We start from the raw sequence: 114,463 nt of genomic DNA on the forward strand, positions 1-114,463 counted from the left end.
CCCCCGCGGGACCGCCCGCCTGCGCCGCGCCACCCGCCTGCGGCCCGTCGCCCGCGCCGGGGGCGTCCAGCTGCCGGGCCAGCCGCCGCGCCTCCTGCCGCCACCGCGCCCCGTACGCGTCGCCACCGCGCCGCGCCGCACGCCACGCGGCCGCCAGATCGTCGCCGTACGCACGCGGCGGCTCCTCGCTCAGCAGCGCCACCACCTCGGCGGCGCGCCGCGCACCGACCGCCGGCGCCCCGTCCAGCAGCGCCCGCGCCAGGCGCGGGTGCAGGCCCAGGCGGGCCATGGTGGCGCCCCGGCCGGTCACCCGGCCCGCGGCGTCCACCGCGCCGATCGCCGCCAGCACCGACCGCGCGGCGGCCATGGCGCCCGCGGGCGGCGGGTCCAGCAGCGCCAGGCCCGCCGCGTCCGGGTCGCCCCAGGCGGCCGCCCGCAGCGCGAACCCCGCCAGGTCCGCCACCTGGATCTCGGGCGCCGGGAACCGGGGCAGGCGCCCGTCCTCCGCCTCCGTCCAGCACCGGTACACCACGCCCGGCGCCTCGCGCCCCGCCCGCCCCGCGCGCTGCCGGGCGGCCGCCCGGGAGGCCCGTACCGTCGTCAGGGAGCCGAGGCCCCGCGCGTGGTCCACCCGCGGCTCGCGGGCCAGCCCCGAGTCCACCACCACCCGCACGCCCGGCACCGTCAGCGACGACTCCGCCACCGACGTCGCCAGTACCACCCGCCGCCCGCCGCCGGGGGAGAGGACCGCGTCCTGCACGGCCGCCGGTGCCTGCCCGTGCACCTGGAGCACCTCCGCGTCCACGGAGGACAGCAGCCCCGCCACGCGCGCGAGCTCCCCGACACCGGGCAGGAAGCACAGCACGTCGCCCGCGCGCTCCGCCAGCGCCCGCCGCACCACCGACGCCACGTGCGCCAGCAGCGCGGGGTCCACCCTCGTCCCGTGCGGCGGGCGCACCGTCCCGGCCGGCGGGGCCCACACCACCTCCACCGGATGCGCCACCCCCTCGGCCCGGACCACCGGAGCGCCGCCCAGCAGCCGCGCCCAGCCCTCCGCGTCGGTCGTCGCCGAAGCGGCGACCAGCCGCAGCTCGGGCCGCAGGGCCGCCCGTACGTCCAGCAGGAACGCCGCACAGGTGTCCGCGTCCAGGTGCCGCTCGTGGCACTCGTCCAGGATCACCACGTCCACCCCGGCCAGTTCCGGGTCGCGCTGGAGCCGCTGGAGCAGCACACCCGTCGTCACCACCTCGACGACCGTCTCCCGCGACACCACCCGCTCGCCGCGCACCGTGAAGCCCACCCGGCCGCCCACCCGCTCGTCCAGCAGCCACGCCATCCGCCGGGCCGCGGCCCGCGCCGCGATGCGCCGGGGCTCGGCGACCACGACGCGCGCGCCCCCCGCCGCCAGCGCCAGCGGCACCAGGGTGGTCTTCCCCGTCCCCGGCGGGGCGCACAGCACCGCCGACCCGTGCCCGTCCAGCGCCCGCTCCAGAGCGGGCAGGGCGGTGCGTACGGGAAGGTCCCGGGCCTCGTCCCGCAGTCGCATCACACGCGCTCGCAGACGAAGATCGCCGTCCCGGGGATCAGGTTGCCGCGCAGGGGCGACCAGCCGCCCCACTCCTGGGTGTTCCAGGAGGGCCACTCCGGCTCGACCAGGTCCACCAGCCGGAAGCCGCCCGCCACCACGTCCCGCACCCGGTCCCCGAGGGTGCGGTGGTGCTCCACGTACACCGCGCGCCCCTCGTCGTCCTGTTCCACGTAGGGGGTGCGGTCGAAGTAGGAGGCCGCCACGGACAGGCCCTCGGGCCCCGGCTCGTCGGGGAAGGCCCACCGGATGGGGTGGGTCACCGAGAACACCCACCGTCCGCCCGGCCGCAGCACCCTGCGCACCTCCCGGAAGACCCGCACGGGGTCCGCCACGAAGGGCACCGCCCCGTACGCCGAGCACGCCAGGTCGAAGGCGCCGTCCCGGAAGGGCAGCGCGGCGGCGTCCGCCTCCACCAGGGGCACGTCCGCACCGATGCGCAGGGCGTGCTGGAGCTGCCGGTGGGACAGGTCCAGGGCGACGGGCCGGGCGCCCCGGGCGGCCAGCCAGCGCGAGCACTGGGCCGCGCCCGCCCCGATCTCCAGCACGTCGAGGCCGGCGACGTCCCCCAGGAGGCCCGCGTCGGCCTCGTCCAGCCCCTCCGGGCCCCACACGAACCGGTCGTCCCCGAGGAACTCCCCGTGCTCGCTCTGGTACTCGTCGGCGTTCCGGTCCCACCAGCCGCGGCTCGCCCGGCTGCTCTCCTCGTCACCGGCCTGGCGCCGAGTTGCCTCAGGCTCGTACTCTTGGATCATCCCGCCCGCCGTTGTAGGTTGCGCACTGCTCCTCCGGGGAGCGGGATGCCCCGCCGGAAGCCGCGGTCGCGGCCACGATGGCCTTGGGAAACTTTAAATGTGCCGGGTATGCGACGTTCTGCCCCGGGTGTGCGCCTTCGCGCATTGACCCTGTCCGGCCGTCCCCGTATGCTAAAGGTTGCGCTGCGGGCCTGCGCGCCTCAGACGGAGCAGGTCGCGCTCGCATCTGTTGTATGTCCCCTCGGTTGTCGAGGCGCCTCCCCTGGCGGGGATGGGCGCTTCCTTGGCTGTCCGGCTTCTTCAGCTGCGATACGGGCTCTCGGCGTAGCAGTACCTACGACTTCAATGTCCGTACCGGAGCCCTTTCCCACATGACGAGCAGCACCGAGACCACCGCCACCACCCCGCAGGTTGCGGTCAACGACATCGGTAACGAGGAAGCCTTCCTCGCCGCGATCGACGAGACGATCAAGTACTTCAACGACGGCGACATCGTCGACGGCGTCATCGTGAAGGTCGACCGGGACGAGGTCCTGCTCGACATCGGTTACAAGACCGAAGGTGTCATCCCGAGCCGCGAGCTCTCGATCAAGCACGACGTCGACCCGAACGAGGTCGTCAAGGTCGGCGACGAGATCGAGGCCCTTGTTCTCCAGAAGGAGGACAAGGAAGGCCGCCTGATCCTCTCGAAGAAGCGCGCCCAGTACGAGCGTGCCTGGGGCACCATCGAGAAGATCAAGGAAGAGGACGGCATCGTCACCGGCACCGTCATCGAGGTCGTCAAGGGTGGTCTCATCCTCGACATCGGCCTCCGTGGCTTCCTGCCGGCCTCCCTCGTCGAGATGCGTCGTGTCCGCGACCTCCAGCCCTACGTGGGCAAGGAGCTCGAGGCGAAGATCATCGAGCTGGACAAGAACCGCAACAACGTGGTCCTGTCCCGCCGTGCCTGGCTCGAGCAGACCCAGTCCGAGGTTCGCCAGACGTTCCTCACCACCCTGCAGAAGGGTCAGGTCCGCTCCGGCGTCGTCTCCTCGATCGTCAACTTCGGTGCGTTCGTCGACCTGGGCGGCGTGGACGGTCTGGTCCACGTCTCCGAGCTGTCCTGGAAGCACATCGACCACCCGTCCGAGGTCGTCGAGGTCGGCCAGGAGGTCACCGTCGAGGTTCTCGACGTGGACATGGACCGCGAGCGTGTCTCCCTGTCGCTGAAGGCGACGCAGGAGGACCCGTGGCAGCAGTTCGCCCGTACGCACCAGATCGGTCAGGTCGTCCCGGGTAAGGTCACCAAGCTGGTTCCGTTCGGTGCGTTCGTCCGCGTGGACGAGGGCATCGAGGGTCTGGTCCACATCTCCGAGCTGGCCGAGCGCCACGTGGAGATCCCGGAGCAGGTCGTCCAGGTCAACGACGAGATCTTCGTCAAGGTCATCGACATCGACCTCGAGCGCCGCCGCATCAGCCTCTCGCTGAAGCAGGCCAACGAGTCGTTCGGTTCGGACCCGGCCTCGGTCGAGTTCGACCCGACCCTGTACGGCATGGCCGCGTCGTACGACGACCAGGGCAACTACATCTACCCCGAGGGCTTCGACCCCGAGACCAACGACTGGCTCGAGGGCTACGAGACCCAGCGCGAGGCGTGGGAGACCCAGTACGCCGAGGCGCAGCAGCGCTTCGAGCAGCACCAGGCCCAGGTCATCAAGTCCCGCGAGGCCGACGAGGCCGCCGCTGCCGAGGGTGGCGCCGCCGCCGCCGCGGCCGGTGCCCCGGCGGGCGTCTCGGGCGGTTCGTACTCCTCGGAGTCGGACGACAACTCCGGCGCCCTGGCGTCGGACGAGGCCCTGGCTGCCCTGCGCGAGAAGCTGGCCGGCGGCCAGAGCTGAATCCCGGCTCACCGCTGAACGCCGGTAACGGCTGAACACCGAGGCCCGTCCCCGCAAGGGGGCGGGCCTCGGTCGTGCGCGCGCGCCGGAGGCACCTGCCCCCGGAGGGCGCGTGAGCGACGGCGCCGGCGTCGGTCCGCGTCCCGGGCCGGGCCGGGGCGTTGTCCGCGGGGCCGGGCCCCGTCTGGCCGGGCCGGGCCCGGTCGGGCCGGAAATGAGCGCTCCGGGGGAATGCCGGTACGGCGAGTGACGTTCTTCCCTGTGAACACGAGGAGGAGCGGTAATCGTGCTTGATCCGCAGGATTTGTACGCATGGGACCCCAAGGGCCTGGCCGTCGTCGACGTGGCGCTGGCACAGGAGTCGGCCGGTCTTGTCATGCTCTACCACTTCGACGGATACATCGACGCGGGTGAGACCGGCGAGCAGATCGTCGACAGCCTGCTGGACTCGCAGCCACACCAGGTGGTGGCTCGCTTCGACCACGACCGGCTGGTGGACTACCGGGCGCGCCGCCCCCTGCTCACCTTCCGGCGCGACCGCTGGACCGGGTACGAGACGCCGTCCATCGAGGTCCGCCTCGTGCAGGACGCCACCGGGGCGCCGTTCCTGCTGCTGTCCGGGCCCGAACCGGACGTGGAGTGGGAGCTCTTCGCCCAGGCCGTGCGGCAGATCGTCGAACGGCTCGGGGTACGGCTCTCGGTCAACTTCCACGGCATCCCCATGGGCGTCCCGCACACCCGGCCCGTCGGCCTCACCCCGCACGGCAACCGCACCGACCTCATGCCGGGGCACCGCAGCCCGTTCGACGAGGCACAGGTCCCGGGCAGCGCCGAGGCGCTGGTCGAGTACCGGCTGATGGAGGCCGGACACGACGTCCTCGGTGTCGCCGCCCACGTCCCGCACTACGTGGCCCGGTCGGCCTACCCGGACGCGGCACTCACCGCCGTGGAGGCCATCACCGCGGCGACCGGTCTCGTCCTGCCCGGCATCGCGCACGCGCTGCGGACCCAGGCGCAGCGCACCCAGACCGAGATCGAGCGGCAGATCGGCGAGGGCGACGAGGAGCTGACCGCGCTCGTCCAGGGGCTGGAGCACCAGTACGACGCGATGGCCGGCGCCGAGACGCGCGGCAACCTGGTCGCCGAACCGGTGGACCTGCCGTCGGCCGACGAGCTGGGACGCGAGTTCGAGCGGTTCCTGGCCGAGCGGGAGGGCGACCTCTAGGGCGGGTCCGGCAGAGCACCCCCTAGGCTTCCGTCCATGCTGAAGGTTGGGTTGACCGGCGGAATCGGCGCCGGAAAGAGCGAGGTGTCGCGGCTCCTCTCCTCGTACGGAGCGGTCCTCATCGACGCCGACAAGATCGCCCGCGAGGTCGTCGAGCCCGGGACGCCCGGGCTCGCGGCCGTCGTCGCCGCGTTCGGCCCGGACGTCCTGACGGCCGAGGGGACCCTGGACCGCCCCCGGCTCGGGTCGATCGTCTTCTCCGACCCCGAGTCGCTGGCCACGCTGAACGGCATCGTCCACCCCCTGGTCGGCGCCCGCTCCGCCGAGCTGGAGGCGGCGGCGGGACCCGGCGCGGTCGTCATCCACGACGTACCGCTGCTCACGGAGAACGGTCTGGCGCCGCTGTACGACCTGGTCGTGGTCGTCGACGCGTCCCCCGGCACACAGCTGGACAGGCTCGTACGGCTGCGCGGGATGACCGAGGCCGACGCGCGCTCCCGCATGTCCGCACAGGCGACGCGGGAGCAGCGGCTGGCCGTCGCCGACCTGGTGATCGACAACGACGGCCCCCTGGAGGCGCTCGAACCGCAGGTGCGCGAGGTGTGGGACCGGCTGGTCGAGCGGGCCGGCGGGGAACGGCGGGGTGCTCCCGGCGCGTGACGGCGCCGGTACGGGGGAGCAGTGCGGCGGGGGCCGCCGGCGGAATACCCGGCCGGCCGCGCATGTTGAACCGCCGGAGCGAGGGAAGGATCCGAGCGTGCCCGAGACCAACCCGGAGACCCACGTCATCGACTACCGCGCGGCGGAGCAGCTGCTCGCCGCCCGGGACCCGCGCGGGGCCGTCAAGCTCCTCGACTCCGTGATCGCCGCGCATCCGGAGAACACCGCGGCCCGGCTGCTGCGGGCCCGCGCGTTCTTCGCCGCCGCCCAGCTGCGACCGGCCGAGCTGGAGTTCGAGCTGGTGCTGGAGCGCGAGCCGGACAACGCGTTCGCGCACTTCGCGCTGGCCCGCACCTTCCAGCGCTCGGGCCGCCCCGAGCAGGCGAAGCGCCACTTCCGGCTGGCCGCCGCGCTGGACCCGAAGCCGGAGTACCTGGAGGCGGCGCGCTTCCCGGTGGACTTCCCCGCGGACGTGCCGCCCGAGGAATGAGCGGGCGCCGCCGCTACCGCCCGCCGGGCCGGTCGTCCGGTTCGTACGGGGGCACGTCGCGGCCGGGCTGGTAGTGCGGCCCCTGGCGGATGTGGCGCAGGACGACCACGAGGTCGACCACGACGACCACGGTCAGCAGGCCGCAGGCCACCGCCCAGCCGGGGCGGCCCGCCATGGCGAAGGCCGCGGTTCCGGCGCCCGCCCAGATCAGCCCCCACACGCCCAGCGCGAAGCGGATCCGCAGGGGGCTGCGTGCCGTTCTCGGTTCACTGCCGGTACGCATGCGCATGATGATCGCTCTCCCGCCCGGCGAGTACCCACGGGGACGCGATTCGATCCGGGCCGGGGGTGGGCCGGGGGTACGCGCCGGGCGGCGGGGCCGTGGTGGCGCATGCCCGCGAGAATCGGTGCGCGGTACGGCTTGGTGCTCATCGCCGCGGACGGGTGCGCGGCCGACCCGGACGGCGGGCTCGTCGGCAGGCGCGTCTTCGGGCCACCGGGCCGGACGCCGCCGCCGGGGGAACCTGCCGGCTCGACCCCTGCCGGCCGCCGTCACCGCGGATGAGCCGGCCGGGGCACCGGCACCGGCACGGGCCCGGGAGCGGGCGCCCGGGCATCAGGACCGTACGGAGCCCCCGCGCGCACCCGCGCTACCGGTGAACGCGGGACAGGGCGCTCGCGGTGGTCGGCGCGGCGCGCGTGTTCCGGACGCCCGCCCGCGGGGCTCACCCCCCCCGGCGCGTACCCGACCGACGACGGAACCCGGCTGCACGCGCGGCCGCCGCACCGATGAGTTCCGGGCGGCTCCCCGGTCAACCTCCACGACAGCGACACACCGCCCCGGGCAACGCCCGTACGAGGAGACCGACATGACCGCCACCACCCCCGCCGCCGCGTCCGCCCCTGCCGCCTCCCCCGCGGTCCCCGCCTCCGCCCCGGCCGCTCCGAGCCGCCGCGCCGACACCGGCGTCCGGGCCCTGCAGATCGTGCTCGCCCTCTTCTTCGCGATCCCGAGCGCCGGACCGAAACTGGTCGGACACTCCTCGGCCGCGGCGTCCTTCGACGCGATCGGTCTCGGCGACTGGTTCATGTACCTGGTGGGGGCCCTGGAGCTGGCCGGTGCCGTCGCGCTGGTGGTACCCGCGCTGTCCGGCGTGGCGGCGCTCGCGCTGATCGGCCTGATGGCGGGCGCCCTCGTCACGCAGATCGCCTTCCTGGGCGGGCAGTTCTGGTACACGCCGGTGATCTTCGCGGTGCTGCTGGCCGTCGTCGCCCGGGCCCGCCGGGACCGTACCGCCGCTCTGCTGCGCCGGGTCGGCGGCCGGGTTCCGTCCGGCACACGGGGCGTGTGAGCCCGCACACGCCTCGGCGGAGGACCTTTACGCCGGACGGGACGGCACGGTACGAGAGGGGCAGGCGACGAAGGGACCTCCATGCGACCGGTGTGCATGACCAGGCAGGGCGCCGTACGCGGTGACATCTCGGCCGACGGGACCGCCTCCTTCCTCGGCATCCCGTACGCCGCCCCGCCCTTCGGCCCACTGCGCTTCCGGCCACCGGCCCCACCGCGCGCGTGGCGGGGGACACGGGAGGCGGCGACCCACGGGCCCACCCCGCCCAAGGCCCCCTACGCCCCGCCCTTCGACACCCTCCTCCCGGAGACGACGGTGCCGGGCGAGGGCTGCCTCAACCTCAACGTCTGGACCCCGTCCCCGGGGCCCGGCGACCGCCTCCCGGTCATGGTGTGGCTGTACGGCGGGGCCTTCGCCAACGGGGCGGCGTCCTCCTCCGCGTACGACGGCAGCGCCTTCGCGCGGGACGGCGTCGTGTTCGTGTCGCTCAACTACCGCCTGGGGACGGACGGGTTCGCGCACCTGGACGGCGCCCCGGACAACCGAGGGCTGCTCGATCAGATCGCGGCGCTCGAATGGGTCCGCGACAACATCGCGAACTTCGGCGGCGACCCGGACCGGGTGACCCTCTTCGGCGAGTCGGCCGGCGCCATGAGCATAGGCATCCTGCTGGCGGACGCGCGGGCACGCGGCCTGTTCCACCGGGCCATCCTGCAGAGCGGCGCGGCGCACCACTTCCTCCGCCCCGCGTCGGCCCGCCTCGTCGCCGCCCGGCTGGCCGCGAAGCTCGGCGTCGAACCGACGGCCGACGCCTTCGCCGCCGTACCGCTCGACCGCCTCCTCACCGCCCAGGCGGAGCTGCGGGGCGAGCTCGGCGCCCGCCCGGACCCTGCCCTCTGGGGCGAGGCGGCGCTCAACGCGATGCCCTTCGAGCCGGTGGCCGACGGCCCGGCCCTGCCTGGCCCGGACTGCGGCGTCGACCTGCTGATCGGCAGCAACCGCGAGGAGTACCGGCTCTTCCTGGTGCCCACCGGCCGGCTGCACCTCCTGCCGGAGGAGAAGCTCCGGTCCACCGCCGAGGCGTACGGACTCGATCCGGACGAGGTTCTGCCCGTGTACCGGGACGCCCGTCCCGGCGCCGGACCGGGGGAGATCTTCGACGCGCTGGCGACGGACTGGTTCTACCGGATCCCGGCGATCCGGCTGGCCGAGTCCGTGCCGGGGTCGTACATGTACGAGTTCGCGCGGCGCTCCTCCGCCTACGAGGGGCAGCTCGGAGCCTGTCACGCCGGTGAGCTGGCCTACGTCTTCGACCGGCTCCACGACCCGCGGTACGCCCCGATGATCGGTGAGGACCCGTCGCAGGCCGTGGCGGACGCGATGCACGGGGCGTGGGTGGCGTTCGCGGCCACCGGCGACCCGGGATGGGCCGCGTACGACACCGGCCACCGGACGACGATGGTCTTCGACGACGACCACGATGACGACGGCGGTCCGGGTCCGGGTCCCGTCGACGACCTTCGCGGCGCCGAGCGTGCGCTGTGGGAAGGGGTGCGCTGACGGGGCGCGAGCGGCGGCCGGAGCCGATTGTCAGACCCCCGCCGTAAGGTCGTAGATCCACGACACGACCAGCGGGAGGGGAGGTGACCGGCCATGCCGCGGCGTCCGCTGCCCATCGGTGCCGCCGTTCCACCGGGCATCGCGGCGAGCGGTCCGGTGAGCGGTCCGGCCGCCGGTTCCGCGCGCTTCCCGGCGGACGTCCCCCTGGGCACCCCTCCGGGCACCCCTCCGGGCGGGTCGCCGCACGCGTCGCCGCCCGTGCCGCTGCACACCTGCGCCGCCGTCTTCCTCCCCGCCGCGCTGCCCCGCGACGGCCGGGTCGCCTTCTGGTCCCCCGAGGACCGGCCCCTGCCCCCGTGGCCCTCTGGCGGCGGCTCCGGACAGGACACCCTCACGGTGGTGCGGGCGCACGGCCGCGGGGTGCGCGGCCGGGACGTGCCGGCGGTGGTGCTGCCGGTGGCCGACGCCCTGCCCGTGCTGGTCGCGGCGCGTCATGCCCCGGACGCGCACCCCGCGGCCGCCTGCTGGGGCGCCGCCGCCCTGCACGCCCTGCACGTGGCCGGGCGGGGCCGGCTGCTGCCGGGGCTCACGGCGGGCGACCTCGACGCCTGGCGGGCCGGGCCGCTGGACGCGGACGACATCGCCCACCTCCGGGCGGTCGCGGCGGCGATGCCGTACGAGGCCCACGCCGTACCCGTGACCGGCTCCCGCCCGCTCCGGCTGCCCGAGCCGGAGGCCCTGGTGCGCGCGTTCCTCGACGCGGTCGCCGACACCCTGCCCCGCACCCCGGCAGCCGCGTACGCCGCCGGGAAGCCCTTCGCGGCCCGCGACCCCCAGCACCTGCCCCGCGCGCGTGCCTGGGCCGCCGAGGCGGCGGCGGGCATGGACGCCGGGGTCCGCGTCTCCCTCCGTCTCGACCTGTCCGGGTACGAGCTGTTCGACACCCTCCACGAGGGCGGCGGGGAGCGGGAGGCCGCCGCCGCGCTGGTCCAGGTCCACAGCCTCGCCGACCCCACCCTGGTCGTCGACGCGGCCGCCCTGTGGGCGGGGGAGGGGACCGAGCAGTTCGGGCCGCGCGCCAGGATCGACGCCGTCCTGGCGCTGCGCCGCGCCGCCCGCGTATGGGCCCCGCTCGCCCGGCTGCTGGAGCGGGACGTCCCCGACGTCGTGTCGCTCACGGAGGACGAGCTGTACGAGCTGCTGGGCCCGGCTGCGGCACGGCTCGGCGCGGCCGGCGTGACCGTGCACTGGCCCAGGGAGCTGGCGCGGTCGCTCACCGCCGCCGCGGTCGTCCGGCCGGCGCCCGGCTCGGCGACCGACGGCACCGCGTTCTTCGACAGCGCGGAGCTGCTGCGGTTCAACTGGCAGCTGGCGCTGGACGGCGACCCGCTGACCGAGCGGGAGATGGACGCCCTGGCCGAGGCACACCGCCCCATCGTGCGGCTGCGCGACCAGTGGGTGGTCGTCGACCCCGCGCTCGTGCGGAAGGCCCGCAAGCGGGAGCTGGGCCTGCTGGAACCGGTCGACGCACTGGCCGTGGCGCTCAGCGGCACCGCCGAGGTGGACGGCGAGACGGTCGAGGCGGTCCCCGTCGGCGCCCTCGCGGCGCTGCGCGACCGGCTGGTGGCCGGCCCCGGCACCGTCGATCCGCCGCCCGGCCTCGACGCCACCCTGCGCGACTACCAGCTGCGCGGCCTGGCCTGGCTGGACCTGATGACGTCCCTGGGACTCGGCGGCTGCCTCGCCGACGACATGGGCCTCGGCAAGACCGTCACCCTCATCGCCCTCCACCTGCGCCGCGCCCGCCCCGCCCCCACCCTCGTCGTCTGCCCGGCCTCCCTGCTCGGCAACTGGCAGCGGGAGATCACCCGCTTCGCCCCCGGCGTACCGGTGCGCCGCTTCCACGGCACCGACCGCACCCTGGACGGTCTCCGGGGCGGCTTCGTGATCACCACGTACGGCACGATGCGCACCAGCGCCGAACACCTGGCCGCCCACGAGTGGGGCATGGTCGTCGCCGACGAGGCCCAGCACGTCAAGAACCCCTTCTCCGCGACGGCCAAGGCGCTGCGCACCATCCCCGCGCCCGCGCGCGTCGCCCTCACCGGCACCCCCGTCGAGAACAACCTGTCCGAGCTGTGGGCGCTGCTCGACTGGACCACCCCCGGCCTCCTGGGCCCGCTCAAGGCGTTCCGCTCGCGCCACGCCCGCGCCGTCGAGAACGCCGAGCAGATCGAGAACGACGAGGCGGTCGAGCGCCTGGCCCGGCTGGTCCGCCCCTTCCTGCTGCGCCGCAAGAAGTCCGACCCGGGCATCGTTCCGGAGCTGCCGCCCAAGACGGAGTCCGACCACCCGGTGCCCCTCACCCGTGAACAGGCCACGCTCTACGAGGCGGTGGTGCGCGAGACGATGGCGCGGATCGAGGGAGCGGAGGGCATCGCACGCCGGGGCCTGGTGATGAAGCTGCTGACGTCCCTGAAGCAGATCTGCAACCACCCCGCCCAGTACCTGAAGGAGGAGTCCGCCCGGCTGGCCGGCCGCTCGGGGAAGCTCGCCCTCCTCGACGAACTCCTCGACACGATCCTGTCCGAGGAGGGCTCCGTCCTGGTCTTCACCCAGTACGTGACCATGGCCCGGCTCCTGACGGCCCACCTCGCGGCCCGCGCGGTCCCCTGCCAACTGCTGCACGGCGGGACACCGGTGGCGGAGCGGGAGCGGATGGTGGACCGGTTCCAGACGGGCGAGGTACCCGTGTTCGTGCTGTCCCTCAAGGCCGCCGGCACCGGGCTCAACCTGACCCGGGCCGGCCACGTGGTGCACTACGACCGCTGGTGGAACCCGGCGGTCGAGGAGCAGGCCACCGACCGCGCCTACCGCATCGGCCAGACCCAGCCGGTGCAGGTCCACCGACTGATCGCCGAGGGCACGGTGGAGGACCGCATCGCGGAGATGCTGCTGGCCAAGCGCGCCCTGGCCGACGCGGTCCTCGGCTCCGGGGAGGCCGCCCTCACCGAGCTGACCGACCGGGAGCTGGCCGACCTCGTGTCCCTCAGGAGGCTGTCGTGAGCCCGCACCGCCCCGGCGCCCGGCGCGTCCCGCTGCACGACGACCGCCGCCGCACGTTCCCCCCGCTCGCGCCCGCGCGGCACCCGGAGGGCAAGTTCGCCGCCACCTGGTGGGGCAACGCCTGGGTGGAGGCCCTGGAGGACACCGCGCTCGACCCGGCGCGCCTCGCGCGCGGCCGGGCGTACGCCACCATGGGGCACGTCGACGCGATCACCGTGACGCCGGGCCGCGTCACGGCGTACGTCCACGGCAGCCGGCCCCGCCCGTACCGCACGGACATCCGGCTGCGGGTCCTCGGCGACGACGACTGGGAGCGCTTCCTGGACGCCGCCGCCGCCCGCCCCGACCACATCGCGGCGCTCCTCGACAAGGACGTGCCGCACGCCCTGGCTGCGGCGGTCGACCTGCTCCCCGGGCCGGGTGACCTCGTCCCCGACTGCTCGTGCCCCGACCACGGCTACCCCTGCAAACACGCCGCCGCCCTCTGCTACCAGGCGGCCCGGCTCCTCGACGAGGACCCGTTCGTCCTCTTCCTGATGCGCGGCCGGGGTGAGCAGGAGATCCTCGCGGCGCTCGGACACCGCAACGCCGCCCACGAGGCCGCCGAGGCGGGCGCCGCGCCGCCGCCCATGCCCACCGTCCCCGCCGCCGCGGCCGTCACCGCCCCGCCCGCCGCGGCCCTGCCGCCGCCCCTGCCCGCACCCGACGGTCCCGGGCGTCCGCCGCTGTACCCGGAGGACCCCGAGGCCCCCGACCCCCTGGCCCTGGAGATGCTGGCCACCGAGGCGGCCGCCCGCGCGCACGCCTTCCTGACCACCGGCCAGGACCCGGTCGCCGCCCTCAGCCCCTGGCAGGACGCCGTGCGCCTCGCGGCCGCCCACCCCGGCTCCGGCCTGACCGCCTCCACCCGGGCCCTGTACCGCGACCTGGCCGCCGCCCTCGACCGCACCCCCGCCGACCTGGCCCGTGCCGTCGCCGCCTGGCGCCAGGGCGGACCGGCCGGGCTCGCCGTCCTGGAGGAGCCGTGGGACCCGCCCGCCGGCCCCTTCGACCGGGCCCGTCCCGCCCTCATCGCCGCCGACCTCCCCCACTTCCGCCCCTGGCGCAACCGCCTCTCCAGCCGGTCGCTGCAACTGCGTTACGGCCGCGACGGCCTCTGGTACGGATACGAGTCGGATCCCGACCGCGAGGACTGGTGGCCACGGGGCACCCCCGACGCCGACCCGGTCGGCGCGCTCACCGACCTGCTGGAGCGCTGAGGCGCCCGGCCGGCTCCCGGCCCCGGCCCCGGCCCATGGTCCGGGCTCCCGGGCGCTGGGACCGGCCGGGGAGGACGACCGGTGCAGAGCCTGTGAGGGTTCGAATGACCCGCCACTCGTTGGGGTGAATGGCGGATGCGTCATAACCCGCCTTGGCTGTAGGGCGTTAATTCCGGTGCGGGCGGGTGCCCGTGAAACTCTCCGGAAGGCAGGAAGCCATGAGGCACACTCGCCGAAATGGTCTGGTCACTCTGATGGCCACGGGCGGCGCACTCGCTCTGGCGGCGGGATACGCGCACGCCGACTCCGAGGCGGCCGGCGCCACGGCCGAATCGCCCGGGCTGATCTCCGGCAACGCCGTGCAGCTGCCGGTGGACGTCCCGGTCAACGTCTGCGGCAACACGGTCAACGTGGTCGGGCTCCTCAACCCCGCGGCCGGCAACACGTGCAAGAACAAGGGCGGCGGCCACCAGCACAAGGACCGTCCGGGCACCTCCCACGGCGGCAACCACGGCAACCACGGTGGCGCCGGCGGCTCGAACGGCGGCGGCGGTGGCGGCGCCTCGGCGGACGGCGCCGCGGTGGGGTCGCCCGGTGTGATCTCCGGCAACGGCATCCAGCTGCCCGTCGACCTGCCGGTCAACGTCAGCGGCAACTCGGTCAGCCTGGTCGGTGCGCTCAACCCGACCTTCGGCAACACCTCCACCAACGGCGGCAGCAAGCCGCCGGCCACGCCGCAGCAGCCCACGAAGCCGCAGAAGCCGGCCGAGCCCGTCACGCCGCCGGAGCCCGACGAGCCCGCCGCGCCGGCCCCGGCACCCGCCCCGGCGGACGAGGCGCCCGCGCCGCAGCCGCAGACCAGTTCGACGTCCCTGGCCGAGACCGGTGCCGGTGCCGGCCTGCTCGGCGCCGGCGTGCCCGCCGCCATGGGCCTCATGCTCGGCGGAGGGTTCCTCTACCGCCGCTTCCGCGCGGCGGCCGACCGCACCTGACCGACCGGCAGCGGGTCACCGCCGCCAGGCGGCCAGCACCGACTCGATGACCGGTGCCACGCGGGTACGCGCCTGGCGGCGGGGGACACCACGCATCAGCAGTGCGTCGTACTCGGTGTCGAGGTGCCGCACCGACGCCCGGACCGCCGCGCCGACGGCACCCTCGTCCAGGGCCCGCCCCGCCGCCGTACGCCCCACCCGGCCGCTCCCGCGCTCCCCGGCGTGCGCCGCGATCCCGGCCGCGCGCTCCGGCGGGCAGCCGGGGAACAGGCGCAGGATCTCGGCGGCCAGCGCGTCCCGGAACCGTACGTCCTCGGTGGCCCGGCGCGCCGCGTCCCGGGCCCGGCGCCGGGCGCGCGCCTCGGCGTCGGCCAGGCACGCCGCCTCCGCCCGCGCGAGGGCGGCCTCCTCCACGAGGATGCCCTGGCGCTCGTACCGGGTGCGGCGCCGGTTGTGGCGTACGACCACCGCCCAGAGGCCGCTCGCCTCCCGGGCCCTGCGGGTGAGAGCCGCGTCCCCGCGCGGCAGGTGGACCAGGTGGCCGAGGTCCGCGCAGTCGAGGCAGAGCGGCTCGTTGAACTCGAGGACCATCCGCGTGAGCGGTCCGCCGCGGCACTCCGCGCAGTGGCGGCGCCTCCGCGGCTCGATCACCACCAGCGGTGCCGGTACCCCCGGGCCCGCCATGTCAGCGCACGCTCGGTGCCGCGGCCCCGAGGGACGCGGCCGGCGCCTCGATGGCCCCCTCCGCACGGCGCTCCCGCCCCACGACGTCCTCCGCCGCGTCCTTCGCGTTGTGCATGCGGTGCGTCACCTCGAAGGCCCTCCTCGCCACTCCTGAAAAATCATTCGATCCAGGCACGCCGGTGCTGATTGGATTCCCCCGTGGCAACGACAAGACTCAATCAGATCATCGCCGTTGAGAAGGGCGTCAAGGCCAAGGCGCAGCAGGACCTGGCCGCGGCGCACCACGGGCTGCAGAAGCCCGCCCTGCTCGCGGGCATCGCCCGTACGTACCAGCCGAAGGACGAGGAAGGGGAGCAGCTGCCGCCCGAGTCCACCCTCGTCCAGGTCAAGGCCGAGGACGTGCTGCGGGACACGGCGAAGACCCTGACGAGGCTGTTCGATGTCACCGCCACCAAGGACTGGGCGAACTGCACCGCCCGTGCGGACGTCGCCGTCGACGGGCGCGTGCTGGTGAGCCAGGCCCCTGTCGCGTATCTCCTCTTCCTGGAGAAGCAGCTGACGGACATAGCCGGTTTCCTCCGCAAGCTGCCGGTGCTCGACGCGGCCGAGTCGTGGAGCCAGGACCCGTCGACCGACGCGTGGAAGACCGAGCCGGTACGGACGGTGCGGACGAAGAAGGTGCCGCGCAACCATGTGAAGGCGGAGGCGACCGACAAGCACCCGGCCCAGGTCGAGGTGTACTACGAGGACATCCCCGTCGGGTACTGGACCACCGTCAAGTTCTCCGGCGCGCTGCCCGCGCGGCGCGTCAACGAGCTGCTGGAGCGCGTGGACAAGCTCCAGCAGGCGGTGAAGTTCGCCCGGGAGGAGGCGAACAGCGCGGAGGTCACCGACCAGCGCGTCGGTGACGCCGTGTTCGGCTACCTCTTCGGGTGACCCGCACGACACACCCATGAACTCCCCGGTCCGCGCACTCGCGGGCCGGGGTGCGCGAGGAGCGCAAAGCTGAAGCTGAAGCTTGTCGTGACGGAGCGGTCTCCGGTAAGGAGCCGCCCTCAGACTCAGACTATTGCTCCAGACTCAGCATTCGCCGCTCATCGCCGGTACGACCGGGCCCGGACCTGGTGCGTCGAAATGCCGGTTCGACTCCGGCCCGCGCAGCTCGATGCGCGGTCGTCCAAAGGCAGGACGCGGCGACATGACGATTGATCCGGGTCGCACGGTGCCGGCGTGTGATGTGAGCGGTATCCACAGGGCCCGGGGGCCGGCTACGCCCCCGGGCCCGCTCCTTTTCCGGGCTACTGGCGGTATCCGCTCAGGAAGCGGCCGATCCGGCTGATCGCCGCGTCGAGGACGTCGGCGTGGGGGAGCGTGAGGATGCGGAAGTGGTCGGGGCGGGGCCAGTTGAAGCCGGTGCCCTGAACGACCTGGATCTTCTCGCGCAGCAGCAGGTCGAGGACGAACTTCTCGTCGTCGTGGATGCGGTGCACCTTCGGGTCGAGGCGCGGGAACGCGTACAGCGCGCCCTTGGGTTTGACGCAGGAGACGCCGGGGATGTCGTTGAGCTTCTCCCACGCCCTGTCGCGCTGCTCATGGAGGCGCCCGCCCGGGGCGGTCAGTTCGCGGATGGACTGGCGGCCGCCGAGGGCGGCCTGGATGGCGTACTGGGCGGGGGCGTTGGGGCACAGGCGCATGGAGGCGAGCATGGTGAGCCCCTCCAGGTAGCTGCGCGCGTGCTGCTTGGGCCCGGTGACGACGAGCCAGCCGGAGCGGAAGCCGGCGACGCGGTAGGTCTTGGACAGGCCGGAGAAGGTGAGGACGACCAGGTCGGGGGCGAGGGAGGCGGCGGTGTGGTGGACGGCGCCGTCGTACAGGATCTGGTCGTAGATCTCGTCGGCGAAGACCATCAGCTGGTGGCGCCGGGCGAGGTCGAGGATGCCCTCGACGATCTCACGCGGATACACCGCGCCCGTGGGGTTGTTGGGGTTGATGATGACGACGGCCCTGGTCCGGTCGGTGATCTTGGCGGCCATGTCGTCGAGGTCCGGGTACCAGTCGGCCGACTCGTCGCACAGGTAGTGGACGGGCCGGCCGCCGGCGAGGGTGGTGACGGCCGTCCACAGGGGGAAGTCGGGCGCGGGGATGAGGACTTCGTCGCCGTCCTCCAGGAGGGCCTGGACGGCCATGGAGACCAGCTCGGAGACCCCGTTGCCGAGGAAGACGTCGTCCACGTCGACGTCGGGCAGGCCGAGGGCCTGGTAGCGCTGGGCGACGGCGCGGCGGGCCGGGAGGACGCCCTTGGAATCGGTGTACCCGTGCGCCCGGGGGAGCATCCGGATCATGTCCTGGACGATCTCCTCGGGCGCCTCGAAGCCGAAGAGCGCGGGGTTGCCGGTATTGAGGCGCAGCACGCTGTGACCCGCCTCCTCCAGCGCGTCGGCCTGCTCGATGACCGGGCCGCGGATCTCGTAGCAGACCTCGCTGAGCTTGCTCGACTGCCGGAACTCCATACGGGCGCCTCCCAGAAGTGGTGTTGCTTGGTTTTACCAAGTGAGAGCTTGGAAAGTCCAACAAGTTGTCTAGACTGCGTCGTATGCCACGTCGACGAAGCTACGACCAGTACTGCGCCGCCGCTCGCGCCCTCGACGCCGTCGGGGACCGCTGGACCCTGCTGATCGTCCGCGAACTGCTCGCCGGTCCGCGCCGCTACACCGATCTGCACGCCGACCTCCCCGGTGTGAGCACCGACATGCTCGCCTCACGCCTGAAGGACATGGAGCGCGACGGCCTGGTGGCCCGCCGCCGGCTCCCGCCGCCCGCCTCCGCGTACGTGTACGAACTCACCGACCGGGGGGCGGGGTTGCTGCCCGTGCTGCGCGCTCTGGCGGCCTGGGGTGCCCCGGCGCTGGAGGCGCCCCGCCCCACCGACGCGGTGCGGGCGCACTGGTTCGCCCTCCCGCTGCTGGACGTCCTGGAGGCGTCGGCGACGGCGCCGGGAGTGGTCGAAGTCCGCCTCGACGAGGGCGTGTTCCACGCGCGCGTGGGCGGGGGTGCCGTGGAGTACGCCGACGGGCCCGCCGCCGGTGCGCCGGACCTGTCCCTGCGGATGGACGCGGCCACCTGCCTGGCCGTGGCGCGGGGCTCCCTGCCGGTCGGGGAGGGTGTCGCGGCCGGCCGCATCGAGGTAGTGGGCGAGGTCGGGGACGCCTTCGCGGCGGTCGTCCCGGGCACCATGAGGGCGTGAAGTTCGAACCGATCACCTGGGAACGCCTGACCGACGCCCTCGCCGCGCACGTGGACGGCCTCACCCCGGCCGACGGCGGGCCGTGGCTCAAGGTGGCCGTCGACGGTCCACCGGCCGCCCGGCCCGAGGAGCCCGCCGAGCGGTTGGCGGAGGCCCTGCTGGTGCGCGGCCGGGCGGTGGCGGCCGTCGGCACGGGCGGGTTCCTGCGGCCCGCGTCACTGCGGTACGAGTACGGCAAGGAGGACCCGGACGCCTACTACAGCGGCTGGTTCGACACCGGCGCCCTGTGGCGGGAGGTCTTGGCGCCGCTGGAACCGGGCGGCAGCGGACGGGTGCTGCCCGACCTGTGGGACCCGGTGACCGACCGGGCGACTCGCAGCCCGTACCGGACGCTGGCCCCGGGCGGGGTCCTCGTGCTGCACGGGCCGTTCCTGCTCGGCCACTGGTTCCCCTTCGACCTGACGGTCCACCTCCGGCTGTCGCCGGGCGCGCTGGCCCGCCGCACGGAGCAGCCGTGGACACTCCCGGCCTTCGAGCGGTACGAGGCCGAGGTCGCCCCCGCCGAAGCCGCCGACGTCGTCGTCCGCGCCGACGACCCCCGCCACCCGGCCTGGACGGGCCTGCCGTAGGGGCCGTGTCCGGCGCAGCCCCGCTCGGCACACGGCCAGGGGCGCCCCGCTTGCGGTGCGCGCTGCCCGGCCGCTCCCGCCGCTTACACCGCCCGGCACACGGCCACGGCCGCCCGCTCCCGGCCCTCCCGCCGCCCCGCTCCCGCCGCCCCCCTCCCGGCCCTCACGCGCGCGACCCTCACGCCGTCCCGCTCCCGCCGCTCACACCGCCCGGCACACGGCCACGGCCGCCCCGCTCCTCACCCGCCCGGCACCGTTACCCGGTCGGCGGACGGCCGCCCAGGGCAGTGACGGCCGTGGCCCCGGCACGGCACCCGGCTTCCGCCGCCGCGACCGGGCCGGCGCCGGACAGGTGGGCCGCCAGGAACGCACCGGTGAAGGCGTCGCCCGCCCCCGTCGAGTCGACCGCCCGGACCACCGGGGCGACGACCCGCGCCACGATCCGCCCCGACTCGGCCACCAGGGCGCCCGCGGCGCCGGTCGTCACCACGACGAGCGGGAAGCGCCCGCTCAGGGCGGCTGCCGCCTCCTCGGGTGCGGCCAGGCCCGTCAGCAGGGCGGCCTCGTCGGCATTGGGCAGGAAAAGGTCCGCGCCCTCGGCCGCGGCGAGGAACGGAGCCGCCCCCAACTCCCGGACGAAGCCCGCCGACGCGGGGTCCACGCTCACCGGAACGCCCCGCTCACGCGCTGTGGCCAGGGCCAGCCGCGCCGTCTCGCGGCTGGTCCCGGCGAAAAAGAGATACCCCGACAGGTGCAGGTGCGTCACGCCGTCCAGCAGCTTTGGCGACCAGTCGCCAGGCGCGAGCCGGAGCGCCGCGCCGCTGTCCGTCAGGAACGTCCGCTCGGCGTTCCCGTCGACCAACGCGACCACCGTCGCGGTCGGCGCACCCGCGTCCCGGACGAGCAGCGGCCGCACTCCCGCCCGCCGCAGCCGCTCCTCGTGCCAGGCGGCCCGGTCGGCACCCACCCGCCCCAGGATCCGCACGTCCGCACAGCCCCCGCGCGCCGCCCAGCACGCCACGTTCGCCCCCGCCCCGCCCGGCAGCGTCCGGATCTCCGCGGCGGTGTCCGTGGCCGGGGCGAGCGGGCCCCGGTACCTGGCCACCACATCGGTGACCACGTCGCCCACGACGAGCAGCGCGCCGCTCACAGCGCGGCGGCGATACGCGCCGCGAGCCGCACGTTGCCGCGCACCGCCGCGAGATTGGCCTCCAGGGACGCCCCGTCGGTGTGCCGCATCAGGTACTCCAGCAGGAACGGCGTCACGGCCTGGCCGGTGATCCCCTGCCGCCGGCACTCGTCCAGCGCCCGCGCGAGCACCCGGTCGTGCAGTTCCGGATCCAGCTGCTCCGCCGCCGGCACCGGGTTGGCGACCACCAGCGCCGCCTCAGGGCCGCCCAGCGCGTCCTGCGCCCGTATCACCGCCGCCACCTCCTGCGGGGAGCGCACGGTCCAGTCGACCGGTTCCCCGGAGGAGGACAGGTAGAAGCCGGGGAAGTGCTCCGTCCCGTAGCCGAGGACGCCCACGCCCAGCGTCTCCAGCCGCTGGAGGGTCGCCGGCACGTCGAGGATGGACTTCACGCCCGCGCACACCACCGCGATCCGGGTCCGCGCCAGGAGCCGGAGGTCGGCCGACTCGTCCTGGGTCTGCGCCCATTCGCGGTGGACCCCGCCCAGCCCGCCGGTCGCGAAGACCCTGATGCCCGCGCGCGCCGCCAGGAACGCGGTCGCGGACACCGTGGTGGCACCGCTCGCCCCGGCCGCCAAGGCGGGCGCCAGGTCGCGGTGCCCCAGTTTGCGCACACCGGGATCGGCCGCGATCCGCTCCACCTGCCCCTTGTCCAGCCCGACCCTCGCGACCCCGTCCAGCACGGCGACCGCGGCCGGGACGGCTCCACTGGCCCGTACGAGGGCCTCCAGTTCCTGCGCCACGGCCAGGTTCCGCGGGCGGGGCAGGCCGTGCGCGATGATCGTCGACTCCAGGGCGACGACGGGCCGTCGGCCCGCCAGCGCCTCCCGTACCTCTTCCGACAGCGTCACAGTGGTCTCCGGCATGTCCCATCCCTGGCGCGGCGCCGGCCCGCGCAAACGTCCGGACGGGATTTCGTCCACGCCGCCGCCCCGCGCCCACCGGCCGTCGCCGCCCCGCGCCCACCGGCCGTCGCCGCCCGGCGTCCACCCGGCCGTCCCCGGACGCCGGACGCCCGGCGTCAGCCGGTCGCTCCGGCCGGCTTCCGCCGGAGGGCCAGGGCGGCCAGCGGAATCAGCAGCAGCGCCCCGACCGCGTTCAGCCAGCCGTAGCCCGCGTGCGCGACGATGAGGCCGGCCCCCACGCCGCCGATGCCCGCCGCCGTGTTCATGGTCAGGTCCGACAGTCCCTGCACCGCGGCCCGCGCGGCCTGGGGCACCGAGTCGGTCAGCAGCGCGGAGCCCGAGACGAGCCCCGCGGACCATCCGAGGCCCAGCACGAACAGTCCCGCCGCGGTCCGGCCGTGACTCGCACCGGCGGTGCCGGCCAGGAACGCGGCGACGGCCAGCAGGGCCACCGCCAGACCGATCACCGACAGCCTGCCCAGCCGGTCCGACAGCCGGCCCATCACGGGGGAGAAGGCGTACATGCCCGCGATGTGGCCGCTGATGACCAGTCCGATCAGCGTGATGTCCGCCCCGTGGTGGCTCAGCGCCACGGGCGTCATCGACATGATCGAGACCATGGCGGTGTGCGAGACCGCCACGGTGACCAGCGCCAGCCTGGCCCTCGGTGACTCCCGCACGGCTCTTACACCGGCCCGCAGTGACCGGCCCTCCGGTCCGGCGGCCTCCTCGGTGCCGTCCGCCAGGGCCCGGGCGGTCAGCAGCGGATCGGGCCGCAGCAGCGCCGCGACCACCACCGCGGACACCAGGAACACCCCGGCCGCCCACAGGAACGGTCCGGCCGCCGCCGGTATCCCGAGCCCCGTCACGCTGCGCCCGGCGGGGGCGGCGATGTTGGGACCGAGCACCGCCCCGATGGTCGTCGCCCACACCACGGTGGAGATGGCCCGTCCGCGCCGCTCGGGTTCCGCCAGGTCCGCGGCCGCGAACCGGGCCTGCAGGTTGGCCGAGGACCCGGCCCCGAAGCCCGCCATGCCCGCCAGCAGCAGTGGGAAGTTCCCCAGGACCGCGGCCAGCACCACCACACCCGCGCCCGCCGCCCCGATCAGATACGCCAGGACCAGCCCGGGCCGCCGCCCCCGCGCGGCCATCAGCGCGGCCAGCGGCACCGACAGCAGTGCGGTCCCGGCGACCATGGCGGTCGGGGCCAGCCCGGACAGCGCCTCCGTGCCGCTGACCTCCTGCGCCAGTACGGAGGCGAGCGCGATCCCGGTCGCGACCCCCAGGCCGCCCAGGATCTGGCCGGCGATGAGGACGGCCGAGATGCGGCGCCGCAGCGCGGGCAGGTCGGCGGCCAGGACGGAGGCGGGGGAAGCGGCCGTGGAGCCGGCACCTGAGGGGACCGTCCGCACCGGCCCGGAAGGCTCGGGTATGTCGGAATCCGTAGTCACCGCAGCAGTTTGCCACCCCTTACACGTTCAGAACAGGGGCTGCGGCAGCACCCCCTCCAGTGCCAGCAGCCGGCGTTTCGTCTCCAGTCCTCCGCCGAACCCGCCGATCCCCCCGTCACTCTCCACCACCCGGTGGCACGGCACCACCACCGGCAGCGGGTTGGCGCCCATCGCCGCGCCCACCGCCTGACCCGCGCCGGGCTGCCCCACCCGGTCGGCCAGCTCCCCGTACCCGACGACCGATCCGTACGGCACGCCCGTCGCCAGCTCGCGCAGCACCTGCCGGTTGAACCCGGCCGTCAGCGACCAGTCCAGCCGCAGCCGGAACTCGCGCAGCGCACCCGCGAAGTACGCGTCCAGCATGCGTATCGGCTCGGCCAGCCGCCCCGTCGAGCACTCCACCAGCTCCGCGCCGAGCTGGGCCCCCAGTCGCTTCGACATCCGGTCGCGCACCGCGTCGTCGGCGTGGAAGGACACGCTCACCAGCCCCTCGCCCGTCGCGGCGAGCATGAGCGGTCCGATGTCGCTGCCGACGACGGCCCACTCCACGAACTGCCCGTTGCTGTCCATGCCGACCACCGTACGACCGGCCACTGACAACGCCGCCGAGTCCCAGCCCGCCCGGTCCCGCCCGCCCGGCCTGCCTCTGCCCGCTCGCTCGGCGGGCGCCGACCCGCTCGGCGGGCGTCGGCCGGCAGCCGGCGTGCGACCCGCCGGCGAGGCCCCCGGGGCGGACCCGCCCGCGATGGCCGGCGAAGGCCCCGGCCCGTGACGGCCGGCCGGGCTCCGTGTGGGCGGTGGATGGCCGGAATGTGAAGGTCGGGCGCACGGCGGCGCATCCCGGTCCTTTCTGTCGACAAATCGACCTGTGAATGTTTGCTCCACCGCCGATGCGCCATAGCCTCGCTCCCGTACCAGCGGGTACACATGGCACCACCGGCGCCGCGGCACGCGCGCGAGGCTTCCGGACGGCGGGCACCAGGAGTGAAGGGCGTACGGGATGCAGGGCACGGTCGACGGCTTCAGCTACGGCTTCGTCACACCCTTGGCCGCCTTCCTCATGGCGTGCCTGGGCGGTGCCCTTGGCCTGCGCTGCACCACCAGGTCGCTGCGGAAACACGGCCTTCCCCGCCTCGGCTGGCTCGCGCTCGGCGCCACCGCCATCGGCTCGGGCATCTGGACCATGCACTTCATCGCGATGCTCGGCTTCACCGTCCGGGAGACGCCCATCGGCTACGACCCGGCCATCACCTTCGCCAGCCTCGCCGTGGCGATCGTCATGGTCGGCATCGGGATCTTCATCGTCGGGTACCGGGGCGCCACCGCGATGGCACTCGTCACCGGCGGCACGATCACCGGCCTCGGCATCGCCACGATGCACTACCTCGGCATGGCCGGAATGCGCCTGCCCGGCACGCTCCAGTACGACACGCCGACCGTCGCCCTCTCCGTCGTGATCGCGGTGGTGGCGGCGACCTCCGCCCTGTGGGCCGCCGTCTCCGTCCACGGATTCCTGCCGAGCCTCGGCGGCAGCGTCGCCATGGGCACCGCGGTCACCGGCATGCACTACACGGGCATGGCCGCCGTCAGCGTCCACCTGCACGGCGCCGCCGCGGCGGGCACCGGCGACACGGCGAGCTCACTGCTCGTCCCGATGCTGATAGGTCCGGCGGTGTTCCTGCTGCTCGCCGGGCTGATGGTCATGCTCGACCCGCTGCTGGTCACGGGGGACGGCGACCGGCGGGGCCCCGCCCCCGCGGCGTACGGCACCGGGGCCCCCGCATCCTGGCGAGGCCGGTCCTACGACGACCCGGGCACGCGCCCGTCGGTCCGCGGGCCCCGGCGCCGCGAGCGCACCGGCGGCCGCTGACCGCCTGCGGCACCCCCGCCGGCACCCCACCGGCGCCCCGCCACCGCTGCCCACCGTCCCGCTCGGCCTCCCGACTGTCAGTGCCGGGTCGTACGGTGGATCCATGCGGCCCGTTTCCAAGATCGAACGCTCGGTGGCGCCCTTCGAGGTCGTCAGCCCCTACCAGCCCAGCGGTGACCAGCCGACGGCCATCGCCGACCTGGCCCGGCGCGTCAACGCGGGGGAGAAGGACGTCGTCCTGCTCGGCGCGACCGGCACCGGCAAGTCGGCGACGACCGCCTGGATGATCGAGCAGCTCCAGCGCCCCACGCTCGTGATGGCGCCGAACAAGACGCTGGCCGCCCAGCTGGCCAACGAGTTCCGCGAGCTCCTGCCGAACAACGCCGTCGAGTACTTCGTCTCGTACTACGACTACTACCAGCCCGAGGCGTACGTCCCCCAGTCGGACACCTACATCGAGAAGGACTCCTCGATCAACGAGGAGGTCGAGCGGCTCCGGCACTCCGCCACGAACTCGCTGCTGACCCGCCGCGACGTCGTCGTGGTGGCCTCCGTCTCCTGCATCTACGGCCTCGGCACGCCCCAGGAGTACGTCGACCGGATGGTCCCCCTCAAGGTCGGCGAGGAGATCGACCGGGACCAGCTCCTGCGCCGGTTCGTCGACATCCAGTACACCCGCAACGACCTGGCCTTCACCCGCGGCACCTTCCGCGTGCGCGGCGACACCATCGAGATCTTCCCGGTGTACGAGGAGCTCGCCGTCCGGATCGAGATGTTCGGCGACGAGATCGAGGCGCTGTCCACCCTCCACCCGCTCACCGGCGAGGTCATCAGCGACGACCGGGAGCTCTACGTCTTCCCGGCCAGCCACTACGTGGCGGGACCGGAGCGCATGGAGAAGGCGATCAACGGCATCGAGCGGGAGCTGGAGGAGCGCCTGGCCGAGCTGGAGAAGCAGGGCAAGCTGCTGGAGGCCCAGCGGCTGCGGATGCGCACCACGTACGACATCGAGATGATGCGCCAGATCGGCTCCTGCTCCGGCATCGAGAACTACTCGATGCACTTCGACGACCGCGAGCCGGGCTCCCCGCCCAACACCCTCCTCGACTACTTCCCCGAGGACTTCCTGCTCGTCATCGACGAGTCCCACGTCACCGTGCCGCAGATCGGCGCCATGTACGAGGGTGACGCCTCCCGCAAGCGCACCCTCGTCGACCACGGCTTCCGGCTGCCGTCCGCGCTGGACAACCGGCCGCTGAAGTGGGAGGAGTTCCAGGAGCGCATCGGCCAGACCGTGTACCTGTCGGCGACGCCGGGGCAGTACGAGCTGTCCCGCTCCGACGGCTTCGTCGAGCAGATCATCCGCCCCACCGGCCTCGTCGACCCCGAGGTCGTCGTCAAGCCCACCGAGGGCCAGATCGACGACCTGGTGCACGAGATCCGGCTGCGCACCGAGCGCGACGAGCGGGTGCTCGTCACCACCCTCACCAAGAAGATGGCCGAGGACCTCACCGACTACTTCCTGGAGCTGGGCATCCAGGTCCGCTACCTGCACAGCGACGTCGACACGCTCCGCCGGATCGAGCTGCTGCGCGAGCTGCGGGCCGGCGAGTACGACGTCCTGGTCGGCATCAACCTGCTCCGCGAGGGCCTCGACCTCCCCGAGGTCTCGCTCGTGGCCATCCTCGACGCGGACAAGCAGGGATTCCTGCGCTCCGGCACGTCGCTGATCCAGACCATCGGCCGCGCGGCGCGCAACGTCTCCGGCCAGGTCCACATGTACGCCGACACCATCACCCCGGCCATGGCGCAGGCCATCGACGAGACCAACCGCCGCCGCGAGAAGCAGGTCGCGTACAACACGGCCCACGGCATCGACCCGCAGCCGCTGCGGAAGAAGATCAACGACATCGTCGCGACCATCGCGCGCGAGGAGGTCGACACCGAGCAGCTGCTCGGCACCGGCTACCGCCAGTCCAAGGACGGCAAGGGGGCCAAGGCGCCCGTGCCGTCGCTCGGCAAGGCGCAGGGCGGCGCCCGGGCCGGCAAGGCGGGCGGGAAGGCGGCCGGGAAGGGCGCGCTGGTCAGCGACCGCCCGGCGGCCGAACTGGCCGGGATCATCGAGGAGATGACGGAGCGCATGCGGGCGGCCGCCGCCGAGCTGCAGTTCGAGGTGGCCGCACGGTTGCGTGACGAGGTCGGCGAGTTGAAGAAGGAACTGCGGCAGATGAAGGAGGCGGGCATCGCCTGACGCCGGGCGGCCGCTGTGTTGCAACACCGCCACAAAAGCGGACCTTGCCTGCTGCCGCCCCGCGGCCGCTGCGTAGGGTGCTGGCAACCGCACTCTTCAGATGGTCGCGGGGGTATGCAACGGAAGGGGACAGCGCGTGACGGTCAACATGACCAAGGGCCAGGCCATCAGCCTGCAGAAGAGCGACGGGGGGACTCTCACCGCGGTGCGGATGGGGCTCGGCTGGCAGGCGGCGCCGCGTCGCGGTCTGTTCGGCTCGCGCACCCGGGAGGTCGACCTGGACGCCTCGGCGGTGCTCTTCGCCGAGAAGCAGCCCGTCGACGTGGTGTTCTTCCGCCACCTCGTCAGCGACGACGGCTCCGTCCGTCACACCGGTGACAACCTGGTGGGCGGCGCGGGGCAGGGCGGCGACGACGAGGCGATCCTCGTCGACCTGCAGCGGGTCCCCGTCCACATCGACCAGATCGTCTTCACGGTGAACTCCTTCACCGGGCAGACGTTCCAGGAGGTGCAGAACGCCTTCTGCCGCATCGTCGACGAGACGAACGGCCAGGAGCTCGCGCGCTACACCCTGGACGGCGGCGGCCAGTACACCGCGCAGATCATGGCCAAGGTGCACCGGGCCGGCTCCGGCTGGCAGATGACGGCTCTGGGCAACCCGGCCAACGGCCGTACGTTCCAGGACCTCATGCCGTCGATCCTGCCGCACCTGTAGGCGAGGCACACCACCCGCACACCCGCAGCTCCCGGAGGCAAGGCCGCCGGGAGCTGCGGTTCACACCGAGGCACCGGGGCACCGCGGTTCCGGGACGCCGCAGCATCGAGGGGACACAGGCATGACGGCCGAGCTGGTCCGGGGGCAGAACCATCCCTTGCCCCACACCCGTCTGGAGATCCGGGTGTCGGCCGGCGCACCGGTGATCGCCGGAGCCACGCTCGCCGACGAGACCGGCAGGGTGACGGGCCCCGAGTGGGTGGCGCACCCCGGCTCGCCCGCCCTCCCCGGCCTCGAGGTCTCCCGCCAGGCCGCCGCGGACCACCGGCTCGCCGTGGACCTCGGGGCGCTGCCCGAGGCGGCGCACCGGGTGACGCTGCTCCTCGCCCTGCCCGGCACACCCGGCGGCCCCGCACGGTTCGGCGCGGTCGCCGCGCCCTTCGCCGCCGTCACCGCGCTCGACGGCACCGAGGTCGCCAGCTACACGATCACGGGACTGGACACCGAGTCGGCCGTCGTCGCCCTGGAGCTGTACCGCCGGCAGGGCGCCTGGAAGGTCCGCGCCGTCGGCCAGGGGTACGCGGGCGGGCTCGCCGCCATGCTCGCGGACCAGGGCCTCGACCGGGCCGCCGAGCTCGCGGCCGCCATCCACGAGGCCGTCGCCCACGGGATGGACCGGTCGGTCGCCGCCCCGCCGCCGCGCACCGCCGAGGGGGACCGCGCCCGGCACGGCGCCGCCCTCTCCGCGTCCGGCGTACCCGCCGACACCGCGCCCGCGGGACCGGCCGCCGGCCCTCTCACGGGCGCCGCCGCCGGCCCCGCCGGCCCCGCCGACACCACCGCCACCGGAGCGGCGGCCGCGCCCCCGCCCGGCGGGCCGGTGGCGGGCGGGCCGATCAGCTACGCCCACCCGGGCCGGGCGGCCGCCGCCCCGCCGCCCGCCGCGGCCGGCCGGCCGCAGGCGGACCCCGGCCCCCATGGTGAACCCGGCCGGCCCGCCACGCCGGTCGCCGGTGACGCCAGCGGCTGGTCCATGGACGAGCGCCTCTACAACCAGGTGTGGGGCATGTTCGAGGACCTGGCCCGCACCACCGCCGCGTACCGCAGCGCCGTCGACTTCGCCGAGTCGCGGATGGACCAGGAGCTCGACCGTGTGCTGTCCGATCCGCGCAGCCGGATCGGCTCCGCCGGGGACGCCGCCCGGGCCGAGGCCCGCGCCAAGTGCGACGATCTGACCGCCCGGGCACGGGAGGCGCTCGACCGGGACCTCGCGCAGCTCACCGCGGAGTCCGAGGTCGTCGAGCCGGCCCTCCCCGTCGCGTACGCCGGCTGGGACAACCCGGTGTGGCACGGCTACCGCGTCCCCCGCGAGGCCCCGATGGCGCTGCGGCTGGGCGACCTCCACCTGCCCGAGAGCCCCGAGCTGCGCATCCCGATGCTGATGCGGCTCCCGCTGGAGCGCGGCCTGTGGATCGACAGCGGCCGCGCCGGCTCGGAAGCGGCCATCGTGATGGACGACGCCGAGCTGCGCCGGCTGGCCGTGGACACGGCGGTCCTGCACGCGGCACGGCTCCTCGCCGTGCACCCGGCCGGGCAGTACACCGTCCACGTCATCGACCCGGCGGGAGCGGCGGCCGCCTCCTTCGCCCCGCTGACCGCCTCCGGGGTCCTCGCGGCCCCTCCGGCGTCCGGCGCACACGGGGTGGCGTCCGTCCTGTCCCATCTCACCCAGCGCGTGGAGCTGGTGCGGATGGCCGTCGGCGGCGGCGCCACCGACGCGCTTCCGCCCGACCTGGACACCGCCGACCAGCTGCTGATCGTCAACGACTTCCCGCACGGCTTCGACGACCGGGCCGTCACCCAGTTGCGGTACCTGGCCGACGAGGGCCCGGCGGTCGGTGTGCACCTGCTGCTCGTCGCCGACCGGGAGGACGCCGCTGCGTACGGGCCGGTGCTCGACCCGCTCTGGCGGTCGCTGCTGCGCCTGACGCCCGTCCCCGACGACCACCTGGCCGACCCGTGGGTGGGCCACGCGTGGACGTACGAGCCGCCCCGGCTGCCGGCGGGCAGCGGCGTCCTGCGGCAGGTCCTCTCCCAGGTGGTCGAGGCCCGGACCAACTGGCGGCGCTGACCTGCGCACTTGGGTCGCCTTTTACTTTCCCCTTTACCTTTCTTTGGTCTTTACGGTAACGTTCTTGGTGCGGAGGGGAGTACTCCCGTGCGCGGCGTACCCGTCAATACGGACGGTCGGACGTAGGACCGTCCCGGGGCGCCGGCCCGTGGTGCGACCGGCGACCGATGCCGGCCGGCCCGGGTGGAAGAGACCTCCGGCAGCGACGACGCTGATCAGTAGCCGTACGACGCCGGAGGCGCAATGGACGTTTCAATGGGTCTGTGGGTGGCGACCATTCTTGGTCTCTCCGCCCTGATCGCGGTCGACTTCTTCATCGGGCGCAAGCCCCATGACGTGTCGATCAAGGAAGCCGGAATCTGGACGGTCGTCTGGATCGTCCTCGCCGCGATGTTCGGCCTCGGCCTGTTGCTCTTCGGTGAGACGCAGGCGTCCGGCGAGTTCTTCGCCGGCTTCATCACCGAGAAGTCGCTCAGTGTCGACAACCTGTTCGTCTTCGTCCTGATCATGGCGAAGTTCGCCGTGCCGAGCCACCTCCAGCAGCGCGTGCTGCTGATCGGTGTGCTGATCGCCCTCGTGCTCCGCGCGATATTCATCGCCGCCGGTGCCGCGATCATCGCCAGCTTCTCCTGGGTCTTCTACATCTTCGGCGCGTTCCTGATCTACACCGCCTGGAAGCTGATCCAGGAGGCGCGCGCGGACGAGCCGGAGGAGGAGTTCGAGGAGAACCGCCTCCTGAAGTCCATCGAGAACCGCTTCGGCGTCGCCGACAGGTACCACGGCACCAAGCTCTTCATCCGCAGCAACGGCAAGCGCATCCTGACCCCGCTGATGGTGGTCATGCTGGCCATCGGCACCACGGACGTCCTGTTCGCGCTGGACTCGATCCCCGCGATCTTCGGCCTGACGCAGGACCCGTACATCGTGTTCACCGCCAACGCCTTCGCCCTGATGGGTCTGCGACAGCTGTACTTCCTCATCGGCGGCCTGCTGAAGAAGCTGGTCCACCTGAGCTACGGCCTGTCGGTCATCCTCGGCTTCATCGGCGTCAAGCTGGTGCTGCACGCCCTGCACGAGTCCGGGGTGCACGTGCCCGAGATCTCCATCCCGGTCTCGCTCGCGGTGATCTGCGGCGTCCTGATCATCACCACGATCACCAGCCTGATCGCCTCCAAGAAGCAGGCGGAGCGCGAGGCCGCCGCGGCGGCCGAGGCGGGCGACGGGATCGAGAAGTCCCCGAAGGACAGCGTCGGGGCCTGACGGCCCGACGGCCCTGCGGCCCACCGCTCCGGCGTGACACGCCGGAGCGCGGCACCGGCCGGGGCGGCCCGCATTGCGGTCCGCCCCGGCCGGTGTTTGCTTTGACGGGAGCGCCCCGACCCCCGGGGCACGGCCCACGCGGAGAGCCGCATGAAGTTCGCGCAGATCATCGACTTCGAGACGGAACGCATCGACGACATGGAAGCGCTCATGGAGGAGCGGCGGGCCGCCACGGCGGGCGGGGCCGGCGGGCCGTCCCGGCGCGTCCTCCTGCGCGACCGGGACAACTCCAACCGCTACCTCGTGATCGTCCACTTCGACTCGTACGAGGAGGCCATGCGCAACAGCGAGGACCCCGCGACCACGGAGATGGCCCGGCGGATCGCAGCCCTCTGCACCCGCCCGCCCTCCTTCACCGACTGCGACCTGATGGCCGAGGACGAGCTGCGCTGACGCCGGCGGCTCACCGGGCGGCCGCCGGTTCGAGGGCGGGATCGGCCACCGGCCGGGGCAGCGTCTCCGGCAGCAGGGCGAAGCAGCCGAGGCTCAGCAGGGCGATCGCCGTCAGGTACGCGGCAACCCCCCACGGCGGCCCCGAGCCGCCCGCCGACGCCGTCGCCACCATCGGGGTCAGCGCGCCGCCCACCACCCCCGCCAGGTTGTAGCCGACGGCCGCGCCGGTGCAGCGCACCCGGGGCTCGTACAGCTCCGGCAGGTACGCGGCCACCACCGCGAACATCGTGATGAACGCCAGCAGCGCCCCCGTGAACCCCAGGAACATCAGCAGGGGCCGTCCGGTGTGCAGCAGGGCCACCATCGGGAACATCCACAGGGCGGCGGCCGCGCACCCGGCCAGGCACATCGGCCGCCGTCCGACGCGGTCGCCCAGCATCGCCGCGAACGGCGTCATCACGCCCTTGACCGCCACCGCCGCCATGATGCAGACGAGCATCACCGTGCGGCTCACCCCGAGCCGCTCGGTGCCGTACGCGAGCGCCCAGGTGGACACCGCGTAGAAGATCGCGTACCCGACCGCCAGGGCGCCGGCGGTCAGCAGCACCAGCCGCCAGTGGCCGCGCGCCACCTCCACCAGCGGGGCGCTCGCCCGCCTGCCGCTCTCGGCCAGCTCCCGGAACTGCGGCGTCTCCGTCAGCGAGCTGCGCAGCAGCAGCCCGCCGGCCGCCAGGAGCCCCGCCCCCCAGAACGGCACGCGCCACCCCCACTCCCGGAACTGGGCGTCGCTGAGCCCCGCCGACAGCCCGAGCATCACCCCGTTCGCCAGCAGGAACCCGACCGCGGGGCCGACCTGCGGGAAGCTCGCCCACAGCGCGCGCCGCCGCACGGGCGCGTGCTCCACCGTCAGCAGCACCGCCCCGCCCCACTCGCCGCCGAGGCCGAGCCCCTGGAGGAACCGCAGGACCAGGAGCAGCACCGGAGCGGTGACGCCGAGCGTCGCGTACGACGGGACGCACCCCACGGCGACGGTCGCCGCACCGGTCAGGACCAGGGACGCGAACATGACCGGCCGCCGCCCGTACCGGTCGCCGACGTGCCCGAAGAGGACGGAACCCAGCGGGCGGGCGACGAAGCCGACCGCGAAGGTGCCGAAGGCCGCCAGGGTCCCGGCGACCGGCGAGAAGGTCGGGAAGAACAGGGGCCCCAGGACCAGCGCGGCGGCGGTCCCGTAGACGAAGAAGTCGTAGAACTCGATGGCCGTGCCGGCGAGGGAGGCGGCGGCGAGCCGCACCATGGACGGCGTGCGGGCAGGCGTGGGGGAGGGGGACGTACCGGGAGGACAACTCTGGTGCATGTCGCGCCAACTACCCGCGGCGCCCCCGGGTTACGGGGGCGCGGGGGAGGTGTGCGGAGCGACTACCAGCCGCGTTCGCGCCACTCCGGGAGCTTCGGGCGCTCCTCGCCCAGCGTGGTGTCCTTGCCGTGGCCGGGGTAGATCCAGGTCTCGTCCGGCAGCGCGTCGAACAGCTTGGTCTCGACGTCGAGGAGCAGGCCGGCGAAGGCGTCGGGGTCCTGGCGGGTGTTGCCGACGCCGCCGGGGAAGAGGCAGTCGCCGGTGAACACGTGCGGATGACCGTGCGGGTCGTCGTAGACGAGCACGATGGAGCCGGGCGTGTGCCCGACCATCCTGCGGGCGGTCAGCTCCACCCGGCCGACCCGGAGGACGTCCCCGTCCTCGACGGGGACGTCCGTCGTGACGTCGATGCCCTCGGCGTCGTACGCCCCGGCGTACGTCCGGGCGCCGGTCGCCGACACGACCTCGGCCAGCGCGTCCCAGTGGTCGCGGTGGCGGTGGGTGGTGACGACGGAGGCGATGCCGTCGTCACCGATCAGCCGGAGCAGCGTCGCGGGCTCGCTCGCCGCGTCGATCAGCAGCTGCTCGCCGGTGGCCCGGCAGCGCAGCAGGTACGCGTTGTTGTCCATCGGCCCGACCGCGACCTTGGAGATCATCAGGTCCGTCAGCTCGTGCACATCGGCGGGCCCGCCCACCCTCACCGCTCCGCTGTACGTCATGGCCCCAGCCTATAGCGGGGGCAGAACGGGAAGGGTGCCGCCGGTGACCTCCAGGGCCGCGCCGTCGCGGCGGCCCGCGAGCCAGCCGAGGAGGTCGGCCGCCGGGCCCGAGACGGTCACTCCGGGACCCTCGCCGCCTCCCGTGCGCCACTCCTCGCCGGCCGCGAGCAGACGGGTCGGGGGCACGGTCGGGGTGCCGGCGAAGCGGTCGGCGAGGAACGCGATCTCCCGGCGGGTGAACTCCTGCGGAAGGTCCTCCAGCTCGTAGCCGATGCCCAGGTCGACGTGGTGCAGCTCCACCTCGACCAGGCGGCGGAAGGGCACCCGGGCGGCCCGGTCGGTGACCCCGTTGCGCAGCTCCACCCGGCGGTCCCAGTCGGCCGGCGCCTCGCCCTCCGCCCCGAAGCGGGCGGCGCTGTCGCGCACGTCGTCGAGCTGGGCGGCGAGCGGGCGGGGGGCGTCGCGCTCGATGTCGGCGTCGCGCGCCTCGGCGCTGACGTACATCGGGCGGCCCCGGAGAACATTTACGAGGGCGTCGGCGTTACGTGAGAGGTGGGCCAGTACGTGGCCGCGGGTCCACCCCGGCAGCCGGGACGGCGCGGCCACGGCGGCGTCGTCGAGTTTCGCGGCAGCGCTGAGCAGCCGGTCGGTCGCCTCACGTACAGAGGCCAGGTCATGCGCGTGGTCGATCATGGTGCTGACCCTAGCGCTGCCACACGATCGGGTGAAGGTGGCTGAGCGCGTCCGGAAATCGAATGCGCGTGCTATACGCTCGGTAGAGGCATCCTTGAAAGCCAGACATCCATTTGGCGGCCCCCCGTAGGCTTGAACAGCTGGGACGGGGGCTGTGCCCCCGCTTCTCTCAAGAAAGGTGCGGACCGGCGTGGCCGACCGTCTCATCGTCCGTGGCGCGCGCGAGCACAATCTGAAGAACGTCTCGCTCGACCTCCCGCGCGACTCCCTCATCGTCTTCACCGGGCTCTCCGGGTCGGGCAAGTCCTCCCTCGCGTTCGACACGATCTTCGCCGAGGGGCAGCGCCGGTACGTCGAGTCGCTCTCCTCCTACGCCCGGCAGTTCCTCGGCCAGATGGACAAGCCGGACGTCGACTTCATCGAGGGCCTCTCGCCGGCCGTCTCGATCGACCAGAAGTCGACCTCGCGCAACCCGCGCTCCACGGTCGGCACCATCACCGAGGTCTACGACTACCTCCGGCTGCTCTTCGCCCGCATCGGGAAGCCGCACTGCCCCGAGTGCCGCAGGCCCATCTCCCGGCAGTCGCCCCAGGCCATCGTCGACAAGGTGCTGGAGCTGCCCGAGGGCAGCCGCTTCCAGGTCCTGTCGCCGCTGGTGCGCGAGCGCAAGGGCGAGTTCGTCGACCTGTTCGCCGACCTCCAGACCAAGGGCTACAGCCGGGCGCGGGTGGACGGGAAGACGATCCAGCTCACCGAGCCGCCCACGCTGAAGAAGCAGGAGAAGCACACCATCGAGGTGGTCGTCGACCGCCTCACGGTCAAGGAGAGCGCCAAGCGCCGCCTGACCGACTCCGTGGAGACCGCGCTCGGTCTGTCCGGCGGGATGGTCGTGCTCGACTTCGTCGACCTCCCCGAGGACGACCCCGAGCGCGAGCGGATGTACTCCGAGCACCTGTACTGCCCGTACGACGACCTGTCCTTCGAGGAGCTGGAGCCCCGGTCCTTCTCCTTCAACTCGCCCTTCGGCGCCTGCCCCGACTGCACCGGCATCGGCACGCGCATGGAGGTCGACCCCGAGCTGGTCGTCCCCGACGAGGAGCGGTCCCTCGACGAGGGGGCGATCCACCCCTGGTCGCACGGCCACACCAAGGAGTACTTCGGGCGGCTGATCGGCGGCCTCTCCCAGGCCCTCGGCTTCCGCACCGACATCCCCTGGGCAGGGCTGCCGGCCCGCGCCCGGAAGGCGCTGCTGTACGGGCACCGGACCCAGGTCGAGGTCCGTTACCGCAACCGGTACGGCAGGGAGCGGGCGTACACCACGCCCGCCTTCGAGGGCGCCGTCTCCTTCGTCAAGCGGCGCCACAGCGAGGCCGAGAGCGACTCCAGCAGGGAGCGCTTCGAGGGCTACATGCGCGAGGTGCCCTGCCCCACCTGTGAGGGCACCCGCCTCAAGCCGATCGTCCTCGCGGTCACGGTCATGGAGAAGTCCATCGCCGAGGTCTCCGCGATGTCGATCAGCGAGTGCGCCGACTTCCTCGGCGAGCTCAAGCTGAACGCCCGCGACAAGAAGATCGCCGAGCGGGTGCTCAAGGAGGTCAACGAGCGGCTGCGCTTCCTGGTCGACGTCGGCCTGGACTACCTGTCGCTCAACCGCGCGGCCGGCACCCTCTCCGGCGGCGAGGCCCAGCGCATCCGGCTCGCCACCCAGATCGGCTCCGGGCTGGTCGGCGTGCTGTACGTGCTGGACGAGCCGTCCATCGGCCTCCACCAGCGCGACAACCACCGGCTGATCGAGACCCTGGTGCGGCTGCGGGACATGGGCAACACGCTCATCGTGGTCGAGCACGACGAGGACACCATCAAGGTGGCCGACTGGGTCGTCGACATCGGCCCCGGCGCCGGCGAGCACGGCGGCAAGGTCGTCCACTCCGGGCCCCTGAAGCAGCTGCTGGCGAACAAGGACTCCATGACCGGCCAGTACCTGGCGGGCAAGCGGTCCATCCCGACCCCCGACGTCCGCCGCCCGGTGGACCCGGCCCGGCGCCTGACCGTGCACGGCGCCCGGGAGAACAACCTGCGGGACATCGACGTGTCGTTCCCGCTGGGCGTCCTGACGGCGGTCACCGGAGTCTCGGGCTCCGGCAAGTCGACGCTGGTCAACGACATCCTGTACACCCACCTGGCACGCGAGCTGAACGGTGCCAAGTCCGTGCCCGGGCGGCACACGCGCGTGGACGGCGACGACCTGGTCGACAAGGTCGTCCACGTCGACCAGTCGCCCATCGGCCGGACGCCGCGGTCCAACCCGGCGACGTACACCGGCGTCTTCGACCACGTCCGGAAGCTGTTCGCCGAGACGATGGAGGCGAAGGTCCGGGGTTACCTGCCCGGCCGGTTCTCCTTCAACGTGAAGGGCGGCCGGTGCGAGAACTGCGCCGGTGACGGCACCATCAAGATCGAGATGAACTTCCTGCCGGACGTGTACGTCCCGTGCGAGGTCTGCCACGGCGCGCGCTACAACCGGGAGACCCTGGACGTCCACTACAAGGGCAAGTCCATCGCCGAGGTGCTGGACATGCCGATCGAGGAGGCCCTGGACTTCTTCGAGGCCGTCCCGACGATCGCCCGCCACCTGCGCACCCTCACCGAGGTCGGCCTCGGGTACGTCCGGCTCGGCCAGCCCGCGCCGACCCTCTCCGGTGGCGAGGCCCAGCGTGTGAAGCTGGCGTCCGAGCTCCAGAAGCGGTCGACGGGGCGCACGGTCTATGTGCTGGACGAGCCGACCACCGGTCTGCACTTCGAGGACATCTCCAAGCTGATCACGGTGCTGTCCAACCTGGTGGACAAGGGCAACTCGGTGATCGTCATCGAGCACAACCTGGACGTCATCAAGACGGCCGACTGGGTCGTGGACATGGGCCCCGAGGGCGGCAGCGGCGGTGGCCTGGTCGTCGCCGAGGGCACGCCCGAGCAGGTCGCGTCCGTCCCGGCCAGCCACACCGGCAAGTTCCTCCGCGACATCCTCGGCGCCGATCGCATCAGCGACGCCGCCCCGGCGGTCCCGGCGGCACGGAAGCGGACGGCCAAGAAGACGGTCGCGGCGGCGGACGGCATGGCCCGCAAGACGGCCACGGCCAAGACGACCAAGCCGAAGAAGCGGACGGCCCGGTCCAGCACGGCCTGACCCCCGGAGCGGGGCCCACGCGACGCGTGCGCCCCGCGCCCGGCAGCCGCCCGGGGCCGGGCGGCAGCACGGCCGGCGCGGGGGAGACCTGCCCCAGCCAGGGGCGGTGGCCATGCCCCACGGGGCGCCCTGTCACCGGCTGGGCAACGCCCCGGCCCGGCTCCGGCGGCCGGCCGTCACTCCAGTTCGGCCGCGTACGGCGGCTCGGCGCCCGGCCGGGAGCAGGTGACCGCCGCCGCGCGCGCCGCGAAGGTCAGCAGATCCGCCCACTCGTCGGCGTCCAGCGCGGCGGGCGACCGGGAGCCCAGACCGTGCAGCAGTGCCGCGTTCACCGTGTCGCCCGCCCCGATGGTGTCGGCGACCGAGACCGGGACGGCGGGCACCGAGACGGTCAGTTCGCCCGTGAACACCGTCAGCCCCTCCGAGCCCCGCGTCAGCACCACCGCGGACGGCCCCGCCGCCAGCCACTCGGCGGGCGAACCGCCCAGCCACCCCGCGTCCTCCTCGGACAGCTTCAGCAGCGACACGTACGGCAGCCGGCCCAGGAACCGCTCCCGGTGGGCGTCCGCGTCGGGGATCAGGCCGGGCCGGACGTTCGGGTCCAGCAGGGTGAGGACCCCGCGCCCCGCCTCCCTGCGCAGCAGCGCGTCGTACGCCCCTGCGCCGGGCTCCAGGACCAGGGAGCAGGTACCGAAGGCGATGGCCCGCACGGCGTCCGGGAGTGGCCCGGGCAGCTCGAAGAGCCGGTCGGCCGTGCCCTCGGCGTAGAACGAGTACCCCGCGGAGCCGTCCGCGCCGACCGATGCCACCGCCAGGGTCGTCGGCTCCGGACCCCGCTGGACGAGGCCGGTCGTGACGCCCGCCGCCCGCAGCCCGTCCAGCAGCACCTCGCCGAACGCGTCCGTCGACACCCGGGAGCAGAAGGCGGCCTCAGCACCGAGCCGGCCCAGGGCGACCGCCGTGTTGTAGGGGCCGCCGCCCCGCCGCGGCACCAGGGCCGACAGCGGTCCGGCCCCTTCGGGGACCAGGTCGATCAGGGACTCTCCGGCGGCGACGATCACGGGGCAGAACGTAGCCCATCGGGTCCGCCGCACGACAGCCCGAACCCCCGCGACGGGCCTCCGATCTACCCCGGTATCGTCGGTTCCGTCACCGACACCCACCAGCCCACCGTGGAGCCCCCATGCCCGGCCAGCCGCCCGCCCGCCGTACCGTGCTGAAAGGCGCCGCCCTCGCCGGGGCCGCAGGGGTCGGCGCGGCCGCCTGCTCCACCGAGTCCAAGCTGGGCCACGCGAAGACGCCCACCCCCACCGCGCCGGTGGACCTCGGCGCGGCGGACGCCGTCCCGGTCGGCGGCGCCAAGCTCTTCCGCGAGCAGCGCCTGGTGGTGAGCTGTCCCGCCAAGGGCCAGTACAAGGCGTTCAGCGCCCAGTGCACCCACGCCGGCTGCGTCTTCGACAAGGTGGAGGGCACCGAGGGCAACTGCCCCTGCCACGGCAGCCGCTTCGACGTCACCACCGGGAAGGCCCTGCGGGGCCCGGCCACCGCGCCCCTCCCCGAGGTCCCGGTGAAGGTGACCGACGGGAAGCTGGTCGCCGGCCCCGACGCCTGACGGCGGAGGAACCCGGGCGCGACGCCCCGCACGCCCTCGCACGCGCCGGACGCCCCTGCGCGACGCACCCGCCGCACGCGCCGGACGCCCGGGCCGCGGCGGGTCACCGGCTCACTGCCAGTCCCAGTCGATCCCCAGGATCCCCGGCCGGACCCCCTGCTCCACGAAGTGGACCGTACGGTGCCGCCCGCTCAGCGTCAGGTCGCTGCGGGCGCCGCGCGGCGCGCCCGCCGCCGACTGCGCGAAGCGCCGGCACCGTACCGGCAGGGCGTCCTCGTGGAACCGCACCTGAAGGACGTACTGCCCGCCCGCGAAGCTGAAACCGCGCACGTACTCGCCGCTCACCCCGCCCGTACCGTCCTCGAAGCCGTACCCGAAGAGGTACGTGTCACCGGCCCGCAGCCGTGTGTCGAACAGCAGCTCCGCGACCACCACCCCGGTGTCCCCGTGCCGCCGCACCCGCCCCGTACGGCAGTTCTCGCCCGCCCGCACCACCACCCGCTCCGGGTCGCAGCCGGGGTCGCCGTGGTGGATGGCGAGATAGCGGTCGACGCCGTCCCGGTGGGCCCGCACCACCTGCTGCGACGTCCGGCCGACCAGCTCCCGCCCGGCGCCGATCCGTACCCGCTCCTGGTGCCCCACCGTGTGCAGCCCGCCGTCCGCGGGCGCCTCCAGCTCCGCGATCAGCCGCTCCACCGCTCCGGAGACCTCCAGCAGCGAGCGGTAGGAGCGGCCCGCGGGCCGGCCGCCGGGCCCGGGCCCCGTCCCGTCCCCGGCCGGATCGCCGAGCAGCCGGATCAGCGACTCGCCGGGCAGCCGCAGCAGCTCCTCCAGCGCCCGTACCGCCTTCAGCGACTCGGGCCGCTGGGGACGCCGGGCGCCCTGCTGCCAGTAGCAGAGGCTGGTCACCCCGACCCTGATCCCGCGGTGCGCGAGATGGTGCTGCACCCGCTGCAACGGCAGTCCGCGCACCTCCAGCGCCGCGCGCAGCGCCAGGTGGAAGGGGCCCGTCTGAAGGAACTGCGCCAGATCGGTCTCGGTGTGTCCCATGGGAGTCCTCGGTGAACGTTCACGGCGGGGCGGTGCGACTCCGGGCGGCGGTGACGGGCGGGCAGGTGGGGGCGGGGATCCGTTCACTCGTCAACCAGTGGCGTTCACAGCGCGGTGTCATCCCGCATTGAAGCGTGTTGACCTGCCCCCGACAACGATCGATGCTCGCCTCAGCGTCCGGACGCGATCCTCCCTCCCCACGATCCCCACGGAGGAACGCGATGCGCCAACCAGCCACCCACGCGGGCGAGTCCGCGGGCAGAGCGCGACGGCTCCTGCTCGCGGTGCTCCTCGCCGCCACGACCACCCTCCTCGGCCCGGTGTCCGCCGCCACCGCCGAGGACGACTCCCCGACCGCCCTCGCCGCCAAGCGCCTCGGCATCACCATGCAGGCACAGGCCAAGACCAACTGGTGCTGGGCCGCCGGTGGCAACACCATCGCCACCTGGTTCGGCCGCTCCTACTCCCAGAACCAGTTCTGCAACGCCGCGTTCAACCGGCAGCAGGGCCAGGACTGCCCCAACTGGCAGGCCACCCTGGGCAACGTGCAGACCGGGCTGCGCTGGGCGGGCGTCGCCCCGGGCTCGTACGTCGACGGCTGGCTGCGGTACTCCACCGTCCGGGCCGAGATCGACGCGGACCGCCCCGTGGAGACCCGGATCCAGTGGGCGAGCGGCGGCGGCCACATGCACGTCGTGTACGGCTACGACGACGCCGACGGCTGGGTGTACTGGGGCGACCCCTGGCCCTCCAGCAGCCGCTACAACTGGGCGTCCCACGCCTGGTACGTCGACAACGGCTCCTTCTCCTGGACCCACTCGCTCTACCGGACAGGGGCGTGAGAACGATGACCCCACGTCGTGCGACGGCAGCGGCAGCGCTGACCGCCGCGCTCACCGTCCTCGCCGTCCCCACCGCGACCGCCGCCGGCACCCCGGACGCGGCGGTCGGCGCCCCCGCCACGCTCGACACCCTCTCCCGGTTCTTCGCCCGGGACGGGGCGGCCGTGACGCGTGACGCCGGCCGCCCCCGTGTCGAGGGCCGCGCCGTCCCCGTCCGCCTCCTGTCACCGGACTTCGTGGCGGGCAGGGCGGGGGCACCGGTCGCCCGGGTCGAGTTCCACGCGTCCCGGGCGGTCTCGTCCGACGGGCGGAAGGCCTCCGTGTGGACCGCCCGCCGGGGCGCGAACGGCTGGCGGGTGGTGAACATCGCGACCGGTGACGACGAGATCCGGTACGCGGAGGAGGGCGCCCGGCGGCTGCCCGGGGGCACGGTCTTCCGGGAGCCCCAGATCGACGCCTGGTACGTCCACCGGGGCACCAGGGTGCTCCCGCTCGACGAGGACGCGGTGCGCGCCGTGGGGGCCGGCGGCACGACGCTCGCCGCCTACCGGGACCGGGTGGCGGCGGCGTACGGGGACAAGCTGCCCGGTTCGGCGTACGCGAGGCGGGGAGCGGCGGGCGGGTACGGAGCCCCCGCGGGCCCGGCACCCGTCACCCCGGGCGGCCCGTCCGCCGCCGCGTCCACCGGGCCCGCCGCGTCCACCGCGTCCCCCGGAGCCACCGCGCCCGTCGCGGCAGCCGCGGCGGCTGCCCTGGCCGCCTCCGCCCTGGTGCTGACCGGCGCCCTGCGCGCCCTGCGGCCGCGCCGCCGCCGGGACTGACGCCCGGAGCGCCCTCCGCGGGCCGGCCGGCGGGGCACCGCCCCCACGCGAGCCCCGCCGGCCGGCCTCCCCCCGCATCGCGGGGGCACCCGTGGTGTCGGTGGACGCCAGTAGGGTGTGAGGCATGGCAGACCCCTCCAGCTACCGCCCCAAGCCGGGACAGATCCCCGACTCGCCGGGGGTCTACAAATTCCGTGACGCGCACCGCCGGGTGATCTACGTCGGGAAGGCGAAGTCCCTGCGCCAGCGGCTCGCCAACTACTTCCAGGACCTGGCGGGCCTCCACCCGCGCACGCGCACCATGGTGACGACGGCCGCCTCCGTCGAGTGGACCGTCGTCTCCACCGAGGTCGAGGCGCTCCAGCTGGAGTACTCCTGGATCAAGGAGTTCGACCCGCGGTTCAACGTCAAGTACCGCGACGACAAGAGCTACCCGTATCTGGCCGTCACCCTCAACGAGGACTTCCCGCGCGTCCAGGTCATGCGCGGCCAGAAGAAGAAGGGCGTCCGGTACTTCGGCCCGTACAGCCACGCCTGGGCCATCCGCGACACGGTCGACCTGCTGCTGCGCGTCTTCCCCGTGCGGACGTGCTCGGCCGGCGTGTTCAAGAACGCCGAGCGCACCGGCCGACCCTGCCTCCTCGGCTACATCGGCAAGTGCTCGGCCCCGTGCGTCGGCCGGGTCGACCCGCAGGAACACCGGGAGCTGGCCGAGGAGTTCTGCGACTTCATGGCCGGCCGCACGGGCACCTACATCCGCCGCCTGGAGAAGGACATGGTGCTGGCGGCCGAGGACATGGAGTACGAGAAGGCCGCCCGGCTCCGCGACGACATAGAGGCCCTGAAGCGGGCCATGGAGAAGAGCGCCGTCGTCCTCGCCGACGCCACCGACGCCGACCTGATCGCCGTCGCCGAGGACGAGCTGGAGGCGGCCGTGCAGATCTTCCACGTCCGCGGCGGCCGGGTGCGCGGCCAGCGGGGCTGGGTCACCGACAAGGTGGAGGCCGTCGACACCGCCGGCCTCGTCGAGCACGCGCTTCAGCAGCTGTACGGCGAGGAGAGCGGCGACGCCGTCCCCAAGGAGGTGCTGGTCCCCGCCCTCCCCGAGGACCTGGAAGCCGTCACCCAGTGGCTGTCCGGCCGCCGGGGCTCCCAGGTGTCCCTGCGCATCCCGCAGCGCGGCGACAAGAAGGCGCTGATGGAGACGGTCGGCCGCAACGCCCAGCAGGCCCTCGTCCTGCACAAGACGAAGCGCGCCAGCGACCTCACCACCCGCTCGCGCGCCCTGGAGGAGATCGCGGAGGCCCTGGACCTGGAGACGGCCCCGCTGCGCATCGAGTGCTTCGACATCTCCCACCTCCAGGGCGAGGACGTCGTCGCGTCCATGGTCGTCTTCGAGGACGGCCTGCCCCGCAAGAGCGAGTACCGCCGCTTCCAGATCAAGGGCTTCGAGGGCCAGGACGACGTCCGCTCGATGCACGAGGTGATCACCCGTCGCTTCCGCCGGTACCTCGCCGAGAAGGAGAGGACCGGCGAGTGGGCCCTGGAGGAGGCCGACGGAGAGGTCCCCGCGCAGACCCCGGAGGACGACGGCCGGCCCAAGAAGTTCGCCTACCCGCCGCAGCTGGTGGTGGTGGACGGCGGACAGCCGCAGGTCGCCGCCGCTCAGCGGGCCCTCGACGAGCTCGGCATCGACGACGTGGCCGTCTGCGGGCTCGCCAAGCGCCTGGAGGAGGTCTGGCTGCCCGGCGACGACGACCCGGTGGTCCTGCCCCGCTCCAGCGAGGGGCTGTACCTCCTGCAGCGGGTCCGTGACACGGCGCACGACTTCGCCATCCGCTACCAGCGCACCAAGCGCCACAAGCGGATACGGACCAGCCCGCTGGACGCCGTCCCCGGTCTCGGCGACGCCCGCAAGCAGGCGCTGATCAAGTACTTCGGCTCGGTGAAGCGCCTGAGGCAGGCGACAATCGAGCAGATCTGCGAGGTGCCGGGGTTCGGCCGGAAGACCGCCGAAGCCGTGGCCGTGGCCCTCGCCCAGGCGGCTCCGGCCGCTCCCGCCGTGAACACGGCGACAGGAGAGATCATGGATGAGGACGACGGGGGAACGGGACATGTCTGAGCACCACCCGACGGCCGTGCCGGATCCGGCGGCGACGGCGGGACCACGGCCGACAGCGCGAGAAGACGGAGCAGCACACGTGAGTACGGGCACGACGATCGAGGCCGGAGAGGCCGCCGAGGCGGCCATCCCCGAGCTGGTGATCATCTCCGGCATGTCCGGCGCCGGTCGCAGCACCGCCGCCAAGTGCCTGGAGGACCTCGGCTGGTTCGTCGTCGACAACCTGCCGCCCGAGCTGATCCCCACCATGGTGGAGCTCGGCGCCCGCTCCCAGGGCAATGTGGCGCGCATCGCCGTCGTCGTCGACGTGCGCGGCCGCCAGTTCTTCGAGAGCCTGCGCGAGTCGCTCGCGCTCCTCGACGCCAAGCAGGTCACCCGCCGGATCGTCTTCCTGGAGTCGTCTGACGAGGCCCTGGTCCGCCGCTTCGAGTCGGTGCGCCGCCCGCACCCCCTCCAGGGCGACGGCCGGATCGTCGACGGCATCGCCGCCGAGCGCGACCTGCTGCGCGAGCTGCGCGGCGACGCCGACCTGGTGATCGACACCTCCAGCCTCAACGTCCACGAGCTGCGCGCCAAGATGGACGCCCAGTTCGCGTCCGACGAGGAGCCGGAGCTGCGCGCCACGGTCATGTCGTTCGGCTACAAGTACGGCCTGCCGGTCGACGCCGACCTGGTCGTGGACTGCCGCTTCCTGCCCAACCCGCACTGGGTGCCGGAGCTGCGCCCGTACACCGGGCTCAACGAGGAGGTGTCGGGCTACGTCTTCAACCAGCCCGGCGCCAAGGAGTTCCTCGACCGGTACACCGAGCTGCTGCAGCTGGTCTCCACCGGTTACCGCCGCGAGGGCAAGCGGTACGTGACGATCGCCGTGGGCTGCACGGGCGGCAAGCACCGTTCCGTCGCCATGTCCGAGAAGCTCGCCGCCCGGCTCGCCTCGGAAGGGGTCGAGACCGTCGTCGTCCACCGGGACATGGGGCGCGAGTGAGGCAGCACCGCCGGCGTACGACGCTGTCCGTCCGTACGCTCCGCAGGCGCGGTACCCAGCCCAAGGTCGTGGCCCTCGGCGGCGGCATGGGCCTGTCCGCGTCTCTCGCCGCGCTGCGCCGCATCACCGGTGACCTGACCGCCGTGGTCACGGTCGCCGACGACGGCGGGTCCAGCGGCCGGCTCCGGGAGGAGCTCGGCGTGCTGCCGCCCGGGGACCTGCGCAAGGCCCTGGCGGCGCTGTGCGGCGACGACGACTGGGGCCAGACCTGGTCCCGCGTCATCCAGCACCGGTTCCAGTCCAAGGGCGACCTCCACGAGCACGCGGTCGGCAACCTGCTGATCGTCGCCCTGTGGGAGCAGCTCGGCGACCACGTCCAGGCGCTCGACCTCGTCGGCCGGCTGCTCGGCGCGCACGGGCGGGTGCTGCCCATGTCGGCCGTGCCGCTGGAGCTCCAGGCGCTGGTGAAGGGCCATGACCCCGACCGCCCGGACGACGTGGACACCGTCCGGGGCCAGGCGACCGTGGCGCTCACCCCGGGTGAGGTGCAGTCCGTCCACCTGGTGCCGAACGACCCGCCCGCCGTGCCGGAGGCGGTCGCGGCCGTGCTCGACGCGGACTGGGTGGTGCTGGGTCCCGGTTCGTGGTTCTCCTCGGTGATCCCCCACCTGCTGGTGCCCGAGCTGCTGGAGGCGCTCGTCGAGACCAAGGCACGCCGGGTCCTGTCGCTGAACCTCGCACCGCAGCCCGGAGAAACCGAGGGCTTCTCCCCGCAGCGTCATTTGGAGGTTTTGGGACGACACGCCCCTAAACTCGCCCTGGACGTGGTGCTGGCCGACGAGGCCGCCGTGCCCGACCGCGAGTCCCTCGCAGATGCCGCCAAGCGGCTCGGTGCCGCGGTCGAGCTGGCCCCGGTGGCGAGGAAGGACGGCTCGCCGAAGCACGACCCGGAGCTGTTGGCCGCCGCGTACGACCGTATTTTTCGGATGCATGGAAGGATCGGCCCATGGCGATGACGGCAGCGGTGAAGGACGAGATCTCCCGGCTTCCCGTCACCCGGACCTGCTGCAGAAAGGCGGAGGTCTCGTCGATCCTGAGGTTCGCCGGCGGGCTGCACCTGGTCAGCGGGCGGATCGTGATCGAGGCGGAGCTGGACACCGCGATGGCGGCCCGCCGCCTGAAGCGGGACATCGCGGAGATCTTCGGGCACGGTTCCGAGCTGATCGTGATGGCGCCGGGCGGACTGCGGCGCGGTTCGCGCTTCGTCGTGCGGGTGGTGGCGGGAGGCGACCAGCTGGCGCGCCAGACCGGACTGGTGGACGGCCGGGGCCGCCCCATCAGGGGCCTGCCGCCGCAGGTCGTGTCGGGTGCCACCTGTGACGCGGAGGCCGCGTGGCGCGGTGCGTTCCTGGCGCACGGCTCGCTGACCGAGCCGGGCCGCTCGTCGTCCCTGGAGGTGACCTGCCCGGGCCCGGAGGCCGCGCTCGCGCTGGTCGGCGCGGCGCGCCGGCTCTCCATCGCGGCCAAGGCCCGCGAGGTGCGGGGCGTGGACCGCGTGGTGGTACGGGACGGTGACGCGATCGGCGCGCTGCTGACCCGCCTCGGGGCGCACGAGTCGGTGCTGGCGTGGGAGGAGCGGCGGATGCGCCGCGAGGTCCGTGCCACCGCCAACCGGCTGGCCAACTTCGACGACGCCAATCTGCGCCGTTCGGCGCGCGCCGCGGTCGCGGCCGGGGCCCGGGTGCAGCGTGCCCTGGAGATCCTCGGCGAGGAGGTGCCCGAGCACCTCGCGGCGGCCGGCCGGCTGCGCATGGAGCACAAGCAGGCCTCCCTGGAGGAGCTGGGCGCCCTGGCCGACCCGCCGCTGACCAAGGACGCGGTCGCCGGCCGGATCCGCCGCCTGCTGGCCATGGCCGACAAGCGGGCGCAGGACCTGGGCATCCCCGGCACGGAGTCGAACCTCACCGAGGAGATGGCCGACGGCCTCGTCGGCTGATCCCGGGGGAGTCTTCCGGCCCGGCCCGGCAGGACGGTGGGACGGTGAGGCGCGCGGGCACGGTCCCGGACCCGTCGAGAAGGCCCGAGCCGGTGGCCGATGGCCCCGGCCCCGGCGGTGGAGACGGCCGGTGCTCCGGTGGCTGACGGCGTCCGTCCCCCGCGGGCGCCGGGTGCCTTCGCCGACGTCCGCCGGCCGGCCCGCGGACCTCCGGCCCGCCTTCCGCGGGGCTTCCCGACCGTCCCGCCCGGCCCTCGTGCCGGCCGGGGGCCGGGGCGGCGGAGTCCGGCCGGTGCCCCCGAGGCGCTATTGACATGATCATGAAGAGTCATGAGCCTGGCGCCTGTCCACTTTCGTGGCAGACAACAGCAAGGGGGGCACATGGGACGCAGAGCGAGAGCGATCCTCGCCGCGGCTTCACTGCTGGTGACCGGGCTGGCGGCGGCACCCGTCGCCGGGGCGGAGCAACAGGACGGCGGGACCGGCGGAGGCGCCGACAGCCTCTCCGTATGGCACGCCGAGGTGACCGAGGAGCAGGTTCCGCTCCTGCTCGACGCCGGCGCCGACGGTCACGAACTGACCGAACAGGTACCGGACGAGGGCACCGCCACCATCGAGCTGTACCTCACGAAACGGCAGGCCGAGGACCTGCGCGACCAGGGCGTCGAGCTCACCGGGCACGACCTCGCCAAGGCCGCCGAGAAGCGCGTCGCCGCCGCCGGTGACGGCGTCTTCCGGCCGTACGGCGGCAAGGGCGGCCTCAAGGAGGAGATCCTGGCGACCGCGCGGGCCCACCCGGCCCTCACCAAGGTCGTCAGCATCGGCCGGACCGTCCGGGGCCAGGACATCCTCGCCCTGAAACTCTCCAGGAACGCGAAGAAGTCCGGGGACGGGACCAAGCCCGCCACCCTGTACCTCTCCAACCAGCACGCCCGCGAGTGGATCACCCCCGAGATGAACCGGCGGCTCCTCCACCACTACCTCGCCGGCTACGGCAAGGACCCGCGGATCACGAGGATCGTCGACACCACCGAGCTGTGGTTCGTGCTCTCCGCCAACCCGGACGGCTACGACCACACGCACGCCGCCCCCGCCAACCGCCAGTGGCGCAAGAACCTGCGCGACAACAACGGCGACGGCAGGATCGCGCCGGGCGACGGCGTCGACCTCAACCGCAACTTCTCCTACAAATGGGGCTACGACGACGAGGGATCGTCCCCCGACCCGGCCGACGAGACCTACCGGGGCACCGGCCCCATGTCCGAACCCGAGACCAGGGCCGTCGACGCCTTCCAGAAGCGGATCGGTTTCCAGTACGGCATCAACTACCACTCCGCCGCCCAGCTGATCCTCTACGGCGTCGGCTGGCAGGTCGCCACCGACACCCCCGACGACGTGCCCCTCAAGGCCCTGGCCGGGACCCCGGACAAGCCCGCGATCCCGGGCTACCGCCCCCAGGTCTCCTCCGAGCTGTACACCACCAACGGCGAGGCCGACGGCCACGCGGCCAACGTCAACGGGATGCAGATGTTCACCCCGGAGATGTCGACCTGCGCCACCGCCTCCCGCGTCGACCCGAACGACGCGTGGGAACCGGCCGACTGCGCGTCCGTCTTCACCTTCCCCGACGACGAGAAGCTCATCCAGCAGGAGTTCGCCAAGAACGTCCCGTTCGCGCTCGCCGTCGCCGAGTCCGCCGCCCGCCCCGACGACCCGGTCTCCCCGGCCGGCGCCGGCGCCCCGGCCTTCGTCCCCGACACCTTCACCACCTCCTACGCGTACGAAGGCGCCGACCAGGAGGTCGCCGTGACCGCCCGCAAGTCCCTGCGGGACAAGGAGCTCAAGTACCGCGTCAACGGCGGCCGTACGCACGACCAGCGGCTCCGCGCCTGGAAGGGCGGCGAGACGTACGGCGGCGAGGACAACCTCTACTACGACGAGTACCGGGCCGAGGTGCAGGACGGCGAACCCGGCGACACCGTCGAGGTCTGGTTCACCGGCCGGACCCGCGACGGCGCACGCGTGTCCTCGACCCCCTTCACGTACACGATCGCCGCACGTCCGCGGGGCGACACCCTCGTCCTCGCCGAGGAGGGCGGCACCACCCCGGCGCGGCACGCCGCCGCCTACACCGCCGCGGTGCGGGACAACGGCCGCAGGGCCGCCGTCTGGGACGTCGCCACCCAGGGCACCCCGCACCCGCTCGGCGTGCTCGGCCACTTCACCACCGTCGTCCGGTACACCGGCGCCGGCCGGCCCTCCGGTGACACCACCCTCGCCGTACGGGAGTACCTCAACGAGGGCGGCAAACTCGTCGAGGCCGGTGAGCACGCGGGCGGGTACGTCGACATCGGCCGCGCCGACTCGGACGACTTCGCCCAGTACTACCTCGGCGCCTACCGCCGCTCCGGCATGGCGGCCCCCGGAGCCTTCCGCGGCACCGGCCGCTTCGCCGGTACGGAGGCGCCGCTCGCCGACGCGCCCGGCAACCCGCTCGACAGCGCAGGCGCCTACACCGTCACCTCCGAGACCCTCGACCCGAAGCGGTTCCCGCAGTTCCGCAGCGCCGCCGCGGGCGACTACCCCGGGGTGCGCACCCCCTTCGAGCCCTACGAGGGCGACACCTTCGCGGCCGCCCGGCACGCCGACAACGCCTGGATGCGGCTCACCCGGACCGTCGACCTGACCGGCACCGGCGCCGCGGCGAAACCCACGCTGCGCTTCCGGCTCAGCCACGACACCGAACCCGGCTACGACAACGTGATCGTCGAGGCCCGCACCGTGGGCCGGGACGACTGGACGACCCTGCCCGACGCCCACGGCCGCTCCTCCACCGCGGTGCCGGCCGACTGCGCCGAGGGCTACTACCTGGCAGGGCACCCCTTCCTCGCGCACTACCTCACGCTCGGCGAGGACGGCTGCACCGCCACCGGCACCACCGGCGCCTGGCACGCCTTCACCGGCACCTCCGGCGGCTGGCAGCCGGTCTCCGTCGACCTGAGCGCCTACGCGGGCAAGCGGGTCGAGCTGTCCGTCTCCTACGTCTCCGACCCGGGGACCGGGGCGACGGGTGTCTTCGTCGACGACACCGCGCTCGTCGCCGGCGGCACCACCCGGGACGGCGAGGGCTTCGAGACCTCCCTCGGCGCCTGGAGCGTGCCAGGCCCGCCGGCCGGCAGCCCGGGCAACACCGCCGACTGGTCCCGCTCGCCGGCGCTGTTCCACTCCCGGGCGGCCGTCACCACCCGTGACACCGTCCTGCTCGGCTTCGGACTGGAGCACGTGCGCGGCTCCACCGAGCGCGCCCGACTGCTCGGCACCGCACTGCGCAACCTCCGGCACTGACGAGCGCACACCCGCACCGACGAGCGCCCCGAGCTGACGTTCGGTAGCCGCTCGAACGCCCCGGCGGACCGTACTGTCCAGTAGGAAAAGGGTTCCGGTCCGCCGGGCGCGTACGGGTGCGCTCGATGTCACTCCGCCGCCTGGGGAGAGGTAGGGTCGTAAGCGGTCGGGGACATCCCTAATAGAAACTCGCCGGGCGTCGAAACCCGGCGTACCTAACGAGGAGATCGGTTCGTGACGATCCGCGTAGGCATCAACGGCTTTGGCCGCATCGGTCGTAACTACTTCCGCGCGCTGCTGGAGCAGGGTGCAGACATCGAGATCGTGGCTGTCAACGACCTGGGTGACACTGCGACCACGGCCCACCTGCTGAAGTACGACACCATCCTGGGCCGCCTCAAGGCCGAGGTGACCCACACCGCCGACACGATCACCGTCGACGGCCACACCATCAAGGTGCTCTCCGAGCGCAACCCGGCCGACATCCCCTGGGGCGAGCTGGGCGTCGACATCGTCATCGAGTCGACCGGCATCTTCACGAAGAAGGCCGATGCCGAGAAGCACATCGCCGGTGGCGCGAAGAAGGTCCTCATCTCGGCTCCGGCCACGGACGAGGACATCACCATCGTCATGGGTGTCAACCAGGACAAGTACGACGCGGCCAACCACCACGTCATCTCCAACGCCTCCTGCACCACCAACTGCGTGGCGCCGATGGCCAAGGTCCTCGACGAGAACTTCGGCATCGTCAAGGGCATGATGACGACGGTCCACGCGTACACCAACGACCAGCGCATCCTGGACTTCCCGCACAAGGACCTCCGCCGCGCCCGCGCCGCCGCGGAGAACATCATCCCGACCTCGACGGGCGCCGCCAAGGCCACCGCCCTGGTCCTCCCGCAGCTGAAGGGCAAGCTGGACGGCATCGCCATGCGCGTCCCGGTCCCGACCGGCTCGGTCACCGACCTGGTCCTGGAGCTCGACCGCGAGGTCACCAAGGACGAGATCAACACCGCCTTCCAGAAGGCCGCCGAGGGCCAGCTGAAGGGCATCCTCGAGTACACCGAGGACCCGATCGTCTCCTCCGACATCGTCAACTGGCCCGCCTCCTGCACCTTCGACTCGCAGCTCACGATGGTCCAGGGCAAGCAGGTCAAGGTCGTCGGCTGGTACGACAACGAGTGGGGCTACTCCAACCGCCTCGTCGACCTGACCGTCTACGTCGGCGGCCAGCTCTAAGAAACCGGGGACCAGGGCAGGCACTTCGATGTGAGCGCAGGGCTCGGGCAGCGCAACGCCGCGCTGTACGAGCCCTGACGCTTGCGCCGATCTTCCAAGGAGTACGGAGCAACAGGGACAGATGAAGACGATCGACGAGCTTCTCCGCCAAGGTGTCGAGGGCAAGCGGGTATTCGTCCGCGCCGACCTCAACGTGCCGCAGGAAGGCACCACCATCACCGACGACGGCCGCATCCGCGCCGTCCTCCCCACCGTCAAGGCGCTGACCGAAGCCGGTGCCAAGGTCGTCGTGGCCTCGCACCTCGGCCGCCCCAAGGGCGAGCCGGACCCCGCCTTCACGCTGCGCTTCGCCGCCTCCCGGCTCGGTGAGCTGCTCGGCCGCCCCGTCGCCTTCGCCGGCGACACCATCGGTTCCGAGGCCCACTCCGCCGTCGAGGGCCTCGGGAACGGCGAGGTCGCCGTCCTGGAGAACCTGCGCTTCAACGCCGGTGAGACGTCCAAGGACGACGCCGAGCGGGCCGAGTTCGCCGCCCGCCTCGCCGCCCTCGCGGACGTGTACGTCGGTGACGGCTTCGGCGCCGTGCACCGGGGCCACGCCTCGGTGTACGACCTGCCGCGCCTGCTGCCCGCCTACGCCGGCTACCTGATCGCCACCGAGGTCGGCGTCCTCAAGAAGCTCACGGACGACGTCCGGCGCCCGTACGTCGTGGTGCTGGGCGGCGCGAAGGTCTCCGACAAGCTGGGCGTCATCGACCACCTGCTGGAGAAGGCCGACCGGATCCTCATCGGCGGCGGCATGGCGTACACCTTCCTCAAGGCCAAGGGCCACGAGGTCGGCATCTCGCTCCTCCAGGAGGACCAGGTCCCGGCATGCCTGGACTACCTGGCCCGTGCCGAGAAGAAGGGCGTGGAGTTCGTCCTCCCCGTCGACGTGCTGGTCTCCCCGGAGTTCCCGGACCTGAAGACCAAGGCCCCGGCCCACCCGACGCTGGTCGCCGCGGACGCCATCCCGGCCGACCAGGAGGGTCTGGACATCGGTCCCGAGACCCGCAAGCTGTACGCATCGAAGCTCGCCGACGCGGCCACCGTCTTCTGGAACGGCCCCATGGGCGTCTTCGAGCACCCCGACTACGCCGAGGGCACCAAGGCCGTCGCCCAGGCGCTCGTCGACTCCCCGGCCTTCACGGTCGTCGGCGGCGGAGACTCCGCCGCGGCCGTGCGGACCCTGGGCTTCGACGAGGACGCATTCGGCCACATCTCGACCGGCGGCGGCGCGAGCCTCGAGTACCTCGAAGGCAAGACGCTTCCCGGCCTCGCCGCACTGGAGGACTGACCCTCAATGACCGCCCGTACCCCGCTGATGGCGGGCAACTGGAAGATGAACCTCAACCACCTCGAGGCCATCGCCCACGTCCAGAAGCTCGCCTTCGCCCTGACCGACAAGGACTACGAGGCCGTCGAGGTCGCCGTCCTCGCGCCCTTCACCGACCTGCGTTCCGTCCAGACCCTGGTCGACGGCGACAAGCTGAAGATCAAGTACGGCGCCCAGGACATCTCGGCGCACGACTCCGGCGCGTACACCGGTGAGATCTCCGGTGTGATGCTGTCCAAGCTGAAGTGCACCTACGTCGCCGTCGGCCACTCCGAGCGCCGTCAGTACCACGCCGAGACGGACGAGGTCTGCAACGCCAAGGTGAAGGCGGCCTTCCGCAACGGCCTGCTCCCGATCCTCTGCGTCGGCGAGGGCCTCGACATCCGCAAGGCCGGCGACCAGGTCTCCTACACGCTCGCGCAGCTCGACGGCGGCCTGAAGGACATCCCGGCCGAGCAGGCCGAGACCATCGTGATCGCGTACGAGCCGGTGTGGGCCATCGGCACCGGCGAGGTCGCCACGCCCGAGGACGCGCAGGAGGTCTGCGGGGCGATCCGCGGGCGCCTCGCCGAGCTGTACTCCAAGGAGCTGGCCGACAAGGTCCGCATCCAGTACGGCGGCTCCGTCAAGGCTTCGAACGTGGCCGCGATCATGGCCCAGCCCGACGTGGACGGCGCCCTGGTGGGCGGCGCGGCGCTGGACGCCGAGGAGTTCGTCAAGATCGTCCGGTTCCGCGACCAGTGAGTCCGGTTCCGCGACCGGTGAGTATGCGGTAGGGCGGAATCGTCGTACCCTTGCGGGGGCCGAGGCTCTTCATTCGGAGCCTGGGCCCCCGTCGTCCGTAGACGTCCGATAGTCCGTGTAATCCGAGAATTGCCAGGAAGTAGGGTCCAGCCGTGGTTATGGGGTTCTCGATCGCCCTCATCGTCTTCAGCGCGCTGCTGATGCTGCTGGTGCTGATGCACAAGGGGAAGGGCGGCGGCCTCTCCGACATGTTCGGTGGCGGCATGCAGTCGTCCGTCGGTGGCTCCTCGGTCGCCGAGCGCAACCTGGACCGCATCACCGTGGTCGTCGGTCTGCTGTGGTTCGCGTGCATTGTCGTACTTGCTCTCCTGATCAAGCTGGACAACTGACGTTACGGTTCCGCGTCCCGGGGAGGGGTGTAACTCCAATCACTGGACGCGCGTTGGGCCTTACGTAGACTGGGGCATCTTCGAGCACCATCACGCAGGGAGTTACAACCGTGGCAAGTGGCAACGCGATCCGGGGAAGCCGGGTCGGCGCGGGGCCGATGGGGGAGGCCGAGCGGGGCGAGTCCGCGCCGCGACTCCGCATCTCCTTCTGGTGCTCGAACGGGCACGAGACGCAGCCGAGCTTCGCGAGTGACGCGCAGGTCCCCGACACCTGGGACTGCCCGCGGTGCGGGTTCCCGGCCGGCCAGGACCGGGACAACCCGCCGGACCCGCCGCGCACCGAGCCGTACAAGACGCACCTCGCGTACGTACGGGAGCGGCGCAGCGACGCGGACGGCGAGGCGATCCTGGCCGAGGCACTGGCGAAACTCCGCGGCGAGATCTGAGCGACGAGGGCCCTGTGGGTGGATTCCACCGACAGGGCCCCTTTTCCGTCCCCCGCCGCCCGCATTCCTCCACCGCCCGCTGCCGGTCCCTCCCGGCGGCGCGTGTGCCCCGTCCCGCCGTCCGCCCGCACCACCGGCCGTCCCGGTGCTCCCCGCGCCCGCCGTGCGCCTCGCCGGTGCCGCAGATCAATTAGGTTGGAGGGGCAGCGGGGCAAGCAGGCAGGTACGAGAAAGTGGGCTGATGTCCGAGATGAATGCAGAAAGCCGCACGAGGCTCAACCGGATGCCCGAGTGGACGGCCCTCGGCAAGCACCGGGAGCAGCTGGGGCAGACGCATCTGCGTGAGCTGTTCGCCGCCGACCCGACGCGCGGCACCGCGTACACGCTGCGGGTGGGCGACCTCTATCTGGACTACTCCAAGCACCTGGTCACCGACGAGACGCTGCGGCTGCTGCGCGAGCTGGCCGCCGCGACCGGCGTGGCCGCGCTGCGGGACGCCATGTTCCGCGGCGATCGCATCAACACCACCGAGGACCGGGCGGTCCTGCACACGGCGCTGCGCGCCCCGCGCGACGCCGTGGTCGAGGTCGACGGCGAGAACGTGGTCCCCGGCGTGCACGCCGTGCTCGACAAGATGGCCGCCTTCTCCGAGCGGATCCGCTCCGGCGAGTGGACCGGGCACACCGGCAGGCCCATCAAGAACATCGTCAACATCGGTATCGGCGGATCCGACCTCGGTCCGGCGATGGCGTACGAGGCGCTGCGCTCCTACACCCGGCGCGACCTGACGTTCCGTTTCGTCTCCAACGTGGACGGCGCGGACCTCCACGAGGCGATCCGCGACCTGGACCCCGCCGAGACGCTGTTCATCATCGCGTCCAAGACCTTCACCACCATCGAGACCATCACCAACGCCACCTCCGCCCGCGACTGGCTCCTCACCGGCCTGAGGGCCGGTCAGGACGCCGTGGCGCGACACTTCGTGGCCCTGTCGACCAACGCCGAGAAGGTCGACGGGTTCGGCATCGACACGGCCAACATGTTCGAGTTCTGGGACTGGGTCGGCGGCCGGTACTCCTACGACTCCGCCATCGGCCTCTCCCTGATGATCGCCATCGGACCGGACCGGTTCCGGGAGATGCTCGACGGCTTCCACCTGGTCGACGAGCACTTCCGCACCGCCCCGCCCGAGGAGAACGCGCCGCTGCTCCTCGGCCTGCTGGGCCTGTGGTACGGGGCGTTCTTCGACGCCCAGTCGCACGCCGTCCTGCCGTACAGCCACTACCTGTCGAAGTTCACGGCGTACCTCCAGCAGCTCGACATGGAGTCCAACGGCAAGTCCGTCGACCGCGACGGCAACCCGGTCGACTGGCAGACCGGCCCCGTCGTCTGGGGCACCCCGGGGACGAACGGGCAGCACGCCTACTACCAGTTGATCCACCAGGGCACCAAGGTCATCCCGGCCGACTTCATCGGCTTCGCCCGGCCGGTCGCCGACCTGGAGCCCGGTCTCGTCCCGCAGCACGACCTGCTGATGGCCAACTTCTTCGCCCAGACACAGGCCCTCGCCTTCGGCAAGACGCCCGACGAGGTCCGCGCCGAGGGCGTGGCCGAGGAACTGGTGCCGCACAAGACCTTCCGCGGCAACCACCCCACCACCACGATCCTCGCCGACGAACTGACCCCGTCGGTGCTGGGCCAGCTGATCGCGCTGTACGAGCACAAGGTGTTCGTCCAGGGCGCCGTCTGGAACATCGACTCCTTCGACCAGTGGGGCGTCGAACTGGGCAAGGTGCTGGCCAAGCGGATCGAGCCCGTGCTGACCGAGGGCGAGGGCGGCGAGCGGCTGGACAGCTCCACCGCCGCGCTGGCCGAGCGGTACCGGACGCTGCGCGGCCGGTGACGCCCTGACGGGGGAGGGCACGGGCGGCCTCGGGAGCCCATTCCGGAGCCCGCCCCCGACCCCCGTTCCGGCACGCCCGCCGACGCCGGAGGCCCGGCCCACCCCCACGGGTGAACCGGGCCTCCCACGCACGGGCCTGAGCGGCCGTCAGACGCCCGCCGGCGGCTCCAGGGCCCCGGGCAGGCGCGCGGCCGCCGCCTGGTCCAGCAGCCACAGCGTCCGCGACCTGCCGTACGCACCGGCGGCCGGGGCCTGCATCTCGCCCGCGCCCGACAGGGCGATCGCCACCGCCTGCGCCTTGTCCTCGCCGGCCGCCAGCAGCCACACCTCGCGGGCGGCCCGGATCGCCGGGAGCGTGAGCGAGACGCGGGTCGGGGGCGGCTTGGGCGCACCGTGCACGCCCACCACCGTGCGCTCGGTCTCCCGCACCGCCGGGAGTTCCGGGAAGAGCGAGGCGACGTGCGTGTCCGGCCCCACGCCCAGCATCAGGACGTCGAACGTCGGCACCGGGCCGTCGTCGTCGGGTCCGGCCGCGGCGGCCAGTTCCTCCGCGTACGCGGCGGCCGCGGCGTCCGCGTCGTCGCCGTACGCGCCACCCGCCACCGGCATGGTGTGCACCCGTGCCGGGTCCAGCGGCACGCCGTCGAGCAGCGCCTTGCGGGCCTGGGTGTCGTTCCGGTCGGGATCGCCCTCGGGCAGGAACCGCTCGTCGCCCCACCACAGGTCGAGGCGCGACCAGTCGATCGCGTCCCGGGCGGGCGACGAACTCAGGGCGGCCAGCAGGCCGTTGCCGTTGCGCCCGCCGGTCAGGACCACCGAGGCGAAGCCCCGGGCGGCCTGGGCGTCGACGATGCTCGTCACCAGCCGGGCCGCGGCGGCCTGTGCCATCAGCTCCTTGTCGCGGTGGACGACGAGCTCCGGAGCGCTCACGTGGTCGCCGCCTTCTTGGCCGAGGACTTGGCCGCGGTCTTCTTCGCCGCGGGCTTCTCCCCGGCCGGCTGCCCGGCGGGCGTCTCCTCCGCCTGCCGGCCGGCGCCGTCCGGTGCGCCCCCGCCCTCGGACCGGGCCGTCTCGCCCAGCCGCTCCACGCCGTACCGCAGCGCGGAGGCGTACGTGTCGTCCGGGTCGAGGCGCCGCAGCTCCTCGGCGATCAGCTCGGACGTCTCACGGCGCTTGAGCGCCACCGCGCGGTCCGGCTGCCCCTCGATGCACAGGGTGGCGAGCGAGGCGTCCGGCCGGTGCAGCACGATGGGACCGCAGGTGGTCTCCATCCGCACCGCCGTCAGACCGGGGCCGGACGACGTGGCGCGCTTCACCGGGATCTTCAGCCGGTCCGCCAGCCACATGGCCAGCAGCTCGACGCTCGGGTTGAACCCCTCGCCCTCCACCTCGGCCGACGTGACCTCGCACGTCACCTGGTCCAGGGCCGCCGCCAGCATCGAACGCCACGGCGTGATCCGGGTCCAGGACAGGTCCGTGTCGCCCGGCGTGTAGGCCGCCGCGCGCGCGGCGAGCTCCCGCACCGGGTGCTCCGAGGCGTACGAGTCGGTGACGCGGCGCTGACCGAGGGCGCCCAGCGGGTCGTTGGCCGGGTCGGCCGGCGCGGCCACCGGCCACCAGACCACCACCGGGGCGTCCGGCAGCAGCAGCGGCAGGACGACCGACTGGGCGTGGTCGATGACCTCGCCGTACAGCCGGAGCACCACCGTCTCGCCGGTCGAGGCGTCCGCGCCCAGCCGCACCTCGGCGTCCAGGCGGGCGTTGGCCCGGTCCCGCGGCGAACGCGAGGGGCGCTTGATGACCACCAGCGTCCGCGAGGGGTGCTCGCGGGACGCCTCGTTGGCGGCCTTCAGCGCGTCGTAGGCGTTCTCCTCGTCGGTGACGATCACCAGGGTGAGCACCATGCCGATGGCCGGTGTCCCGATGGCCCGCCGCCCCAGCACCAGCGCCTTGTTGATCTTGCTGGATGTGGTGTCCGTAAGGTCGGTCTTCATGGCCGGCGCCAGCTCCGTCCGTCTCGTGCGAGCATCTCGTCCGCCTCGGCCGGCCCCCAGGTCCCGGACTCGTACTGCGCGGGCTTGCCGTGGCGGTCCCAGTACTGCTCGATCGGGTCGAGGATCTTCCAGGACAGCTCGACCTCCTCCGTGCGCGGGAAGAGGTTGGCGTCGCCGAGCAGGACGTCGAGGATCAGCCGCTCGTACGCCTCGGGGCTGGACTCCGTGAAGGACTCGCCGTAGGCGAAGTCCATCGACACGTCCCGGACCTCCATGGAGGTGCCCGGCACCTTCGAGCCGAACCGCAGGGTCACGCCCTCGTCCGGCTGCACCCGGATGACCAGGGCGTTCTGCCCCAGCTCCTCGGTCGCCGTGTGGTCGAAGGGGGAGTGCGGGGCGCGCTGGAAGACGACCGCGATCTCGGTGACCCGGCGGCCGAGGCGCTTGCCGGTGCGCAGGTAGAAGGGGACGCCCGCCCAGCGGCGGTTGTCGATCTCCAGCTTGACCGCGGCGTAGGTGTCGGTCTTCGACTGCGGGTCGATGCCGTCCTCCTCCAGGTAGCCGACGGCCCTGGCACCGCCCTGCCACCCGGCCGCGTACTGCGCGCGCACGGTGGACTTGCCGAGGTCCTTGGGCAGCTTCACCGCGCCCAGCACCTTGGTCTTCTCGGCCGCGAGGGCGTCCGCGTCGAAGGAGGCGGGCTCCTCCATCGCGGTCAGTGCGAGCAGCTGGAGGAGGTGGTTCTGGATGACGTCACGGGCGGCGCCGATGCCGTCGTAGTACCCGGCGCGGCCGCCGATGCCGATGTCCTCGGCCATGGTGATCTGCACGTGGTCGACGTACGACCGGTTCCAGATCGGCTCGAAGAGCGTGTTGGCGAACCGGAGCGCCAGGATGTTCTGGACGGTCTCCTTGCCCAGGTAGTGGTCGATGCGGAAGACCTGGTCGGGCGAGAAGACCTCGTGCACGATCCCGTTCAGGTCCTTGGCGGACGCCAGGTCGTGGCCGAACGGCTTCTCGATGACCGCGCGGCGCCAGGAGTCGCCCTTCTCCTCGGCCAGCCCGTGCTTCTTCAGCTGCTGCACGACGACGGGGAAGAACTTGGGCGGTACGGAGAGGTAGAACGCGAAGTTGCCGCCGGTCCCCTGCGCCTGGTCCAGCTCGTCCATCGTCTTCTTCAGGGTCTCGAACGCCTCGTCGTCGTCGAAGTTGCCCTGGACGAACCGCATCCCCTGGCTGAGCTGCTGCCACACCTCCTCCCGGAAGGGCGTGCGGGCGTGCTGCTTGACGGCCTGGTACACCTCGTCGGCGAAGTCCTCGTCCTGCCACTCGCGCCGGGCGAACCCGATGAGCGAGAAGCCCGGCGGCAGGAGGCCCCGGTTGGCGAGGTCGTAGACGGCAGGCATCAGCTTTTTACGGGACAAATCGCCCGTGACGCCGAAGATCACCAGGCCCGACGGCCCCGCGATGCGCGGGAGCCGTCGGTCTGCGGCGTCACGGAGCGGATTCGCTCCATGAACAGCGTTCAAGGTTTACGCCTCCGAAGGGGCGAGGCGCTTCAGCTCCGCCTCGGTCGACTTGAGCAGGTCGTTCCAGGACGCCTCGAACTTGTCGACGCCCTCGTCCTCCAGCAGCTGCACGACCTCGTCGTAGCCGATGCCGAGCTTCTCGAGGGCCGCCAGGTCGGCGCGCGCCTGGTCGTAGGTGCCCGCGATGGTGTTGCCGGTGACGGCGCCGTGGTCGGCCGCGGCCTCCAGGGTGGCCTCCGGCATCGTGTTGACCGTGCCCGGGGCGACCAGCTCGTCGACGTACAGGGTGTCCTTGTACGCCGGGTCCTTCACGCCGGTCGAGGCCCACAGCGGGCGCTGCTTGTTCGCCTGCGCCTTGTCCAGGGCGGCCCAGCGGTCGGAGGAGAAGACCTCCTCGTACGCCTCGTACGCCAGACGGGCGTTGGCGAGGGCGGCCTTGCCGCGCAGCGCCTTGGCCTCGTCGGTGCCGATGCCGTCCAGCCGCTTGTCGATCTCGGTGTCCACGCGGGACACGAAGAAGGACGCCACCGAGTGGATCTTCGACAGGTCCAGGCCGCGCTCCTTGGCCTTCTCCAGACCGGCCAGGTAGGCGTCCATCACCGCGCGGTAGCGCTCCAGCGAGAAGATCAGCGTGACGTTGACGCTGATGCCGAGGCCGATGACCTCGGTGATCGCCGGCAGACCCGCCTTGGTGGCCGGGATCTTGATGAGCGTGTTCGGCCGGTCCACCAGCCACGCCAGCTGCTTGGCCTCGGCGACCGTCGCCTTGGTGTTGTGCGCCAGGCGCGGGTCGACCTCGATCGACACCCGGCCGTCCTGGCCCTGCGTCGCGTCGAAGACCGGACGCAGGATGTCGGCGGCGTCCCGCACGTCCGCCGTCGTGATCATCCGGATGGCTTCCTCGACGGTCACCTCACGGGCCGCCAGGTCCGACAGCTGGACGTCGTAGCCGTCGCCCTGCGAGATCGCCTTCTGGAAGATCGACGGGTTGGTGGTGACACCCACCACGTGCTGCTGGTCGATCAGCTCGGCGAGGTTGCCGGACGTGATCCGCTTGCGGGACAGGTCGTCCAGCCAGATCGCGACGCCTTCGTCGGAGAGGCGCTTGAGTGCGTCTGTCATGAGAAATGCATCTCCTACTAGTTCGTGTACCGGCGTCAGCGCGCGGCGGCTTCGATGGATTCCCGGGCGGCGGCGGCGACCGCCTCGGCGGTGAAGCCGAACTCGCGGAAGAGCACCTTGCCGTCCGCCGAGGCACCGAAGTGCTCCAGCGAGACGATGCGACCCGCGTCACCGACGTACCGGTGCCAGGTCAGACCGATCCCGGCCTCGACCGCGACACGCGCCTTCACCGAAGGCGGCAGCACCGCATCCCGGTACCCCTGGTCCTGCTCCTCGAACCACTCGACGCACGGCATCGACACGACCCGGGTCGGGACGCCCGCGGCCTGGAGCTGCTCGCGTGCCCCGACGGCCAGGTGCACCTCGGAGCCGGTGGCGATCAGCACGACCTGCGGCTCGCCGCCCTCGGCGTCGAACAGCACGTAGCCACCGCGGGCGGCGTCGTCGTTCCAGTCGTATGTCGGAACGCCCTGGCGGGTGAGCGCCAGACCGTGCGGGGCGCCCTTGCCGAACTCCTTCGTCCAGCGGCGCAGGACCTCGCGCCAGGCGATCGACGTCTCGTTGGCGTCGGCCGGGCGCACCACGTTCAGGCCCGGGATGGCGCGCAGCGAGGCCAGGTGCTCGACCGGCTGGTGCGTCGGGCCGTCCTCGCCGAGGCCGATGGAGTCGTGCGTCCACACGTACGTCACCGGCAGGTGCATCAGCGCGGAGAGGCGGACCGCGTTGCGCATGTAGTCGGAGAACACCAGGAAGGTGCCGCCGAAGATGCGGGTGTTGCCGTGCAGCGCGATGCCGTTCATCTCCGCGGCCATCGCGTGCTCGCGGATGCCGAAGTGGATGGTCCGGCCGTACGGGTCGGCCTCCGGCAGCGGGTTGCCCACCGGGAGGAACGACGACGTCTTGTCGATCGTCGTGTTGTTCGAGCCGGCCAGGTCGGCGGAGCCGCCCCACAGCTCGGGGACGACCGCGCCCAGCGCCTGGAGGACCTTGCCCGAGGCGGCACGGGTGGCGACGCCCTTGCCGGTCTCGAAGACCGGGAGCTTCTCCTCCCAGCCGGCCGGCAGCTCGCCCGCGGCGATGCGGTCGAACTCGGCGGCGCGCTCCGGGTTGGCGGAGCGCCACTCCTGGAACTGCTTCTCCCACTTCGCCCGGGCCTCACGGCCGCGGTCGAGGGCCCGGCGGGTGTGGCCGATGACTTCGTCCGAAACCTCGAAGGACTTCTCGGGGTCGAAGCCCAGGACGCGCTTGGTGGCCGCGACCTCCTCGTCGCCGAGCGCCGAGCCGTGGGCGGCCTCGGTGTTCTGCGCGTTGGGCGCGGGCCAGGCGATGATGGAGCGCATCGCGATGAACGACGGGCGCGAGGTCTCCGCCCGCGCGGCCTGGATCGCTGCGAAGAGGGCCTCGGGGTCGAGGTCGCCGTTCTCCTTCGGCTCCACGCGCTGGACGTGCCAGCCGTACGCCTCGTACCGCTTCATCGTGTCTTCGGAGACGGCGGTCTCGGTGTCGCCCTCGATCGAGATGTGGTTGTCGTCCCACAGCAGGATCAGGTTGCCGAGCTTCTGGTGGCCGGCCGTGGACGACGCCTCCGCGGAGATGCCCTCCTGGAGACAGCCGTCACCGGCGATGCAGTAGACGAAGTGGTCGAACGGCGAGGTGCCGGGAGCGGCCTCCGGGTCGAACAGGCCGCGCTCGTAGCGGGCGGCCATGGCCATGCCCACGGCGTTGGCGACACCCTGGCCCAGCGGCCCGGTGGTCGTCTCGACGCCGACCGTGTGGCCGTACTCCGGGTGGCCCGGGGTCTTCGAGCCCCAGGTCCTAAACGCCTTCAGGTCGTCCAGCTCCAGGCCGAAGCCGGCCAGGTAGAGCTGCGTGTACAGCGTCAGGGACGAGTGTCCGGCGGACAGCACGAAACGGTCGCGCCCGGTCCAGTCGGCGTCCGCCGGGTCGTGCCGCATCACCTTCTGGAAGAGGGTGTACGCGGCCGGGGCCAGGCTCATGGCCGTACCGGGATGGCCGTTGCCGACCTTCTGTACGGCATCGGCGGCCAGGATGCGGGCGGTGTCGACGGCCCGCTGGTCCAACTCGGTCCACTCGAGGTCTGTGGTGGTCGGCTTGGTGCTCACCCTGGGTCAGGGCTCCTCTCCACATGTCGAATGCCGGTGACGTAGATCCCACCGGCCGTTGTCGAGCCTACCCCCGCGAGAACGTGCATTTTTTCGAGTCATTCCAGACTGCCGGGGTCGGCCGGGATCCGCCTCCTGACTGGGCCCCACGGCCTTTGGCAAGTGAATACGGAGGCGCTCATCCGATCGCTCATCCGAGCGTGGAAACCACCCTTTGCGGTGCCCTCTCCAACACGACCCACCCCCGCGGAGGGCGAGGTATGGGCAACGTCTAGAGTGGCGTGGTACGCGCGAGTCTCTACCGGGCCTTCACGCCCGGGAGGCGACTCGCTGGGATGTCTCTGTCAGGGGTGTGCGTGACGGCCGTCGAATCCCGTCCGGCGGGTGTGCTCGGGACGAGCACGGGGAAGCGGCCATTCGGGGCCCGCGTCAAGGCCTTCGTGGCGCTGACCAAGCCGCGGATCATCGAGCTGCTCCTGATCACCACGGTTCCCGTGATGTTCCTGGCCGAGCAGGGCGTGCCCGACCTGTGGCTGGTGCTCGCCACCTGCCTCGGCGGCTACCTGTCGGCCGGCGGCGCCAACGCGCTGAACATGTACATCGACCGCGACATCGACGCGCTCATGGACCGCACGTCGCAGCGGCCGCTGGTCACGGGCATGGTCTCGCCGCGCGAGGGCCTGGTCTTCGGCCTCACCCTCGCGGTGGTCTCCACCCTGTGGTTCGGGCTGCTGGTCAACTGGCTGTCCGCCGGGCTGTCGCTGGGCGCGCTCCTCTTCTACGTCGTCGTCTACACGATGATCCTCAAGCGCCGCACCGCGCAGAACATCGTCTGGGGCGGCATCGCCGGCTGCATGCCCGTCCTCATCGGCTGGTCCGCGGTCACGGACTCGGTGTCCTGGGCCGCCGTCGTCCTCTTCCTCGTCATCTTCTTCTGGACGCCGCCGCACTACTGGCCGCTGTCGATGAAGGTGAAGGAGGACTACGCGCGCGTGGGCGTGCCCATGCTGCCCGTCATCGCCTCCAACAAGGTGGTGGCCCGCCAGATCGTCCTCTACAGCTGGGTGATGGTCGCCGTCTCCCTGCTGCTGACGCCGCTCGGCTACACCGGCTGGTTCTACACGACGGTGGCGCTGGCGACCGGCGGCTGGTGGCTGTGGGAGGCGCACGCCCTGCAGAACCGCGCCAAGGCCGGCGAGACCGGCGGCAAGCTGAAGGAGATGCGGCTGTTCCACTGGTCGATCACCTACGTGTCGCTGCTGTTCGTCGCGGTCGCGGTCGACCCCTTCCTGCGGTAACCGCACCCCCGCCGCGCCGACGGGCGGGCCGCGTGGTCAAGGCCACGTGGCCCGCCCGTCGCCAGTCGATCTACCCGCGAGTAGCATCCTGTCCATGGCAGACACCAAGCAGGGCGACACGACGCAGGCGAAGGCCGGGGCCGAGCGCACGGCCGCGAAGCTGGCCAAGCGGATCCAGGCGTTCTCCAAGGAACACGGCGGCGCCGAGGGCCAGCTCGCCTACATCGGCCAGACGGGCACCCGGATCGTGCTCGTCGGCGAGGACGGCGGCTGGGGCGACCTCGTCGCACCCTCCCACGACGTCGCGAAGAGCGCCGCCGAGAAGGCGGGCCTCACCCTCCACGAGAACTTCGACGGCGACTTCGCGGCCAAGGTCCGCACCGGCCCGTACGAGTGGACCCGCATGGCGGGCATCCAGATCGGCGGCCCGTCGAACGACTGAGGCAACACCTTGGGCGGGGCTCACCCGTTAGGACCTGTGACGGTTCAGCCGGCGCAGGGAGCCCCCGCATGATCGACACCCCGATGTTGGTGGACCAGTACTGCCACGGGGTGCTCCGTACGGAGCTGGGCCTCGGCACCTTCGAAACGATGCTCGGCCGGTCCGCCGCTCCGCCCGCGGCCGGTACGACCTTCTTCGACACCCAGACCGGCTTCGCCGTACGGCGCTGGTGCCCGCCCCTGCTCGGGCTGGAACCGCACTGCCCGCCCGCGCGCTACCTGGCCCGCCGCCGCGAGCTCGGCGTCCTGGAATCGGGGCGCCGCCTGCTCCGCGCCACCGGCATCTCCACCTACCTGGTGGAGACCGGCCCGCCCGGCGACCTCACCGGCCCGGCGGAGATCGCCGCCGCCGGGGACGCCCGGGCCCACGAGATCGTCCGCCTGGAACCCCTCGCCGAACAGGTGGCCGACACGTCCGGCACCGTCGACGCCCTGCTCGCCAACCTCGCCGAGGCCGTCCACGGGGCGGCCCTCACCGCCGTCGCCTTCACCTCCGCCGCCGCCGTGCGCCACGGGCTCGCCCTCGCCCCCGCGCCCCCCGGCCCCGGCGAGGTGCGGGGCGCGGCCGGGCGCTGGCTGGCCCGCCGCACGGTGGGCGGCGCGCTCACCGACCCGGTCCTGCTGCGGCACCTGCTGTGGATCGCCGTCTCGTCCGGGCGGCCCCTCCAGCTGCACCTGGGCGACGACGACCCGATGACGCTCGGCGACTTCGCGGCGGCCACCGCCGGGCTGGGCACCGACCTGGTGCTGCTGCACGGCTACCCCCACCACCGGCAGGCCGCGCACCTGACGAGCGTGTTCCCCCACGTGTACGCCGACCTGGGCCCGGCGCTCGCGCGGACCGGCGCGCGGGCGGCGGCCGTGCTCGCGGAGACCCTGGAGCTGGCGCCGTTCGGCAAGCTGCTGTTCTCCAGCGGCGCGCGGGGGCTGCCCGAACTGCACGTGGTGGGGGCGCGGGTGTTCCGCGAGGCACTCGGCCGGGTGCTGGCCGACTGGGTCGTCGACGGCGCGTGGTCCCGTCCCGACGCCCAGCGGGTGGCGGGCATGATCGCCTCGGGCAACGCCCGGCGGGTGTACCGGCTCGACCAGGCCCAGCAGGTTCCCGGCCCGGGCGGTCACTAGGGAGTGTCCGCACCCCGCACCCCGCCCCCGGGCGGTGCGCCCGTCAGGCGGTGGGGCTCAGCGCCGCGTCCGGGGCCTGCGCGGGGATCCCGGTCCCGGGTTCCCGGGCCGGCCGCTCCCGCAGGCTCAGCGCCAGGCGCAGGACCGCGATCCACATCAGCGACGAGCCCAGCATGTGCAGGCCGACCAGGACCTCCGGCACCCCGGTGAAGTACTGCACGTACCCGATCGCGCCCTGCGCCACCAGCACCAGCAGCAGGTCACGGGCGCGCGCCCGGGTGTCGTCGGGGGCGTCCACCACGCGCAGGACGAAGAACACGGCCAGCGCCAGCGCGCACACCGCCCAGGCGAACAGGGCGTGGAGCTGGGCGACCGAGGTGTAGTCGAACGGCATGCGCGGCACGTCGCTGCTGTCCCCCGCGTGCTTGCCGGAACCCGTCACCAGGGTGCCCGCCGCCACGAGCAGGCCGGCCACGACCACCAGCGTCCAGCCCAGCTTCCGCACCGGCCCCGGCACGCGCGGCCGGGCCGGGCCGTCGCCCTCCCGGCTGCGCAGCCAGCTGACGGTGGTCACCGTCAGCAGCGCGTTGGCGGCGAGGAAGTGGATGGCGACGGTCCACGGGTTGAGCTCCAGCCGCACGGTGATGCCGCCGATGATGGCGTTGAGCGCCACGATCCAGAACTGCAGCCAGCCCAGCCGACTCAGCTGCCGCCGCCGGGGCTCGGCACAGCGGGCGGCCACGATGAACCAGCCCACGGCCGCCGACACCACGTAGGTGAGCAGCCGGTTGCCGAACTCGATGGCTCCGTGGATGCCCTGCTCGGACGTGGTGAACAGGCTGTCGTCCGTGCACTTGGGCCAGGTGTCGCAGCCGAGGCCGGAACCCGTCAGCCGGACGGCGCCACCCGTCACGATGATGACCACCGTCATGACGACGGCGGAGAGGGCGGCACGCCGGACCGTTTTGGGGGAGGGTGTCCAGCGCTGGGCGATAAAGGCGAGGGGGGTCAACACGGACACCATCGTAGGCGCCCGCTTGTGCACCGATTCACGAGGCCCCCCTCCGGGCGCTCCCGGCGGTCATTCCCAGCGGAAGAACCGCGCCGCCGCGCCGAGCCCGAGCACCGCCCACACCGCCAGGATCCCGGCGGCGCCCCACGGCATCGCAGACCCTTCCCGCAGGACGTCCCGCAGCCCGTCCGACAGCGCCGAGATGGGCAGCAGCTCCAGCACCGCGCGCACCCCGGCGGGGAACTTCTCCAGCGGCACGATCACCCCGCCGCCCACCAGGAGCAGCAGGAACACCAGGTTCGCGGCGGCGAGCGTCGCCTCGGCCCGCAGCGTGCCCGCCATCAGCAGCCCGAGGCCGGAGAAGGCCGCCGTGCCGAGGACGAGGAGCAGCGCGACGGACAGGGGGCTGCCGTGCGGCGACCAGCCCAGCGCCAGGGCGATCACCGTCAGCAGGGCGACCTGGAGGACCTCGGTGACGAGCACCGCGAGCGTCTTGGCCGTCATCAGCGCCCAGCGCGGCAGCGGCGACGCGCCGAGGCGCTTGAGCACCCCGTACCGCCGCTCGAAGCCGGTGGCGATCGCCTGTCCCGTGAAGGCCGTCGACATCACGGCGAGCGCGAGGACGCCGGGGGCGAGGAAGTCCACGGCCTCGCCGCCGCCCGTGTCGACGATGTCGACCGTCGAGAACAGCACCAGCAGCAGGGAGGGGATGACGACGGTGAGCAGCAGCTGTTCGCCGTTGCGCAGCAGCATCCTGGTCTCGAACGCGGCCTGCGCGGCGATCATCCGCCCGACGGGCGCCGCGCCCGGCCGGGGTGTGTAGGTCCCGGCGCTCATGAGGGCTCCTTGCCGGTCGGTTCCAGATCGTGCCGTCCCGTGGGGCGGCCCCCGGGCGCCCGGCGTTCGCCGGCGCGGACTCGTGTCATGAGCGCAGCTCCTTGCCCGTGAGCTCCAGGAAGACGTCCTCGAGGGTGTGCCGCTCGACCGCGATGCCGTCGGGCATCACCCCGTGCTGGGCGCACCAGCTGGTCACCGTGGCGAGCAGCTGCGGGTCGACCGTGCCGCTGATGCGGTACGCGCCCGGCACCGGCTCGGCGGCCGCGGTGCCGTCCGGCAGCGCCTTGAGCAGCGAGCCGAGGTCGAGGCCGGGGCGGCCGGTGAAGCGGAGGGTGTTCTCCGCGCCGCCGCGGCACAGCTCCTCGGGGCTTCCCTGGGCGACGGTCCGGCCGGCGTCGATGATGGCGACGTCGTCGGCCAGTTCCTCGGCCTCGTCCATGAAGTGGGTGGTCAGGACGGTGGTGACGCCGTCGGCGCGCAGCTCGCGGATCAGTTCCCAGGTGGAGCGGCGGGCCTGCGGGTCGAGTCCGGCGGTCGGTTCGTCCAGGAAGACCAGCTCGGGGCGGCCGACGACGGCCAGGGCGAGCGCCAGGCGCTGCTGCTGACCGCCGGAGAGCCGGCGGTAGGTGGTGCGGCCGCAGGAGCCGAGCCCGAGGCGCTCGATCAGCGCGTCCACGTCGAGGGGGTGGGCGTGGAGTCTCGCCATGTGGCGGAGCATCTCGTCCGCGCGGGCGCCGGAGTAGACGCCGCCGGACTGGAGCATCACGCCGATGCGCGGCCGGAGGCGGGCGGCGTCGGCGACCGGGTCGAGGCCCAGGACGCGGACGGTGCCGGCGTCGGCGCGGCGGTAGCCCTCGCAGGTCTCGACGGTGGTGGTCTTGCCGGCCCCGTTCGGCCCGAGCACGGCGGTGACGGTGCCCGCCCGGACGTCGAGGTCGAGGCCGTCCACCGCGGTCCTGGTCCCGTACCGCTTGACCAGGCCACGGACCTGGACGACGGACTCGTTTCGCATGGGCGGAAGTCTAGAGAGCGGGTCGGGGCGCCCCGTTCGGCGGGTGGAGCCGGTGGCGGGAAACGGACCGGCCGCAGGGCCGGATCCGGTCCCCGGCATGATCGCCTCCAGGGGTGCCCGCGTACCGGCGGTCGGGCAAAACGGGCAGGTCAGGCGGGGGAGCGGCGGGTTCGCCGGGCCCCGGCCCCTGATCGTTTCCGCAGGTCAGGTTAGGTTTCCCTTAGTGATGTACGGCACCGTCCGCCGGTCGGGACGTCGCTTGTCAGGCCCTGAGGAATTACGCAACAATGGCGTTGTGAAAAACGTCGGTGAGGCTCCCGCGGCTCCAGCGGAGGAACTCGCGACCGGGGAGCGCTCCACGCGCAACCGGGTCGCGCGCTCCATCCTGGATCACGGCCCGTCCACCGTGGCCGAGCTCGCCAAGCGGCTCGGTCTCACGCAGGCCGCCGTCCGCCGGCACCTCGACGCCCTCGTCGCGGACGACGTCGTCGCCCCCCGCGAGCAGCGCGTCTACGGCGCCCGCACCCGTGGCCGCCCGGCCAAGGTGTTCGCCCTGACCGACTGCGGCCGGGACGCCTTCGACCAGTCGTACGACGCCCTCGCCGTCGACGCCCTGCGCTGGATCGAGCGGACCGCCGGCGAGGAGGCCGTCGCCGCCTTCGCCCGGGACCGGATCGAGTCCCAGGCCGAGGCGTACCGCGAGGCCGTCGAGGCGGCGGCGCCCGAGGACCGCGCCGAGGCGCTCGCCAAGGCCCTGAGCGCCGACGGGTACGCTGCCACGGCCCGCAACGCGCCGGTCGGACAGCAGCTCTGCCAGCACCACTGCCCGGTCGCCCACGTCGCGGAGCAGTACCCGCAACTGTGCGAGGCTGAGACGGAGATCTTCAGCCGTCTGCTCGGCACCCACGTGCAAAGACTGGCGACCATCGCCCACGGCGACGGTGTCTGCACGACGTACATCCCGCACACCACATCATCAGCATCTGCAAGCACGGCCGGGAGGAACCCCGCATGACCACCGAGATCAGCCACCCCGAGCTCGAGGGCCTGGGTCGGTACGAGTACGGCTGGGCCGACCCGGACGCGGCCGGAGCGGCCGCCAAGCGCGGTCTCTCCGAGGACGTCGTCCGCGACATCTCCGCGAAGAAGAACGAGCCGGAGTGGATGCTGAAGCTGCGGCTGAAGGGTCTGCGCCTCTTCGACAAGAAGCCCATGCCGAACTGGGGCTCCGACCTGTCGGGCATCGACTTCGACAACATCAAGTACTTCGTCCGCTCCACGGAGAAGCAGGCGGCCTCCTGGGAGGACCTGCCCGAGGACATCAAGAACACGTACGACAAGCTCGGCATCCCCGAGGCGGAGAAGCAGCGCCTCGTCGCCGGTGTCGCGGCCCAGTACGAGTCCGAGGTCGTCTACCACCAGATCCGCGAGGACCTGGAGGAGCAGGGCGTCATCTTCCTCGACACCGACACCGCGCTCAAGGAGCACCCGGAGCTCTTCCAGGAGTACTTCGGCACGGTCATCCCGGTCGGCGACAACAAGTTCGCGTCGCTGAACACCGCGGTGTGGTCCGGCGGCTCGTTCATCTACGTCCCCAAGGGCGTGCACGTCGAGATCCCGCTCCAGGCCTACTTCCGGATCAACACCGAGAACATGGGCCAGTTCGAGCGGACGCTGATCATCGTCGACGAGGACGCCTACGTCCACTACGTCGAGGGCTGCACCGCCCCGATCTACTCCTCGGACTCCCTCCACTCCGCCGTGGTCGAGATCATCGTGAAGAAGGGCGCCCGCTGCCGCTACACGACGATCCAGAACTGGTCGAACAACGTCTACAACCTGGTCACCAAGCGCGCCGTGGCCTACGAGGGCGCGACCATGGAGTGGGTCGACGGCAACATCGGCTCCAAGGTGACGATGAAGTACCCGGCCGTCTACCTGATGGGCGAGCACGCCAAGGGCGAGACCCTCTCCATCGCCTTCGCGGGCGAGGGCCAGCACCAGGACGCCGGCGCCAAGATGGTCCACATGGCGCCGAACACCTCCTCCAACATCGTCTCCAAGTCGGTGGCGCGAGGCGGCGGCCGCACCTCCTACCGCGGTCTCATCGAGATCGGCGAGGGCGCCCCGGGCTCCAAGTCGAACGTGCTGTGCGACGCGCTGCTCGTCGACACGATCTCCCGCTCGGACACGTACCCGTACGTCGACGTCCGCGAGGACGACGTGTCCATGGGCCACGAGGCGACCGTCTCCAAGGTCTCCGAGGACCAGCTCTTCTACCTCATGAGCCGCGGCCTGTCGGAGGACGAGGCCATGGCGATGATCGTGCGCGGCTTCGTCGAGCCGATCGCCAAGGAGCTGCCCATGGAGTACGCGCTCGAGCTCAACCGGCTGATCGAGCTGCAGATGGAAGGCGCGGTGGGCTAGCAGCCCCCGGCCGTATCGATCACGTCCCCGGGCTCACCCGGTGTGAGCCCAGTGAGCCGCCCGCGGGGCGGCCGGCCCCGGCCGGACCCGCCCCGCGCGCAGCGCACGCACCGAACGCAGAAAGCGAGCAGACCGACAGCCATGGCTGAGGCCCAGAACATCCCGGTGGGCTCCACGACCGCCGGCTCCATCGCGGTGGCCGCCGAGTCCACCGTCGCGACCCGCATGAGCGCGCCCCCGTCCTTCGACGTCGCGGACTTCCCCGTCCCGCACGGCCGCGAGGAGGAGTGGCGGTTCACGCCGCTGGAGCGGCTCCGCGGGCTGCACGACGGCACCGCGGTCGCCACCGGCGACGGCGTCCGCGTCGAGGTGGAGGCGCCCGAGGGTGTCACCGTCGAGACCGTCGGCCGTGACGACGCCCGGCTCGGCAGGGCCGGCACCCCGGTGGACCGGGTCGCCGCCCAGGCGTACTCCGCCTTCGAGAAGGCCTCGGTCGTCACCGTGCCCAAGGAGACCGTGCTCACCGAGCCGATCCGGATCTCCGTGCACGGCGAGGGCGGTACCGCCTTCGGCCACCAGGTCGTCGAGCTCGGCGCGTTCGCCGAGGCCGTCGTGGTCATCGACCACACCGGTGACGCGGTCCTCGCCGCCAACGTGGACTACCTCCTCGGCGACGGCGCCAAGCTCACCGTCGTCTCCATCCAGGACTGGGACGAGAAGGCCGTCCACGTCGGCCAGCACAACGCTCTGGTCGGCCGCGACGCCTCCTTCAAGTCGGTCGTCGTCACCTTCGGCGGCGACGTCGTCCGCCTCCACCCGCGCGTGACGTACGCCGGGACCGGCGGCGAGGCCGAGCTGTTCGGCCTGTACTTCACGGAGAAGGGCCAGCACCAGGAGCACCGCCTCCTGGTCGACCACAACACCCCGCACTGCAAGTCGAACGTCGCCTACAAGGGCGCGCTCCAGGGCGAGAACGCCCACGCCGTGTGGATCGGTGACGTGCTCATCCAGGCCGCTGCCGAGGGCACCGACACGTACGAGATGAACCGCAACCTGGTTCTGACCGACGGCGCCCGCGTCGACTCCGTGCCCAACCTGGAGATCGAGACCGGCGAGATCGCCGGCGCCGGTCACGCCTCCGCCACCGGCCGCTTCGACGACGAGCAGCTCTTCTACCTGATGGCGCGCGGCATCCCGGAGACCGAGGCCCGCCGCCTCGTCGTCCGCGGCTTCTTCGCCGAGCTGGTCCAGCAGATCGGTCTGCCGGACGTCGAGGAGCGCCTCATCACCAAGATCGAGGCGGAGCTGGAGGCGTCCCTCTGATGCCCTTCGTCCGAGCCTGTGGGCTGAGCGAGCTGGAGGAGGACACCCCGAAGCGGGTGGAACTCGACGGCACGCCGGTTTCCGTCGTCCGGACCGAGGGCGAGGTGTTCGCGATCCACGACATCTGCTCGCACGCCAACGTCTCGCTGTCGGAGGGCGAGGTCGAGGACTGCCAGATCGAGTGCTGGCTGCACGGATCCGCCTTCGACCTCCGCACCGGCAAGCCGTCCGGCCTTCCCGCGACGCGCCCCGTCCCCGTATACCCCGTAAAGATCGAAGGGGACGATGTGCTCGTCTCCGTCACCCAGGAGTCCTGAGTCACCCATGGCAACGCTTGAAATCCGCGACCTGCACGTCTCCGTCGAGGCCGACAACGCCACGAAGGAGATCCTCAAGGGCGTCGACCTGACCGTGAAGCAGGGCGAGACCCACGCCATCATGGGCCCCAATGGCTCCGGCAAGTCGACGCTCGCGTACTCCCTCGCCGGTCACCCCAAGTACACGATCACCGGGGGCACCGTCACGCTCGACGGCGAGGACGTCCTGGAGATGTCCGTCGACGAGCGCGCCCGCGCCGGCGTCTTCCTCGCCATGCAGTACCCGGTGGAGATCCCCGGCGTCTCGGTGAGCAACTTCCTGCGCACCTCCGCCACCGCCGTCCGCGGCGAGGCCCCCAAGCTGCGCACCTGGGTGAAGGAGGTCAAGGAGGCCATGGAGCGCCTCAACATGGACCCGGCCTTCGCCGAGCGCAACGTCAACGAGGGCTTCTCCGGCGGTGAGAAGAAGCGCCACGAGATCCTCCAGCTGGAGCTCCTCCGGCCGAAGATCGCCATCCTCGACGAGACGGACTCCGGTCTGGACGTCGACGCGCTGCGCATCGTCTCCGAGGGCGTCAACCGCGTCCGCGAGAGCGGTGAGGTCGGCACCCTGCTGATCACGCACTACACGCGCATCCTGCGGTACATCAAGCCCGACTTCGTCCACGTCTTCTCCGCCGGCCGGATCGTCGAGTCGGGCGGCCCCGAGCTCGCCGACAAGCTCGAGAACGAGGGCTACGAGTCCTACACGAAGGGTGGCGTATCCGCGTGACACAGCTGCCGGGCCTCCTCGACACCGAGGCGCTCCGCAAGGACTTCCCGATCCTCGACCGGGTGCTCCACGACGGCAAGAAGCTCGTGTACCTGGACAACGCGGCGACCTCGCAGACGCCGCGCCAGGTCATCGACGCCGTCAGCGAGTACTACGAGCGGCACAACGCCAACGTGCACCGCGGCGTGCACGTGCTGGCCGAGGAGGCCACGGCGCTGTACGAGGGCGCGCGCGACAAGGTCGCCGCCTTCATCAACGCGCCCAGCCGGGACGAGGTGATCTTCACCAAGAACGCCTCGGAGTCGCTCAACCTCGTCGCCAACATGCTGGGCTGGGCCGACGAGCCCTACCGCGTCGACCGTGAGACCGAGATCGTCATCACGGAGATGGAGCACCACTCCAACATCGTCCCGTGGCAGCTGCTGTCGCAGCGCACCGGCGCGAAGCTGAAGTGGTTCGGGCTGACCGACGACGGCCGTCTCGACCTGTCGAACATCGACGAGATCATCACCGAGAAGACGAAGATCGTCTCCTTCACCCTGGTCTCCAACATCATGGGCACCGTCAACCCGGTCGAGGCGATAGTCCGCCGCGCCCAGGACGTCGGCGCCCTGGTGCTGATCGACGCCTCGCAGGCCGCCCCGCACATGCCGCTGGACGTGCAGGCCCTCCAGGCCGACTTCGTCGCCTTCACCGGCCACAAGATGTGCGGCCCGACCGGCATCGGTGTGCTCTGGGGCCGCCAGGAACTGCTGGAGGACCTCCCGCCGTTCCTCGGCGGCGGCGAGATGATCGAGACCGTGTCGATGAGCTCGTCGACGTACGCCCCGGCGCCGCACAAGTTCGAGGCGGGCACGCCCCCGATCGCGCAGGCCGTGGGCCTCGGCGCGGCGGTGGACTACCTCACCTCGATCGGCATGGAGAACATCGCGCGCCACGAGCACGCGATCACCGAGTACGCGGTCCGCCGCCTCCAGGAGGTCCCGGGCCTGCGGATCATCGGCCCGGTGACGGCCGAGGACCGCGGTGCGGCGATCTCCTTCGTCCTCGGGGACATCCACCCGCACGACGTGGGCCAGGTCCTCGACGAGCAGGGCATCGCCGTCCGGGTCGGCCACCACTGCGCGCGGCCGGTCTGCCTCCGGTACGGAATTCCTGCGACCACGCGGGCGTCGTTCTATCTGTACTCCACTCCGGCCGAGGTCGACGCCCTGGTCGAGGGTCTGGAGCACGTCCGGAACTTCTTCGGCTAGGAGCGGGTGTGAAGCTGGATTCGATGTACCAGGACGTCATCCTGGACCACTACAAGCATCCGCACGGGCGGGGCTTGCGGGACGGCGACGCCGAGGTGCACCACGTCAACCCGACGTGCGGCGACGAGATCACGCTGCGCGTGAAGTACGACGGGTCGCGGATCGAGGACGTGTCGTACGAGGGGCAGGGCTGCTCCATCAGCCAGGCGTCCGCCTCCGTGCTGAACGAACTCCTCGTCGGCAAGGAACTCGCCGAGGCGCAGCGGATCCAGGCCACGTTCCTGGAGCTGATGCAGTCGAAGGGCAGGATCGAGCCCGACGACGCGATGGAGGAGGTGCTGGAGGACGCGGTCGCGTTCGCCGGTGTCTCCAAGTACCCGGCCCGGGTGAAGTGCGCCCTGCTGAGCTGGATGGCCTGGAAGGACGCGACCGCCCAGGCGATGGGCGACGCGGAGAGGAAGACCGTATGAGTGAGAACGACACGGCCGGCAAGCTCGCCGCCGGCGGCGAGACGGCCGCGGCCGAGCCGGAGACGGTGAGCGGGACGGACGGGACGGAGCCCGCGGGCGGGACGGTCGCGCTGAAGCCGGCGTCCGAGGAGGAGGTCCGCGAGGCGCTGTACGACGTCGTCGACCCCGAGCTGGGCATCGACGTCGTCAACCTCGGCCTCATCTACGGCATCCACATCGACGACGCCAACATCGCGACCCTGGACATGACGCTGACGTCGGCGGCCTGCCCGCTGACCGACGTGATCGAGGACCAGGCGAAGGCGGCCACGGACGGCATCGTCAACGAGCTGAAGATCAACTGGGTCTGGATGCCGCCGTGGGGCCCGGACAAGATCACCGACGACGGCCGCGAGCAGCTCCGCGCGCTCGGCTTCAACGTCTGACGTCTTCGGCTTTTCGGCTGCGACGGCCATGCCCGCCAGGCAGACTGGCGGGCATGGCCGTTTCGCTGTACCAGATCGCCATCGACACCCATGACGCCCCGGCTCTCGCCCGGTTCTGGACCCAGGTCCTCGACTGGAAGGTCTTGTACGAGGACCCCGACGAGATCGTCATCGGCGCCGACGAGAACGCGATGCCGGGAATCGTCCTCCTCACCGTGCCGGAGGAGAAGACCGTCAAGAACCGGCTGCACCTGGACCTCGCCCCCGACGACCAGGACGCCGAGGTGGAGCGGATCATCGCCCTCGGGGCCCGGCGGGTGGACGTCGGTCAGGGCGACGACGTGACCTGGGTGGTCCTCGCCGACCCGGAGGGCAACGAGTTCTGCGTCCTGCGGCCCAAGAAGTCCCTCACGGACTGACGCCGGAGGCGTCGCCCGGCGGCGGTACGGCGGCCGCCTCGGCGAGCGCGGGCGCCAGGTTCTCCCGGCGGATGCGCTGGTCCACGTAGAGCAGCGCGGTGACCAGCTGGGGGAAGGCCGCCGTGAGGATCTGCGCGACCAGCTGGGCGACCAGGGTCAGGGCCAGGACCGTGCCCAGCAGGCTCACCACCACGGCGGCGTCGGGCGAGCCGTCGGTCGGGGTGTCCGACAGGCCGGCACCCGGCAGGGCGGCCAGGAACTGGAACGGCATCTGGATGAGGTAGCCGGTCACCGCCGCCATCAGCGTGGCCAGCAGGGTGACCCCGAACGTCCGCCACCAGGCGCCCCGCACCAGCTGCGCGGAGCGGCGCAGCGCGGCGAACGCGCCGTGCCCCTCGAAGACGGCGGCGGCCGGGGCGAGGCTGAAGCGCACCCACAGCCAGATCGCCACGGGACCGGTGAGCAGCATGCCCAGCGCGCCGGCCAGCACCCACCAGCCGAATTCCGGAGTGTCGTAGTGGGCCGCCGCCAGGAGCGCCACGAAGGCCGCGACCAGGGTGAGGGCCATCAGCAGCAGCGGCACCGCGGCGATGAGCCCCGTCAGCAGCACGGTGCCCAGCACCGCCCCCACGCGCGGCCGCACCCGCCGCCACACGGTGCCGATCGTCGTGGGGCGGCCGAGGACGGCGTCCTGAAGGACGGCCGGGCAGCTCGCGTAGACCACCGCGTTCGCGGCCAGCATCACCAGCACGCCCAGCAGGTACACCGCGCCGAAGGCGGTGAGCAGCGCCGGCACGTCGTCCTGCCCCGCGTCCTTCAGACGGTCCCCGACCGTGAGGAAGGCGACGAGCAGGCCGCCGCCGAAGACCACGACGGCCGTGCCGTACGCGGCCAGCGCCAGCCCCAGCAGCTGCTTCCAGTGGCGGCCCATGGTGGCCAGGGCCCCGCTCAGGAGGTCGGAGACGGCCAGCGGCGCGAGCGGGATGACCCCCGGCTTGGGCGGCTGGGGAGGCATCCAGCCCCCGTCCCATCCGTACGGCCCCGGTGGCGGTCCTGCCGGCGGTCCTGTCGGCGGTCCCCACCCCGTGTGCTGCGCCATGCGTCCCCGTCCCCCTCGCACTGATGTATGACTCTGTCGTGGACACGTTATCGGGCCGGTGTCCGCACGGCCGCCGTGCCTCACGGCCGTGAACCCGGCCGGGGGCTGCGGGGAACAGGGGGTGTGACCACACCCGCCAGAGACGGAGACTCCGTGACCGGCCCACCGGGCGCCGACGACGCCACCGTCGTCACCACGTCCCTCGACCGCCCCGAGGCCTTCGCCGAGCTGTACCACCGGTACGCCGCCGACATCCACCGGTACGCCGCCCGGCGCCTCGGCGACGCGGCCGCCGACGACATCACGGCCGACACCTTCCTCGCCGCCTTCCGCGTCCGCGGCCGCTACGACCCGGAGCGCCCCAACGCCCGCCCCTGGCTCTACGGCATCGCCGCCAACCTGATCGGCAAGCAGCGCCGCACCGAGGTCCGGGCCCTGAACGCGCTGGCCCGCACCGGGCGCGACCCGGTCGCCGAGTCCTGGGTCGACCACGCCGACGACCGGGTCACCGCCCAGGCCGCCCACGGCCCCCTGGCCGGCGCGCTCGCGTCCCTGTCGGCCGGCGACCGGCATGTGCTGCTGCTGGTCGCCTGGGCCGACCTGACGTACCAGGAGGTCGCCGAGGCGCTCTCCATACCGGTCGGCACGGTCCGCTCCCGCCTCAACCGGGCCCGCAGGAAGGTCCGGGCCGCGCTCGGCGGCTGCGACCCCACCCTCGTAGACGACTTCGCCACGGAGGTCACCCATGGATGAGATGCGGACGCTCCAGGACTTCCGCGCGGACGCGCCCGTGCCCGACCGCGCCCGCCTCGCCCCCGGCCACCGCCGCCTCCTCGACGAGGCCGGCCGCCCCAGGCGGCGCCTCCGGGGCGGGTGGTGGCTCGCGGTGGCGGGCGCGGCGGCGGCGGTGACCACGGTGGCGACGCTCGTCACGCTGCTGCCGGGCGCCCCCGAGCCGTCGGCACCGACGGCACCGACGGCGCCCACCGGCGCACCGCGGGCCGACCAGTTCATCCACCGCGAGACCACCTGGTGGTCGGTGCGCTGCGGTGGCGTGGGGAGCGGCGGCCCCTTCATGGAGATGCTCTCCCTCAAGCTGGAGCCCGGTCCGAGCGAGCCGTGCGACCTGACGAAGCGGTCGGCCCATACGGAGGAGGCGTGGAACCGCTACGACGGATGGAGCGAGCGGCCGGGTTGGCCGACTCCTCCTCCGCAGACCGCCACCGGCGCGAGGAGCAACGGAGCCGGGGCCGACTCGATGACCCCCCGGCAGGCCGACGCGCTGGTGGCGGACCTGCCGGACGACCCCGGCGCCGCCCTCCGCATGATCCGCGAACGGTCCCTCCCCAGCCGGGTGATCAGTGCGCCGCGCCTGACCCAGGCGCAGCGCGACTTGGAAGAGATCGCGGAGGTGTGGGCGACGGCGACCTCGGTGCCCCGGGAGAAGAGCAGGCTGCTGCTCCGGATCGCCGGGGAGCTGGACGGGGCGCGGCTGACCGCGACCGCCGTACCGGAGGCGGGGAAGACCTTCACCGCCCTCTGGGTCGAGGGAAACCACCGGGACCATTCCTTCGAACGGAACACCTTCCGCCTGCTGCTCGACCCGGAGACGCAAGAGTTCGAAGGAGTCCAGCTCGTCGCCGGGATGAACTACCACATCCGCGGCAAGAAGTCCGGTCGCCCCCATGTGGCCAAGGGCACCGTCCTCGCCACCGGCCTGCGCGTCACGACCGAGGTCGTCGACTCCCGGGGCGCGCGCTCCTGACCCGTGTCCCCGGCGCCCGCCCGGCACGGGGGCGCGGGCGGGCGACCGGGAGGTGAGACCGGTTCGCCCGGGCGGCGGGGCGGCGGTTAGGTTTCTGGCATGACTTCTGCACCTCGTACCACCGGCGCCGTCGCCGCCGGCCTCGCCACCATCGCCGGTGACGGCACCGTTCTCGACACCTGGTTCCCGGCCCCCGAGCTCGTCGCCGAGCCGGGCCCCTCGGGGACCGAGCGGCTCACCTCCGACCAGGCCGTCAACCTGCTCGGCGACGGTGCCGCCAAGGCCCTCGGCGTCGACGCCCGGCGCGGCGTCGAGGTCGTCGCCGTCCGCACCGTGATCGCCTCGCTCGACGAGAAGCCGCTCGACGCCCACGACGCCTACCTGCGCCTGCACCTGCTCAGCCACCGGCTCGTCAAGCCGCACGGGCAGAGCCTGGACGGGATCTTCGGGCTGCTGGCCAACGTCGCCTGGACCTCCCTCGGTCCCGTCGCCGTCGACGACGTCGAGAAGGTCCGGCTCAACGCCCGTGCCGAGGGCCTGCACCTCCAGGTCACCAGCATCGACAAGTTCCCGCGCATGACCGACTACGTGGCGCCCAAGGGCGTGCGCATCGCCGACGCCGACCGCGTCCGGCTCGGCGCGCACCTCGCCGCCGGCACCACGGTCATGCACGAGGGCTTCGTCAACTTCAACGCCGGCACCCTCGGTACCTCGATGGTCGAGGGCCGCATCTCCGCGGGCGTCGTCATCGGCGACGGCAGTGACATCGGCGGCGGCGCCTCCACCATGGGCACCCTCTCCGGCGGCGGCAACGTCATCATCTCCGTCGGCGAGCGCTGCCTGATCGGCGCCGAGGCGGGCGTGGGCATCGCCCTCGGTGACGAGTGCGTCGTCGAGGCGGGTCTCTACATCACCGCCGGTACGCGCGTCACCATGCCCGACGGCCAGATCGTCAAGGCCCGCGAGCTGTCCGGCGCCTCCAACATCCTCTTCCGCCGCAACTCGGTCACCGGCACCGTCGAGGCCCGTCCGAACAACGCGGTGTGGGGCGGCCTCAACGACATCCTGCACAGCCACAACTGATTCGTGTGATCGTGCGTAACCTTTCCGCCACTCGGGTGGATAAGCAGGTCGCACACCATCACACGATCCGGCGGGGCGAGGGACGGCTCATATGAAAACCGGCAGGCTCATCGTTCCCGGCTTCCTCGCGGTGCTGGCGGCCGTGCTCGCGCCCGGGGCCGCCCACGCGGACGAGGCCCACAGCGGTTCGGACAACGGCCACCGGGTGTCGCTGGTCTCCATCGGCCAGATCGACGACCCCATGGAGGACGTGCTGGAGCACGTCGCCCTGCTGGGTCACAACTCGGTCGTGGGGTCCTGAGCCGGCTTCCGGACCAGTTCCTCGTACGCCGCCCGCAGCCCGTCGACCGTCTCCCGGTCGGCGGGCTGCAGCGGTTCGCGGACCGGCCCCGCGTCCAGCAGGGCCTTCGCCGTCACCGTACCCGGCAGCCCCGACGCCATCATCAGCCCGGCCAGCGCGATGGTGTGCCGGTTCAGCCGCGCCGCGCCGGCGGTGTCGCCCGCGTCGAAGGCGTCCAGCACCGCCCGCAGGGCGCTCGGCGCCACATTGGCGACCGTGCTGATGAAACCCGCGCCGCCGATCGCGTACAGCGGCAGGTTCATCTCCTCGCAGCCCGAGTAGTACGCCAGTGACGTGCGGGCCAGCACCTTGGTCGTGCCCATCAGGTCGTACGCGCAGTCCTTCACCGCCACGATCCGCGGGTGGCCGGCCAGCCGCAGCAGCGTCTCCGGCTCGATGCGGGTGCCCGTACGGCCCGGGATGTCGTACAGCACCAGCGGCAGCCCCGTCGCGTCCGCCACCCGGCGGAAATGGGCCTCGACGGCCGCCTGCGGCGGGCGGCTGTAGTACGGGGCGACCACCAGCAGTCCGTCCGCCCCGGCCCGCTCGGCCTGGCGGGCCAGCTCCACGGTGTGGGCCGTGTCCGCGGTGCCGACGCCCGCCACGAGCGGCGTGTCCGGGCCCAGCGCGTCCCGCACCGCCCCGATGAGCGCGGCCTTCTCGGCGTCGGTGGTCGTGGGGGACTCGCCGGTGGTGCCGTTGAGGACCAGCCCGTCGCAGCCCCGGCCCACCAGGTCCACGGCGAGCTTCCGCGCCCGGTCGAGGTCGAGCCCGCCGGTGGCGGTGAAGGGCGTGACCATGGCGCACAGGGCGCGGCCGAAGGGGCGGGGGACGGCGGAGGAGAGAGGCATGGTCGCAGTCTGCGGCCCGGCACCGTTCAGGTCCACTTAGATCTCCTTGGAGTCAAGGCAAAGTGTTGCTGAAGCATCGGCTGGTTGCGGAGGCGTTCCGCGGGGTACCCGGAGCTTCCCGTACGAGATGGGAGGCGATCCGCGTGGCCGGAGAACCGTCGGTCGGCGAGCTGGTGAAGCAGGCGTCTGAGCAGCTCTCCGACCTGGTGAAGACCGAGATGCGCACCGCGCAGGCCGAGATGATGCAGAAGGGCAAACGCGCCGGCAAGGGCGGCGGGCTGCTGGGGGCCGCGGCCGCCGTCGGCTACGTCGGCCTCATCGGGGTGTGGGCCACCGTGGCGGCCGCCCTGGCGATCGTGCTCGACGTGTGGCTGGCCGTGCTCATCGCGACAGCGCTGTTCCTCGTCCTGGCCGGCGTCCTCGCGGCGCTGGGCCGCGCGCAGCTCAAGCGCGCGACACCGCCGAAACCGGAGCGGGCCATCGACGGTGTGCGCTCGGACGTCCACGAGATCAAGGAGAGGGTCCACCGATGACACGGGACACGCACCACACCCCGGGCCCTGACGAACTCCGCCTCCAGGCGGCACGCAAGCGGCAGGAACTGGGCGAGACCATCGACCAGCTCATGGCCAAGACGGACGTGAAGGCGCGCGCCGCCCTCCTGGTGCACGACAAGACGCCGGAGCCGGTGCGCGAGCACTCTCGCCAACTCCTCGCGGCGGTCGCGGCCGTCGCGGTCGCGGGTGTGGTGCTGTGGCAGTTGAGGCGTACCGGAAAGTGGGGATGAGGACGGGAATGGCGAAGAAGAAGCGGAAGCAGAAGCTGCTCTACCGGCCGGTGGGCATCCTCCTCGGCATGGCGAGCGGTGCCGTGGCCAGCACGCTGTTCGCCAAGGCGTGGGCCGCGATCGGGGACGGGGACGCCCCGGACGCCATGGACGAGGAGCGGGAGTGGAAGGAGATCCTTCTGGCCGCCGCCGTACAGGGTGCGATCTTCGCGGTGGTCAAGGCGGCGGTGGACCGCTCCGGCGCGGTGGGGGTGCGGCGCCTCACCGGCACCTGGCCGGGCTGACACCCGACCGCGGTCCGTCGCGCGGCCGTGCGCCCGCCCGTCGCCCGTCGACGGGACCGGCGCCCGGCCGCGCAGCCGTGTCCGGGCCCCGCACGCACGGCCGCGGGCGGTTGACCTCAACCGCGCTTGATCTTCCAGCATGGTCATGCGACCGCGCCGACGGAGGCGCGGCGTCCGCACGAGGAGGACGAGACATGACCATGATCAGCGACGTTCCGGCCCGGCCGGACCTCTGCCGCCCCGGGGTCGGCCTCGTCACGGTCGGCACGTGGCACGTCGGTTCGCCGCGGCGCCGGCGGGCCGCCCTCGACGCCGTGGCACGGGCCTGGGGGCGCCGGGACCTGCCGGACGACGCGGGACCGCTCTCGTACAGCATGTACGCGGGGGAGGACGGGGAGACGCTCCTGCACTACGCGCAGTGGACCGGCGAGGCGGTCCACCGGGCCTTCGTCCGGGCCCACGAGGGCGGCCTGCACGCCGAGATCGACGCCGCCGTGCCCGGGATCGAGCGCACCGCCCCGCACTCCTACACGCGCTACCGCAGCGGGACGCTCCGCCCCGACGAATCCCGGGTCCCCGGCTGCGTCGTGATCGTCGACGTGGTCTTCGACGGACCGGACCCCGACCGCCAACGGGACTGGGTGGACACGGTGTTCGAGGCGCTGGGGTCGGACCCGGGCCTGCACCCGGGAGGCATCTCCGGGCACTTCCACCTCGGGCTCGACGGCACCAGGGTGCTCAACTACGCCGAGTGGGAGAGCGCCGGCGCCCACATCGAGGCCCTCGCCGGACCCGGCGACGGGATCGGCTCCGAGACGCCCCAGTGGCGGCGGGTGCGGACGTACCCCGGTGTCGTCCGGGGCGGCGTGAAGCGGTACACGCCCGCGCTGAGCCTCAGCGCGGGCGTGTGACCGGCGCCCTTACGGGCGGAAGCGCAGCACCTGCGGGTCGTGGTCGCTGTCCTGCTCGGCGAACTCGGCGTTGATGTGCACGCTGTCGTACTCGAAGCGGCGGATCGACGGGCTGGTCAGGATCTGGTCCAGCACCTGGCTGTTGCCCTGGTAGACGTACGAGTAGCGCTCGCTGCGCGGCAGCGAGGTGACCGCCGCGTGCAGCGCGCCGCCGTCGGTCAGCGCCTTCGTGGTCGCGGAGAACTCGAAGTCGTTGATGTCGCCGAGGACGACGACGTCGGCGGTGCGCTGCACCTCCAGGACGTCCTTGACGAAGGCGTTGACCGCCTGCGCCTGCTGGAGGCGCTTGACCTCGGAGGAACGGTTCGGCGGCTGGCGGTGCGAGACCAGCGACTCGTCGCCGCCCTTCGAGCCGAAGTGGTTCGCGACGACGAAGACGGTCCGGCCCCGGAAGGTGAACTCGCCGGCCAGCGGCTTGCGGCTGTTGTCCCAGGCGGTGTTCGCCGGGTCGATCCGGCCGGGGGAGTGGGTCAGGGCCGCCCGGCCCTGCTCCCGCACGACACCGGTCGCCGCCGACGCGTCGCCGCCGGCGCGGTCGGTGAAGGACACCCGCTCGGGGTTGAAGAGGAACACCTGGCGGATGTTGCCGCCCGGCTCGCCGCCGTCCTTGTTGTTCACCGGGTCGATGCCGCGCCACTCGTACGCCGGGCCGCCGGCCGCGACGATCGCGTCCGTGAACTTCTTCAGCGTCTCGTCGGCGGCGACCGTACCGTCGTTCTTCGCCCCGTTGTTGTCCTGGATCTCCTCCAGGGCGACGATGTCGGGCGAGGCGAGGTTCTCCACGACGGCCTTCGCCAGCGCGTCGAACTTCTCCTGCGCGTCGGTCGGGTCGAGGTTCTCGACGTTGTACGTCGCCACCGCCAGCTCGCTGCGGTGCTGCTTCTCGGTGGTCTCCCGCTCCAGGCCCCGGTCGGCGACCGTGCCGAGCGTGCGGGCGGTGAGGGTGTAGCCGCCGAACTGGTTGAAGTCCAGGGGGCCCTCGGTCGTCCCGGTCAGCCAGTCACCCACGTTCGCCTTCGGGAACGGCGTCTGCGAGACCGGGGTCAGCGACTGGATCTGGAGGCGACCGGTGTTCTGCGCGGTGTACGAGCCGTAGACCGTGCCGCCGCGCCGGTTGTCGTTCTCGTGCGGCTTCACCGTCACCCAGAGCTCGTTGTACGGGTCCGTCGCGCCGACGACCCGGGAGGAGCCGATGCGGACGTTGGTGCCCTCCAGGGACTCGTAGTGGTCCAGGGCGTAGCGGCCCGGCTCCAGGGTCCGGCCGTTGATGGAGCCGCCGGCCGCCGGGTCGCCCTCGGGGGCGTACAGGGAGGGCACCGAACGGGCCGAGACGACGACGGGCGCGGGCACCGGGTTGCCGGAGGAGGTGACGGCGACGGTGGGCTTGGTGATCTGCGTGAGCGACTGGTTGCCGGAGGAGGTGCCGCCCGGCACGTACTCGGTGACCGTGCCGGAGACGGTGACCGCGTCGCCGACGGCGACGGTCGGGACGGAGCCGGTGAACACGAAGACGCCCTCGCTGGTGGCGGGGTTGTCGTCGGCCTGCGTGTCCTGGAACCAGAAGCCGCGCGAGCCGTAGGTCCGTACGCCGGTGACGACACCGGTCACACCGCTGACCTGCTGCCCGGCGAGCGGGGATATGCGGGTGGTGCCCTGGATGTCGTGGATGCGGACCGTGTCGGCCGTGTCGGCGGCGGTCGCCGGGCCCGTGGCGAGCAGGCCGGCGGCCAGGGCGGCGGCGACGACGGCCGGGACGGCGGCGGTGCGCGGGGCGGTGCGCGACAGGGTCGGCAGGCTTCTCCGCGCGGTTCTCGGCAGGGAGGAAGGCATCACGGGCTCCGATGGGGTCGTGGGAGGTAACTGAGCGGTAGCTCTACGCGCGTCAATGTCTGATCCGGAGCCTGTACTTGTCAAGGGTTCGCGGGTGGACGGGTCTTGACCAGTACATGAACTGCCGGGCGGGGGCCCGAATACGTCTACGCTGGGGGCCGCCCGACCCCCGCGTACGTGCCGAGGAGAAACCGCTGATGTCGTCGGATCGCCCCACCCTGCCGCCGGTACGGCTGCCCTCGGACGCGGAGCTGGCGCGGGACGCGCTCGCCGCCCCGCTGCTCGCCCGCGCCGTCCGGCTCGCCCGCTGGGCGGGACCGGAGACCCGGGTCGGCGCCGGCGGCGAACTGGTCGACGAGCAACTGCCCGCCGCCGCCGAGGCGCTCGGGCTCGCGCCGGACGACGACGGCGCGGCGTACGCCAGCGAGGCGTGGCGGGTCGCCGTCGACACCGGTCTCGTGGTGGTCGACGAGCCGCAGGACGACGAGGGCGGTGGCGAGGACGGCGCCGTCGAGGCCGGCGGACAGCTCGCCCTGGTCACCGGCGGGGCGCCGCAGGACGTCCTGGCGCTCTGGCTCGACGCGCTGGAGACGGCGCTCGCGGACGCGACCGCGCCGCTCCTCGACGATCTCGCGGAACTCCTCGGCGAGGACGGCGACCTCGACCTCGACGCCCTGGACTGGGACCCGCAGGCCGAGGCGGAGTTCCTCGACGGCGTCCTCGCCAACCTGTACCTGCTCACCGTCACGGAGGGCGGCTCCGGGGACGCGCCCGTGCCGCTGCCGGCGCTTGCCGCGTCGATGATCGTGCCGGACGACATGGGCGAGCCGACCGACGACGTGCTGGAGCAGGTGTCGGACGCGATGATGCGGCTCGACGACCAGTTCCGGGTGCTGGAGCCGGTCGGGCTCGTGGAGTACCAGCCCGTCGACGAGGCGCTCATGGCGGAGGAGGGCGAGGAGCCCGAACCCATGGGCGACGACGAGGACGTGACGCGGTACGGCATGGTGCGGCTGACGCCGCTCGGGCTGTACGGGGTGCGCGCCCGGATGCTGGAGGCGGGCGTGGACGCCCCCGCGGTCGGCGACCTGGCCGACAAGGGCGCGGACGTGCTGCTCGACGGTCTGGCCCGCTACCCGGAGGCGCCGGCGCGGGCCGAGACCCACGCCTGGCTCACCCGCCGCGAGGCCCTGCCCGCGGCCCGTGAACTGCTCGCGGCGGCCAAGGGCGTGGACGCGGGGTCGCCGCTGCGCCGGCTCCACTGCCAGCAGGCGCTGTCGCTTCTGGGCGCCCCCGCGGAGCCCGCGGTGCGGGAGGTGCTGGACGACCCCGAGCTGGGCGGCCTCGCACGTGTGTGGCTGGCGGAGCACGGCGCGTCGGACGTGCCGGCGCCGCCCGAGACGATGATCTTCTGGCTGGCCGTCGACACCATCGCCGCGCAGCTCGACGCGGTCGGCGGCGGGGACCTGGAGGAACTGAGGGAACTGGTCGAGGGGCTGACGAGCCAGCACAGCGGGTTCTTCGACGCGGCCTGGCGCGTGGAGCACCCGGCCACGCCGGAGGTCCTGGAGGCGATGGGCCGGCTGCACCGCGACAAGGCGGTGGCGAAGGAGGCGCGCAAGGCCGCGTTCAAGGCCCGCTCCCGGGCGGGTGACTGACCTGCGCCGCCCGGGTGTCCCGGTGCCGCCGCCTCGCGGCGTGCCCGCCGGGGTCGCCGCGGGGATCAGGTGCGCAGGTGCGAGGCGCCGTTGAGGTCCAGGACGGTGCCGGAGGACCACTCGGCGGCGGGCGAGGCGAGCCACAGCACCGCCGCCGCGATCTCCTCCGGCGCGGCCACCCGGCCGAAGGGGCTCTGGGCGCGGATCGCCTCGCCCTCCGCCCCCGTCAGGCGGGACGCCACGCGCTCGGTGGCGAAGAACCCGGGGGCGACCGAGGCGACGGCGATGCCGTGCGGGGCGAGGGAGACCGCCAGCGACTGGCCGAGGGCGTGGACGGCCGCCTTCGTGGCCCCGTAGGCGGGGTGGTCGGGTTCGCCGCGGAAGGCGCCCCGGGAGCCGATGTTGACGATCCGTCCGCCGGTGCCCTGGTCGATCATGCGGCGGCCCGCCAGGTGGCTCAGGTTCGCGGTGGCGAGCAGATTGACGGCGACGTGCTGCTGCCAGGCCGCCACCCATGTGTCGTACGACGTCTCCGGCAGCGGGTGCCGGATGTTGACCGCCGCGTTGTTGACGAGCACGTCCAGGCCGCCCAGCGCGTCCGCGGCGGCGTCGGCCACGCGGGCGGTCGCCGCCGGGTCGGTGAGGTCGCCGCCCACCAGGACGTGGCCCGTGCCCGGCAGGGACTCCAGGGTCGCGCGCGCCTCGTCGGCGCGTGAGCCGTAGTGCACCGCGACCCGGTCGCCGTTCTGGGCGAACGCCCGGGCGACGGCGCGGCCGAGGCCCCGTGAGGCCCCGCTGACGAGGACGCGGCGGCCGGTGCCGGGGAAGTCCATGGGGGCCTTTCCGTCGGTGCGAGTGCGAGTGCGAGTGCGAGTGCGGGTGGGTACGGGCGCGGGTGGATACGGGGGTGCGGGTCCGGTGCCGCGGCGAGGCGGGCGCCGGCGGCGAGGAGGCCCGGGCCCGGGCCTTCCCGCCGCCGGGAGGGCGGCCGCTGCGCGCGAGGGCGCCGCGGAGCCGGTCCTACAGCGCCTGGGCGGCCGGCTTGACCATGCCGCGCACGGTCCGCGACTTCACGAACTCGCCCATCGCCGTCATCTCCCACTCGCCGGAGAACTGCTTGATGAGCTTGGCCATCATGACGCCGGTCTGCGGCTCCGCCGAGGTGAGGTCGAAGCGGACCAGCTCCTCGCCGGTCGCCGCGTCCATCAGCCGGCAGTACGCCTTGGCGACCTCGGTGAACTTCTGGCCGGAGAAGGAGTTCACGGTGAAGACCAGTCCGGTGGCGTCGGCGGGCAGGCGGCCCAGGTCGACGACGATGACCTCGTCGTCGCCCGCGCCCTCGCCGGTGAGGTTGTCGCCGGAGTGCTTGATGGCGCCGTTCAGGATGGCCAGCTTGCCGAAGTAGCAGCTGTCCAGGTGGTTGCGCTGGGGGCCGTACGCGATGACGGAGGCGTCGAGGTCGATGTCCTTGCCGCGGAACGCGGGCTCCCAGCCGAGGCCCATCTTGACCTGCGAGAGGAGCGGGCGGCCGCCCTTGACCAGGGAGACGGTCTGGTTCTTCTGGAGGTTGACCCGGCCCTTGTCGAGGTTGATCTTCCCCGCTCCGGGGGCGGGGGGCGCCGGGGGAGCGGGCGGCGCGGCCTGGGGGGCCGGCGCGGGCGTCGAGGCGCGGGAGGGTGCCGGCGCCGGTGCCGGGGCGGGCGCGGGCGCGGGTGCCTGGGCGGGGGCGGCCTGCGCCGGCTCCTCGTCGACCGAGACACCGAAGTCGGTGGCGATGCCGGCCAACCCGTCGGCGTACCCCTGGCCCACGGCGCGGACCTTCCAGGCGCCGTTGCGGAGGTAGACCTCGACCACCACGAGCGCGGTCTCCGTGCCGAGCCGCGGCGGGGTGAACGTGGCGAGCACGGCGCCGCCGTCGGCGTCGCGGACGGTCGCGGTGGGTTCGATGCCCTGGAACGTCTGCCCGGCGGCGTCCGGGCTCGCCGTGACGACGATCTTCTCGATGCCCGGCGGTACGGCGGCCGTGTCCACGATGATCGCGTCCGGTGCCGTGCCGCCGCCCGACCGGTACGTCACGCCCGGGCCGGACGGCTGGTTGTAGAAGATGAAGTCGTCGTCGGAGCGCACCTTGCCGTCGGCGGTGAGCAGCAGGCCCGATACGTCGAGCCGCACGGGCGCGGCGACGTCCACCGCCACACGGGTGACGGCAAGCGGGATGTTCGAGCCGGGGGTCATAGCTGTCATGCCGGGGTAACGAGCGACATCGCTTTGCCGTTCCCTTACCTACCGCCACTCCGGTTACGCGGGTGGTCGCGGGCGGTCCGCTCGTTGCCGTGCTTGTACGCGCCGGTCCACCGGGCCATCACCAGCTGGGCGTCACCGGATTCCGCTTCGGCGAGGAACCGCTCCGCGCGGCTGCCCCGCAGGGTGCCGGCGGGGCGGCCCTGGTGGGTGATCCCCACGGTGCCGTCGGCGTGGCGGACGTAGCGGAAACCATGGGGTCGGGGCATGGGGCGCATCCTCCCCGGCCGCGGCCGTGCGCGTCATCCGGATCTCAGTGCGGCCACTGCGGCGGACGGGTGCAGAAGTGGCCGCCCAGGTGGGCGTGGTCGGGGTCGGCGTCGTCCAGCTCGCCCTGCTCGGCGACGAGCGCGGCGGCGTACCGCTCGGAGTCGTCCTGCGGCTCGTAGCCGAGGGCCCGGGCGGTCGAGAGGTCCCACCACAGGCGGGTGTTGGCGGACGAGCCGTACACGACGGTGTGCCCGACGTCCCCGGCGGTGAGGGCGGCGTGGAGGAGGCGGGCGCAGTCGGCGGGGCTCATCCACACCGAGAGCATCCGCACGGACGTGGGCCGCGGGAAGCAGGAGCCGATGCGCACGGAGACCGATTCCAGACCGTGCAGGTCCCAGTAGAGCTGGGCGAGGTCCTCGCCGAAGCACTTGGACAGTCCGTAGTGGGTGTCGGGGCGGCGCGGGGTGTCGACCGGGATCAGCGGGTCGCCCTCGCGCGGGCGCGGGGTGAAGCCGACGGCGTGGTTGCTGGAGGCGAACACGATCCGGGGCACACCCTCCTGGCGCGCCGCCTCGTAGAGGTTGTAGGTGCCCGCGATGTTGGCGCGCAGGATCTTGTCGAAGGAGGCTTCCAGCGAGATGCCGGCGAGGTGGATGATCGCGTCGACGCCGCGGACGGCCTCGCGCAGGGCGTCCCGGTCGGCGAGGTCGGCGGTGATCGCGCCGGGTTCGCCCTCGACGGGGACGATGTCGAGGAGGCGCAGCTCGTACCCGTACGCGGGCAGCAGTCCGCGCATGAGCGTGCCGAGGCCGCCGGCGGCTCCGGTGAGCAGGACCGTGCGGGGAGCGGGCATGGGCGGATCTCCTTGGCGGGTGGGGACGGCACACATACCGGGGCCGCATTCACATGCGTGGACACGCTAGGGAGTGATCGAGAACGCCGTCAAGAGGGTGGACGCCTGTCGGTTCGCCCTTCCTGGAGGCCCTTTTCCGCCGATCCGCCGCCTTGACCGGTCCAAGGGAGCGGGTCTAGCGTGGTCGTGTTCAGAAATATGGACACTGATCACAGTTGTGTACGACGCCTGGTTCAAGGAGCGCCCGTGACCTCAGCCCCGCTCGCCGGCCGACTCGACGGCCTGCTCTTCTTCCCCGTGACCGCGTACGGCCCCGGCGGCGCGCTCGACCTCGACGTGTTCCGCGCGCACGTGCGCGCCGGGGTCGAGGCCGGCGCCGGCGCGGTCTTCGCCGCCTGCGGCACCGGCGAGTTCCACGCCCTCACCCCCGAGGAGTTCCAGGCCTGCGTGGCGGCGGCCGTCGAGGAGACCGGCGGGCGGGTGCCGGTGCTGGCGGGCACCGGGTACGGCACGGCCCTCGCGATCCGGTACGCCCGGCTCGCGCAGGAGGCGGGCGCCGACGGGCTGCTCGCCATGCCCCCCTACCTCGTGGTCGCCGACCAGGAGGGGCTGCTGCGCCACTACACCGCCCTGGCCGGGGCCACCGCACTGGACGTCGTCGTCTACCAGCGCGACAACGTCGTCCTCACCCCCGCGACGGCAGTCGCGCTGGCCCGGGTGGACGGCATCATCGGGATCAAGGACGGCCACGGCGACCTCGACCTCATGCAGCGCATCGTGAGCGCCGTCCGCTCCGAGGGGCTCGACCTGCTGTACTTCAACGGCCTGCCCACCGCCGAACTCACCGGCCGGGCCTACCGGGGCATCGGCGTCACGCTCTACTCCTCCGCCGTCTTCTGCTTCGCCCCCGACATCGCCCTCGCCTTCCACCGGGCGCTGAACGGCGGCGACGACGCGACGGTCGACCGTCTCGTCGACGGCTTCTACCGGCCGCTGGTGGAACTGCGCGCCAAGGGCAGGGGATACGCCGTCTCGCTGGTCAAGGCCGCCGTGCGCATGGGAGGCCTGGACGTCGGCGAGGTCCGGCCACCGCTCAGCGAACCGTCGCCGGCGCACCTGGCGGAGCTGGCCGGGATCATCGAGCGCGGCCGGGCGCTGCTGGGGGACGCGCGGTGAGGGCCGCCGCCTTCCTCTACCCCTGGGACGTCGTCGGCGACCCCGGCGCCGCCGCCCGGATCGCGGACCTCGGCGTCCGGCAGGTCACCCTCGCCTCCGCGTACCACTCCACCCGCGCCCTCACGCCCCGCCACCCGGCGCACCGCCTCGTCACCGCCGAGTACGCCGCCGTCCTCTACCCGCCCGACCGCGCCCGCTGGGCCGGACGGGACCTGGTGCCGTACGAGGCGGGCGACTGGGCGCCCGGCGACGCGTACGGGCAGGCCGCCCGGGCCCTGGAGGCCGCCGGGCTGGACGTCCACAGCTGGGTCGTCCTCGCCCACAACTCCCGTCTGGGCGCCGAGCACCCGGGCACGTCGGTGGTCAACGCCTACGGCGACCGCTACCCGTGGGCCCCGTGCATCGCCCGGCCCGCCGTCCGGGCCCACCTCACCGAGCTGGCCGCCGAGGCGGCGGTGCGCCCCGGGGCCCGCGGCACCGAACTGGAGTCGTGTGGCTGGTACGGGATGGCCCACCTGCACGCCCACGACAAGATCGGGGGCGTCGCCCTCGGGGACGCCGCGCAGTACCTGATGTCCCTGTGCTTCTGCGCCACCTGCCGCGACGGGTACGCGGCGCACGGCCTCGACCCGCAGGAGCTCGGGGCCGCGGTGCGCCGGGCCCTGGAGCCGGTGTGGGCCTCGGGCGGTGCGTCCGGCACCGGGTGGCCCGCCGTGGAGGAACTGCTGGGCGCCGGGCCGGCGGCCGCCACCCTCGCGTGGCGCACACGGGCCGCCCGCACCCTCCAGGAGGAGGCCGTCGCGGCGGTCCGGGCGGCCGCGCCGCCGGGCTTCCGGGTGCTGCTGCACGCCGACCCCGCCCCGTACCGCACCGGCGCCAACGCGGGGGCGGACCCCGCGCACGTCCTGGCCGTCGCGGACGGCGTCGTCCTGCCCTGCACGGCCGGCGGCGCGGAGTCGGTGCTGCCCCCGTTCGCCGCCCACGCGCGCGCGGACACCGTCCTGGCGGCCAACCTCACCGTCGTCACCGGCATGGGCGGGTCCCCCGCCACCCTCGCCGCCGACGCCGCCCGCGCCCGGGAGCTGGGCGCCACCGAACTGCGGCTCTACCACGCGGGCCTCGCCTCCGACCCCGACCTGGCCGCCGTCGGCGCCGCGCTCGCCACCCTCGCAGCCACCCCGCCCTGAGCCGAACCGCCCCGAACCGCCCCGGGCCGAGCCGCCCCGGCCCGGCCGCCAGCGCGGCGGCCGTCAGCAGGCCGGCCACCGCCACCGGCGGCAGCACCACGCGGACGTCCACCAAGGACACCAGGGCCGCACCCAGCGGCAGCGCCACCGCGTTCGGGACGAACAGCAGCGTGCCGGCGGTGGCGGCGGCGCGGCCCAGGACCGCGTCCGGGGCGCGCCGCTGCACCGCCGTCAGCACACCGATCGGCACGCACGGCAGGCCCAGGCCCACGAGCCCGCAGCACACGAGCACCGCGACGTCGTACGGCAGTGCCCGCCCGCCCGCCGCGACCGCGAACAGCGCGACTCCCGCGGCCACGAACCCCCGCTCACCCAGCCGCCGCAGCAGGGGTCCCGCCACCACCCCGGCGACCACCGAACCGGCGCCCTGCGCCGCGTACATCACCCCGACGAACGCCGGCGGGCGCCCCAGCACGTCGTCCGCCACCGCGTACACCAGGGCGCCGTTCACCCCGGCGAGCCCCATGGCGGCCGCCCCGGCCACCAGCAGCGGCCGCAGGCCGGCCGACCGCCACAGGCGGCGCACCCCCTCCCGGGCCCCGGACACCGCCCCGGCCCCCGCCCGCCCGGGCGGCGGCTCCTCCCGCACCCGCAGCAGCGCGAACGCCCCGGCCGCCAGCGCGAACGTCAGCGCGTCCAGGAGCACCACCGGCGCCCCGCCGAACCGTGCGAACAGCGCGGCAGCCGTCAGCGGGGCGATCAGCTTCACGCCCTCGGTGACCGTCATGCGCAGCCCGTTGAGGTCACCGAGGACCTCCTTGCCGACCGCCCCCGGCAGCAGCGCCGCCTCCGCGGCGTCCAGCACGGTGCCGGCGGCCCCATACACGAACAGCACCGCGAACAGCAGCCACACCCGCCCGGCCGAGTCGACCAGCAGCAGGACCGGCAGCACGGCCGCCATGGCGAGGTTCACCCGCACCAGCAGCGGCCCCCGCCGCATCCGGTCCGCCGGCCCGCCCAGCACCGGGCCGGCGAGGACCGGCGCCCACATCGCGAACGCCGTCAGCGCGGCCAGCCCGTCCGACCCGGTCAGCGACTTGACCCAGACGCCCGCCACGAGCCACATCCCGGTCGTGCCGAAACCGGACACCAGCACCCCGGACAGGTACAGCCGCGCGTTCCGGTCCCGCAGGACCCGCCCCGCCGGTCCGGCCGCCCGCCGGTGCGCCGACCCGTCCACCCCTCGTTCCGCCATGCCCGCCACGGTGCGCCCTGAGGCCCCCCGGAGGGATCGGGCACCTTCCCGGGTCCGGCCCCCGGAAATCCCAACGCACCTGTTTCGTCATAAGCGTTGACGAACACCCGCCACCGCCCTAGCTTCATCGCGTCGTACTTCGTACGTCATATATGAGACGCGATACGCGAGATATGAGAGCAGCCGCCCTATGGCCTTCGCCGCCGCCCCCAGCCCGATCCCCTCCCGCACCCAGTACGTCCTGGAGGCGGTCAAGCACGCGATCCTCACCGGCCAGTTGCCCCCCGGCAAACCCCTGGTGGAGACGGAACTGGCGGCGCAGTTCGGGGTGTCGAAGACCCCCGTGCGGGAGGCCCTGAAGACCCTCGCGGGGACCGGACTCGTCGTCATGAGCCAGTACAAGGGCGCCACCGTCCGCACCGTGGACGCCGCCATGGCGCGCGAGGTCTACGACGTGCGCCTGCTCCTCGAACCGGAGGCGCTGCGCCGGACCGTCACCCGCCGCGCGTCCCTCGACGCCGCCGGACGGGCGCTGGCCACCGCCGACACCGCCGCCGACCGGGCCGAACGCTCCCTCGCCAACCGCGAGTTCCACCGGGCCCTCTACCTGCCCTGCGGCAACCCGCTGCTCGCCCGGATGCTCGACGAGGTGCGCGACCAGGCCGCCCTGGTGTCCACCGTCGCCTGGAGCACCCGGCCCTCCTGGCGCCAGGAGGCCGACGAGCACCGGGGGATCCTCGCGCTGGCCGAGGCCGGGGATGCCGAGGGCGCCGCCCGCGCCCTGCACGACCACATCGCCTCGTTCGTCGAGCGGGCCTTCCCGGAGGACGCCCGGTGACCACGGAACAGGACACCCGCATGGACCACGCAGCCCTCAGGACGGCACTGGCCGACGTCGTCGCGATCCCCGTGACGCCCTTCGACGCCGACGGCGCGGTCGACCGCGACACCTGCCGCGCCCTGCTGCGCAGGCTGCTCGACGGCGGCGTACGGGCCGTCACCCCGGGCGGCAACACCGGCGAGTTCTACGCCCTCACCCCCGAGGAGCGGGTCCTCGTCACCGAGCTGACCGTGGAGGAGGCCGGTGACCGCGCCGCCGTCCTCGTCGGCGTCGGGCACGACCTGCCGACCGCGACCGCCGCCGCCCGGCACGCCCGCGACCTCGGCGCCGGCATGGTGATGGTCCACCAGCCGGTCCACCCCTACGTGTCCCGCGACGGCTGGATCGCGTACCACCGCGCCATCGCCGACGCCGTCCCCGAGCTGGGCGTCGTGCCCTACGTGCGCAACGCGCTGCTGGACGGCGCCACCATCGCCCGGCTCGGCGAACTGTGCCCCAACGTCATCGGCGTCAAGTACGCGGTGCCCGACGCCGCCCGCTTCGGTGCCGTCGCCCGCGACGCCGGCCTCGACCGGTTCGTGTGGATCGCGGGGCTCGCCGAGCTGTACGCACCCTCCTACTGGGCCATGGGCGCCACCGGGTTCACCTCCGGGCTGGTCAACGTCGCCCCGGCCGTGTCGCTGGCGATGCTCGCCGCGCTGCGCGCCGGCGACCAGCAGGCCGCCGCCAAGGTGTGGGAGCAGATCCGGCCCTTCGAGGACCTGCGCGCCGCCGACCAGTCCGCCGACAACGTCACCGTCGTCAAGGAGGCCCTGGCCGCCCTCGGCCTGTGCCGCCGCGACGTCCGCCCGCCCAGCCGCCTCCTGCCCGCACCGGCCCGCGCGCGGGTCGCCGCGATGATCGGGGGCTGGACCGCATGAGGCCGGAAGACCTCCGCAGCCACCAGTGGTACGGCACGGACGGCCTGCGCTCGTTCTCCCACCGCGCCCGCACCCGCCAGCTCGGCTACCTCCCCGAGGAGCACCTGGGCAAGCCCGTCATCGCGGTGCTCAACACCTGGTCCGACATCAACCCCTGCCACGTCCACCTCCGCGACCGCGCCCAGGCCGTCAAGCGGGGCGTGTGGCAGGCCGGCGGCTTCCCGCTCGAGTTCCCCGTCGCCACGCTCTCCGAGACCTTCCAGAAGCCCACGCCCATGCTCTACCGCAACCTCCTCGCCATGGAGACCGAGGAGCTGCTGCGCTCGTACCCGGTCGACGGCGCCGTGCTGATGGGCGGCTGCGACAAGTCGACGCCCGCGCTGCTGATGGGCGCCGCCTCCGCCGACCTGCCGGCGGTCTTCGTCCCGGCCGGGCCGATGCTGCCGGGCCACTGGCGGGGCGAGGTCCTGGGCTCCGGCACGGACATGTGGAAGTACTGGGACGACAAGCGCGCCGGACTCATCGGCGACTGCGAGATGGCCGAACTGGAGAGCGGCCTCGCCCGTTCGCCCGGCCACTGCATGACCATGGGCACCGCCTCCACCCTGACGGCCGCCGCCGAGGCGCTGGGCGTCACCATGCCGGGGGCCTCCTCCGTCCCGGCCGTCGACTCCGGCCACGACCGGATGGCCGCCGCCTCCGGGATGCGGATCGTCGAACTCGTACGCCAGGGCCTCAGGCCGTCCGACATCCTGACCCGCGAGGCGTACGAGGACGCCGTGACGACCGTCCTCGGACTCGGCGGCTCCACCAACGCCGTGATCCACCTCATCGCCATGGCGGGCCGCTCCGGCGTCCCCCTCACGCTCGACGACTTCGACCGGATCGCCCGGACCGTGCCCGTGCTCGCCAACCTGCGGCCCGGCGGCCGGTACCTCATGGAGGACTTCCACTTCGCCGGCGGACTGCCCGGCTTCCTCTCCCGCATCACCGACCTGCTGCACCTGGACCGGCCGACCGTCGCCCACGCCTCCCTGCGCGAACAGCTCGCCGGGGCCCTGGTGCACGACGACGACGTGATCCGGCCGCGCGACCGGCCCCTCGCCGCCGAGGGCGGAGTCGCCGTGCTGCGCGGCAACCTCTGCCCCGACGGCGCCGTCATCAAGCACATCGCGGCCGAGCCCCACCTGCTCAAGCACACCGGCCCCGCCGTCGTCTTCGACGACTACCGGACCATGCAGCGCACCATCGACGACCCGGCCCTCGGCATCACCGCCGACCACGTGCTGGTGCTGCGCAACTCCGGGCCCAAGGGCGGCCCCGGTATGCCCGAGTACGGCATGCTGCCGATCCCCGGCCACCTGCTCAAGCAGGGCGTACGGGACATGGTCCGGATCTCCGACGCCCGGATGAGCGGCACCAGCTACGGCGCCTGCGTCCTGCACGTGGCGCCCGAGTCGTACGTCGGCGGCCCCCTCGCCCTCGTCCGCACCGGCGACCTCGTCACCCTGGACGTCGAGGCGCGCACCCTCCACCTGGACGTGTCCGAGGAGGAGCTGCGGCGGCGCAGGGCCGCGTGGACCCCGCCGCCCGCCCGGTACGGGCGCGGCTACGGCGCGCTGTACGGCGAGCACATCACCCAGGCGGACACCGGCTGCGACTTCGGCTTCCTGGCGAGGGCCGGCGAGGTCCCGGACCCCTACGCGGGCTGAACCGCCCTTCCCTGACCGGATCCGCATGTCCGGGATACCGAACACGATCCGGCAAGCGCTTCACCCCCACGCAATGACGAACGGAGACATGTCATGGCCCAAGCCGCAGCCGTGGCGAAACACCCCCGGGCGGGCCGGCGCCGCACGGGGACCGGAGCCGAACCGCGCCGCCTGCCGTACCTGCTGATCGCCCCCGCCGGTCTGCTGATGCTGGGCTTCATCGCCTACCCGGTACTGAGCGTCTTCTACTACAGCCTCCAGAACTACAACGTCACCAAGCCCTGGAAGAACGGCTTCGCGGGCCTGGACAACTTCACCCGGATCTTCACCGAGGACCCGCTCTTCTGGCCCACCCTCGGCTTCAGCGCCAAGTGGGTCGTCGTCCAGGTCGGCCTGCAACTCGCCCTCGGGCTCGTGCTGGCGCTGCTGGTCAACCAGACGTTCGTCGGCCGCGCCGTCGCCCGCGCCCTCGTCTTCTCCCCCTGGGCCGTCTCCGGCGTCCTGACCACCACCATCTGGATGCTGCTCTACAACCCCTCCACCGGCATGAGCCGCTACCTCGCCGACCTCGGCATCGGGTCGTACGGCACCTCCGTGCTCTCCGACACGGGCACCGTCTTCTGGGCGGCCGTGCTCGCCGAACTGTGGCGGGGCGTCCCCTTCTTCGCCATCCTCATCCTCGCCGACCTCCAGTCCATCCCGAGGGACCTGTACGAGGCGGCGTCCGTGGACGGGGCCGGCCGGCTCAGGCAGTTCTTCCACATCACGCTCCCGCACCTGAAGGACGCCATCATCCTGTCCACGCTGCTGCGCGGCGTATGGGAGTTCAACAACGTCGACCTGCTGTACACCCTCACCGGCGGCGGCCCCGCCGGAGTCACCACGACGCTGCCGCTGATGATCGCCAACACCGGTATCGAGGGCCACGACTTCGGTTACGCCTCCGCGCTCACCACCGTCGCGTTCGTGATCCTCCTCTTCTGCTCGATCCTCTATCTGCGCCTGAGCAAGTTCGGAGGCGACCGCTCATGACCGCCCAACTCGCGGAGAAGGGCACCCACGCGCGCGTGCCCGCGCCCCGGGGCCCGCAGCCCCCCTCCCGGTCGCGCGCACCGAGGCGGGAGCGCGCCTTCGACGACGTACCCCGCTGGCAGATCTACGTCCCGCTCGGGCTGTACCTGCTCTTCACGCTCGTGCCGTTCTACTGGATGCTGCTCTTCGCGCTGCGCCCGGCCGGCTCCACCTCGCTCGTGCCGTGGCCGGTGACCTTCGAGCACTTCGACAAGGTCTGGAACGAGCGCAGCTTCGGCGTCTTCTTCCAGAACAGCATGCTCGTCGGCGTCGCCACGCTGGTGACCACCACCCTGATCGCCCTGTCCGGCGGGTACGCGCTGGCCCGGTTCGACTTCCGGATCAAGAACGGCTTCATGCTGGCGCTGCTGTGCTCCCAGTTCATCCCGGGCGCGCTGATGCTGGTCCCGCTGTTCGAGATCTTCCGCGAACTGCGGATGCTCAACTCGCTGGGCAGCGTCATCATCGCCGAGACCGTCTTCCAGCTGCCGCTGTCGATCATCCTGATCAGCGGGTTCATCAAGAACGTGCCCGTCTCCCTGGAGGAGGCCGCCTGGGTGGACGGCTGTTCCCGCTTCCGCGCCTTCCGCGCGGTCGTCCTGCCCCTGCTGCGGCCCGGACTGATCGCGGTCGGCTCCTTCGCCTTCGTGCACAGCTGGAACCACTTCCTGTTCGCCCTGATGTTCCTCAGCCGGCAGGAGAGGCAGACCATCCCCGTCGGACTGAACACCCTCATCGGCTCCGACAGCGTCGACCTGGGCGCCCTGGCGGCGGGCGGAGTCGTCGCCGCCGTCCCCGTGGTGATCGTCTTCGCGTTCATCCAGAAGTGGCTCATCACCGGCTTCAGCGCCGGAGCGGTGAAGGGCTGACCCATGACCCCGATACCCCTCGTCCTCGCGGGCGCCCGCGGCCACGGCCGCCGGCACCTGGACAACATCCGGCGCCTCCAGCGGCGCGGCGCGGTACGGCTCGCCGGCGTCTGCGACCTCGCACCGCTCGGCGCCGCCGAACTCGACGGCTTCGACGACGTGGCGCAGTCCGCCGACCTCGCCGGCCTCCTCGACGCCACCGGCGCGGGCATCGCCGTCGTCTGCACCCCCATCGACACCCACACCGCGCTCGCGCTCACCGCCGCCCGGCGCGGCACGCACCTCCTGCTGGAGAAGCCGCCCGCACCCTCCTGGGCGGAGTTCCGGCGCATGGCCGACGGGGTGGCGGCGGCCGGCACCGCCTGCCAGATCGGCTTCCAGTCGCTCGGCTCCCACGCCCTGCCCGCCATCGCCCGTCTCGTCGCCGACGGCACCATCGGCGACGTCACCGGCATCGGGGCCGCCGGGGCGTGGGCCCGCGACGAGGCGTACTTCCGGCGCTCCCCCTGGGCCGGGAAGCGGCGCCTGGACGACGGCACCGACGTCGTGGACGGCGTCCTCACCAACCCGCTCGCCCACGCCGCGGCCACCGCCCTCGCCCTCGCCGGCAGCCCGCACGCCGACGACGTCACCCGCATCGAGCTGGAACTCGCCCGCGCCAACGACATCGAGGCCGACGACACCTCCTGCGCACGCGTCACCACGGCACGCGGCCTCCCCGTCACCGTCGCCGTGACGCTCTGCGCCGAGCAGGCGGGGGAGCCGTACGTCGTCGTCCACGGCAGCCGGGGCCGCATCACCTTCTGGTACAAGCAGGACCGGGTCCTGGTGCAGCGCGCCGGACACGGCCCGGTGGAGACCGTCCACGGCCGCACCGACCTGCTGGAGAACCTGGTCGCCCACCTGCGCCACGGCACCGCCCTGCTCGTCCCCCCGGAGCGCACCGGCGCCTTCATGCGGCTCGTCGACGCCGTGCGCACCGCCCCCGAGCCGCGCCGGCTCGCCGAGGGGACCTGGTACGCCGACGGCGGGCGCCGCGTGGTCAAGGGCGTCGACCGGCTCGTCCGCGCGAGCGCGGACACCCTCGCCCTCTTCTCCGAGCTCGACCGGACCGCACCCGGACGCCCCGGACGGGAGAACTCCCCATGACCACCCCGCTGCACTGCGCGGGCCGCCCCGTCGCCCGCTACCTCCACCGCCCCGACCTCGACCCCCGCCTCTCGCCGCGCCCCTACCTCCACCCCGTCACCACCCCCCGCGGCACCACCGTCACCGAGGAACGCCCCGGCGACCACCTCCACCACCTGGGCGTCTCGGTCGCCGTGCCCGACGTGGCCGGGCACAACTTCTGGGGCGGCCGCACCTTCGTGCGCGACCAGGGGCCCACCGCGCTGGACAACCACGGCGTCCAGCACCACGACCACTGGAAGCTGCGCGACCCGGACGGGTTCGTCGAGGACCTGTCCTGGCGCGCCGGAGGCCGCGAGCTGCTGCGCGAGCGCCGCACCGTCGCCACCGGCGAGCTGACCCCCACCGCCTGGGCGCTGGACTTCACCTTCGCGCTCACCAACCCCGGCCCCGCGGCCCTCTCCCTGGGGTCCCCCGCCACCAACGGCCGCCCCGGCGCCGGGTACGGCGGCTTCTTCTGGCGCGCCCCCAAGGAGAGTGCCGCACCGGCCGTCCTCACCGCGGACGCCGAGGGCGAGGACGCCGTCCACGGCCGGACCGCCGACTGGCTGGCCCTGCGCGGCACGGCCTGGACCCTCGTCTTCGCCGGCGCCACCGAAGAGACCCGCCGCGACCCCTGGTTCGTCCGCACGGAGGAGTACCCCGGCGTCGGGTCCTGTCTCGCCTGGCACGAACGCCTGCCGCTGCCGGCCGGGGCCACCGCCGTGCGCCGGGTGGTCACCGTCGTCGCCGACGGCGCCCCCGGCCGGGGGGAGATCACCGCCCTCGTACGGAAGGCCCTGTCATGACGCCCGTGCGGAGCGCCGACCTCGGCGACGGCACGTACCGCAACCCGGTGCTGAACGCCGACTGGTCCGACCCGGACGCCGTCGCCGTGGGCGAGGACTTCTACCTCACCGCCTCCAGCTTCGGCCGCGCCCCCGGGCTGCCGCTGCTGCACTCCCGCGACCTGGTGAACTGGTCGCTCGTCGGCCACGCCCTGGACCGGCTGGAGCCCGCCGCCGACTTCGCCGCCCCCCGGCACGACCGGGGCGTGTGGGCGCCGTCCCTGCGGTACGCCGACGACCGCTTCTGGATCTTCTGGGGCGACCCCGACCACGGGATCTACCAGGTCAACGCCGAGCGCGTGCGCGGCCCGTGGAGCGCGCCGCACCTGCTCAAGGCGGGCAAGGGACTCATCGACGCCTGCCCCCTGTGGGACGAGCGGACCGGCGAGGCCTACCTCGTGCACGCCTGGGCCAAGTCCCGGTCCGGGGTGAAGAACCGGCTCACCGGCCACCGGATGAGCCGGGACGGCCGCACCCTCCTCGACGAGGGCCGGGTGATCGTCGACGGCGACCGGATCCCCGGCTGGTTCACCCTGGAGGGGCCCAAGCTCTACCGGCACGGCGGCTGGTTCTGGATCCTCGCCCCGGCCGGCGGCGTGGACACCGGCTGGCAGGGCGCCTTCCGGGCACGGGACTTCTTCGGTCCGTACGAGGAGAAGGTCGTCCTCGCCCAGGGCGGCACCGACGTCAACGGCCCCCACCAGGGCGGCTGGGTGCGCACCCCGGCCGGTGAGGACTGGTTCCTGCACTTCCAGGCGCGCGGCGCGTACGGGCGCGTCGTCCACCTCCAGCCGATGGCCTGGGACAGGGACGGCTGGCCCGTGCTCGGCGACCGCGGCGAGCCCGTGCGCGTCCACCGCAAGCCGGCTGCGCCGCCGCAGCCCGTGGAGGCCCCCGCGACCGACGACGCCTTCCCGGGCGGGCGGTACGGGCGGCAGTGGCAGTGGACGGCGAACCCCCGCGCCGGGTGGACCGTCGAGCACGGCGGTGACGGACTGCGGCTCGCCTGCGTGCGGAGCGCCGACGCCCGCGACCTGCGCCTGCTGCCGCACGTCCTCACCCAGCGCCTGCCCGCCGAGACGTTCACGGCCGGGGTGTCCCTGTCGCTGGAGTCCGCCGAGCCGGGCGCCCGCGCGGGGCTGGCCGTCCTGGGCGACGCCTACTCGTGGATCGGGCTGGAGCGGGGCGCGGACGGTGCCGTGCGGCTGGTCCACCGGTTCGCCGAGGCGGTCGCGGAGCGGGAACGGGACGCCGCGCACGCGCGCGTGGTGCCGGATTCCGCGGGCGGCCGGGTGCGGCTGCGCGTCGAGGTCGCGCCGGGCGCGCGCTGCCGGTTCGCGTACGACTGCGGCACGGGCGAGGGGTGGCGGCCCTCCGGGCTGGTCTTCACCGCCACGCCATGGCGCTGGGTCGGGGCCCTGCTCGGCCTCTTCGCGGTGGCCCCCGAGGGACAGGGCGGCGCCGGGACGGCCACGTTCACCGGGTTCCACGTCAACTGACCGCTCACGCAGACCGATGGGAGCCGCCATGCCACACCTGCGTAGCAAGCGCTTGCCCGGCCGGGTCCTGGCCGTCGTCACCGCCCTCGTGGCCGCACTCGGACCGGGCGCGGCCACCCCCGCCGGGGCCACGCCCGGCGCCCGGGAGGGGGAGAGCACCACCGCCGCACCCGCGCCGGTGAAGCGTTCCTCCGGGCCGCCGGGGAACTGCGGCACCGGCACCGTGCTCGACGTCCCCGCCGCGTACCCCACCGTCCAGGCCGCCGTGGACGCCGTCCCGGCCGGCAACGACCGGCACGTCACGATCCGGATCGCCCCCGGGACCTACCGCGAGAAGGTCCGCGTGCCCGCCGACAAGCCGAGGATCACCCTCCAGGGCACCGGCCCGAACCGCGCCGCCACGGTGATCGTGCACGACACGCCGAACGCGTACGGAGGCTCCTCCGGAAGCGCCACCGTCCTGATCGCCGCCTCCGACGTCACCGCCCGCAACCTCACCTTCGTCAACGACTTCGACGAGGCGGCGGTCGAGCTCAACGCCGAGCAGGCACTGGCGATGAAGACCACCGGCGACCGGATCGTCTTCGAGAACACCGCCTTCAAGGGCAACCAGGACACCCTGATGACCGACAGCCCCCGGCTCGACGCCATCAGCCGCGTCTACGTCCGCGACTCGTACATCGAGGGTGACGTCGACTTCCTCTACGGCCGGGCCACGACCGTCGTCGAACGGTCGCTGATCCGGGCGCTCAGCCGCGGCTCCGCCACCAACAACGGGTACGTCACCGCCGCCAGCACCTGGAAGGACAACCCGTACGGCTTCCTGATCACCCGCTCCCGGATCGTCAGCGACGCCCCCGCCGGCACCTTCCACCTCGGCCGGCCCTGGCATCCGAGCGGCAACCCCGACGCGGTCGGCCAGGTGCTGATCCGGGAGACCCGGCTCCCCGCGGCCGTCACGTCCTCCCCCTGGGCCGACATGGGCGGCTTCTCGTGGCGGGACGCCCGCTTCGCCGAGTACCGCAACCACGGACCGGGCGCCGCCGTGACCGCCGACCGCCCGCAGATGTCCGACCCCGACGCCGCCCGCCACGAGGTCGCCGACTACCTCGCCGGCCGGGACGGCTGGGCCCCGCACGACTCCCGCACGAACAGAGAAGAGAGCTGACCATGACCGACCCGCAGACCCCAGGACGCCGCCGTACCACCACCATGGCCGCGGCCCTCGCCGCGGTGCTCGCCCTGACCGCCACCGCCTGCGGCGACGACGGCACCGCCGCCGCGGGCGAGGAGGGTTCCGGCAAGGGGACCATCACCTTCTGGGACAACAACGGCGGTGTGCGCACCGCCGTCTGGCAGGAGATCATCAAGGACTTCGAGGCCGAGAACCCCGGCATCGACGTCACCTACGTCCCCGTCCCGAGCGAGGACGTGCAGTCCAAGTACGACACCGCCATCGCCGGCGGCGGCCTGCCGGACGTCGGCGGCGTCGGCGCCGCGTACCTCGCCAACATCGTCGCCCAGGACGCCCTGGAGCCGGTCGGCGACCGGATCGAGGGCTCGGCGCTCAAGGGCAAGCTCGTCCCCACCATGGTCGCGTCCGTGAAGGCCGCCGGGGGCAGGGGCGACGAGATGTACTCCGTGCCCACCTCCGCGAGCAACGGCACCCTGTACTACCGCACCGACCTGTTCGCGGCGGCGGGCCTGGACGCGCCGACCACCTGGGCGAAGTTCTACACGGCCGCCGCGAAGCTCACCGACGCCGGCAGGAACCGCTTCGGCTACACCATCCGGGGCGGCGCCGGCTCCATCGCCCAGGCGCTGGACGCGATGTACGGGCAGTCCGGCATCACCTCGTTCTGGAACGCCGACCGGACGAGGACGACGGTCGACGACCCGAGGAACGTGGCCGCGCTGGAGAAGTACGCCGGCCTGTTCAAGACCGCCACGCCCGAGGCGGACGTCAACAACGACTTCAAGAAGATGGTCGCCCAGTTCGACACCGGCACCATCGGGATGCTCAGCCACAACCTCGGCTCGTACACCGACCACGTGAAGGCGCTCGGCAAGGACAAGTTCCGGGGACTCCCGAACCCGGTCGGGGACAACGGCACACGGGTGCAGGTCTCCAACCCGGTCGACGGGCTGGGGCTGTTCAAGAGCAGCAAGAACAAGGCCGCGGCCTGGAAGTTCATCGAGTTCGCCGTCTCGCACGAGTCCAACAGCAAGTGGAACGAGTCGGCGGGCGCCATACCCGCGAACACGGAGGCGGCGGCCGACCCGTGGGTGAACGAGGCCGAGGCCACCAAGCTGGGCGCCCGGGCGCTCACGGACGGCTCGACCAGGATCGTGGAGCTGCCGTACTACCTGCCCGACTGGAACAAGATCAGCAAGGCGGACAACGAGCCGAACTTCCAGAAGGTGCTGCTGGGGGTGATGACGGCGAAGGAGTTCCTGACCACCCTCGCCGAGCAGCTCAACGAGGCGCAGGCCGAGTGGAACGAACGGAACAAGGCCTGACCCCCGCGCGGGGCCGCCGCCGCCCCGGCGGCCCGGCGGTCCCGCCCCGCGGCGCCCGCGCCGCTGCGGGCCGAAGCCCCTGCCCGCCCTCGCCCTCGCCCCGGCCCGCGGGCCCGAGCGCCCGCAGCGCCCGCGCGCCCACCGCGCGGGGCCTCGCCGACCCTTCGCCGCCCCCCGCCCGGCCCGGGGCGCGGCGCTCCGCACCCGTCGTCACCCACGAGAGGTCCCCGATGTCCCTCAGCCGCAGACGCACCGTGGCCGCCCTCGCCGCACTCCCGCTGGTGCCGCCCGGGGCGGGGCCGCGCACCCGCACGGTGTGGATCGCCGGCGACTCCACCGCCGCCCGCAAGACCCCCGACGAGGCGCCCGAGACCGGGTGGGGCATGGCCCTGCCCTTCTTCCTCACCCCCCACCTGGCCGTGGCCAACCACGCCGTCAACGGCCGCAGTTCCAAGAGCTTCGTCGACGAGGGGCGCCTCGGCACCGTCCTCGCCGGTCTCCGTCCCGGTGACCTCCTCCTCGTCCAGTTCGGCCACAACGACCAGAAGGCCGGCGATCCCGCCCGGTACACCGAGCCCTGGACGACCTACCGGGAGCACCTGCTCCGGTACGTGGCGGGGGCGCGGGCACGGGGGGCGCGGCCCGTGCTGCTCACGCCGGTCGAGCGCCGCAGGTTCGACGCGGGGGGCGCCGCCGTGCCGACCCACGGGGAGTACCCGGCCGCCATGCGGGCGCTGGCCGCCGAGGAGGACGTGGCGCTCGTCGACGTACAGGCCGCGTCGCTCGCCGAGTGGCGACGGCTCGGGCCCGAGGCGTCGAAGGCGTACTTCACCTGGCTGGCTCCGGGCGAGTCGCCGAACCATCCGGACGGCAAGCAGGACAACACCCACTTCCGGCCGCGTGGCGCCATCGAGGTCGCGCGGCTGGTGGCGGCCGGCCTGCGCGAGCGCGCGGTGCTGGCCGCCCGTGACGTGCGGCGGCTGGACGAGCCCGTCCCCGCCGCGTGGATCACCTACTAGGAGGCTGACCATGCGTACCCGGATCGCGGGCGTCACGCTCGCCGGATGCACCGCCCTCGTCCTGTCCCTCACCCCCGCCCACGCGGCGTCCGACCCGGGGCGCCAGGTGCTCCCCAAGGGCGACGGCTGGGCGTCGGAGGGGGCCGGCACGACGGGCGGCGCCGCGGCCGACGCCGCCCACACCCACACGGTGAGGACCTGGGCCGAGTTCAGGGCCGCGCTGGCGGTCGACGACGGGGCCCCGAGACTCGTCCGGGTCGTGGGCACCCTGGACGCGACCGAGGGGGGCTGCGAGGCCTTCGAGGCCGACGGCTACGACTTCGGCCGGTACCTCGCGGACTACGACCCCGCCGTCTGGGGCCTCGACACCCCGGTCAGCGGCCCCCAGGAGGACCTGCGCGCCGCCTCCGCCGCCGCCCAGGCCCGGGCCGTCAAGGCGTACGTCCCCTCCCGCACCACCATCGTCGGCGTCGGCAAGGACGCCGGGATCACGGGCGGCAGCCTCCAGATCCAGAACGCCGACGACGTCATCGTCCGCAACCTCACCCTGGAGAGCCCGCTCGACTGCTTCCCCCAGTGGGACCCCACGGACGGGGCCACGGGCGCGTGGAACTCGGAGTACGACGCGATGGTCGTGCACGGCTCCACGCACGTGTGGATCGACCACAACACCTTCACCGACGGCCGCCACCCGGACAGCACGCTGCCCCGGTACTTCGGGGAGATCTACCAGCAGCACGACGGCGAACTGGACGTCGTGCGCGGGGCGAACCACGTCACCGCGTCGTGGAACGTCTTCGCCGACCACGACAAGACGCTGATGATCGGCAACAGTGACGGCGCCGCCGCGACCGACGCGGGGAAGCTGAAGGTCACCCTGCACCACAACCTGTTCACGGGCGTCGTCGAGCGCGCCCCGCGCGTCCGGTTCGGCCAGGTCGACGCGTACAACAACCACTACGTGGTGAAGGCGGACCAGGTCCCGGCGTACGCGTACAGCTTCGGCGTGGGGATCGAGTCGCGGCTGTACGCGGAGAAGAACGCCTTCACCCTCCCCGCGGGCGTCGCCGCCGGGAGGATCCTCAAGAAGTGGAAGGACGCGCCGGTCACCGCCGTCGGCAACCGCGTCAACGGCCGCGCGGTGGACCTCGTCGCCGCGCACAACGCCCTGAACCCGGACAACCCCCTGCGGCCGGACGCCGGGTGGACCCCGGTGCTGCGGACCGCGGTCCACGATCCGCGGGCGGTGCCGGGGCTCGTGGGCGCGCGGGCCGGAGCCGGAAAGGTCTGCTGACCGCACGCCGATCCTGCCCGGACGGTTGACAGCTCCCGTGGTGGCTGGCTTCATGAACAACGCCTCTTGGGAGCGCTCCCACGTTTTGTTCGTGCTTCTCGGACCGACGGAAGGGCACACAGTGGGACAGTCACGGACACGGAACGGGCCGCTGCGGCGGCTGCGCGCACTGGCGGCCGGCGCGATCACCGCCGGGTTACTGGCGACCGCCGCCCAGGCCGCCCCGGCGGCGGCCACCCCCGGGCCCGCCGCCCCGGCGGCGGCCACCCCCGGGCCCGTCGCCCCGGAGGCGGCCGTCGCCGCCGCCCCCGGGGACGACTGGCTGCACACCGCGGGCAACAGGATCGTCGACGCGAACGGCGACGAGGTCTGGCTCACCGGCGCCAACTGGTTCGGCTTCAACGCCTCCGAGCGGGTCTTCCACGGCCTGTGGTCCGGCAACATCACCCGGATCACCCGCTCCATGGCCGACCGGGGCATCAACATCGTCCGCGTCCCGATCTCCACCCAGCTGCTGCTGGAGTGGAGGGACGGCCGGGCGACCGTCCCGAACGTCAACGCCCACGCGAACCCGGAGATCGCCGGCAGGACCTCGCTGGAGGTCTTCGACTTCTGGCTCGCCCTGTGCAAGCGGTACGGCATCAAGGTCATGCTCGACGTGCACAGCGCCGAGGCCGACAACTCCGGGCACGTCCACCCCGTGTGGTGGAAGGGCGCCATCACGCCCGAGCAGTTCCACACCGCCTGGGAATGGGTGACGGCCCGCTACCGGAACGACGACACGCTCGTCGCGGTGGACGTCAAGAACGAGCCGCACGGCAAGGCGAACGAGACCCCGCGCGCCAAGTGGGACGGCTCGGCCGACCAGGACAACTTCAAGCACACCTGCGAGACCGCCGGCAGGCGCATCCTCGCCGTCAACCCGAACCTGCTGGTGCTGTGCGAGGGCGTCGAGGTCCACCCCAGGGCCGGCGCCGACTGGACCTCCACCACGCCGACCGACTACCACTCCACCTGGTGGGGCGGGAACCTGCGCGGCGTCCGCGACCACCCCGTCGACCTCGGCGCCGGCAACGACCAGCTCGTCTACTCGCCGCACGACTACGGACCGCTCGTGTACGCCCAGCCCTGGTTCACCGGCGACTGGAACCGCACGACCCTCGAACGGGACGTCTGGGACCCCAACTGGCTGTACCTGCACAAGGAGAACAAGGCCCCGCTCCTCATCGGCGAATGGGGCGGCTTCCTCGACGGCGGCCCGAACCAGAAGTGGATGACGGCGCTGCGGGACCTGATCGTCGAGCACCGCATCCACCAGACCTTCTGGTGCATCAACCCCAACTCCGGTGACACCGGCGGCCTGCTGCTCGGCGACTGGGAGTCGTGGGACGAGGAGAAGTACGCCCTGCTGAAGCCGGCCCTGTGGCAGCACGGCGGCAAGTTCGTCGGGCTCGACCACGAGGTCCCGCTCGGCGGCGCGGGCAGCACCACCGGCCTCAGCCTGCGCGAGGTGTACGGGGACGGCGGCGGCGGCCCCGGCGACCCGGCGGACACCACCGCCCCCACCGCCCCGGCCGGCCTGACCGCCACGGCCCGGACGGCCACCAGCGTCTCCCTGGCGTGGACGGCGGCGACCGACGACGTCCGGGTGACCGGCTACGACGTGTACCGGGGCGCCGTCCGGGTCAACGCGGCACCGGTGACCGGCACCACGTACACCGACACCGGCCTCGTCCCGGCCACCGCCTACGGCTACGCGGTACGCGCCCGCGACGCGGCGGGCAACGTGTCGGCGCCCTCCGCCGTGCTGGACGTCACCACCGCACCGGGCGGCACCCCGCCCGGCTCCCTGAAGGTCCGGCACAGGAACAACGACACGTCACCCACGGACAACGCCGCCCGGCCCGGACTCCAGGTAGTCAACACCGGCTCGTCCGCACTCGACCTGACCACCGTGTCCGCCCGCTACTACTTCACCCGCGACGGCGGCTCCCCGTCCGTCAGCGCCTGGTGCGACTACGCCGCCGTGGGCTGCGCGCAGGTGCGGCTGCGCGTCGTCCCGCTGCCGGCACCGGTCGCCGGCGCGGACGCCTACCTGGAGGTGACGTTCACCGGCGGGTCCCTCGCCGCCGGGAGGGACACCGGCGACATCCAGCTGCGGATGAGCAAGGCCGACTGGTCCCCGTTCGACGAGACGGACGACCACAGCCGCTCGGCCGCCACCGCCTATGCCGACGCCCCGGCGATCCCCGCCTACACCGGCACCGCCCTCGCCTGGGGCACGCCCCCGGCCGGAGCCTGACCCGCGAAGGAGCCGCACTCCCATGACGTACCGAGGAAAACGCAGGCGGGGCCCGGCCGCCCTCCTGGCCGTGGCCACCGTCGCCGCCACGCTGCTCGGCGCGGCCGCCCCCCGGCCGGCCGGCCACCGGCCGCCCGTCCACGTCGACAACCCCTTCGCGGGCGCGTCGTTCTACGTCAACCCCGATTACGCCCGTCTCGTCGAGGGGTCCGCCGCCCGGACCGCCGACCCGGCCCTCCGGGCGAGGATGCGGGCGGTCAAGCGCCACCCCACGGCCGTGTGGCTGGACCGTATCGCCGCCGTCCGCGGCGGGTCCGCCAACGGGGGCCGCAAGGGTCTCGCCCACCACCTCGACCTGGCGCTCGCCCGCAAGAAGCCCGGCCGGCCGGTCGTCGCCACCTTCGTCGTGTACGACCTGCCCGGCCGCGACTGCGCCGCCCAGGCCTCCAGCGGTGAACTGCCGCTCACCGAGGAGGGCCTGGAGCGCTACCGCACCGAGTACATCGACGCCATCGCCGAGGTGCTCGCCCGGCCCAAGTACCGGGAAATCCGCATCGCCACGGTCATCGAGCCGGACGGGCTGCCCAACCTCGTCACCAACCTGAACGACCCGGAGTGCGCGGCGGCGGAGAGCAGCGGCATCCAGGTGGCGGCCGTCCGGTACGCGCTGGACAGGCTGCACGCCGTCCCCAACGTCTACACCTACCTGGACTTCGCGCACTCCGGCTGGCTCGGCTGGGACTCCAACCTGGCCCCCGCCGTGCGGCTGTACACGGACGTGGTCCGGGGGACGGCCGCGGGCCTCGCGAGTGTGGACGGGCTGGTCACCAACGTCTCCAACTACACGCCGCTCGCCGAGCCGTTCCTCACCGACCCTGACCGGGTGGTGGGGGAGGGCCCGGTCAGGTCGAGCGCGTTCTACGGGTGGAACCCGCACTTCGACGAGGCGGACTTCACCCGGTCCGTCCACCGTGAACTGGTGGCCCAGGGCTGGCCCGCGTCCACCGGCATGGTCGTCGACACCTCCCGCAACGGCTGGGGCGGCCCGGCCCGGCCGGCCGCGGAGAGCACCAGCGCCTCGCTCGACACGTACGTCAACGAGTCGAAGGCGGACCGCAGGGTGCGGCGCGCCCTGTGGTGCAACGTCGCCGGGGCGGGCCTGGGCGAGCCGCCGCGCGCCGCGCCCGACGGGTACCCGGACTCGCACCTGGACGCGTTCCTGTGGGTGAAGCCGCCGGGCGAGTCCGACGGCGCCGGGGAGGACATCCCGAACGGCGAGGGAAAGCGGCCGGACCCCATGTGCGATCCGGTGGCCACGCCGGGCGCCCTGCCGGGGGCGCCGCTGGCCGGCCACTGGTTCCACGAACAGTTCCGGATGCTCGTCGCCCACGCCCACCCGCCCGTCTCCTGAGTCTGCGCGCCGAAGCGGCCGGCCGGGCCCCGGGGGGTCCGGCCGGCCGCTTCGGCGTGCCCGGCCGTCCCCACCGGCGCAGCGGCCGCCGGCGGGGACGGCCGGGGGAGCGGGCGTCATCCCACCGCGCACGCCGTTCCGTTGAGCGTGAACTGGCCGGGCCGGGCGAACGTGCCGGCGTAGGTGCCCTGGAACCCGAACGACTGGCTGCCGCCCGGGGCGATCCGGGCGTTGGACGCCGTGCTGGTCGCGGTCACCGTGCCGGCGGCGGGGGTGACGGTCGCGTTCCAGGCGTGGGTGACGCTCTGGCCCGCGGGGAGGGCGAAGGCGACCCGCCAGCCGTCGACGGGCGCGGAGCCGGTGTTGGCGACCTTCACGTCGGTGGTGAAGCCGCCCGGCCAGACGTTGGGGGTGTAGGTGACGCGGCAGGCGGTGGCGGGGGTGCCGGGGTCCGGGTCCGTGGGGCCGGTGCCGCCGGCGTGGACGGCGGAGGAGAAGGAGTCCACGCGCAGCCCGGCGCCGTTCTGCCACGGCTCGAACCCGGCCTGGATGCTGGTGAGGTACCAGGACGGTCCGGCGAGGCCCCGGGAGACGGCCTGGTCGACGAAGTCCATGACGTCGAAGTTCCAGCTGCTGATCGCCGAGGGCGCCACGAAGGAGATGACGTCGTTGGTGCCGTTGCTGCCGGTCCAGACCTCCCAGGCGCGGCCGCCGACCGTGGCGGTGCCGGTGGGCGAGCCGATGGGCTGGACGGGGCCGGTGCGGTGGAACCAGATCATGATCTCGGTGCGGTTCACGCCGTCGGTGCGGGGCGTGGGGTCGAGCCAGATGTCGTAGGAGGCGTTGTACACGGCGCCGCCGACGTACCCGTAGGTGATGGCGGACGGGGCGCTGCCGATGGCGTCGATCCGCATCGGCAGGTTGGTGCCGGGGGAGCAGTTCGTGTAGTGGCAGCCGTTGTAGACCGACGGGTACGACTTGGGCGCGCCGTTCGTCGGTACGGAGCCGTCGGCGCGGGTGAGTTCGAAGCCGGTGGCGGTGGCGGTGACGCACTGGGTGGCGCTGGTGCCCCAGCGGTTGTTCTGGACGACGTAGCGGCCCTGGATGGTGGTGGAGCCGTACTGGTCGCAGATGAGTGTGTCGGCCCGGGCGGGCTCGGTCGCCGTCACGAGGGCGGTCAGGGAGCCCAGCGCCACGAGGGCCGCCGTGGCGGCGGTGCGCAGGGCGCCGAGGCGGCGCCGTACGCGGTGCCGGGTGGGGTGGAGGAAGGTCTTCATACGGGTGCGTGTCCCTTCGGGGCAGCGGCGGTATGAGGGGGTGCCGTACTGGGAGCGCTCCCAGGTCGTGCTCCGCGGTGGAGCGTAGGAGCGCCCCGGAGCGATGGCAAGACGGCGTACGCGTGCATTGACGTGAGCCCGTCATGTCAGCACAGTGGGGGACGAGGGCGGGAGCGCTCCCAGAAACCTGCCGCCCTCACCCCGGTGGCGCGGTGGCGGAGCACGCCGATCTCCTCCGCCGCGCCGCCTCCCCCCTCAGCCCGACGCCCGCACCACCAGCTCGGTCCGCAGGACGACGTGCCGCCAGGCGGCGGGGCCCTCCTCCCCGACGGCCTCCAGCAGCACCCGCGCCATCTCCCGGCCCATCTCCTCCACCGGCTGGCGCACCGTCGTCAGCGGCGGGTCCGTGTGCCGGGCGACCTGCGAGTCGTCGAAGCCCACGACGGCCACGTCCCGCGGCACGCGCCGCCCCGCCGCCCGCAGTTCGTGCAGCGCGCCCGCCGCCATCACGTCCGACGCCGCGAAGACCGCGTCCAGGTCCGGGCACCGGGCCAGCAGCTCACGGGTCGCCCGCCGCCCGCTCTCCTCCGTGAAGTCGCCGAACGCCGTCAGCGCGGGGTCCGCCTCCCCGAAGGCCGCGCGCATCTCCTCCCGGTACCCGCGCAGCCGGCACCGCGCCCCGTACATGTCGGCCGGACCGGCGATCGTGGCGATGCGCCGCCGCCCGGCCGCCACCAGGTGCCGGACGGCCGCCCGCGCCCCGCCGGCGTTGTCGGAGTCCACATACGACACCGACTCGTCCCCCCGCCGCCGCCCGCTGAGCACCGTCGGCACCTCCACCTCCGCCAGCATGTCCGGCAGCGGCTCGTCGTCGTGCACCGACACCAGCAGCACCCCGTCCACCCGGCCGGCCCGCGCGTACTGCACGAACCGCTGCCGCTCCTTGTCGCCGCGCACCAGCGTCAGCAGCAGCTGCACGTCCGCGTCGGCGAGCGCCGCGCCGACCCCGTGCACGATGTCGGAGAAGAACGGCTCCGCGAAGAACCGCCGGGTGCTCTCCGGGACCACCAGCGCCACCGCGTCGGCCCGGCTGGCCGCCAGGGCGCGGGCGGCCCGGTTCGGTACGTAGCCGAGGCGGTCGATCGCCTGCTGCACCAGCAGCCGGGTCGCCTCCTTCACCCCCGGCGCGTTGTTGACCACCCGGGACACCGTGCCCCGTCCCACGCCCGCGAGCGCGGCCACTTCCTCCAGCGTGGGCGGGCCCACGCGCTCCCGTCCGGCCATCCATCCCCTCCAAGGCTCCCCGTGGGACCGGACCGTCAGGCGGCCGCGTCCCGCCGTTCGTACCGCAGCGCCGCCCCCGTCACCACCGCGCCCAGACCCTCCCACAGGCCGACTCCCAGGAACCCCGCCGGGGCGCGGCCCGAGACGACCGCGAGCAGGAACACCGCGCAGGTGAGGAGGCGGAACGGCACCGTCCAGCGGAAGAAGGCCTTCCAGTCGGCCAGTGCCGCCAGCACGTAGTAGACGCCCATGTTGACCGCCGCCATCGACGAGGCGGTCAGGAACACCAGGGTGTGGTCCCCCTCCACCCGCCGGGCGTCCGGCACGGGCGCGAAGCCCATCACCGTCAGCAGCGCGTCCGGCGCGACCAGGCCCACCACGCCCAGCGCGGTGGCGAGCAG

General features: G+C 73.1%; 101 protein-coding genes and 2 pseudogenes (1 of these 103 only partly in view). 70 read left to right on the forward strand and 33 right to left on the reverse strand.

Annotated features, from left to right (window positions below):
• Both A4V12_RS39340 and A4V12_RS32315 read right to left on the reverse strand, forming a co-directional pair.
• Positions 1-1,546 (reverse strand): DEAD/DEAH box helicase (locus tag A4V12_RS39340; RefSeq protein ID WP_234372422.1); only part of this gene is annotated, 1,546 nt, incomplete at its 3' end.
• A complete protein-coding gene (locus A4V12_RS32315) occupies positions 1,546-2,340 on the reverse strand; it encodes a class I SAM-dependent methyltransferase (protein ID WP_064073048.1) in 795 nt (264 codons plus the stop codon). The genes A4V12_RS39340 and A4V12_RS32315, both read right to left, overlap by 1 nt.
• A 371-nt stretch (positions 2,341-2,711) precedes the next feature.
• Between A4V12_RS32315 and rpsA the strand changes: the two genes are divergently transcribed.
• The 4 genes from rpsA (at position 2,712) to A4V12_RS32335 (ending at position 6,592) form a co-directional block, all read left to right on the forward strand.
• Positions 2,712-4,217, forward strand: a complete 1,506-nt coding sequence (rpsA, locus tag A4V12_RS32320; RefSeq protein ID WP_064073049.1) for a 30S ribosomal protein S1 — start codon at positions 2,712-2,714, stop codon at positions 4,215-4,217.
• Positions 4,218-4,503: 286 nt separating this feature from the next.
• Positions 4,504-5,442 (forward strand): PAC2 family protein, encoded by a 939-nt coding sequence (locus tag A4V12_RS32325; protein WP_064073050.1) that lies wholly within the window; start codon positions 4,504-4,506, stop codon positions 5,440-5,442.
• A gap of 36 nt (positions 5,443-5,478) precedes the next feature.
• Positions 5,479-6,102 (forward strand): dephospho-CoA kinase, encoded by a 624-nt coding sequence (gene coaE, locus A4V12_RS32330; RefSeq protein ID WP_064073051.1) that lies wholly within the window; start codon positions 5,479-5,481, stop codon positions 6,100-6,102.
• Between the two features lie 97 nt (positions 6,103-6,199).
• On the forward strand, positions 6,200-6,592 hold the full coding sequence (locus A4V12_RS32335; RefSeq protein ID WP_064073052.1) for a tetratricopeptide repeat protein: 393 nt from the start codon (positions 6,200-6,202) through the stop codon (positions 6,590-6,592).
• A gap of 13 nt (positions 6,593-6,605) precedes the next feature.
• Here the strand turns inward: A4V12_RS32335 and A4V12_RS32340 are convergent, their stop codons facing one another.
• The gene (locus A4V12_RS32340) at positions 6,606-6,875 is read right to left on the reverse strand and encodes a DUF6343 family protein (protein ID WP_199831443.1); all 270 of its coding nucleotides are present in this window, start codon (positions 6,873-6,875) and stop codon (positions 6,606-6,608) included.
• Between the two features lie 586 nt (positions 6,876-7,461).
• Between A4V12_RS32340 and A4V12_RS32345 the strand changes: the two genes are divergently transcribed.
• The 5 genes from A4V12_RS32345 (at position 7,462) to A4V12_RS39860 (ending at position 14,821) form a co-directional block, all read left to right on the forward strand.
• Positions 7,462-7,944 carry a DoxX family protein gene (locus A4V12_RS32345; protein WP_064073053.1) on the forward strand — a complete coding sequence of 161 codons (483 nt, stop codon included), beginning with the start codon at positions 7,462-7,464 and terminating at the stop codon, positions 7,942-7,944.
• A 96-nt stretch (positions 7,945-8,040) separates the two neighbouring features.
• Complete coding sequence (locus A4V12_RS32350) at positions 8,041-9,504, forward strand: carboxylesterase/lipase family protein (RefSeq protein WP_234372423.1); 1,464 nt, start codon at positions 8,041-8,043, stop codon at positions 9,502-9,504.
• 93 nt (positions 9,505-9,597) lie between these two features.
• Complete coding sequence (locus A4V12_RS32355) at positions 9,598-12,570, forward strand: DEAD/DEAH box helicase (RefSeq protein ID WP_079137543.1); 2,973 nt, start codon at positions 9,598-9,600, stop codon at positions 12,568-12,570.
• On the forward strand, positions 12,567-13,829 hold the full coding sequence (locus A4V12_RS32360; protein WP_064073055.1) for an SWIM zinc finger family protein: 1,263 nt from the start codon (positions 12,567-12,569) through the stop codon (positions 13,827-13,829). Before A4V12_RS32355 ends, A4V12_RS32360 begins: the two co-directional genes overlap by 4 nt.
• Before the next feature lie 254 nt (positions 13,830-14,083).
• A complete protein-coding gene (locus A4V12_RS39860; protein ID WP_434974784.1) occupies positions 14,084-14,821 on the forward strand; it encodes a chaplin in 738 nt (245 codons plus the stop codon).
• A gap of 15 nt (positions 14,822-14,836) precedes the next feature.
• On the opposite strand, the gene A4V12_RS32370 is transcribed toward A4V12_RS39860, so the two are convergent.
• Entirely contained in the window at positions 14,837-15,505 is a 669-nt protein-coding gene (locus tag A4V12_RS32370) for a DUF2293 domain-containing protein (protein WP_064073057.1), read from the reverse strand.
• A gap of 198 nt (positions 15,506-15,703) precedes the next feature.
• Between A4V12_RS32370 and A4V12_RS32375 the strand changes: the two genes are divergently transcribed.
• Complete coding sequence (locus A4V12_RS32375; protein WP_064073058.1) at positions 15,704-16,441, forward strand: hypothetical protein; 738 nt, start codon at positions 15,704-15,706, stop codon at positions 16,439-16,441.
• A gap of 362 nt (positions 16,442-16,803) precedes the next feature.
• Here A4V12_RS32375 and A4V12_RS32380 read toward each other — a convergent pair whose 3' ends face one another.
• Positions 16,804-18,015: a pyridoxal phosphate-dependent aminotransferase gene (locus A4V12_RS32380; RefSeq protein ID WP_064073059.1), complete on the reverse strand. Its 1,212-nt coding sequence runs from the start codon at positions 18,013-18,015 to the stop codon at positions 16,804-16,806.
• An 83-nt stretch (positions 18,016-18,098) separates the two neighbouring features.
• On the opposite strand from A4V12_RS32380, the gene A4V12_RS32385 reads away from it, so the two are divergent.
• Both A4V12_RS32385 and A4V12_RS32390 read left to right on the forward strand, forming a co-directional pair.
• Entirely contained in the window at positions 18,099-18,749 is a 651-nt protein-coding gene (locus A4V12_RS32385; protein ID WP_064073060.1) for a winged helix-turn-helix transcriptional regulator, read from the forward strand.
• Positions 18,746-19,378: a hypothetical protein gene (locus tag A4V12_RS32390; protein WP_064073061.1), complete on the forward strand. Its 633-nt coding sequence runs from the start codon at positions 18,746-18,748 to the stop codon at positions 19,376-19,378. Before A4V12_RS32385 ends, A4V12_RS32390 begins: the two co-directional genes overlap by 4 nt.
• A gap of 256 nt (positions 19,379-19,634) precedes the next feature.
• On the opposite strand, the gene A4V12_RS32395 is transcribed toward A4V12_RS32390, so the two are convergent.
• The 4 genes from A4V12_RS32395 to A4V12_RS32410 form a co-directional block, all read right to left on the reverse strand.
• The gene (locus A4V12_RS32395; protein WP_064073062.1) at positions 19,635-20,528 is read right to left on the reverse strand and encodes a carbohydrate kinase family protein; all 894 of its coding nucleotides are present in this window, start codon (positions 20,526-20,528) and stop codon (positions 19,635-19,637) included.
• On the reverse strand, positions 20,525-21,433 hold the full coding sequence (locus A4V12_RS32400; protein WP_064073063.1) for a pseudouridine-5'-phosphate glycosidase: 909 nt from the start codon (positions 21,431-21,433) through the stop codon (positions 20,525-20,527). Before A4V12_RS32400 ends, A4V12_RS32395 begins: the two co-directional genes overlap by 4 nt.
• 155 nt (positions 21,434-21,588) lie before the next feature.
• Complete coding sequence (locus A4V12_RS32405) at positions 21,589-22,830, reverse strand: MFS transporter (protein WP_107415567.1); 1,242 nt, start codon at positions 22,828-22,830, stop codon at positions 21,589-21,591.
• Between the two features lie 120 nt (positions 22,831-22,950).
• Entirely contained in the window at positions 22,951-23,493 is a 543-nt protein-coding gene (locus A4V12_RS32410) for a methylated-DNA--[protein]-cysteine S-methyltransferase (protein ID WP_064073065.1), read from the reverse strand.
• Positions 23,494-23,923: 430 nt separating this feature from the next.
• On the opposite strand from A4V12_RS32410, the gene A4V12_RS32415 reads away from it, so the two are divergent.
• From A4V12_RS32415 to A4V12_RS32440, 6 genes are all read left to right on the forward strand, one after another.
• On the forward strand, positions 23,924-24,793 hold the full coding sequence (locus A4V12_RS32415) for an MHYT domain-containing protein (RefSeq protein WP_064073066.1): 870 nt from the start codon (positions 23,924-23,926) through the stop codon (positions 24,791-24,793).
• A 103-nt stretch (positions 24,794-24,896) separates the two neighbouring features.
• A complete protein-coding gene (gene uvrB, locus A4V12_RS32420; RefSeq protein WP_064073067.1) occupies positions 24,897-27,044 on the forward strand; it encodes an excinuclease ABC subunit UvrB in 2,148 nt (715 codons plus the stop codon).
• Between the two features lie 136 nt (positions 27,045-27,180).
• Positions 27,181-27,759, forward strand: coding sequence for a TerD family protein (locus A4V12_RS32425; RefSeq protein ID WP_064073068.1), 579 nt, complete (start codon positions 27,181-27,183; stop codon positions 27,757-27,759).
• A 121-nt stretch (positions 27,760-27,880) separates the two neighbouring features.
• Positions 27,881-29,890, forward strand: a complete 2,010-nt coding sequence (locus A4V12_RS32430) for a TerD family protein (RefSeq protein ID WP_064073069.1) — start codon at positions 27,881-27,883, stop codon at positions 29,888-29,890.
• A 243-nt stretch (positions 29,891-30,133) separates the two neighbouring features.
• Positions 30,134-31,150 carry a TerC family protein gene (locus tag A4V12_RS32435; protein WP_064073070.1) on the forward strand — a complete coding sequence of 339 codons (1,017 nt, stop codon included), beginning with the start codon at positions 30,134-30,136 and terminating at the stop codon, positions 31,148-31,150.
• Between the two features lie 150 nt (positions 31,151-31,300).
• On the forward strand, positions 31,301-31,603 hold the full coding sequence (locus tag A4V12_RS32440) for a hypothetical protein (protein WP_064073071.1): 303 nt from the start codon (positions 31,301-31,303) through the stop codon (positions 31,601-31,603).
• Positions 31,604-31,613: 10 nt separating this feature from the next.
• On the opposite strand, the gene A4V12_RS32445 is transcribed toward A4V12_RS32440, so the two are convergent.
• The 3 genes from A4V12_RS32445 to A4V12_RS32455 form a co-directional block, all read right to left on the reverse strand.
• Positions 31,614-32,900 (reverse strand): MFS transporter, encoded by a 1,287-nt coding sequence (locus tag A4V12_RS32445; protein ID WP_064073072.1) that lies wholly within the window; start codon positions 32,898-32,900, stop codon positions 31,614-31,616.
• Between the two features lie 122 nt (positions 32,901-33,022).
• Positions 33,023-33,679 carry an MBL fold metallo-hydrolase gene (locus A4V12_RS32450; protein ID WP_064073073.1) on the reverse strand — a complete coding sequence of 219 codons (657 nt, stop codon included), beginning with the start codon at positions 33,677-33,679 and terminating at the stop codon, positions 33,023-33,025.
• Between the two features lie 9 nt (positions 33,680-33,688).
• On the reverse strand, positions 33,689-34,372 hold the full coding sequence (locus A4V12_RS32455; protein ID WP_064073074.1) for a maleylpyruvate isomerase family mycothiol-dependent enzyme: 684 nt from the start codon (positions 34,370-34,372) through the stop codon (positions 33,689-33,691).
• Between the two features lie 190 nt (positions 34,373-34,562).
• Between A4V12_RS32455 and uvrA the strand changes: the two genes are divergently transcribed.
• Positions 34,563-37,556 carry an excinuclease ABC subunit UvrA gene (gene uvrA, locus A4V12_RS32460; protein WP_064073075.1) on the forward strand — a complete coding sequence of 998 codons (2,994 nt, stop codon included), beginning with the start codon at positions 34,563-34,565 and terminating at the stop codon, positions 37,554-37,556.
• Between the two features lie 176 nt (positions 37,557-37,732).
• On the opposite strand, the gene A4V12_RS32465 is transcribed toward uvrA, so the two are convergent.
• Positions 37,733-38,617: a carbohydrate kinase family protein gene (locus tag A4V12_RS32465; RefSeq protein ID WP_064073076.1), complete on the reverse strand. Its 885-nt coding sequence runs from the start codon at positions 38,615-38,617 to the stop codon at positions 37,733-37,735.
• A 122-nt stretch (positions 38,618-38,739) separates the two neighbouring features.
• Between A4V12_RS32465 and A4V12_RS32470 the strand changes: the two genes are divergently transcribed.
• Positions 38,740-39,168 carry a Rieske (2Fe-2S) protein gene (locus A4V12_RS32470; protein WP_064073077.1) on the forward strand — a complete coding sequence of 143 codons (429 nt, stop codon included), beginning with the start codon at positions 38,740-38,742 and terminating at the stop codon, positions 39,166-39,168.
• Positions 39,169-39,279: 111 nt separating this feature from the next.
• Here the strand turns inward: A4V12_RS32470 and A4V12_RS32475 are convergent, their stop codons facing one another.
• On the reverse strand, positions 39,280-40,218 hold the full coding sequence (locus A4V12_RS32475; RefSeq protein ID WP_064073078.1) for a hypothetical protein: 939 nt from the start codon (positions 40,216-40,218) through the stop codon (positions 39,280-39,282).
• A 221-nt stretch (positions 40,219-40,439) separates the two neighbouring features.
• On the opposite strand from A4V12_RS32475, the gene A4V12_RS32480 reads away from it, so the two are divergent.
• The 13 genes from A4V12_RS32480 to pgi all read left to right on the forward strand — a co-directional run bounded on the left by A4V12_RS32480 (position 40,440) and on the right by pgi (position 56,422).
• Positions 40,440-41,060, forward strand: a complete 621-nt coding sequence (locus A4V12_RS32480; protein ID WP_064073079.1) for a papain-like cysteine protease family protein — start codon at positions 40,440-40,442, stop codon at positions 41,058-41,060.
• A 5-nt stretch (positions 41,061-41,065) separates the two neighbouring features.
• Complete coding sequence (locus A4V12_RS32485) at positions 41,066-41,881, forward strand: hypothetical protein (RefSeq protein ID WP_064073080.1); 816 nt, start codon at positions 41,066-41,068, stop codon at positions 41,879-41,881.
• A 124-nt stretch (positions 41,882-42,005) separates the two neighbouring features.
• Positions 42,006-44,003 carry an excinuclease ABC subunit UvrC gene (gene uvrC / locus A4V12_RS32490; RefSeq protein ID WP_064073081.1) on the forward strand — a complete coding sequence of 666 codons (1,998 nt, stop codon included), beginning with the start codon at positions 42,006-42,008 and terminating at the stop codon, positions 44,001-44,003.
• On the forward strand, positions 43,996-44,988 hold the full coding sequence (gene rapZ / locus A4V12_RS32495) for an RNase adapter RapZ (protein ID WP_234372424.1): 993 nt from the start codon (positions 43,996-43,998) through the stop codon (positions 44,986-44,988). Before uvrC ends, rapZ begins: the two co-directional genes overlap by 8 nt.
• On the forward strand, positions 44,985-46,004 hold the full coding sequence (locus tag A4V12_RS32500) for a gluconeogenesis factor YvcK family protein (protein WP_064073083.1): 1,020 nt from the start codon (positions 44,985-44,987) through the stop codon (positions 46,002-46,004). The genes rapZ and A4V12_RS32500 overlap by 4 nt, the downstream gene beginning before the upstream one ends.
• The gene (gene whiA / locus A4V12_RS32505) at positions 45,995-46,984 is read left to right on the forward strand and encodes a DNA-binding protein WhiA (RefSeq protein ID WP_064073084.1); all 990 of its coding nucleotides are present in this window, start codon (positions 45,995-45,997) and stop codon (positions 46,982-46,984) included. The genes A4V12_RS32500 and whiA overlap by 10 nt, the downstream gene beginning before the upstream one ends.
• A 381-nt stretch (positions 46,985-47,365) precedes the next feature.
• Positions 47,366-50,329, forward strand: a complete 2,964-nt coding sequence (locus A4V12_RS32510; protein WP_064073085.1) for a M14 family metallopeptidase — start codon at positions 47,366-47,368, stop codon at positions 50,327-50,329.
• A gap of 234 nt (positions 50,330-50,563) precedes the next feature.
• Positions 50,564-51,568 (forward strand): type I glyceraldehyde-3-phosphate dehydrogenase, encoded by a 1,005-nt coding sequence (gene gap / locus A4V12_RS32515; protein WP_064073086.1) that lies wholly within the window; start codon positions 50,564-50,566, stop codon positions 51,566-51,568.
• 121 nt (positions 51,569-51,689) lie between these two features.
• Positions 51,690-52,901, forward strand: a complete 1,212-nt coding sequence (locus A4V12_RS32520; protein WP_064073087.1) for a phosphoglycerate kinase — start codon at positions 51,690-51,692, stop codon at positions 52,899-52,901.
• A 6-nt stretch (positions 52,902-52,907) separates the two neighbouring features.
• Entirely contained in the window at positions 52,908-53,684 is a 777-nt protein-coding gene (gene tpiA / locus A4V12_RS32525) for a triose-phosphate isomerase (RefSeq protein WP_064073088.1), read from the forward strand.
• A 158-nt stretch (positions 53,685-53,842) separates the two neighbouring features.
• Positions 53,843-54,073: a preprotein translocase subunit SecG gene (gene secG / locus A4V12_RS32530; RefSeq protein WP_064073089.1), complete on the forward strand. Its 231-nt coding sequence runs from the start codon at positions 53,843-53,845 to the stop codon at positions 54,071-54,073.
• Between the two features lie 110 nt (positions 54,074-54,183).
• Complete coding sequence (locus A4V12_RS32535; protein WP_003957010.1) at positions 54,184-54,519, forward strand: RNA polymerase-binding protein RbpA; 336 nt, start codon at positions 54,184-54,186, stop codon at positions 54,517-54,519.
• A 250-nt stretch (positions 54,520-54,769) separates the two neighbouring features.
• Positions 54,770-56,422 (forward strand): glucose-6-phosphate isomerase, encoded by a 1,653-nt coding sequence (gene pgi, locus A4V12_RS32540; RefSeq protein WP_064073168.1) that lies wholly within the window; start codon positions 54,770-54,772, stop codon positions 56,420-56,422.
• A gap of 147 nt (positions 56,423-56,569) precedes the next feature.
• Here pgi and pgl read toward each other — a convergent pair whose 3' ends face one another.
• The 5 genes from pgl to tkt are packed head-to-tail and all read right to left on the reverse strand — an operon-like array spanning position 56,570 to position 63,190.
• On the reverse strand, positions 56,570-57,352 hold the full coding sequence (gene pgl / locus A4V12_RS32545) for a 6-phosphogluconolactonase (RefSeq protein WP_064073090.1): 783 nt from the start codon (positions 57,350-57,352) through the stop codon (positions 56,570-56,572).
• The gene (gene opcA, locus A4V12_RS32550) at positions 57,349-58,416 is read right to left on the reverse strand and encodes a glucose-6-phosphate dehydrogenase assembly protein OpcA (RefSeq protein WP_064073091.1); all 1,068 of its coding nucleotides are present in this window, start codon (positions 58,414-58,416) and stop codon (positions 57,349-57,351) included. The genes pgl and opcA overlap by 4 nt, the downstream gene beginning before the upstream one ends.
• Positions 58,413-59,945, reverse strand: a complete 1,533-nt coding sequence (zwf, locus tag A4V12_RS32555) for a glucose-6-phosphate dehydrogenase (protein ID WP_064073092.1) — start codon at positions 59,943-59,945, stop codon at positions 58,413-58,415. Before zwf ends, opcA begins: the two co-directional genes overlap by 4 nt.
• Before the next feature lie 3 nt (positions 59,946-59,948).
• Positions 59,949-61,067, reverse strand: coding sequence for a transaldolase (tal, locus tag A4V12_RS32560; protein WP_064073093.1), 1,119 nt, complete (start codon positions 61,065-61,067; stop codon positions 59,949-59,951).
• A gap of 35 nt (positions 61,068-61,102) precedes the next feature.
• Positions 61,103-63,190: a transketolase gene (gene tkt / locus A4V12_RS32565; RefSeq protein WP_064073094.1), complete on the reverse strand. Its 2,088-nt coding sequence runs from the start codon at positions 63,188-63,190 to the stop codon at positions 61,103-61,105.
• Positions 63,191-63,546: 356 nt separating this feature from the next.
• Between tkt and A4V12_RS32570 the strand changes: the two genes are divergently transcribed.
• The 3 genes from A4V12_RS32570 (at position 63,547) to A4V12_RS32580 (ending at position 66,111) form a co-directional block, all read left to right on the forward strand.
• A complete protein-coding gene (locus A4V12_RS32570) occupies positions 63,547-64,488 on the forward strand; it encodes a heme o synthase (protein ID WP_064073169.1) in 942 nt (313 codons plus the stop codon).
• Between the two features lie 94 nt (positions 64,489-64,582).
• Positions 64,583-64,930, forward strand: a complete 348-nt coding sequence (locus A4V12_RS32575) for a hypothetical protein (protein ID WP_064073095.1) — start codon at positions 64,583-64,585, stop codon at positions 64,928-64,930.
• A gap of 68 nt (positions 64,931-64,998) precedes the next feature.
• A complete protein-coding gene (locus A4V12_RS32580) occupies positions 64,999-66,111 on the forward strand; it encodes an amidohydrolase family protein (RefSeq protein WP_064073096.1) in 1,113 nt (370 codons plus the stop codon).
• Between the two features lie 43 nt (positions 66,112-66,154).
• Here the strand turns inward: A4V12_RS32580 and A4V12_RS32585 are convergent, their stop codons facing one another.
• From A4V12_RS32585 to A4V12_RS32595, 3 genes are all read right to left on the reverse strand, one after another.
• Positions 66,155-67,135, reverse strand: a complete 981-nt coding sequence (locus tag A4V12_RS32585) for a COX15/CtaA family protein (RefSeq protein ID WP_064073097.1) — start codon at positions 67,133-67,135, stop codon at positions 66,155-66,157.
• Between the two features lie 57 nt (positions 67,136-67,192).
• A complete protein-coding gene (locus A4V12_RS32590; protein WP_064073098.1) occupies positions 67,193-67,960 on the reverse strand; it encodes an ABC transporter permease in 768 nt (255 codons plus the stop codon).
• An 85-nt stretch (positions 67,961-68,045) separates the two neighbouring features.
• Positions 68,046-68,972, reverse strand: a complete 927-nt coding sequence (locus tag A4V12_RS32595) for an ABC transporter ATP-binding protein (protein ID WP_064073099.1) — start codon at positions 68,970-68,972, stop codon at positions 68,046-68,048.
• A 295-nt stretch (positions 68,973-69,267) separates the two neighbouring features.
• Between A4V12_RS32595 and A4V12_RS32600 the strand changes: the two genes are divergently transcribed.
• From A4V12_RS32600 to A4V12_RS32640, 9 genes are all read left to right on the forward strand, one after another.
• Positions 69,268-69,987, forward strand: coding sequence for a helix-turn-helix transcriptional regulator (locus A4V12_RS32600; RefSeq protein WP_064073100.1), 720 nt, complete (start codon positions 69,268-69,270; stop codon positions 69,985-69,987).
• Positions 69,984-71,399 carry a Fe-S cluster assembly protein SufB gene (gene sufB / locus A4V12_RS32605; protein ID WP_064073101.1) on the forward strand — a complete coding sequence of 472 codons (1,416 nt, stop codon included), beginning with the start codon at positions 69,984-69,986 and terminating at the stop codon, positions 71,397-71,399. Before A4V12_RS32600 ends, sufB begins: the two co-directional genes overlap by 4 nt.
• Positions 71,400-71,540: 141 nt before the next feature.
• Complete coding sequence (gene sufD / locus A4V12_RS32610; RefSeq protein ID WP_064073102.1) at positions 71,541-72,722, forward strand: Fe-S cluster assembly protein SufD; 1,182 nt, start codon at positions 71,541-71,543, stop codon at positions 72,720-72,722.
• On the forward strand, positions 72,722-73,039 hold the full coding sequence (locus tag A4V12_RS32615) for a non-heme iron oxygenase ferredoxin subunit (protein ID WP_064073103.1): 318 nt from the start codon (positions 72,722-72,724) through the stop codon (positions 73,037-73,039). Before sufD ends, A4V12_RS32615 begins: the two co-directional genes overlap by 1 nt.
• A 7-nt stretch (positions 73,040-73,046) precedes the next feature.
• On the forward strand, positions 73,047-73,811 hold the full coding sequence (gene sufC, locus A4V12_RS32620; protein ID WP_064073104.1) for a Fe-S cluster assembly ATPase SufC: 765 nt from the start codon (positions 73,047-73,049) through the stop codon (positions 73,809-73,811).
• Positions 73,808-75,064: a cysteine desulfurase gene (locus tag A4V12_RS32625; RefSeq protein WP_064073105.1), complete on the forward strand. Its 1,257-nt coding sequence runs from the start codon at positions 73,808-73,810 to the stop codon at positions 75,062-75,064. The genes sufC and A4V12_RS32625 overlap by 4 nt, the downstream gene beginning before the upstream one ends.
• Before the next feature lie 8 nt (positions 75,065-75,072).
• Positions 75,073-75,534, forward strand: coding sequence for a Fe-S cluster assembly sulfur transfer protein SufU (sufU, locus tag A4V12_RS32630; RefSeq protein ID WP_064073106.1), 462 nt, complete (start codon positions 75,073-75,075; stop codon positions 75,532-75,534).
• Positions 75,535-75,599: 65 nt separating this feature from the next.
• On the forward strand, positions 75,600-75,959 hold the full coding sequence (locus A4V12_RS32635; RefSeq protein WP_064073170.1) for a metal-sulfur cluster assembly factor: 360 nt from the start codon (positions 75,600-75,602) through the stop codon (positions 75,957-75,959).
• 53 nt (positions 75,960-76,012) lie between these two features.
• Positions 76,013-76,378 (forward strand): VOC family protein, encoded by a 366-nt coding sequence (locus A4V12_RS32640; RefSeq protein ID WP_064073107.1) that lies wholly within the window; start codon positions 76,013-76,015, stop codon positions 76,376-76,378.
• Here A4V12_RS32640 and A4V12_RS32645 read toward each other — a convergent pair.
• Positions 76,368-77,393 (reverse strand): hypothetical protein, encoded by a 1,026-nt coding sequence (locus A4V12_RS32645; protein ID WP_064073108.1) that lies wholly within the window; start codon positions 77,391-77,393, stop codon positions 76,368-76,370. The genes A4V12_RS32640 and A4V12_RS32645 overlap by 11 nt on opposite strands.
• Before the next feature lie 237 nt (positions 77,394-77,630).
• On the opposite strand from A4V12_RS32645, the gene A4V12_RS32650 reads away from it, so the two are divergent.
• From A4V12_RS32650 to A4V12_RS32665, 4 genes are all read left to right on the forward strand, one after another.
• On the forward strand, positions 77,631-78,230 hold the full coding sequence (locus A4V12_RS32650; protein ID WP_064073109.1) for an RNA polymerase sigma factor: 600 nt from the start codon (positions 77,631-77,633) through the stop codon (positions 78,228-78,230).
• Positions 78,223-79,242, forward strand: coding sequence for a hypothetical protein (locus A4V12_RS32655; RefSeq protein WP_159028985.1), 1,020 nt, complete (start codon positions 78,223-78,225; stop codon positions 79,240-79,242). The genes A4V12_RS32650 and A4V12_RS32655 overlap by 8 nt, the downstream gene beginning before the upstream one ends.
• 99 nt (positions 79,243-79,341) lie before the next feature.
• A complete protein-coding gene (dapD, locus tag A4V12_RS32660) occupies positions 79,342-80,325 on the forward strand; it encodes a 2,3,4,5-tetrahydropyridine-2,6-dicarboxylate N-succinyltransferase (protein WP_064073111.1) in 984 nt (327 codons plus the stop codon).
• 91 nt (positions 80,326-80,416) lie between these two features.
• On the forward strand, positions 80,417-80,626 hold the full coding sequence (locus A4V12_RS32665) for a hypothetical protein (protein WP_064073112.1): 210 nt from the start codon (positions 80,417-80,419) through the stop codon (positions 80,624-80,626).
• Here A4V12_RS32665 and A4V12_RS32670 read toward each other — a convergent pair.
• On the reverse strand, positions 80,602-81,516 hold the full coding sequence (locus tag A4V12_RS32670; RefSeq protein WP_064073171.1) for a 4-hydroxy-tetrahydrodipicolinate synthase family protein: 915 nt from the start codon (positions 81,514-81,516) through the stop codon (positions 80,602-80,604). The two genes, A4V12_RS32665 and A4V12_RS32670, sit on opposite strands and share 25 nt — an antisense overlap.
• A gap of 143 nt (positions 81,517-81,659) precedes the next feature.
• Between A4V12_RS32670 and A4V12_RS32675 the strand changes: the two genes are divergently transcribed.
• The 4 genes from A4V12_RS32675 to A4V12_RS32690 all read left to right on the forward strand — a co-directional run bounded on the left by A4V12_RS32675 (position 81,660) and on the right by A4V12_RS32690 (position 83,498).
• Positions 81,660-82,049 (forward strand): phage holin family protein, encoded by a 390-nt coding sequence (locus A4V12_RS32675; RefSeq protein WP_234372425.1) that lies wholly within the window; start codon positions 81,660-81,662, stop codon positions 82,047-82,049.
• Positions 82,046-82,303, forward strand: coding sequence for a DUF3618 domain-containing protein (locus A4V12_RS32680; RefSeq protein WP_064073113.1), 258 nt, complete (start codon positions 82,046-82,048; stop codon positions 82,301-82,303). Before A4V12_RS32675 ends, A4V12_RS32680 begins: the two co-directional genes overlap by 4 nt.
• Before the next feature lie 8 nt (positions 82,304-82,311).
• Positions 82,312-82,587, forward strand: coding sequence for a DUF4235 domain-containing protein (locus A4V12_RS32685; RefSeq protein WP_064073114.1), 276 nt, complete (start codon positions 82,312-82,314; stop codon positions 82,585-82,587).
• Between the two features lie 200 nt (positions 82,588-82,787).
• A complete protein-coding gene (locus A4V12_RS32690) occupies positions 82,788-83,498 on the forward strand; it encodes an antibiotic biosynthesis monooxygenase (RefSeq protein ID WP_064073173.1) in 711 nt (236 codons plus the stop codon).
• A 9-nt stretch (positions 83,499-83,507) separates the two neighbouring features.
• On the opposite strand, the gene A4V12_RS32695 is transcribed toward A4V12_RS32690, so the two are convergent.
• Complete coding sequence (locus A4V12_RS32695) at positions 83,508-85,388, reverse strand: endonuclease/exonuclease/phosphatase family protein (RefSeq protein ID WP_079137546.1); 1,881 nt, start codon at positions 85,386-85,388, stop codon at positions 83,508-83,510.
• 197 nt (positions 85,389-85,585) lie between these two features.
• On the opposite strand from A4V12_RS32695, the gene A4V12_RS32700 reads away from it, so the two are divergent.
• Complete coding sequence (locus tag A4V12_RS32700) at positions 85,586-87,046, forward strand: hypothetical protein (protein ID WP_064073115.1); 1,461 nt, start codon at positions 85,586-85,588, stop codon at positions 87,044-87,046.
• 65 nt (positions 87,047-87,111) lie between these two features.
• Here the strand turns inward: A4V12_RS32700 and A4V12_RS32705 are convergent, their stop codons facing one another.
• From A4V12_RS32705 to A4V12_RS32720, 4 genes are all read right to left on the reverse strand, one after another.
• Complete coding sequence (locus A4V12_RS32705) at positions 87,112-87,879, reverse strand: SDR family NAD(P)-dependent oxidoreductase (protein ID WP_064073116.1); 768 nt, start codon at positions 87,877-87,879, stop codon at positions 87,112-87,114.
• A gap of 187 nt (positions 87,880-88,066) precedes the next feature.
• Entirely contained in the window at positions 88,067-89,281 is a 1,215-nt protein-coding gene (locus tag A4V12_RS32710; RefSeq protein ID WP_064073117.1) for a TerD family protein, read from the reverse strand.
• A 44-nt stretch (positions 89,282-89,325) separates the two neighbouring features.
• A complete protein-coding gene (locus A4V12_RS32715) occupies positions 89,326-89,556 on the reverse strand; it encodes a hypothetical protein (RefSeq protein WP_064073118.1) in 231 nt (76 codons plus the stop codon).
• 44 nt (positions 89,557-89,600) lie between these two features.
• Positions 89,601-90,410 (reverse strand): NAD-dependent epimerase/dehydratase family protein, encoded by an 810-nt coding sequence (locus tag A4V12_RS32720; RefSeq protein WP_064073119.1) that lies wholly within the window; start codon positions 90,408-90,410, stop codon positions 89,601-89,603.
• Between the two features lie 246 nt (positions 90,411-90,656).
• Between A4V12_RS32720 and A4V12_RS32725 the strand changes: the two genes are divergently transcribed.
• Together A4V12_RS32725 and A4V12_RS37855 are read left to right on the forward strand one after the other, a co-directional pair.
• Positions 90,657-91,586: a 5-dehydro-4-deoxyglucarate dehydratase gene (locus A4V12_RS32725; protein ID WP_064073120.1), complete on the forward strand. Its 930-nt coding sequence runs from the start codon at positions 90,657-90,659 to the stop codon at positions 91,584-91,586.
• Positions 91,583-92,773: a hypothetical protein gene (locus A4V12_RS37855; RefSeq protein WP_064073121.1), complete on the forward strand. Its 1,191-nt coding sequence runs from the start codon at positions 91,583-91,585 to the stop codon at positions 92,771-92,773. Before A4V12_RS32725 ends, A4V12_RS37855 begins: the two co-directional genes overlap by 4 nt.
• Before the next feature lie 205 nt (positions 92,774-92,978).
• On the opposite strand, the pseudogene A4V12_RS35920 reads toward A4V12_RS37855, so the two are convergent.
• Positions 92,979-94,028, reverse strand: a pseudogene (locus A4V12_RS35920) (MFS transporter); the annotation flags it as partial.
• A 190-nt stretch (positions 94,029-94,218) separates the two neighbouring features.
• Here A4V12_RS35920 and A4V12_RS32735 point away from each other — a divergent pair.
• From A4V12_RS32735 to A4V12_RS32800, 14 genes and pseudogenes are all read left to right on the forward strand, one after another.
• The gene (locus tag A4V12_RS32735) at positions 94,219-94,866 is read left to right on the forward strand and encodes a GntR family transcriptional regulator (RefSeq protein ID WP_064073122.1); all 648 of its coding nucleotides are present in this window, start codon (positions 94,219-94,221) and stop codon (positions 94,864-94,866) included.
• A 20-nt stretch (positions 94,867-94,886) separates the two neighbouring features.
• The gene (locus A4V12_RS32740; RefSeq protein ID WP_064073175.1) at positions 94,887-95,789 is read left to right on the forward strand and encodes a dihydrodipicolinate synthase family protein; all 903 of its coding nucleotides are present in this window, start codon (positions 94,887-94,889) and stop codon (positions 95,787-95,789) included.
• Positions 95,786-97,501 (forward strand): L-arabinonate dehydratase, encoded by a 1,716-nt coding sequence (gene araD / locus A4V12_RS32745; RefSeq protein ID WP_064073123.1) that lies wholly within the window; start codon positions 95,786-95,788, stop codon positions 97,499-97,501. Before A4V12_RS32740 ends, araD begins: the two co-directional genes overlap by 4 nt.
• A gap of 93 nt (positions 97,502-97,594) precedes the next feature.
• On the forward strand, positions 97,595-98,533 hold the full coding sequence (locus A4V12_RS32750; protein WP_064073124.1) for a carbohydrate ABC transporter permease: 939 nt from the start codon (positions 97,595-97,597) through the stop codon (positions 98,531-98,533).
• Positions 98,530-99,441 carry a carbohydrate ABC transporter permease gene (locus tag A4V12_RS32755; protein ID WP_064073125.1) on the forward strand — a complete coding sequence of 304 codons (912 nt, stop codon included), beginning with the start codon at positions 98,530-98,532 and terminating at the stop codon, positions 99,439-99,441. The genes A4V12_RS32750 and A4V12_RS32755 overlap by 4 nt, the downstream gene beginning before the upstream one ends.
• Before the next feature lie 3 nt (positions 99,442-99,444).
• Positions 99,445-100,590 (forward strand): Gfo/Idh/MocA family protein, encoded by a 1,146-nt coding sequence (locus A4V12_RS32760; protein WP_064073126.1) that lies wholly within the window; start codon positions 99,445-99,447, stop codon positions 100,588-100,590.
• Entirely contained in the window at positions 100,587-101,417 is an 831-nt protein-coding gene (locus A4V12_RS32765; protein ID WP_064073127.1) for a PmoA family protein, read from the forward strand. The genes A4V12_RS32760 and A4V12_RS32765 overlap by 4 nt, the downstream gene beginning before the upstream one ends.
• Positions 101,414-102,955 carry a glycoside hydrolase family 43 protein gene (locus tag A4V12_RS32770; RefSeq protein ID WP_064073128.1) on the forward strand — a complete coding sequence of 514 codons (1,542 nt, stop codon included), beginning with the start codon at positions 101,414-101,416 and terminating at the stop codon, positions 102,953-102,955. The genes A4V12_RS32765 and A4V12_RS32770 overlap by 4 nt, the downstream gene beginning before the upstream one ends.
• 163 nt (positions 102,956-103,118) lie before the next feature.
• Positions 103,119-104,123 (forward strand): annotated as a pseudogene (locus tag A4V12_RS32775) (pectinesterase family protein); the annotation flags it as partial.
• 2 nt (positions 104,124-104,125) lie between these two features.
• Complete coding sequence (locus tag A4V12_RS32780; RefSeq protein ID WP_064073129.1) at positions 104,126-105,475, forward strand: ABC transporter substrate-binding protein; 1,350 nt, start codon at positions 104,126-104,128, stop codon at positions 105,473-105,475.
• 230 nt (positions 105,476-105,705) lie between these two features.
• Positions 105,706-106,494, forward strand: a complete 789-nt coding sequence (locus A4V12_RS32785; RefSeq protein ID WP_064073130.1) for a rhamnogalacturonan acetylesterase — start codon at positions 105,706-105,708, stop codon at positions 106,492-106,494.
• Positions 106,495-106,504: 10 nt separating this feature from the next.
• On the forward strand, positions 106,505-107,788 hold the full coding sequence (locus tag A4V12_RS32790; RefSeq protein ID WP_064073131.1) for a pectate lyase family protein: 1,284 nt from the start codon (positions 106,505-106,507) through the stop codon (positions 107,786-107,788).
• 121 nt (positions 107,789-107,909) lie between these two features.
• Positions 107,910-110,090 (forward strand): cellulase family glycosylhydrolase, encoded by a 2,181-nt coding sequence (locus tag A4V12_RS32795; protein WP_064073132.1) that lies wholly within the window; start codon positions 107,910-107,912, stop codon positions 110,088-110,090.
• A 22-nt stretch (positions 110,091-110,112) separates the two neighbouring features.
• Complete coding sequence (locus A4V12_RS32800) at positions 110,113-111,501, forward strand: glycoside hydrolase family 6 protein (protein WP_079137549.1); 1,389 nt, start codon at positions 110,113-110,115, stop codon at positions 111,499-111,501.
• Between the two features lie 116 nt (positions 111,502-111,617).
• Here the strand turns inward: A4V12_RS32800 and A4V12_RS32805 are convergent, their stop codons facing one another.
• The 3 genes from A4V12_RS32805 to A4V12_RS32815 form a co-directional block, all read right to left on the reverse strand.
• Complete coding sequence (locus A4V12_RS32805; protein ID WP_064073133.1) at positions 111,618-112,778, reverse strand: GH12 family glycosyl hydrolase domain-containing protein; 1,161 nt, start codon at positions 112,776-112,778, stop codon at positions 111,618-111,620.
• Positions 112,779-113,033: 255 nt separating this feature from the next.
• Positions 113,034-114,062 carry a LacI family DNA-binding transcriptional regulator gene (locus tag A4V12_RS32810; protein ID WP_064073134.1) on the reverse strand — a complete coding sequence of 343 codons (1,029 nt, stop codon included), beginning with the start codon at positions 114,060-114,062 and terminating at the stop codon, positions 113,034-113,036.
• A 35-nt stretch (positions 114,063-114,097) separates the two neighbouring features.
• A protein-coding gene (locus A4V12_RS32815; protein ID WP_199831448.1) for a hypothetical protein crosses the window boundary here: on the reverse strand, positions 114,098-114,463 show its 3' portion. It continues 15 nt past the right edge of the window; the window shows 366 of its 381 coding nt (coding positions 16-381); its start codon lies beyond the right edge, outside the window; it ends in the stop codon at positions 114,098-114,100.

The organism is Streptomyces noursei (assembly GCF_001646665.1).
Lineage (GTDB): Bacteria > Actinomycetota > Actinomycetes > Streptomycetales > Streptomycetaceae > Streptomyces > Streptomyces lavendulocolor.

Coding starts and splice junctions, on each gene's coding strand:
- A4V12_RS32415 (WP_064073066.1), top strand. CDS start 23,924: ATGCAGGGCACGGTCGACGGCTTCAGCTACGGCTTCGTCACACCCTTG.
- A4V12_RS32755 (WP_064073125.1), top strand. CDS start 98,530: ATGACCGCCCAACTCGCGGAGAAGGGCACCCACGCGCGCGTGCCCGCG.
- A4V12_RS32710 (WP_064073117.1), bottom strand. CDS start 89,281: ATGACCCCCGGCTCGAACATCCCGCTTGCCGTCACCCGTGTGGCGGTG.
- sufC (WP_064073104.1), top strand. CDS start 73,047: ATGGCAACGCTTGAAATCCGCGACCTGCACGTCTCCGTCGAGGCCGAC.
- secG (WP_064073089.1), top strand. CDS start 53,843: ATGGGGTTCTCGATCGCCCTCATCGTCTTCAGCGCGCTGCTGATGCTG.
- A4V12_RS32380 (WP_064073059.1), bottom strand. CDS start 18,015: ATGGAGTTCCGGCAGTCGAGCAAGCTCAGCGAGGTCTGCTACGAGATC.
- araD (WP_064073123.1), top strand. CDS start 95,786: ATGAGGCCGGAAGACCTCCGCAGCCACCAGTGGTACGGCACGGACGGC.
- A4V12_RS32440 (WP_064073071.1), top strand. CDS start 31,301: ATGAAGTTCGCGCAGATCATCGACTTCGAGACGGAACGCATCGACGAC.
- A4V12_RS32780 (WP_064073129.1), top strand. CDS start 104,126: ATGACCGACCCGCAGACCCCAGGACGCCGCCGTACCACCACCATGGCC.
- A4V12_RS32655 (WP_159028985.1), top strand. CDS start 78,223: ATGGATGAGATGCGGACGCTCCAGGACTTCCGCGCGGACGCGCCCGTG.
- sufB (WP_064073101.1), top strand. CDS start 69,984: ATGACCACCGAGATCAGCCACCCCGAGCTCGAGGGCCTGGGTCGGTAC.
- A4V12_RS32445 (WP_064073072.1), bottom strand. CDS start 32,900: ATGGTGCGGCTCGCCGCCGCCTCCCTCGCCGGCACGGCCATCGAGTTC.
- A4V12_RS32810 (WP_064073134.1), bottom strand. CDS start 114,062: ATGGCCGGACGGGAGCGCGTGGGCCCGCCCACGCTGGAGGAAGTGGCC.
- A4V12_RS32435 (WP_064073070.1), top strand. CDS start 30,134: ATGGACGTTTCAATGGGTCTGTGGGTGGCGACCATTCTTGGTCTCTCC.
- A4V12_RS39860 (WP_434974784.1), top strand. CDS start 14,084: ATGGCCACGGGCGGCGCACTCGCTCTGGCGGCGGGATACGCGCACGCC.
- A4V12_RS32800 (WP_079137549.1), top strand. CDS start 110,113: ATGACGTACCGAGGAAAACGCAGGCGGGGCCCGGCCGCCCTCCTGGCC.
- opcA (WP_064073091.1), bottom strand. CDS start 58,416: ATGAAGACCGACCTTACGGACACCACATCCAGCAAGATCAACAAGGCG.
- A4V12_RS32400 (WP_064073063.1), bottom strand. CDS start 21,433: ATGCCGGAGACCACTGTGACGCTGTCGGAAGAGGTACGGGAGGCGCTG.
- coaE (WP_064073051.1), top strand. CDS start 5,479: ATGCTGAAGGTTGGGTTGACCGGCGGAATCGGCGCCGGAAAGAGCGAG.
- A4V12_RS32595 (WP_064073099.1), bottom strand. CDS start 68,972: ATGCGAAACGAGTCCGTCGTCCAGGTCCGTGGCCTGGTCAAGCGGTAC.
- sufD (WP_064073102.1), top strand. CDS start 71,541: ATGGCTGAGGCCCAGAACATCCCGGTGGGCTCCACGACCGCCGGCTCC.
- tpiA (WP_064073088.1), top strand. CDS start 52,908: ATGACCGCCCGTACCCCGCTGATGGCGGGCAACTGGAAGATGAACCTC.
- A4V12_RS32475 (WP_064073078.1), bottom strand. CDS start 40,218: ATGGGACACACCGAGACCGATCTGGCGCAGTTCCTTCAGACGGGCCCC.
- A4V12_RS32785 (WP_064073130.1), top strand. CDS start 105,706: ATGTCCCTCAGCCGCAGACGCACCGTGGCCGCCCTCGCCGCACTCCCG.
- A4V12_RS32765 (WP_064073127.1), top strand. CDS start 100,587: ATGACCACCCCGCTGCACTGCGCGGGCCGCCCCGTCGCCCGCTACCTC.
- A4V12_RS32690 (WP_064073173.1), top strand. CDS start 82,788: ATGATCAGCGACGTTCCGGCCCGGCCGGACCTCTGCCGCCCCGGGGTC.
- A4V12_RS32700 (WP_064073115.1), top strand. CDS start 85,586: ATGTCGTCGGATCGCCCCACCCTGCCGCCGGTACGGCTGCCCTCGGAC.
- whiA (WP_064073084.1), top strand. CDS start 45,995: ATGGCGATGACGGCAGCGGTGAAGGACGAGATCTCCCGGCTTCCCGTC.
- A4V12_RS32590 (WP_064073098.1), bottom strand. CDS start 67,960: ATGAGCGCCGGGACCTACACACCCCGGCCGGGCGCGGCGCCCGTCGGG.
- A4V12_RS32510 (WP_064073085.1), top strand. CDS start 47,366: ATGGGACGCAGAGCGAGAGCGATCCTCGCCGCGGCTTCACTGCTGGTG.
- pgi (WP_064073168.1), top strand. CDS start 54,770: ATGAATGCAGAAAGCCGCACGAGGCTCAACCGGATGCCCGAGTGGACG.
- A4V12_RS32665 (WP_064073112.1), top strand. CDS start 80,417: ATGAAAACCGGCAGGCTCATCGTTCCCGGCTTCCTCGCGGTGCTGGCG.
- A4V12_RS32355 (WP_079137543.1), top strand. CDS start 9,598: ATGCCGCGGCGTCCGCTGCCCATCGGTGCCGCCGTTCCACCGGGCATC.
- A4V12_RS32705 (WP_064073116.1), bottom strand. CDS start 87,879: ATGGACTTCCCCGGCACCGGCCGCCGCGTCCTCGTCAGCGGGGCCTCA.
- uvrC (WP_064073081.1), top strand. CDS start 42,006: ATGGCAGACCCCTCCAGCTACCGCCCCAAGCCGGGACAGATCCCCGAC.
- A4V12_RS32315 (WP_064073048.1), bottom strand. CDS start 2,340: ATGATCCAAGAGTACGAGCCTGAGGCAACTCGGCGCCAGGCCGGTGAC.
- A4V12_RS32480 (WP_064073079.1), top strand. CDS start 40,440: ATGCGCCAACCAGCCACCCACGCGGGCGAGTCCGCGGGCAGAGCGCGA.
- A4V12_RS32385 (WP_064073060.1), top strand. CDS start 18,099: ATGCCACGTCGACGAAGCTACGACCAGTACTGCGCCGCCGCTCGCGCC.
- A4V12_RS32430 (WP_064073069.1), top strand. CDS start 27,881: ATGACGGCCGAGCTGGTCCGGGGGCAGAACCATCCCTTGCCCCACACC.
- A4V12_RS32575 (WP_064073095.1), top strand. CDS start 64,583: ATGGCAGACACCAAGCAGGGCGACACGACGCAGGCGAAGGCCGGGGCC.
- A4V12_RS32750 (WP_064073124.1), top strand. CDS start 97,595: ATGGCCCAAGCCGCAGCCGTGGCGAAACACCCCCGGGCGGGCCGGCGC.
- A4V12_RS32340 (WP_199831443.1), bottom strand. CDS start 6,875: ATGCGTACCGGCAGTGAACCGAGAACGGCACGCAGCCCCCTGCGGATC.
- A4V12_RS32470 (WP_064073077.1), top strand. CDS start 38,740: ATGCCCGGCCAGCCGCCCGCCCGCCGTACCGTGCTGAAAGGCGCCGCC.
- A4V12_RS32615 (WP_064073103.1), top strand. CDS start 72,722: ATGCCCTTCGTCCGAGCCTGTGGGCTGAGCGAGCTGGAGGAGGACACC.
- A4V12_RS32770 (WP_064073128.1), top strand. CDS start 101,414: ATGACGCCCGTGCGGAGCGCCGACCTCGGCGACGGCACGTACCGCAAC.
- A4V12_RS32670 (WP_064073171.1), bottom strand. CDS start 81,516: ATGCCTCTCTCCTCCGCCGTCCCCCGCCCCTTCGGCCGCGCCCTGTGC.
- A4V12_RS32805 (WP_064073133.1), bottom strand. CDS start 112,778: ATGAAGACCTTCCTCCACCCCACCCGGCACCGCGTACGGCGCCGCCTC.
- A4V12_RS32760 (WP_064073126.1), top strand. CDS start 99,445: ATGACCCCGATACCCCTCGTCCTCGCGGGCGCCCGCGGCCACGGCCGC.
- A4V12_RS32735 (WP_064073122.1), top strand. CDS start 94,219: ATGGCCTTCGCCGCCGCCCCCAGCCCGATCCCCTCCCGCACCCAGTAC.
- rapZ (WP_234372424.1), top strand. CDS start 43,996: ATGTCTGAGCACCACCCGACGGCCGTGCCGGATCCGGCGGCGACGGCG.
- A4V12_RS32585 (WP_064073097.1), bottom strand. CDS start 67,135: ATGGTGTCCGTGTTGACCCCCCTCGCCTTTATCGCCCAGCGCTGGACA.
- A4V12_RS32350 (WP_234372423.1), top strand. CDS start 8,041: ATGACCAGGCAGGGCGCCGTACGCGGTGACATCTCGGCCGACGGGACC.
- A4V12_RS32645 (WP_064073108.1), bottom strand. CDS start 77,393: ATGCCTCCCCAGCCGCCCAAGCCGGGGGTCATCCCGCTCGCGCCGCTG.
- A4V12_RS32695 (WP_079137546.1), bottom strand. CDS start 85,388: ATGCCTTCCTCCCTGCCGAGAACCGCGCGGAGAAGCCTGCCGACCCTG.
- dapD (WP_064073111.1), top strand. CDS start 79,342: ATGACTTCTGCACCTCGTACCACCGGCGCCGTCGCCGCCGGCCTCGCC.
- A4V12_RS32345 (WP_064073053.1), top strand. CDS start 7,462: ATGACCGCCACCACCCCCGCCGCCGCGTCCGCCCCTGCCGCCTCCCCC.
- A4V12_RS32520 (WP_064073087.1), top strand. CDS start 51,690: ATGAAGACGATCGACGAGCTTCTCCGCCAAGGTGTCGAGGGCAAGCGG.
- A4V12_RS32680 (WP_064073113.1), top strand. CDS start 82,046: ATGACACGGGACACGCACCACACCCCGGGCCCTGACGAACTCCGCCTC.
- uvrB (WP_064073067.1), top strand. CDS start 24,897: ATGCGGCCCGTTTCCAAGATCGAACGCTCGGTGGCGCCCTTCGAGGTC.
- A4V12_RS32485 (WP_064073080.1), top strand. CDS start 41,066: ATGACCCCACGTCGTGCGACGGCAGCGGCAGCGCTGACCGCCGCGCTC.
- A4V12_RS32790 (WP_064073131.1), top strand. CDS start 106,505: ATGCGTACCCGGATCGCGGGCGTCACGCTCGCCGGATGCACCGCCCTC.
- A4V12_RS32450 (WP_064073073.1), bottom strand. CDS start 33,679: ATGACGTACAGCGGAGCGGTGAGGGTGGGCGGGCCCGCCGATGTGCAC.
- A4V12_RS32740 (WP_064073175.1), top strand. CDS start 94,887: ATGGACCACGCAGCCCTCAGGACGGCACTGGCCGACGTCGTCGCGATC.
- A4V12_RS32685 (WP_064073114.1), top strand. CDS start 82,312: ATGGCGAAGAAGAAGCGGAAGCAGAAGCTGCTCTACCGGCCGGTGGGC.
- A4V12_RS32455 (WP_064073074.1), bottom strand. CDS start 34,372: ATGATCGACCACGCGCATGACCTGGCCTCTGTACGTGAGGCGACCGAC.
- A4V12_RS32640 (WP_064073107.1), top strand. CDS start 76,013: ATGGCCGTTTCGCTGTACCAGATCGCCATCGACACCCATGACGCCCCG.
- A4V12_RS32715 (WP_064073118.1), bottom strand. CDS start 89,556: ATGCCCCGACCCCATGGTTTCCGCTACGTCCGCCACGCCGACGGCACC.
- A4V12_RS32370 (WP_064073057.1), bottom strand. CDS start 15,505: ATGGCGGGCCCGGGGGTACCGGCACCGCTGGTGGTGATCGAGCCGCGG.
- A4V12_RS32720 (WP_064073119.1), bottom strand. CDS start 90,410: ATGCCCGCTCCCCGCACGGTCCTGCTCACCGGAGCCGCCGGCGGCCTC.
- A4V12_RS32580 (WP_064073096.1), top strand. CDS start 64,999: ATGATCGACACCCCGATGTTGGTGGACCAGTACTGCCACGGGGTGCTC.
- A4V12_RS32410 (WP_064073065.1), bottom strand. CDS start 23,493: ATGGACAGCAACGGGCAGTTCGTGGAGTGGGCCGTCGTCGGCAGCGAC.
- tal (WP_064073093.1), bottom strand. CDS start 61,067: ATGACAGACGCACTCAAGCGCCTCTCCGACGAAGGCGTCGCGATCTGG.
- rpsA (WP_064073049.1), top strand. CDS start 2,712: ATGACGAGCAGCACCGAGACCACCGCCACCACCCCGCAGGTTGCGGTC.